104 protein-coding genes and 6 pseudogenes (1 of these 110 cut by a window edge) are annotated in these 114,490 nt (G+C 60.4%); 65 read left to right on the top strand and 45 right to left on the bottom strand.

Translation table 11 applies throughout. From position 1 onward, the window contains the following. The 7 genes from J2857_RS29700 to J2857_RS29670 all read left to right on the top strand — a co-directional run. Positions 1–564: the 3' end of an NAD(P)/FAD-dependent oxidoreductase gene (locus J2857_RS29700; protein WP_210013659.1), read on the top strand. It extends 813 nt beyond the left edge of the window; 564 of the gene's 1,377 nt are visible here — the last part of the coding sequence; its start codon lies beyond the left edge, outside the window; its stop codon occupies positions 562–564. After that, on the top strand, positions 561–1,682 hold the full coding sequence (locus J2857_RS29695; RefSeq protein ID WP_210013658.1) for an NAD(P)/FAD-dependent oxidoreductase: 1,122 nt from the start codon (positions 561–563) through the stop codon (positions 1,680–1,682). The genes J2857_RS29700 and J2857_RS29695 overlap by 4 nt, the downstream gene beginning before the upstream one ends. Next, positions 1,679–2,620, top strand: a complete 942-nt coding sequence (locus tag J2857_RS29690; protein ID WP_210013657.1) for an ABC transporter permease — start codon at positions 1,679–1,681, stop codon at positions 2,618–2,620. The genes J2857_RS29695 and J2857_RS29690 overlap by 4 nt, the downstream gene beginning before the upstream one ends. Further along, complete coding sequence (locus J2857_RS29685; RefSeq protein ID WP_210013656.1) at positions 2,617–3,495, top strand: ABC transporter permease; 879 nt, start codon at positions 2,617–2,619, stop codon at positions 3,493–3,495. Before J2857_RS29690 ends, J2857_RS29685 begins: the two co-directional genes overlap by 4 nt. A 20-nt stretch (positions 3,496–3,515) precedes the next feature. Continuing rightward, a complete protein-coding gene (locus tag J2857_RS29680) occupies positions 3,516–5,363 on the top strand; it encodes an ABC transporter ATP-binding protein (protein ID WP_210013736.1) in 1,848 nt (615 codons plus the stop codon). 91 nt (positions 5,364–5,454) lie between these two features. Then, positions 5,455–6,564 (top strand): NAD/NADP octopine/nopaline dehydrogenase family protein, encoded by a 1,110-nt coding sequence (locus tag J2857_RS29675; RefSeq protein ID WP_210013655.1) that lies wholly within the window; start codon positions 5,455–5,457, stop codon positions 6,562–6,564. Then, positions 6,561–7,937, top strand: coding sequence for an MmgE/PrpD family protein (locus J2857_RS29670; protein ID WP_210013654.1), 1,377 nt, complete (start codon positions 6,561–6,563; stop codon positions 7,935–7,937). The genes J2857_RS29675 and J2857_RS29670 overlap by 4 nt, the downstream gene beginning before the upstream one ends. Positions 7,938–8,362: 425 nt before the next feature. Here J2857_RS29670 and J2857_RS29665 read toward each other — a convergent pair whose 3' ends face one another. Then, on the bottom strand, positions 8,363–9,484 hold the full coding sequence (locus tag J2857_RS29665) for an NAD(P)-dependent alcohol dehydrogenase (RefSeq protein WP_210013653.1): 1,122 nt from the start codon (positions 9,482–9,484) through the stop codon (positions 8,363–8,365). A 197-nt stretch (positions 9,485–9,681) separates the two neighbouring features. Here J2857_RS29665 and J2857_RS29660 point away from each other — a divergent pair, with 197 nt between their 5' ends. Then, positions 9,682–10,656, top strand: a complete 975-nt coding sequence (locus J2857_RS29660) for a Bug family tripartite tricarboxylate transporter substrate binding protein (RefSeq protein WP_210013652.1) — start codon at positions 9,682–9,684, stop codon at positions 10,654–10,656. A 42-nt stretch (positions 10,657–10,698) separates the two neighbouring features. On the opposite strand, the gene J2857_RS29655 is transcribed toward J2857_RS29660, so the two are convergent. Next, on the bottom strand, positions 10,699–12,321 hold the full coding sequence (locus J2857_RS29655) for a GMC family oxidoreductase (protein WP_210013651.1): 1,623 nt from the start codon (positions 12,319–12,321) through the stop codon (positions 10,699–10,701). After that, positions 12,311–13,225, bottom strand: a pseudogene (locus tag J2857_RS29650) (NAD(P)-dependent oxidoreductase); the annotation flags it as partial. The pseudogene J2857_RS29650 and the gene J2857_RS29655, both read right to left, overlap by 11 nt. A 123-nt stretch (positions 13,226–13,348) precedes the next feature. Between J2857_RS29650 and J2857_RS29645 the strand changes: the two are divergent. The 6 genes and pseudogenes from J2857_RS29645 (at position 13,349) to J2857_RS29620 (ending at position 19,410) form a co-directional block, all read left to right on the top strand. Then, positions 13,349–14,845, top strand: a complete 1,497-nt coding sequence (locus tag J2857_RS29645) for an aldehyde dehydrogenase family protein (protein ID WP_281068660.1) — start codon at positions 13,349–13,351, stop codon at positions 14,843–14,845. A 149-nt stretch (positions 14,846–14,994) separates the two neighbouring features. Further along, positions 14,995–15,957, top strand: a complete 963-nt coding sequence (locus J2857_RS29640; RefSeq protein WP_210013649.1) for a Bug family tripartite tricarboxylate transporter substrate binding protein — start codon at positions 14,995–14,997, stop codon at positions 15,955–15,957. A 64-nt stretch (positions 15,958–16,021) separates the two neighbouring features. Further along, on the top strand, positions 16,022–17,644 hold the full coding sequence (locus J2857_RS29635) for a GMC family oxidoreductase (RefSeq protein WP_210013648.1): 1,623 nt from the start codon (positions 16,022–16,024) through the stop codon (positions 17,642–17,644). A gap of 349 nt (positions 17,645–17,993) precedes the next feature. Beyond that, positions 17,994–18,080, top strand: a pseudogene (locus J2857_RS29630) (IS6 family transposase); the annotation flags it as partial. A gap of 272 nt (positions 18,081–18,352) precedes the next feature. After that, positions 18,353–18,928: a type II RES/Xre toxin-antitoxin system antitoxin gene (parS, locus tag J2857_RS29625; RefSeq protein WP_210013647.1), complete on the top strand. Its 576-nt coding sequence runs from the start codon at positions 18,353–18,355 to the stop codon at positions 18,926–18,928. Continuing rightward, positions 18,928–19,410 (top strand): RES family NAD+ phosphorylase, encoded by a 483-nt coding sequence (locus J2857_RS29620; protein WP_245364021.1) that lies wholly within the window; start codon positions 18,928–18,930, stop codon positions 19,408–19,410. Before parS ends, J2857_RS29620 begins: the two co-directional genes overlap by 1 nt. Positions 19,411–19,811: 401 nt before the next feature. Here the strand turns inward: J2857_RS29620 and J2857_RS29615 are convergent, their stop codons facing one another. Continuing rightward, on the bottom strand, positions 19,812–20,492 hold the full coding sequence (locus J2857_RS29615; protein WP_281068664.1) for an exodeoxyribonuclease III: 681 nt from the start codon (positions 20,490–20,492) through the stop codon (positions 19,812–19,814). A gap of 97 nt (positions 20,493–20,589) precedes the next feature. Continuing rightward, a complete protein-coding gene (locus J2857_RS29610) occupies positions 20,590–20,787 on the bottom strand; it encodes a hypothetical protein (RefSeq protein ID WP_210013646.1) in 198 nt (65 codons plus the stop codon). Positions 20,788–20,827: 40 nt separating this feature from the next. Between J2857_RS29610 and J2857_RS29605 the strand changes: the two genes are divergently transcribed. The 7 genes from J2857_RS29605 to J2857_RS29575 all read left to right on the top strand — a co-directional run bounded on the left by J2857_RS29605 (position 20,828) and on the right by J2857_RS29575 (position 28,168). After that, entirely contained in the window at positions 20,828–22,261 is a 1,434-nt protein-coding gene (locus J2857_RS29605; protein ID WP_210013645.1) for a M24 family metallopeptidase, read from the top strand. 44 nt (positions 22,262–22,305) lie between these two features. Then, a complete protein-coding gene (locus tag J2857_RS29600) occupies positions 22,306–23,556 on the top strand; it encodes an ABC transporter substrate-binding protein (RefSeq protein ID WP_210013644.1) in 1,251 nt (416 codons plus the stop codon). A gap of 76 nt (positions 23,557–23,632) precedes the next feature. Then, positions 23,633–24,532 (top strand): carbohydrate ABC transporter permease, encoded by a 900-nt coding sequence (locus J2857_RS29595; RefSeq protein ID WP_210013643.1) that lies wholly within the window; start codon positions 23,633–23,635, stop codon positions 24,530–24,532. After that, positions 24,532–25,365 (top strand): carbohydrate ABC transporter permease, encoded by an 834-nt coding sequence (locus J2857_RS29590; protein ID WP_210013642.1) that lies wholly within the window; start codon positions 24,532–24,534, stop codon positions 25,363–25,365. The genes J2857_RS29595 and J2857_RS29590 overlap by 1 nt, the downstream gene beginning before the upstream one ends. Before the next feature lie 3 nt (positions 25,366–25,368). Next, a complete protein-coding gene (locus J2857_RS29585) occupies positions 25,369–26,526 on the top strand; it encodes an ABC transporter ATP-binding protein (protein ID WP_210013641.1) in 1,158 nt (385 codons plus the stop codon). Between the two features lie 5 nt (positions 26,527–26,531). Beyond that, the gene (locus J2857_RS29580) at positions 26,532–27,437 is read left to right on the top strand and encodes an ABC transporter substrate-binding protein (protein ID WP_210013733.1); all 906 of its coding nucleotides are present in this window, start codon (positions 26,532–26,534) and stop codon (positions 27,435–27,437) included. Positions 27,438–27,454: 17 nt separating this feature from the next. Beyond that, a complete protein-coding gene (locus J2857_RS29575; protein ID WP_210013640.1) occupies positions 27,455–28,168 on the top strand; it encodes an aspartate/glutamate racemase family protein in 714 nt (237 codons plus the stop codon). 7 nt (positions 28,169–28,175) lie between these two features. Here J2857_RS29575 and J2857_RS29570 read toward each other — a convergent pair whose 3' ends face one another. The 6 genes from J2857_RS29570 to J2857_RS29545 form a co-directional block, all read right to left on the bottom strand. Further along, complete coding sequence (locus tag J2857_RS29570) at positions 28,176–29,081, bottom strand: MurR/RpiR family transcriptional regulator (RefSeq protein ID WP_210013639.1); 906 nt, start codon at positions 29,079–29,081, stop codon at positions 28,176–28,178. Positions 29,082–29,305: 224 nt separating this feature from the next. After that, on the bottom strand, positions 29,306–31,729 hold the full coding sequence (locus tag J2857_RS29565; RefSeq protein ID WP_210013638.1) for a beta-glucosidase H: 2,424 nt from the start codon (positions 31,727–31,729) through the stop codon (positions 29,306–29,308). 70 nt (positions 31,730–31,799) lie between these two features. Beyond that, positions 31,800–32,639: an ABC transporter permease gene (locus J2857_RS29560; protein WP_210013637.1), complete on the bottom strand. Its 840-nt coding sequence runs from the start codon at positions 32,637–32,639 to the stop codon at positions 31,800–31,802. Position 32,640: 1 nt separating this feature from the next. Continuing rightward, positions 32,641–33,696: an ABC transporter substrate-binding protein gene (locus tag J2857_RS29555; RefSeq protein WP_210013636.1), complete on the bottom strand. Its 1,056-nt coding sequence runs from the start codon at positions 33,694–33,696 to the stop codon at positions 32,641–32,643. A 40-nt stretch (positions 33,697–33,736) separates the two neighbouring features. Then, on the bottom strand, positions 33,737–34,786 hold the full coding sequence (locus tag J2857_RS29550; RefSeq protein ID WP_210013635.1) for an ABC transporter ATP-binding protein: 1,050 nt from the start codon (positions 34,784–34,786) through the stop codon (positions 33,737–33,739). 18 nt (positions 34,787–34,804) lie between these two features. Next, complete coding sequence (locus J2857_RS29545; RefSeq protein ID WP_210013634.1) at positions 34,805–35,617, bottom strand: ABC transporter permease; 813 nt, start codon at positions 35,615–35,617, stop codon at positions 34,805–34,807. A 134-nt stretch (positions 35,618–35,751) separates the two neighbouring features. On the opposite strand from J2857_RS29545, the gene J2857_RS29540 reads away from it, so the two are divergent. After that, positions 35,752–36,816 (top strand): LacI family DNA-binding transcriptional regulator, encoded by a 1,065-nt coding sequence (locus J2857_RS29540; RefSeq protein ID WP_245364018.1) that lies wholly within the window; start codon positions 35,752–35,754, stop codon positions 36,814–36,816. A gap of 196 nt (positions 36,817–37,012) precedes the next feature. On the opposite strand, the gene J2857_RS29535 is transcribed toward J2857_RS29540, so the two are convergent. After that, positions 37,013–37,735, bottom strand: a complete 723-nt coding sequence (locus tag J2857_RS29535; RefSeq protein ID WP_210013633.1) for a LysR substrate-binding domain-containing protein — start codon at positions 37,733–37,735, stop codon at positions 37,013–37,015. A gap of 51 nt (positions 37,736–37,786) precedes the next feature. Between J2857_RS29535 and J2857_RS29530 the strand changes: the two genes are divergently transcribed. Next, positions 37,787–38,260, top strand: coding sequence for an SDR family NAD(P)-dependent oxidoreductase (locus J2857_RS29530; RefSeq protein ID WP_210013632.1), 474 nt, complete (start codon positions 37,787–37,789; stop codon positions 38,258–38,260). 225 nt (positions 38,261–38,485) lie between these two features. Beyond that, positions 38,486–38,866, top strand: a complete 381-nt coding sequence (locus J2857_RS29525) for an ester cyclase (protein WP_210013731.1) — start codon at positions 38,486–38,488, stop codon at positions 38,864–38,866. A 74-nt stretch (positions 38,867–38,940) separates the two neighbouring features. Here J2857_RS29525 and J2857_RS29520 read toward each other — a convergent pair whose 3' ends face one another. Beyond that, positions 38,941–39,543: a TetR/AcrR family transcriptional regulator gene (locus J2857_RS29520; protein ID WP_210013631.1), complete on the bottom strand. Its 603-nt coding sequence runs from the start codon at positions 39,541–39,543 to the stop codon at positions 38,941–38,943. 117 nt (positions 39,544–39,660) lie between these two features. Here J2857_RS29520 and J2857_RS29515 point away from each other — a divergent pair, with 117 nt between their 5' ends. Further along, positions 39,661–40,716 carry an NAD-dependent epimerase/dehydratase family protein gene (locus J2857_RS29515; RefSeq protein WP_245364016.1) on the top strand — a complete coding sequence of 352 codons (1,056 nt, stop codon included), beginning with the start codon at positions 39,661–39,663 and terminating at the stop codon, positions 40,714–40,716. Then, positions 40,713–40,904: a hypothetical protein gene (locus tag J2857_RS29510; RefSeq protein ID WP_210013630.1), complete on the top strand. Its 192-nt coding sequence runs from the start codon at positions 40,713–40,715 to the stop codon at positions 40,902–40,904. The genes J2857_RS29515 and J2857_RS29510 overlap by 4 nt, the downstream gene beginning before the upstream one ends. A 5-nt stretch (positions 40,905–40,909) precedes the next feature. On the opposite strand, the gene J2857_RS29505 is transcribed toward J2857_RS29510, so the two are convergent. Next, positions 40,910–41,536, bottom strand: a complete 627-nt coding sequence (locus J2857_RS29505; protein ID WP_210013629.1) for an NADPH-dependent F420 reductase — start codon at positions 41,534–41,536, stop codon at positions 40,910–40,912. 101 nt (positions 41,537–41,637) lie between these two features. Between J2857_RS29505 and J2857_RS29500 the strand changes: the two genes are divergently transcribed. Further along, positions 41,638–42,540 (top strand): LysR family transcriptional regulator, encoded by a 903-nt coding sequence (locus tag J2857_RS29500; protein WP_210013628.1) that lies wholly within the window; start codon positions 41,638–41,640, stop codon positions 42,538–42,540. Between the two features lie 113 nt (positions 42,541–42,653). Here J2857_RS29500 and J2857_RS29495 read toward each other — a convergent pair. Further along, a pseudogene (locus tag J2857_RS29495) lies at positions 42,654–42,908 on the bottom strand (SOS response-associated peptidase); the annotation flags it as partial. Here J2857_RS29495 and J2857_RS29490 point away from each other — a divergent pair. Together J2857_RS29490 and J2857_RS29485 are read left to right on the top strand one after the other, a co-directional pair. Then, complete coding sequence (locus J2857_RS29490) at positions 42,846–43,523, top strand: SDR family NAD(P)-dependent oxidoreductase (RefSeq protein ID WP_348635743.1); 678 nt, start codon at positions 42,846–42,848, stop codon at positions 43,521–43,523. The pseudogene J2857_RS29495 and the gene J2857_RS29490 sit on opposite strands and share 63 nt — an antisense overlap. A 68-nt stretch (positions 43,524–43,591) precedes the next feature. Continuing rightward, positions 43,592–44,212 (top strand): annotated as a pseudogene (locus J2857_RS29485) (MFS transporter); the annotation flags it as partial. Here J2857_RS29485 and J2857_RS31590 read toward each other — a convergent pair. Continuing rightward, on the bottom strand, positions 44,163–44,639 hold the full coding sequence (locus J2857_RS31590) for a hypothetical protein (protein WP_432420193.1): 477 nt from the start codon (positions 44,637–44,639) through the stop codon (positions 44,163–44,165). The pseudogene J2857_RS29485 and the gene J2857_RS31590 overlap by 50 nt on opposite strands. Before the next feature lie 356 nt (positions 44,640–44,995). On the opposite strand from J2857_RS31590, the pseudogene J2857_RS29475 reads away from it, so the two are divergent. Continuing rightward, positions 44,996–45,571: pseudogene (locus J2857_RS29475) on the top strand (IS6 family transposase). 429 nt (positions 45,572–46,000) lie between these two features. On the opposite strand, the gene J2857_RS29470 reads toward J2857_RS29475, so the two are convergent. The 7 genes from J2857_RS29470 to J2857_RS29440 form a co-directional block, all read right to left on the bottom strand. Next, positions 46,001–46,801, bottom strand: a complete 801-nt coding sequence (locus tag J2857_RS29470; RefSeq protein WP_210013626.1) for an ABC transporter ATP-binding protein — start codon at positions 46,799–46,801, stop codon at positions 46,001–46,003. Continuing rightward, positions 46,794–47,813, bottom strand: coding sequence for a FecCD family ABC transporter permease (locus J2857_RS29465; protein ID WP_245364012.1), 1,020 nt, complete (start codon positions 47,811–47,813; stop codon positions 46,794–46,796). Before J2857_RS29465 ends, J2857_RS29470 begins: the two co-directional genes overlap by 8 nt. Then, positions 47,810–48,826, bottom strand: a complete 1,017-nt coding sequence (locus J2857_RS29460; protein WP_348635742.1) for a FecCD family ABC transporter permease — start codon at positions 48,824–48,826, stop codon at positions 47,810–47,812. The genes J2857_RS29465 and J2857_RS29460 overlap by 4 nt, the downstream gene beginning before the upstream one ends. A 3-nt stretch (positions 48,827–48,829) precedes the next feature. Next, a complete protein-coding gene (locus J2857_RS29455; protein ID WP_245364010.1) occupies positions 48,830–49,744 on the bottom strand; it encodes an ABC transporter substrate-binding protein in 915 nt (304 codons plus the stop codon). Positions 49,745–49,821: 77 nt separating this feature from the next. Beyond that, positions 49,822–51,969 carry a TonB-dependent receptor family protein gene (locus tag J2857_RS29450; RefSeq protein WP_210013624.1) on the bottom strand — a complete coding sequence of 716 codons (2,148 nt, stop codon included), beginning with the start codon at positions 51,967–51,969 and terminating at the stop codon, positions 49,822–49,824. 274 nt (positions 51,970–52,243) lie between these two features. After that, positions 52,244–53,122 (bottom strand): MurR/RpiR family transcriptional regulator, encoded by an 879-nt coding sequence (locus J2857_RS29445; RefSeq protein WP_210013623.1) that lies wholly within the window; start codon positions 53,120–53,122, stop codon positions 52,244–52,246. Positions 53,123–53,227: 105 nt separating this feature from the next. Then, a complete protein-coding gene (locus J2857_RS29440) occupies positions 53,228–53,842 on the bottom strand; it encodes a GntR family transcriptional regulator (protein ID WP_210013622.1) in 615 nt (204 codons plus the stop codon). A 101-nt stretch (positions 53,843–53,943) separates the two neighbouring features. Here J2857_RS29440 and J2857_RS29435 point away from each other — a divergent pair, with 101 nt between their 5' ends. The 12 genes from J2857_RS29435 to J2857_RS29380 all read left to right on the top strand — a co-directional run bounded on the left by J2857_RS29435 (position 53,944) and on the right by J2857_RS29380 (position 69,362). Further along, positions 53,944–54,804, top strand: coding sequence for an alpha/beta hydrolase (locus J2857_RS29435; RefSeq protein ID WP_210013621.1), 861 nt, complete (start codon positions 53,944–53,946; stop codon positions 54,802–54,804). Positions 54,805–54,850: 46 nt separating this feature from the next. After that, positions 54,851–56,395 carry an ABC transporter substrate-binding protein gene (locus tag J2857_RS29430; protein ID WP_210013620.1) on the top strand — a complete coding sequence of 515 codons (1,545 nt, stop codon included), beginning with the start codon at positions 54,851–54,853 and terminating at the stop codon, positions 56,393–56,395. 39 nt (positions 56,396–56,434) lie between these two features. Continuing rightward, on the top strand, positions 56,435–57,379 hold the full coding sequence (locus J2857_RS29425) for an ABC transporter permease (protein WP_210013619.1): 945 nt from the start codon (positions 56,435–56,437) through the stop codon (positions 57,377–57,379). Continuing rightward, positions 57,376–58,197 (top strand): ABC transporter permease, encoded by an 822-nt coding sequence (locus J2857_RS29420; protein ID WP_210013618.1) that lies wholly within the window; start codon positions 57,376–57,378, stop codon positions 58,195–58,197. The genes J2857_RS29425 and J2857_RS29420 overlap by 4 nt, the downstream gene beginning before the upstream one ends. Then, entirely contained in the window at positions 58,197–59,885 is a 1,689-nt protein-coding gene (locus J2857_RS29415) for an ABC transporter ATP-binding protein (protein ID WP_210013617.1), read from the top strand. The genes J2857_RS29420 and J2857_RS29415 overlap by 1 nt, the downstream gene beginning before the upstream one ends. A 56-nt stretch (positions 59,886–59,941) precedes the next feature. After that, entirely contained in the window at positions 59,942–60,967 is a 1,026-nt protein-coding gene (locus J2857_RS29410) for an amidohydrolase family protein (RefSeq protein WP_210013616.1), read from the top strand. A 194-nt stretch (positions 60,968–61,161) separates the two neighbouring features. After that, complete coding sequence (locus J2857_RS29405; RefSeq protein WP_210013615.1) at positions 61,162–62,346, top strand: C45 family autoproteolytic acyltransferase/hydolase; 1,185 nt, start codon at positions 61,162–61,164, stop codon at positions 62,344–62,346. After that, a complete protein-coding gene (locus J2857_RS29400) occupies positions 62,343–63,914 on the top strand; it encodes an ABC transporter substrate-binding protein (RefSeq protein ID WP_210013614.1) in 1,572 nt (523 codons plus the stop codon). Before J2857_RS29405 ends, J2857_RS29400 begins: the two co-directional genes overlap by 4 nt. Positions 63,915–64,068: 154 nt before the next feature. Then, a complete protein-coding gene (locus J2857_RS29395) occupies positions 64,069–64,902 on the top strand; it encodes an aldo/keto reductase (protein WP_432420191.1) in 834 nt (277 codons plus the stop codon). 82 nt (positions 64,903–64,984) lie between these two features. Continuing rightward, entirely contained in the window at positions 64,985–66,040 is a 1,056-nt protein-coding gene (locus J2857_RS29390; RefSeq protein ID WP_210013612.1) for a threonine aldolase family protein, read from the top strand. Between the two features lie 26 nt (positions 66,041–66,066). Next, the gene (gene acnA, locus J2857_RS29385) at positions 66,067–68,682 is read left to right on the top strand and encodes an aconitate hydratase AcnA (protein ID WP_210013726.1); all 2,616 of its coding nucleotides are present in this window, start codon (positions 66,067–66,069) and stop codon (positions 68,680–68,682) included. 23 nt (positions 68,683–68,705) lie between these two features. Then, positions 68,706–69,362, top strand: coding sequence for an SGNH/GDSL hydrolase family protein (locus J2857_RS29380; RefSeq protein ID WP_210013611.1), 657 nt, complete (start codon positions 68,706–68,708; stop codon positions 69,360–69,362). A 256-nt stretch (positions 69,363–69,618) separates the two neighbouring features. On the opposite strand, the gene J2857_RS29375 is transcribed toward J2857_RS29380, so the two are convergent. Then, positions 69,619–70,488, bottom strand: coding sequence for an alpha/beta fold hydrolase (locus J2857_RS29375; RefSeq protein ID WP_210013610.1), 870 nt, complete (start codon positions 70,486–70,488; stop codon positions 69,619–69,621). A gap of 65 nt (positions 70,489–70,553) precedes the next feature. Continuing rightward, a complete protein-coding gene (locus J2857_RS29370; RefSeq protein ID WP_210013609.1) occupies positions 70,554–72,128 on the bottom strand; it encodes an ABC transporter substrate-binding protein in 1,575 nt (524 codons plus the stop codon). Positions 72,129–72,866: 738 nt separating this feature from the next. Between J2857_RS29370 and J2857_RS31455 the strand changes: the two genes are divergently transcribed. Further along, complete coding sequence (locus tag J2857_RS31455; RefSeq protein WP_210013608.1) at positions 72,867–73,127, top strand: hypothetical protein; 261 nt, start codon at positions 72,867–72,869, stop codon at positions 73,125–73,127. A 3-nt stretch (positions 73,128–73,130) separates the two neighbouring features. Here J2857_RS31455 and J2857_RS29360 read toward each other — a convergent pair whose 3' ends face one another. Beyond that, positions 73,131–73,844, bottom strand: coding sequence for an IS6 family transposase (locus tag J2857_RS29360; RefSeq protein ID WP_210013607.1), 714 nt, complete (start codon positions 73,842–73,844; stop codon positions 73,131–73,133). 52 nt (positions 73,845–73,896) lie between these two features. On the opposite strand from J2857_RS29360, the gene J2857_RS29355 reads away from it, so the two are divergent. The 11 genes and pseudogenes from J2857_RS29355 to J2857_RS31165 all read left to right on the top strand — a co-directional run. Next, positions 73,897–74,160, top strand: coding sequence for a hypothetical protein (locus J2857_RS29355; protein WP_210013606.1), 264 nt, complete (start codon positions 73,897–73,899; stop codon positions 74,158–74,160). Positions 74,161–74,244: 84 nt separating this feature from the next. Next, a complete protein-coding gene (locus J2857_RS29350) occupies positions 74,245–75,726 on the top strand; it encodes a flavin-containing monooxygenase (protein ID WP_210013605.1) in 1,482 nt (493 codons plus the stop codon). Continuing rightward, positions 75,719–76,354, top strand: coding sequence for a 2-hydroxychromene-2-carboxylate isomerase (locus J2857_RS29345; protein ID WP_210013604.1), 636 nt, complete (start codon positions 75,719–75,721; stop codon positions 76,352–76,354). The genes J2857_RS29350 and J2857_RS29345 overlap by 8 nt, the downstream gene beginning before the upstream one ends. Further along, positions 76,354–77,355, top strand: coding sequence for a dipeptidase (locus J2857_RS29340; RefSeq protein WP_210013603.1), 1,002 nt, complete (start codon positions 76,354–76,356; stop codon positions 77,353–77,355). The genes J2857_RS29345 and J2857_RS29340 overlap by 1 nt, the downstream gene beginning before the upstream one ends. Before the next feature lie 131 nt (positions 77,356–77,486). Beyond that, positions 77,487–78,569, top strand: a complete 1,083-nt coding sequence (locus tag J2857_RS29335; RefSeq protein ID WP_210013602.1) for an ABC transporter substrate-binding protein — start codon at positions 77,487–77,489, stop codon at positions 78,567–78,569. A gap of 24 nt (positions 78,570–78,593) precedes the next feature. Continuing rightward, on the top strand, positions 78,594–79,661 hold the full coding sequence (locus tag J2857_RS29330; RefSeq protein ID WP_210013601.1) for an ABC transporter ATP-binding protein: 1,068 nt from the start codon (positions 78,594–78,596) through the stop codon (positions 79,659–79,661). Then, entirely contained in the window at positions 79,658–80,539 is an 882-nt protein-coding gene (locus J2857_RS29325; RefSeq protein ID WP_210013600.1) for an ABC transporter permease, read from the top strand. The genes J2857_RS29330 and J2857_RS29325 overlap by 4 nt, the downstream gene beginning before the upstream one ends. Positions 80,540–80,547: 8 nt before the next feature. Next, on the top strand, positions 80,548–81,342 hold the full coding sequence (locus J2857_RS29320; protein ID WP_210013599.1) for an ABC transporter permease: 795 nt from the start codon (positions 80,548–80,550) through the stop codon (positions 81,340–81,342). A 7-nt stretch (positions 81,343–81,349) separates the two neighbouring features. After that, positions 81,350–82,843 carry a carboxylesterase/lipase family protein gene (locus J2857_RS29315; protein WP_210013598.1) on the top strand — a complete coding sequence of 498 codons (1,494 nt, stop codon included), beginning with the start codon at positions 81,350–81,352 and terminating at the stop codon, positions 82,841–82,843. A gap of 134 nt (positions 82,844–82,977) precedes the next feature. Continuing rightward, on the top strand, positions 82,978–83,913 hold the full coding sequence (locus tag J2857_RS29310; RefSeq protein ID WP_210013597.1) for a LysR family transcriptional regulator: 936 nt from the start codon (positions 82,978–82,980) through the stop codon (positions 83,911–83,913). A gap of 76 nt (positions 83,914–83,989) precedes the next feature. Then, positions 83,990–84,450, top strand: a pseudogene (locus J2857_RS31165) (LysR family transcriptional regulator); the annotation flags it as partial. Between the two features lie 54 nt (positions 84,451–84,504). On the opposite strand, the gene J2857_RS29300 reads toward J2857_RS31165, so the two are convergent. The 7 genes from J2857_RS29300 to J2857_RS29270 are packed head-to-tail and all read right to left on the bottom strand — an operon-like array spanning position 84,505 to position 91,977. After that, the gene (locus J2857_RS29300; RefSeq protein ID WP_210013595.1) at positions 84,505–85,038 is read right to left on the bottom strand and encodes an NADH-quinone oxidoreductase subunit B family protein; all 534 of its coding nucleotides are present in this window, start codon (positions 85,036–85,038) and stop codon (positions 84,505–84,507) included. Between the two features lie 15 nt (positions 85,039–85,053). Further along, positions 85,054–86,565, bottom strand: coding sequence for a nickel-dependent hydrogenase large subunit (locus tag J2857_RS29295; protein WP_210013594.1), 1,512 nt, complete (start codon positions 86,563–86,565; stop codon positions 85,054–85,056). A 13-nt stretch (positions 86,566–86,578) separates the two neighbouring features. After that, complete coding sequence (locus J2857_RS29290; RefSeq protein ID WP_210013593.1) at positions 86,579–88,039, bottom strand: hydrogenase 4 subunit F; 1,461 nt, start codon at positions 88,037–88,039, stop codon at positions 86,579–86,581. Further along, the gene (locus tag J2857_RS29285; protein WP_210013592.1) at positions 88,036–88,704 is read right to left on the bottom strand and encodes a hydrogenase-4 component E; all 669 of its coding nucleotides are present in this window, start codon (positions 88,702–88,704) and stop codon (positions 88,036–88,038) included. Before J2857_RS29285 ends, J2857_RS29290 begins: the two co-directional genes overlap by 4 nt. Next, on the bottom strand, positions 88,704–89,660 hold the full coding sequence (locus J2857_RS29280; protein WP_210013591.1) for a respiratory chain complex I subunit 1 family protein: 957 nt from the start codon (positions 89,658–89,660) through the stop codon (positions 88,704–88,706). The genes J2857_RS29285 and J2857_RS29280 overlap by 1 nt, the downstream gene beginning before the upstream one ends. Further along, positions 89,651–91,666, bottom strand: a complete 2,016-nt coding sequence (hyfB, locus tag J2857_RS29275) for a hydrogenase 4 subunit B (protein ID WP_210013590.1) — start codon at positions 91,664–91,666, stop codon at positions 89,651–89,653. The genes J2857_RS29280 and hyfB overlap by 10 nt, the downstream gene beginning before the upstream one ends. Further along, positions 91,663–91,977, bottom strand: a complete 315-nt coding sequence (locus tag J2857_RS29270) for a helix-turn-helix domain-containing protein (RefSeq protein WP_432420190.1) — start codon at positions 91,975–91,977, stop codon at positions 91,663–91,665. Before J2857_RS29270 ends, hyfB begins: the two co-directional genes overlap by 4 nt. 243 nt (positions 91,978–92,220) lie before the next feature. Between J2857_RS29270 and J2857_RS29265 the strand changes: the two genes are divergently transcribed. After that, positions 92,221–93,348: an Acg family FMN-binding oxidoreductase gene (locus J2857_RS29265; RefSeq protein ID WP_210013589.1), complete on the top strand. Its 1,128-nt coding sequence runs from the start codon at positions 92,221–92,223 to the stop codon at positions 93,346–93,348. A 22-nt stretch (positions 93,349–93,370) separates the two neighbouring features. On the opposite strand, the gene J2857_RS29260 is transcribed toward J2857_RS29265, so the two are convergent. The 8 genes from J2857_RS29260 to J2857_RS29225 form a co-directional block, all read right to left on the bottom strand. Next, positions 93,371–93,961, bottom strand: a complete 591-nt coding sequence (locus tag J2857_RS29260; RefSeq protein WP_210013588.1) for a hypothetical protein — start codon at positions 93,959–93,961, stop codon at positions 93,371–93,373. A gap of 149 nt (positions 93,962–94,110) precedes the next feature. After that, on the bottom strand, positions 94,111–95,265 hold the full coding sequence (locus J2857_RS29255; protein ID WP_210013587.1) for an iron-containing alcohol dehydrogenase: 1,155 nt from the start codon (positions 95,263–95,265) through the stop codon (positions 94,111–94,113). A 12-nt stretch (positions 95,266–95,277) separates the two neighbouring features. Further along, on the bottom strand, positions 95,278–97,029 hold the full coding sequence (locus J2857_RS29250) for a nitrilase-related carbon-nitrogen hydrolase (RefSeq protein ID WP_210013586.1): 1,752 nt from the start codon (positions 97,027–97,029) through the stop codon (positions 95,278–95,280). A gap of 24 nt (positions 97,030–97,053) precedes the next feature. Next, positions 97,054–97,749, bottom strand: coding sequence for an urea ABC transporter ATP-binding subunit UrtE (gene urtE, locus J2857_RS29245; RefSeq protein ID WP_210013585.1), 696 nt, complete (start codon positions 97,747–97,749; stop codon positions 97,054–97,056). Beyond that, positions 97,749–98,498 carry an urea ABC transporter ATP-binding protein UrtD gene (gene urtD, locus J2857_RS29240; RefSeq protein WP_210013584.1) on the bottom strand — a complete coding sequence of 250 codons (750 nt, stop codon included), beginning with the start codon at positions 98,496–98,498 and terminating at the stop codon, positions 97,749–97,751. The genes urtE and urtD overlap by 1 nt, the downstream gene beginning before the upstream one ends. 1 nt (position 98,499) lies before the next feature. After that, the gene (gene urtC / locus J2857_RS29235; RefSeq protein ID WP_210013583.1) at positions 98,500–99,639 is read right to left on the bottom strand and encodes an urea ABC transporter permease subunit UrtC; all 1,140 of its coding nucleotides are present in this window, start codon (positions 99,637–99,639) and stop codon (positions 98,500–98,502) included. A 1-nt stretch (position 99,640) separates the two neighbouring features. Then, on the bottom strand, positions 99,641–100,534 hold the full coding sequence (gene urtB / locus J2857_RS29230) for an urea ABC transporter permease subunit UrtB (RefSeq protein WP_210013582.1): 894 nt from the start codon (positions 100,532–100,534) through the stop codon (positions 99,641–99,643). A 153-nt stretch (positions 100,535–100,687) separates the two neighbouring features. Further along, the gene (locus J2857_RS29225; protein WP_210013581.1) at positions 100,688–101,938 is read right to left on the bottom strand and encodes a transporter substrate-binding domain-containing protein; all 1,251 of its coding nucleotides are present in this window, start codon (positions 101,936–101,938) and stop codon (positions 100,688–100,690) included. On the opposite strand from J2857_RS29225, the gene J2857_RS29220 reads away from it, so the two are divergent. Further along, a complete protein-coding gene (locus J2857_RS29220; protein ID WP_210013580.1) occupies positions 101,928–102,176 on the top strand; it encodes a hypothetical protein in 249 nt (82 codons plus the stop codon). The genes J2857_RS29225 and J2857_RS29220 overlap by 11 nt on opposite strands. A 13-nt stretch (positions 102,177–102,189) precedes the next feature. Here J2857_RS29220 and J2857_RS29215 read toward each other — a convergent pair whose 3' ends face one another. The 4 genes from J2857_RS29215 to J2857_RS29200 all read right to left on the bottom strand — a co-directional run bounded on the left by J2857_RS29215 (position 102,190) and on the right by J2857_RS29200 (position 105,795). After that, positions 102,190–102,798 (bottom strand): ANTAR domain-containing response regulator, encoded by a 609-nt coding sequence (locus J2857_RS29215; protein WP_210013579.1) that lies wholly within the window; start codon positions 102,796–102,798, stop codon positions 102,190–102,192. Between the two features lie 12 nt (positions 102,799–102,810). Further along, a complete protein-coding gene (locus J2857_RS29210) occupies positions 102,811–103,962 on the bottom strand; it encodes a transporter substrate-binding domain-containing protein (protein WP_210013724.1) in 1,152 nt (383 codons plus the stop codon). 258 nt (positions 103,963–104,220) lie between these two features. Further along, positions 104,221–104,997, bottom strand: a complete 777-nt coding sequence (locus J2857_RS29205; protein WP_210013578.1) for an IclR family transcriptional regulator — start codon at positions 104,995–104,997, stop codon at positions 104,221–104,223. Between the two features lie 3 nt (positions 104,998–105,000). Then, on the bottom strand, positions 105,001–105,795 hold the full coding sequence (locus J2857_RS29200) for an IclR family transcriptional regulator (RefSeq protein WP_210013577.1): 795 nt from the start codon (positions 105,793–105,795) through the stop codon (positions 105,001–105,003). Positions 105,796–105,824: 29 nt separating this feature from the next. Between J2857_RS29200 and J2857_RS29195 the strand changes: the two genes are divergently transcribed. From J2857_RS29195 to J2857_RS29155, 9 genes are all read left to right on the top strand, one after another. Next, positions 105,825–106,928 (top strand): alcohol dehydrogenase catalytic domain-containing protein, encoded by a 1,104-nt coding sequence (locus tag J2857_RS29195; RefSeq protein WP_210013576.1) that lies wholly within the window; start codon positions 105,825–105,827, stop codon positions 106,926–106,928. A 28-nt stretch (positions 106,929–106,956) separates the two neighbouring features. Beyond that, positions 106,957–107,427 (top strand): MaoC family dehydratase, encoded by a 471-nt coding sequence (locus tag J2857_RS29190; RefSeq protein ID WP_210013575.1) that lies wholly within the window; start codon positions 106,957–106,959, stop codon positions 107,425–107,427. Further along, the gene (locus J2857_RS29185) at positions 107,424–108,953 is read left to right on the top strand and encodes an acyl CoA:acetate/3-ketoacid CoA transferase (RefSeq protein ID WP_210013574.1); all 1,530 of its coding nucleotides are present in this window, start codon (positions 107,424–107,426) and stop codon (positions 108,951–108,953) included. The genes J2857_RS29190 and J2857_RS29185 overlap by 4 nt, the downstream gene beginning before the upstream one ends. 339 nt (positions 108,954–109,292) lie before the next feature. Further along, entirely contained in the window at positions 109,293–110,159 is an 867-nt protein-coding gene (locus J2857_RS29180) for a shikimate dehydrogenase family protein (RefSeq protein WP_210013573.1), read from the top strand. Next, a complete protein-coding gene (locus tag J2857_RS29175) occupies positions 110,156–110,824 on the top strand; it encodes an amino acid ABC transporter permease (RefSeq protein WP_210013572.1) in 669 nt (222 codons plus the stop codon). The genes J2857_RS29180 and J2857_RS29175 overlap by 4 nt, the downstream gene beginning before the upstream one ends. Positions 110,825–110,837: 13 nt before the next feature. Beyond that, positions 110,838–111,485: an amino acid ABC transporter permease gene (locus J2857_RS29170; RefSeq protein ID WP_432420192.1), complete on the top strand. Its 648-nt coding sequence runs from the start codon at positions 110,838–110,840 to the stop codon at positions 111,483–111,485. A 45-nt stretch (positions 111,486–111,530) separates the two neighbouring features. Continuing rightward, positions 111,531–112,394 carry a transporter substrate-binding domain-containing protein gene (locus J2857_RS29165; RefSeq protein ID WP_210013570.1) on the top strand — a complete coding sequence of 288 codons (864 nt, stop codon included), beginning with the start codon at positions 111,531–111,533 and terminating at the stop codon, positions 112,392–112,394. A gap of 52 nt (positions 112,395–112,446) precedes the next feature. Beyond that, positions 112,447–113,238, top strand: a complete 792-nt coding sequence (locus J2857_RS29160; protein WP_245364007.1) for an amino acid ABC transporter ATP-binding protein — start codon at positions 112,447–112,449, stop codon at positions 113,236–113,238. 137 nt (positions 113,239–113,375) lie between these two features. Next, positions 113,376–114,362 carry an aldo/keto reductase gene (locus J2857_RS29155; RefSeq protein WP_210013569.1) on the top strand — a complete coding sequence of 329 codons (987 nt, stop codon included), beginning with the start codon at positions 113,376–113,378 and terminating at the stop codon, positions 114,360–114,362. Positions 114,363–114,490 lie beyond the last annotated feature (128 nt).

Here is a 114,490-nt window from a genome sequence, read left to right as displayed (position 1 = left end):
GAATGGAATGAGCTGCAGAACTATTTCACTCCGCAGCTCGACGGATGGGGCGAAACCAGCAAGGCTGGACTGTTCGTTGCAGGCGACGCCGGCGGCATTGGCGGTTGGCTGGCGGCGACGCTGTCCGGCGAAATCGCGGGACTTGGGATCACCAAGCATCTCGATGCTTCCTTCGATGCGGAAGGTGAACGGCATAAAGCCGGTCTGGACAAGCGCCTTGCGAGCGCGCGTGCGTTGCGCCCGTTTCTCGATGCGCTCTATCCGCCGCCGATGGCCAGCATTGCAGACGAGGTGATCGTCTGTCGCTGCGAAGAGGTAACCGCTGCGCAGATCCGTTCCGTCGCCAAGGTCAGCGCGCCGGATCCCAACGCGGTGAAGGCTGCGACCCGTTGCGGAATGGGACCCTGCCAGGGCCGGCAATGCGGATATACGGTTCAGGCGCTGGTCGCGGAAGCGCACGGAATCCCGCCTCGCGACGTCAGCTTCTTCAACATTCGCCCGCCGCTCAAGCCTGTGACGCTCGGCGAGATCGCGGCGCTCGGTGATCTGGAAGACGTATCATGAATGCGGATCTTCTGGTCATCGGCGGAGGGCTGCATGGTCTGTCGGCGGCCCTGCAGTCGGCGCGGCGCGGCGTGTCGGTCATTCTTGTGGAGAGGCATTTTCTCGGCCGGCATGCTTCGGGGGCCACTGCCGCGGGGGTCCGCACGCTCGGGCGGGATCCGGCTGAACTGCCGCTCAGTCTAGAGGCTGCCGGGATCTGGCACGAGATGAACGCGCTGGTGGGCGACGACTGCGGTTTTATCGCCTGTGGGCAGTTGCAGGTCGCGGAGGACGAGGTTGCGCTAGCCAAGATCCAGGCCCGCATTCGTGGTCTGGTAGGCAAAGGCTTTGCGCACGAGAAGGTCATCGGCCGGGATGAGATGCGGGAACTCGTACCCGATCTTTCACCTCACTGTCTTGGTGGCGCCTGGGTGGCCGGCGACGGATCCGCCGACCCGCACCGCACGATCATCGCCTTCCGCGATGCCGCGTTGCGCGCGGGCGTGAAGATCGTCGAACAATGCCTGCTCACCGGCCTTCAACGCCATTCCGGTCGATGGATCGCCGAGACGTCAGCCGGCGTCATCGAGGCGGGAACCGTCGTCAATGCCGGCGGGGCCTGGGCAGACCGGGTCGCAGAGCTGGCCGGGGAGCCTGTCCGCCAATCCATTCGCACCTCGATGATGGTCGTGACGGAGCGCACGCAGGCGCGCGTCAAGCCGGTCGTCAGTTCGCTCGGGAGAAAGCTCTCCTTCAAGCAGACCGCTCAAGGGACGATGGTGATCGGCGGTGGATCGCAGGGCCGGCTTGCCAGCGACCGGCAATCGGCGAGCGTCGATTTCGTGGCGCTGGCAGCATCGGTCGGCGCCGCTGTGCGTTTGTTTCCTGCGCTGAAGGGCTTGCGTATCGTTCGGACCTGGGCTGGCATGGAAGCCATGACGGAGGACCACCTGCCGGTCATCGGGTTCTCGCGCAAGGCGACCGGCCTCATTCATGCCTTCGGATTTTCCGGCCATGGTTTCCAGCTTGTACCCTCGGTTGGCAGGGTGGTTGCCGATCTCGTCTGCGAAGGCCGGACCAATCTCGACCTCGGCGCCTTTGACGTCGAACGCCTTGCCAAGGAAAGGGCAGTTGCATGATCGGCTATGTGATACGGAGACTTCTCCTGGCCATTCCAACATTGCTTGCAATGCTGACCATGGTCTTCATTCTGGTCCGGCTCGTTCCGGGCGATGCCGCCGTCGCCATGCTGGGCGATCGGGCAAGCGCGCAGACACTGCAGAACCTTCGGGCGCAGCTCGGTCTCGATCAGCCCATTCCGGTTCAGTATGTGCGCTTTGTCACCGACATGCTCAGCGGTGATTTCGGTCGCTCGATGACGAGCGGCCGCACGGTTCTGGAAGAAGTGGCGCTGGTTCTTCCCTATACGCTGGAACTGGCGCTGGCCGCGATGTTGATCGGGACGCTCCTCGGCATTCCGCTCGGCGTCGTGGCGGCGGTCAGACGCAATCGGTGGCCGGACTATGTCAGCCGGATCCTGTCTCTCGTCGGCCTGTCCTTCCCGGGCTTCGTCTCCGGCATATTGATGCTCCTCGCCTTCGCGGTCTGGCTGCAATGGCTTCCGGTCATGAGCAGGGCCTCCACAGATCCGCTTAGCCATCTGCGCAGCCTTGCTCTTCCGGCCCTCAATCTCGGGCTGATCATGACGGCCTACATCGCGCGGGTGACTCGTTCATCAATGCTGGATGTGATGGGTGAGGACTACATCCGGACAGCGCGGGCCAAGGGGGTAAAGCCGAGCAAGCTCATCATGCGGCATGCTCTCGGCAATGCCCTGATCCCCATCGTGACGGTGGTCGGACTGTATTTCGGCACGCTGATTGGTAATTCCGTGCTGACCGAGATCGTCTTCACGCGGCCCGGTCTCGGCAAGCTGATCCTCGGCGCCCTCCAGTCGCGCGATTACACCCTTCTCCAGGGTTTGATGGTGGTCTTCGCAACGTTCGTGATCCTCGTGAATACCGCAACCGACCTGATCTACGCTCTCGTCGATCCCAGAGTGAGTTATGCGCAATGACCGACTTTGCCATTTCCCAAAGCATGCCGGCCAGGCAATCCAGCCCTGTCTTGAGGGCTCTCCGCCGCAATCGTTTCGCCTGGATCGGTATCGGCTTGTTGGCCTTGATCGTTCTGGTGGCGATCTTTGCCCCGGTCTTCGCACCCTATGACCCGCTCAAGCAGAACATCCTTCATCGCCTGAGCCCGCCTTCAGCGGATTTCTGGTTCGGTACCGACAGTTACGGCCGCGACGTTCTCTCGCGTCTGCTTTATGGCGCGCGGATCTCGCTTTCCATCGGCTTTTTGTCCGTGCTGATTGCCATGGTTGTCGGATCGGCGCTCGGAATCCTGGCCGGCTATATTGGCGGGGTCTTCGACCAGATCGTTATGGGCATCGTCGACGTGATGCTTTCCTTCCCGACGCTTCTCCTCGGCCTCATGGTCGCTGCGATGCTGGGTGCGAGTTTCGAGAACCTCATCATCGCCATCGCGATTACCGAGACGGCACCATTCGCACGTGTTGCGAGGGCACCGACGATCGCCATGAAGCGCCGTGATTTTGTCGAGGCCGGCAGGTCTCTGGGTTATACGCCCCTGCACATCATGCGGGTGCATATTCTCCCCAATATCCTGTCGGACATCGTTGTCGTGGCGTCTCTCTGGATGGCGTCGGCGATCCGTACCGAAGCATCGCTGGCCTTTATCGGTCTCGGCGCCCTTCCGCCGACGGCGACCTGGGGCGGGATGATCCGCGAAGGGTTCGACAATATCCTGAGCGCATGGTGGCTGGTTGTCTTCCCGTCGCTCGCCATTCTTCTGACGGTGCTTGCACTGAACATTCTTGGTGATGCGCTCCGCGATGCGATCGATCCCAAAACAAGGAGCCAGGGATGAACCTGATCAGCGAAAGCCCGATGCACTATTCTGGCCAGAAAACAGGGTTCACCGCACCGGCTCGCGAACCGGTCCTGTCGGTCCGCAACCTCAATACGTCCTTCAGGACCGGCGACGGATGGAAGAACGTAGTCCGCAACATCTCGTTCGATATCGCCGCACGGGAGACGGTCGCGATCGTCGGCGAGTCCGGTTCCGGCAAGAGCGTGACCTCGCTTTCGATCATGCGACTGCTGGCTGCGGAATCGAGCCGGATCGAAGGGCAGGTCATGCTCAATGGCCGCGACCTGCTTTCGCTGCGGGAAGAGGAAATGCGGCGCGTTCGCGGTAACGACATTTCGATGATCTTCCAGGAACCGATGACCTCGCTCAACCCGATCTTTTCGGTCGGAAAGCAGATTGCCGAGGCACTCACCGTCCATACGGACATCACCGAGGCCGCGGTAAAAGCGGAAGCTATCCGGCTGCTCGAAAAGGTCCGCATTCCAAATGCTGCAAGCCGTTTCGACGAATATCCACATCAGTTCTCCGGGGGCATGCGCCAGCGCGTCATGATCGCCATGGCTTTGGCTTCCAGGCCCAAGGTGCTGATTGCCGACGAGCCGACCACCGCGCTCGATGTGACGATCCAGGGGCAGATCCTCGATCTGATAAAGACGCTTCAGGACGAGGAGGGCATGGCGGTGCTCTTTATCACGCACGATATGGGCGTGGTGGCCGAGGTCGCCGATCGTACCATCGTTATGTATCGCGGCGATGCGGTCGAAGCCGGCAAGACCGAGGACATCTTCCATCGTGGTCAACATCCATATACCCGCGCACTGCTGTCAGCGGTACCGAAACTGGGCTCGATGGGTGGACGCGACCTGCCGCTTCGGTTTCCCACCGTTGATATGACGACGGGGCAGCAGGTTGCTTTAGCAGAGGTATACGACACTGTCGCACGCACGAAGAGACCGATCCTCGAAGTCAAGGATCTGACGACCCGCTTTCACATCCGATCCGGCGCGTTCGGCCGAAAGACAGGAGCGGTGCATGCGGTCGAGAATGTTTCGTTCGAACTCTTCGAAGGCGAGACGCTGTCGATCGTCGGGGAATCGGGCTGCGGCAAATCGACGGCCGGGCGCTCGGTCACGCGGCTCATCACGCCGACCGGTGGCAAGGTCACGGTCGACGGCCAGGACGTCATGAAGCTCAGCCAGTCTGCGCTTCGGGCGATGCGCCGATCCATCCAGATGATCTTCCAAGACCCCTATGCGTCGCTCAACCCACGCATGAGCATCGGCGCGGCAATCATGGAGCCCTTTCTCCAGCATCGCCTCGGAACGAAGAGCGAGGCCCGTGACAAGGCTGCGATGCTCCTGGAAAAAGTGGGCCTGTCGGCCGATATGATGGCACGCTTCCCGCATGAGTTTTCAGGCGGCCAGCGCCAGCGTATCGCCATTGCCCGCGCCCTGATGCTTGACCCGAAGGTGATCGTCGCGGACGAGGCGGTGTCGGCGCTCGATGTCTCGATCAAGGCGCAGGTCTGCAATCTGCTTCTGGATCTGCAGCAGAGCCTCAATCTCGCATTCCTGTTCATCAGCCACGACATGGCCGTCGTTGAACGGGTCAGCCACCGCGTCGCCGTCATGTATCTCGGGGAGATCGTCGAAATCGGCCCGCGCGCGGCGGTCTTCGACAACCCCCAACACGAATACACTAGGAAGCTGATGGCGGCCGTGCCGGTGCCCGACCCGGCACGGCGCAGGGTCAAACGCAACATGGTCGTCGATGAACTGAAGAGCCCTGTCCGGCCCGTCGGATACCAGCCGGCGGTGCGGCAGTATCGCGAAGTGTCGCCCGGTCATCTCTATCGGGTCGATTGAAGTCTCTGGAAACACGATGTCCGGTTGATCGGGCCGGAAATCGAAGGCCGCTTCGGCCGTCCTACCAGGCTGAGTAAAAAGGAAAATCACGATGCGTGTAGGTATTGCCGGAGCCGGCGCTATCGCCATGGGATATGCCGCATTTCTTTCCGGAAACGGGCATGCGGCATGGCTGTGGTCTCCTTCGGGAAATGGTACGAGGGAACTTCGCGAAGGCAAGGCCCTGCAGGTGTCGGGAGCCATCGAAGGAGAGTTCCATCCTCAGGTGGCTGAGGGAGCTGCGGATTTGGCGAAGTGCGATGTCATCGTCCCGGCCTTGCCCGCCTATGGTTACCGGCGCGTTCTGGACGAACTCGCAGGCCATCTGGAAGCCCGCCATACCGTCGTCATCAGCGCGCATCTCTCATTCGCCGCGCTCTATCTTGCGAAGAAGCTGAGCGAGCGTGGGCTTCAGATTCCGATCGCTGTCTGGAACACGACACTGCTGACGGCCAAGGCGCAATCGAGATTGCATGTCAAGGTCGGCGCAATCCGCTCGAAGGTCGATATGGCGGCCGTGCCTGTTCGGAGCGCGGATAGTGCTTACAAGGTATGTGCCGAGGTCTTCGGCGACAGGTTCCTGCTCAAGGACGATCTCCTGACGATCGCGCTCAGCAATCTCAACCCGCAGAATCACATGGGTATCGCGCTCTGCAATCTGACGCGGATCGAACGGGGAGAGACGTGGGGACAGAACTCCAACATGACACCTGCCGTCGCGAGATTGCTGGAACAGCTGGACCAGGAACGGATCGCCATCGCTTCGGCATTCGGCAAGACGGTGCGCACCATCTTTGATCATTCGGCCTTGTCCCACGGCGTTTCGGGAAACTCGGTGGCGGAAATCTACGCTAATCTGGCAGCCAGTGGCAAAGACCCGCAAGGCCCGAAAGATATCAACACACGGTATGTCCTCGAAGACGTGCCCTTCGGTGTCATGCCGATGCTGCATCTCGCGCGAATTTCCGGGGCAAGCGCGCGGCTGCATGAATCTGGGGTTGAGTTGCTCGAGGCATGCTACGGGCGCGATTTTGCCGCGGAGAACGATATCCTCGGCGAACTTGGACCGCTGGACGGCGACCGTCTCCGACGGCTGGTCGTGGAAGGTTACCCTGCCCGTTCTTCGGCTAACGGGACCCGAAAAGAAGCTGCATCACAATGAGCGGGACATCTGACGAGGTGAATGAAGGTTTCCATCAAAACAGCATCCTGGCGTGTATTGTATCCTACGTCGATACGGCGCGGCAGGAGCCGGTGGGGGATCTTCCCCGTCAGGCCGCTTTAAGATGCGTTCTCGATCTCCTCGGCGCCGCCGCCTCGGGGATCAGCCAGCCCGGCGTGCTTGCGGCTCGAAAAACGGCTTTGGTAACAATGGCCGCCGGTGACGTGCCAATCTGGTTTTCCGGTACGACCAGTTCGGTTGTCGGTGCAGCCTGGGCAAACAGTGCCGCGGCGGCCGCGCTGGACCTGGACGACGGGCATCGACTGGCGCGCGGTCATCCGGGCGCGGCAGTCATTCCCACAGCACTTGCCATCGCCAGTGAGACGGACGCCTCGCTGGAAGATACCCTTCGTGCAATCATCGTAGGCTACGAGGTCGGCGTCACCATCGGTGCCGCGCGCACCACTTACGGCAATACCGGGACGTGGTCGTCCTACGCTGTGGTCGCCACGGCAGCCGTTCTGCGCGGCACCGCGCCCGAGATACTGACGCATGCCCTGGCGATTGCCGGCGAAAGTTCACCCAACCAGTTGTTTGCCAGCGCGCCGGCGCCTCGAAATCCGGCTCCTGAAGGGAGCGATGTGAAAGAAGGCATACCGTGGTCTGTGGTGACGGGGCTGGTTGCCTTGAGCCTCGCCGAAGCGGGACATACCGGACCGCGCAACATCCTCGACAGCACGCGACATTACAGGTTTTCCGAGGATCTCCGGCTCGGCGTCAATCCGCATATCTGCAATACCTATTTCAAGCTCTATGCATGCTGCCGTCACATACACGCGCCGCTTGACGCCATGCTTCAAGTCGTAGGTCGGTATTCGATCGATCCGCATTCAATCGACGCCATCGAGGTCGAGAGCACCGGCGGTGCATTGCGCATCTCGAACCGGGATAACCCGACAAATCTTGTCGATGTGCAATACAGCATCCCGTATTGCCTTGCGCTTGCGACCCTTCAGGGGCCTCAAGCGCTTCTGCCGCCGACACCAGCAGTCCTGGGGCAAAACGCAGTCGTCGATCTGGCCCGAAAAGTCACACTGTCAGTAAACGCGGATTTCGATGCTCGCTTTCCTGCCGAAACATTGGCTCGGGTCACTGTGACGGTGAAGGGTCGGCATTTCGTTTCGGATGTTACCGCTCCGAAAGGGGAGGCAAGTGGTCCCCTGTCGTCGGCTGAACTCGAGGGCAAGTTTCGTGCTGCGACAAGGTTCTCGCTAAACCCGGCTCGGCAGGACGAAATCATTGCATCGATCAACAAGGCTTTCTGTGTTGATACTTCGAAGTCACTACCGCCCCTGCATTCAGTTTTGAGATAAACGAGCTCTCGCTTATACGGGGTCAGAACAAGATTAGTGCGAAATCGTACGTTTAGCCGAGAAAGTGATGATCGAGATCGATACTCGTTCCCAAAACTGGGCCCTAAATAGCATTTCCGCCTAGAACTTTATATTCAGCACAAGGCGCAAACTACGGAAATTATGCACAAATTCGGCTAGCGTACGATTTCGCACTAATCTTGTTCTGACCCCCATTGGCGAACGCCGCAACGGCCCGCCTCTGCGCTTCAATCCCCAATCTGCGCCCTGCCTCTGTGTGGGCACTCGATAGTAAGCAACGAACTGTCTTTCCATGTTTAGCCTCTGACATACGATTAGTGTCATGTGTCTGCTGCTAAAAAAGGTATAGGGCGAGTGAAGCGATCGGTTTCCCTATGGCCGGGCAAGTTTAAACTGGATGCCCTTCAGCTTTCATCGCTTTCGCTCCTGCCCATCCTTAAGACCGGTTTGATCGCCGCACCGCTGTGTTGGGCATGGAAGGCATCGTTGATATCCTCGAAATTGAAGAACTGGATCAGCCGGTCAAACGGGAAATGTCCGCGTTTGTAGAGGTCGATCAAGAACGGGATGAACAGTTTCGGATTACTGTTGCCTTCGACGATGCCGCGCACCTTCTTGCCGAGCAGCATGCTGCGTACCGGAATCGGCAGTTCCGAACCATCGCTTGGCGCGGTCACAAAACCGCAGACGCCGCGCGGTGCCAGCACGTCGATCGCCTGGCGCATGACTGAGGCCACAGCCGTCGTATCAAGTGACTGGTCGACACCGTCGCCGGTCAGCCGCATGATGTCCACAACGGCATCAGTTTCGGTTGCGAGGATCGCGTGGTCGGCTCCGAGTTCGAGGGCCAGATCCAGACGTGCCTTGATGCGATCGACGGCGATCACCGTCTTCGCGCCGGCATAGCGGGCCGCCATAATGGCGCTGAGCCCAAGGCTGCCGGCGCCGAAGACCGCAAAGCGATCGCCGGGACCGACTTTCAGGTCGTTGAGTGCCGCGCCCGCGCCGGTCTGGATGCCGCAGCCGAGCGGGCCGAGGATTTCAAGCGGCACGTCGTCTGGTACCTTGATGACATTGCGCTCGCTGCCGATCGCATAGGTCGCGAAGGACGACTGGCCGAAGAAGTCTCCGTGAACATCCTCGCCGTTGTCGCAGAGATAGCTCTTGCCGGCATCCGGTCTCGCGCAGCTGAAATTCAGCGGATATTGCTGGTAGCAATAGGCCGGTTCGGCTTCACGGCAGCTTCGGCAGGTGCCGCAATAGGCGAATGTCATCACCACATGGTCGCCGGCTTTGAGTTCCGTTACCGCCGAACCGACCGCCTCGACGATGCCGGCTCCCTCATGTCCGAGGACCACCGGACGGGCTTTCACTAGGATATTGGAGCCGGCGCATTTCAGATCTGTATGGCAGACGCCGGCCGCGACGATCTTCACCAGAACCTCATGCGGTCCGGGTCCTGCCAGTTCCAGCGGGCGAATGGTGATGGCGTTGTCCTTGCCAACGATGGCGGCTCTGATCTGCATGTTTCCTCCAGACATTATTTTGTGACCATCTGCTGCGCCGGCATGAATAGTCGCCTCTCTTATTCATTATTATAAAATGCTATTTGACGGAAATACAATATATGGATACCTTATATTTGGCGCGAAGGGAGGAGACTTTTCGCGTCATGATCGTCCGGCATCGCTTGCAGGTCGGGCCTGGTTTGGGAGGAAAATCAATGAGACGCTTGGTGACCTGCGCCTTGGCGCTGGTGGTTTCCGCATGCCTGACGACTGGCGGCGCATTTGCCGCTGACGACAATTATCCGAGCCGGCAGGTGACCATCATCACCGGCTTTGCCGCCGGCAGCGGCGCCGATATTTATTCCCGTTATTTCGCAAAGCAGCTCGAGGACTCGACCAAACAGACGGTCGTGGTGGAGAACAAGCCCGGCGGTTTCGGCAGCATTGCGGCGGTTGCCGCTGCGCGTGCGACGCCCGACGGCTATACGCTGTTCATCGGCGGCGCCGATACGTTCAGCGCCACGCCCTATGTCTTCAAGCAGTCGCCCTTCGATCCTCGCAAGGATTTCATTTATGTCGCGCCGATCTTCGGCCAGGGCTTCACCATGCTCGTCAGCGCGAAATCGCCTTACAAGTCGCTTGCAGACCTGACCGCGGCTATGAAGCAGAAGGGGGCGAAGTCTTCCTACGCAACCTCAAACAACGTCTCGACCATTTTGGCCGAGGTCTACAAGCAGAGCGCCGGGCTGGAAACCGTCCAGGTCCGCTACAAGGCGACCGCCGATGTCCTGAACGACCTCGACAGCGGTTCAATTGACTTCGTCGTGTCGGACCCGGTCTTCGGACTGGCCCGCGCTCGAGACGGCAGCGGCAGGCTGCTGGCGATCAGCACGGCAAAGCCGATCTCCAGCATCGCAGATGTAAAGCCGTTCAAGGAACAAGGCGTCGATGTGGATCTGAACATCTGGTGGCTGGTCGCAGCGCCCGCAAAGACGCCGCAGCCGGTCGTCGACAAGCTGAACGCGCTTCTCACCATGATCGCCAAGTCCGATGCGACCCGCGAGTTCGTCGGCAAGAATGGCGGCGAACCGCTGACGGCCGATTCTTCCGATGCGACCTACAAGATGGTCGAGCGCGAGATCAACGACTGGGCGCGTTACGTGAAGGTCGGCAATATCGAGCCGCAATGATGCTTTCCGACAAGGGCCGGCGAATGGCCGGCCCTTGTCGTATCACGCGAATTGCCGAAGGTCGGCTTTCAACATGTCGGCGGCCTTTTCGCCGATCATCAGCGTAGTGGCGTTGATATTGCCGCTGATATGGTCGGGAAACACCGAGGCGTCGGCCACCCACAGGCCCTCGAAGCCGCGTACCTTCAAGTCCGGCGTGACGACCGCATTCTCATGCGTTCCCATGCGGCAGGTGCTGATCGGGTGCATGTAGCTGCGGGAGTTGGCGCGCACGAAATCCCTGTCCGCCTGTTCACTTGCCTCGTTCGAAGGGTAAAGCGATCGATCGACGATATGCTTGCCGAACGGTTCTTCATCGACCAGCGAACGGATGATCTTCAATCCGCGCACCAGCGTTACCAGATCGTCCTCGTTCTCGAACAGCCGGTAATGGATCTCGACCGGATCGGCGGGGTTTGCCGACCGGATCGTCACATGGCTGCGGCTCCTGGGATAGTTCATGTTGACGCCGACCGAGATCAGCGATTTCGGCTTCAGGAGGGCCCTCCCGGTCGCCGGTGCGAACTCGCTGGCATAGGGGAAGAACGTCACCTGAAGATCAGGCGTCGCGACGCTTGCTTCTGAGCGGAAGAAGCCGACCGCCTCGGCCGAAGCCGCACCGACCGGCCCGCGTCCACCCAAAAGCCATTGGGCAAGATGATAGGGCGCCCGCAGGCCGCGCGACTGATTGTTGGCGGTCGGCGTATCGACCTCCATGATCATCCGGAAGCCGGTATGGTCGAGCATGTCCTGCCCAACGCGGGGCAGGTTTTGGCGCACGCCGATACCGTAATGTTGCAGTCGTTCCGCGGGGCCAAGGCCGGATAGCATCAGAAGTTGCGGGCTGTTGAACGTCCCGAGCGAGACGACGACACCGCGCCGCGCCTTGAGCTGCAGCAACCTGTCGCCCCGCCTTGCGATCAGTCCATCCGCGCGATTGCCTTCAAAAGTCAGTTGCTCGGCCCGGCATCCGGCAAATATCTGCAGGTTCGATCGGCTCAGATTGGGCGCGACATAACCGTCATAGGCCGATACGCGAACGCCGCGGCGGATCGTGCCCTGCACATAACCGATGCCCTCCTGCGTTTCGCCATTATAATCTGGGTTGAAGGGAATGCCGTGCCGTCCGGCCGCGGCAATGAAAGGGTCCGTCAGGGGATGGCGATAGGTCGGTAACGTCACATCCTGCGGGCCTAACCCGCCGCGCAAACTGTTGTCTGCAAGATCGGACGTTTCCAGACGCCGGAACAGCGGCAGGACGCTCTGCCAGTCCCAACCTGGATTGCCCATCGCCGACCAGCGGTCGAAATCCACCGGCGCGCCGCGTGCGAAGATCAGGCCGTTGATCGCCGAGGAGCCGCCGAGCACCTTGCCGCGGGCGATCTGGTCGACGCGGCCGTTGCGGGTCGGGTCCGGCGCGGTCTTGAAGCGGTAATCGTAGCGCGGATGGCCGAGCGTCTTCAGCACCGCGGCCGGTATCTTTGTCAGGCGCAGGTTATCCTTCGTACCCGCATCGACGAGCGCGACCCTCAGCCCGCTGACCTCGCTCAGCCGACCGGCGACGGCACAGCCGGCGCTGCCGGCTCCGACGACGACGATGTCGAACTCATGCGTCTCATCGGCCATGGTCCTCTCCCACCTCGGATGCCCAGAAGGCATAGGCCTTGGTGTGGTCGCCATAACCGCCAATCGCATCGCGCGCCTCGACCATGCGGTCATGCACGGCGTGGGTCAGCGTCGCCTTCACAGCCTTGGCATCGGCGAGATCGGCGGCGATCTTGATATCCTTGGTGAAGAGGTCGAGCGCGAAATTACGGCTCTCGTTGCCGGCGATGATTCGGCGAATGGAGGTCTCGGTCGCGAAGCTCCGGGCCGTCGAGACGTTGAAAACGTCCACCATCATGGCGGGGTCGAGGCCGTATTGCCTGCCGATGATCAGCGCTTCGCAGGCACCGACATAGGCCGCGGCGGAGACATAGTTGTTCATCGATTTCATCACATGGCCGGAGCCGAGCTTGCCGAGCCGGAATATCTTGTTGCCGAGATGCGAGAGAACCGCCGCGGCGCGTTCGACCGCCTCCTCGCTGTCGCCGCCCATCATGAAGACCAGATTGGCATCCCGTGCGCCCATCCACCCGCCGGACACCGGCGCGTCGATCAGCAGCACGCCGTGGCGGGCGAGATCGGCGCCCAGTTCGCGGGTGCTTTCTGGTGGTGAGGATGTCGTGTCGATGACGAGACTGCCGGGCTTGAGGCCGGCGAGGAGGCTCTTTTCACCGCCCTCGTTCAGGGCTGCACGCACGACTGCACCCGTCGGCACCATGGTCAGGATGACCGACGCTGGGGCGAGATCTGCCGGCGTTTCAGGAGCGACCGTCCCGTGCTCCCGAGCGAAGGCGGTCCGTTTTTCCGGGTCTATATCGTAGGCCAGAACCTCATATTCGCCCTTCACCAGATGCGCCGCCATGTGCGAGCCCATGTTGCCGAGCCCGATAAACCCTATAATGCGATCCGTCACGTTTTCCTCCCGTCGTGATGATCTTTTACCTGCCTCAAATTTTTACGATGATGGATTGTGTTTGTCCATAATGAATAATAAGGTTGCCTTATACTCGCAGAGGAGCGCTTCAAGGAGTGGCGAGAAGGAGGAAGCATGAGCGTCAACGTTTCGATGGCGGCGATCCCTGCTGCCGTGAGCGAATTCATTCGTGGCCCCCACAAGTTGCTGATTGACGGCAAGTGGGTGGCGGCAGCATCGAACAAGACCTTTTCAACCCACAATCCGGCCAACGGCAGTCTGCTCGCCGAAATCGCAGCTGCGGAAGCGGCCGATGTCGATCTCGCAGTTAATGCCGCCCGCCGCGCCTTCGACGACGGCCCGTGGTCGAGGATGACGCCGGCGGCCCGCGCCAAGCTTATCTGGCGATTGGCAGATGCGCTGGAAACGCATGCCGAGGAATTTGCCTTCATCGAAACGCTCGACAACGGCAAGCCGCTGAACGATGCGAAGATCGTCGACCTGCCGCATTCGATCGAAGTTCTGCGTTATTTCGCCGGCTGGTGCACCAAGCTGAACGGCGAGTCCATCTCTATCTCCAATCCCGGCACCTGGCATGCCTATACGATGCGCGAACCGGTCGGCGTCGTCGGATCGATCACGCCGTGGAACGCGCCGCTGATGATGGCGGTGTCCAAGATTGCTCCGGCGCTCGCTGCCGGATGTACCGTAGTGCTGAAACCGGCCGAACAGACGCCGCTGACGACGCTGCGGCTCGGCCAGCTCATCCTCGATGTCGGCTTTCCCGAAGGCGTGGTCAACATCCTGACCGGCTTCGGCGAGACTGCGGGTGCGGCGATGACCGCGCATCCGGGGATCGACAAGGTGACCTTCACCGGCTCGACGGATGTCGGCCGCATCATCATCCGGGCTGCCGCCAACGACTTCAAGCGCGTCACGCTGGAACTCGGTGGCAAGACCCCGGTCATCGTCTTTCCGGATGCCGATATCGACCGGGCGATCGAGGGGGCGGCCCGCTCGATCTTTTCCAATGCCGGCCAGATCTGCAACGCGGGTTCAAGGCTCTATGCCCATCGCGATGTATTCGAAAAACTGGTCGACGGCGTTTCGCGGCGGGCGAGCGAGTTCAGGGTTGGCCCCGGTCTGGCGGCCTCGACCCAGATGGGGCCGGTGGTATCGCAGGAGCAACTCGACCGGATTTCCGGCTTTATCGCTTCGGGCCAGAACCAGGGCGCGGAGCTTCGCGTCGGCGGCGGCCGCATCGGCAGCGAAGGCTATTTCATCCAGCCCACGGTTCTGACCGGAACGCGACCGGACATGGATGTCGTGCAGCAGGAGATATTCGGGCCGGTGCTCTGCGCCATGTCCTATGAGGAGGCCGATCTCGATCGCATCGCCCGCGAGGCCAATGCGACGAGTTACGGCCTCGGCGCGGTGCTCTGGACGCAGAACCTTTCGACGGCGCACAAGATGGCGAAGAAGCTGAAGGCCGGCACGGTTCGGGTCAATGGCGGCGGTCTCGATCCGGCTCTGCCTTTCGGGGGCTTCAAGCAGTCAGGCTGGGGCCGGGAACTCGGCCGCGAAGGTATCGAGGCCTATACCGAGCTGAAATCGGTGGCGATGGCGCTCTGAGCCTTTGGGTTCAAGTGCATCGGGGGCATGACGCCCCCGCTCTCAAGGATCGGTATGGCGGAGGAGGCCGTGCTGGTGAACTGCAATACGACTGCAGTCAGTGTGTCATGCCGGTCTCTTCCGGCCGGCAAAAGGGAGGAGAGGACACGATGTTTCGCAGAACTTTCATGGCGCTGGCGCTCGCCGCGGCAATGCCGCTTGGCGTCCAGGCGCAGGACTATCCGAGCAAAGACATTCGCATCATCTGCACCTTCCCGGCGGGAAGCGGCGCGGACATTCTCGTCCGTTTCATGACGGAGAAGATCAAGGCGCAGGTTCCGGGCGCCACGATCATCGTTGAAAACAAGCCGGGCGCAGCCGGCAGTATCGGTACGCAATATGTGGCGCGCTCGGCGGCAGATGGTCATACCATCCTCATGGATGCCGGCACGACGATCGCCTCGATCATGTCGCGCTTCAAGCAGCCGCCGATCGATGTCGCCAAGGACCTGCAGATGGTCGCGACCATCAACCGGCAGGCCTTCATGATCGTGGTCGATGCCAAGAGCGATATCAAGACCCTCGAACAGCTGACGGAGAGACTGAAAGCGGAAGGCGACAAGGCTTCCTATGCTGCTGCGGCCAATTCCGGCATGGTTCTGGGCGAACTCTACAAACAGGCGGCCAAGCTGGAAACCGTTCAGGTGAAATACGAGTCGGCGCCCGCGTCGCTGAATGATCTCCTGTCTGGCCGGCTTCTGTTCGGTACGCTGGACCCGGTCTTTTCCCTGGCGCAGCAGCGCGAAGGGCGGCTCCGCGTGCTTGCCGTTGCCAGCGGCGAACGGCTCGCCTCGATACCGGACATCCCGACGCTGAAGGAAAAGGGATTTCCGATCGACGTGACCACCTGGTTCTCGGCGGCGGTTCCGGCAGCTACGCCGAAACCGGTCGTGGACAAGATCAACAGCTGGTTCAACACGGCACTCAAACAGCCGGAGACGATCAAGTTCCTCAACGATTCCGGAGGCGATCCCTGGGCGAATTCGCCCGCAACCACCCAGCAGATGCTGATCAAGGCGATCGACGACTGGCGCGAGTTCATCCGTATCGCCAACATCCCGCCAGCCGGTTGACGGGCTGCATTCGGGCTTCCGCCATTCCGGCGGGAGTCTGTCTTCCCAGAAGGCATGAAGAAGCATGACTGCCACATACCACTATATCATTGTTGGTGCGGGCTCGGCTGGCTGCGTGCTTGCCAACCGGCTAACCGAAGACGGAACGACGCGCGTGCTGCTTCTCGAAGCGGGAAAGCGTGCCCGCCATCCGTGGCTGCAGATGCCGATCGCCTTTTACATGATGTCGTTCAACAAGCGATATACGTGGCAGTTCGATACCGAGCCGGAGCCGGGCCTGAACGGCCGCCGCATTCTCCTGCGTCGGGGCCGCGCGCTGGGCGGAACATCGATGATCAACGGGATGATCTTTGCCCGCGGCAATCCTCGCGACTACGACACATGGCGGCAGCTCGGTCTTGAGGGCTGGAGCTATCAGGATGTGCTACCCTATTTCCGGAAGCTGGAAAACAGCTGGCGCGGCGAGGGCGAGTTTCACGGCGGAAGCGGTCCGATCAAGGTCTCCCAGACCCGGCATCCGCAAATGCTCTACGAAGCCTTGCAGGATGGTGCAGCCGCAGTCGGCCTTACCAATCGCGACGACTATAATGGTGCCGACACGGAAGGCGTCAGCAAGATCGAACTTGCCGTGGGCGACGGCGTGCGCCAGAGCACGGCCCGCTCTTACCTCGATCCCGCACTCTCGCGGCCCAATCTGACGGTCGAGACCGGCGCCGTTTTGCGCCGCGTGGTGATCGAGAAAGGCCGCGCCCGAGGCGTCGAATACAGGCAGGATGGCCAGTTGCGGACGGCATTTGCGGAAAGCGAAGTCATCCTGTCGGCGGGACCCTACAAATCGCCCCAGATGCTGATGCTGTCCGGCGTCGGGCCTGCAGATCATCTGCGCGAGTTCGGGATAGATGTCGTGCACGACCTGCCGGGTGTCGGGCAGAACCTGTCCGAACATCCCAATATGCTGGCGATCTTCAAGGCGAAGAACAAGGGCACATTCCTGGAACAGCTTCGGCTGGATCGCGCGATCGTTTCCGGCGCCCGCTGGCACCTGTTCCGCAAAGGCCCGTTTACGAACAATGGTGCTGCGGCGGTGATCTTTGCCAGGACCGAACCGCATCTTGACCGGCCGGACGTGCAGCTCGTTTGTTCCTCGGTCGCGAACGATGCGAAGTTATGGTTCCCCGGCCAGACGCCGCCCCCCATCCATTCCTTCACCGCCCGCGTCGGGACACTTTATCCTCGCTCGCGCGGATGGGTGAAGCTCGGCTCGGCGGACCCGGACGCATCCCCGCGTATCCAGTTCAATCTCTTCACCGAGCGTCCCGACATGGACGACATGATCAAGGCGATCCGGCTGACGCGGGAAATCTACAATTCCGGCCGCCAGAAAGACCTGATCGAAGACGAGATTTTTCCCGGCAAGGAGGTGCAGACCAATGCCGATCTGGAAGCGGTCATCCGCAAGACCGTGCTAGTCCGACAACATGCATTGGGCACATGCGCCATGGGCGTGACCTCAAGTGCCGTCGTCGATCCGGAACTCAAGGTTCGTGGCATCGAAGGCCTGCGTGTCGTTGATGCTTCCGTCATGCCGGAAGAGCCGGGCGGCAATACAAACATCCCGACGATCATGATTGCCGAAAAAGCGTCCGTAATGATCCGCGGGCGCGGCGCCGCCACGCCGGTTGGCTGACGGTCGGCCAGTCGCTTCAGGTGGATACGTCGAAGAGATTCAGGCTGCCGCCGCGTCCGCGGACATGCACCGTTTCGGGCTCGTCGCAAACCGTTGAGAGAGCAAAGCTGGCGGGTTTTCAGCGCTTCCGCACTTTTTTGATCTTTTGAAGTCCGAAGAGGCGCGTGAGCAGATCGTTCTGATCGTTTAGCGGCACGTCAAATCCCTAAGGCGTGCCGGTCGGCGCTAAAGCTGGGAGCCGCCGCCTCCGACGGCGAGTTCGCTGCCGGTGGTATAGGTTGCCTCAAAGCCCAGAAACGCGACAGCTTCTGCGATCTCTTCCGGTCGACCGAAGCGCGGCATCGGGTTTTACCAGAAGCACACCGCCCTCGCCACCCACATTCATCGTATCCGCGCAATGGCGCAGTGGAAGGCCGTAACCGGCGCAGCTGCCTGAGTTCAACGGCAAGCCCTTCGCCCGGCTTCAGTCAAACAACGTGACATCACCGCGGTTTGCTTTTGAGATTGATCTGCTGTCATCGGCATGGTTGGCCTCCAGAGAGTTTTCTAGCGACCTCACTCTGCCACGGAGCAGGCCGCTACTCACCCCTGATGCGATCTCAACTAGCCGTTTGCAACGTCAGTCGGCGGCAATGGCGCTTGAATATCTAATCATTTGAGCTATATTCATGCTCAAAGGAGCACGGCAAGCGATGTCGTGATATTGATATGGACCCGGTAACAGCAAGAGATACATCGAAGCGCGAAGTCAAGTCCGACTTCGCTCGGATGACCCCGGAGGAAAAGCTCCTGCGGGCGATTTTCGGAGAGAAATCGGAATCCGAGCATCGTGGTAAGCGGAAGAAGACTGTTTCTGTTTCCGACTTCGAGGAAATCTTCCGAGCACCGCCTTGGCAGCGGATTGAGATGATTCGCGAAGGCATCAGCGCACGAGACGTGAAGCATCTGCAGGAGCGGCTTGGCATACCTCAGAGTTTGCTTCTGGAAAGCCTCAGGATGTCAATCGCCACGTTGAACCGCAAGGTGAGTAGGCACGAAAACCTATCCCCGGAAGATAGCGAGCGCGTGTTGGGCGTTTCCAAGCTCGTGGGCCAAGTTACTGAGATGGTAAAGCAATCTGGCGATACGCAAGGGTTTGACGCAGCAAGCTGGCTGGCCGGCTGGCTACAGCAATCCGTGCCGGCTCTTGGGGGTGCCCGTCCACTTGATTTCATTGATACGCTCGAAGGGCAGGCAATGGTGTCGCAATTACTTGCCCGGATGCAAAGTGGGGCCTACTCCTGATGCCCGCAGCTTGGCGGATCGCGACGGACACTCCAGATTATGAAGCGGACGACCTCACAGGAACGGGTGCGAAAGTTACGGGGGGGAGGTGGAATGCGCCGGGCTTTGCCGTGCTCTATTGCGCGGAAAACATCTCGCTCGCGGCGATGGAAACGCTCGTGCATTTTGCTGCATCTAGCTTACCTTTAAACCGCTACCTCGTCAGAATCGACATCCCTCAAGACCTCTGGGACGCAAGCGAGCGGCTGGATGCAAAAACAGCGCCGGTAGGATGGGATGCGCTACCAGCGGGGCGCGCCAGTTTGGCTTATGGCTCGACTTGGCTGGCCGAACGTCGGTCGGCCTGTCTGTTCGTTCCTTCGGTCATTGTACCCGACGAATCGAATGTGCTTGTCAATCCGCTGCACCCAGATGCTGGTAAAATTTCAGCGACAAAGGTTCGTAGGTGGCTCTACGATTCGCGTCTGAAATCGAAGACCTAAATCACTTCGGAGCCCATCTTGAGATTGCCGCCGGCGTAACCATCTCGAGTCGGAGTCCTCGACCTGGAGCATCGAGATGGAAGAAGACACCCTTCGCCTCTTCGCAGACGCCGAGATTGAAATCCTGCCGCCGGAGACCTCTTCGGCTGATCCGGGGCCGTCCCCATGCAGCTGTTGCGGACGGCCCGCGTCATCCGACGAAGACTGTTACGGGATCTGTGAGGAATGTCTCTCGCCGTGATAGGCTCGGCGCGAGCCTCACGCAGCCGCATGGTTTACGCGGACGTCACCGTCTCGTTCTCTGCAACGAGAGCGTCTACCAAGGTCTTGCCTCAAAGGCAGACAAGCGGCCGCTCATATGCCAATTGCGGGCAAACTGGGCCCTATTCATTTAAGGTGAGCTATCGGTCACCCAGTTCAATCCAAACCGGAGCGTGGTCACTGGTGTGCTCCCATGCACGGGCGAACCTATCTACGCCGTAGGTCTGCAGTCGTGCGTACTGACGGACTGGGCAGAAAATGGTCGATGCGAAGGCATGCGTCCCGAGCGAAAGAGTTGCGGAAATACTTCCAGAACGTATAGATCCGCTGTTCGGGATGCAGCAGCCAAGGGCGTCCGTCCAGCCCATGGCAATGAGCTCGGCATAAGCTGCGCGAACCTCGGGCCGAAACAGGGCATTGTCTCGCCAGCGCTCCGGCTTGTAGACGTCGAGGTCGGTCGGCATGATGTTGAAATCTCCGACCAATGCGCAGGGCACATCAAGCTCGAAAAGTTCTGCCGCATAGGAATGCAGCCGCTCGAACCAGCGGAGTTTGTAGTCAACCTTCGGCCCAGGTGCCGGATTGCCGTTCGGAAGATAAAGGCAGCCGACCATCATGCCATCAATGGCCGCCTCTATATATCGGCCGTGACTATCGTCGAGGTCGCCCGGAAGCCCACGGCGGGTCTCTCGCGGCTCCTGATCGCGGGCGAGGACGGCCACGCCGTTCCAGGATTTCTGACCATGCCAGATGGCGCCATAGCCGGCACGCTCGATCTCCCGGCGTGGGAACTTCTCGTCAGGCGACTTTAGCTCCTGCAGGCAACGACGTTAGGTTCCGCTCACTCAGGGCAAATATCTGCCGCTCGGCGCCACTTTTCCGGGCATGCCGATCCATACGGCGTGACGATTTTCAGAATTATTTTGAAAGTTTTTTTTCATCGCGCATGACGCAACCTTTTGTATGAGTCTTGATTTTAATGCCTGTTTTGCGCCATCGATCCAGACCCCATGCGCAGTTTTTGACGGATTTTGGCTTAAATAATAAATCATGCTCAAATTGTAGGCAAATGCTCTCCGGAGCAACGGCTGCGGCTATTTGCAAAATAAATTTCATCTATAAGCTATTTTCATTCGCATTTTCGACGAGAGCCGCCATGACAGCCTTGAACCCGTCCCGCCTTGCGCCTGTATTCCAAACCGACCTGAGGTTCGAGCGACTGCTCGACGGGTTCAGCCCTTCCTTCGAGTTCGAGCCGGTCGGCCCGCTGCCGGAAAGCGAGTTTGTGGATCGTCTGCGGCGCATCCGCCGCGAGGCCGTCGTCGCGGGTCACGACGTGATCCTCATCCATGCGGATTCGATCGGCTCCTACAAGGTGTCGAATTCCTACCTGCGCTATGTCTGCGACTGGGCCCGCGAAGGGGTGCTGGTCATCCCCACCGACGACGACAAGCCGCTGACGCTGTTTTCCATCTTCAGCAGCTCGGTGCTGCTGCCGCCGGCCGGCGAAGCGGTACTGGTGGAAGATATCTGGCAGGTCGGCACCTGGGGGCGCGAGACCTATAACCGCCCCGGCAAGACCGTCGACAAGGTCGCGGATGCGGTCGCCGCGTTTCTGGAAAAGAGCGGTCTATCCTCCGTTCAGATAGGCACGATCGGCGATGCCACCTCGGCGGGCTACTGGAACGGCCTGAAGGCGCGGCTGCCGAAATCCTCATTCGTGCCGGCCGAGCCGATCGTCGAACGCATGCAGAAGGTGCGTTCACCGAAGGAACAGGCGGTGGTGCGTACCGCGGCACAGCTCGCCAGCATCGGCATCGAGGCCGCCTATCACGTCGTCAGGCCGGGCGTCACCGATTTCGAAATCTATGCCGCCTTCACCTATGCGCAGATGGCCCGCGGCGGCGAGACCGGCGACGGCTACCAGATCGGCATCAATCGCTACGGCACTCATTGCGGCAAGCCCTATGGCCATATCGTCCGCGATGGCGACCTGATCAATCTCTATATTTCCGCAGTGATCTATCAGGGCTACACGGCGCAGATCGCCCGCATGATCGCGGTCGGCGACATTACCGATAAGCAGGAGGAAGTCCTGCAGATGTGCGTCGAGGGTGTGGAAAAGGCCGCCTCGCTGGTGAAGCCGGGCGCGCTGATTTCCGACGTCGCCAACGCCTCCTTCGATCCCTATATCGCCCGCGGCTACCTGACATCGGCCGAAAGCCGCTCCATGCCCTACAACTGGGTGTCGGAAGACGACGGCAAGCCGCGCCTCATCCCGCGCAAGCATGTGGTGGACGAGGACTGGGAGCGCCAGGGCCGCAAGCTGATGCATGTCTATCCGGCCACGCTCGGGCCGCATAACCCGAATGTCGGGCATTCCGTATCGATGCCTAAGATGATGCCCTACAACATGCAGTCGAATAACCACGACAAGCTGGAGGAGGGCATGACCTTCGTGCTGCATTCGCAATGGCTGGAGCCGGAAGTGGCCGGCTGCAATGTCGGCGATTGCTTCCTCGTCACCGCCGATGGCCACGAAAACCTCAGCCGCCACACGCCACTCGCCCCCCATCGGGTCAAGGCCTGACATCGCAACAACCAATAAGAACAGACCTCAGAAGGAGAACCGAAATGCTGAAGACCCCCTACCGCCGCCAGTTCCTTGCCACGGCTGCCGTGCTGGCCGTCGCATTTGCCTCTGCCGTTCCCGGCGTTGGCCATGCCCAGTCGAAAGTCACCATCAAGATCGCCAATTCCCAATGGCTCGATGCGCTGCGCGGCAAGAATCTCTGGGCCGCTATCGCAAAATATCAGGAAGTTGCACCCAACGTCTCGCTGGAGCAGGTGGCCATCCCGTCGGCCGAATTTGCTGACAAGCTGACCACCGAGATGGGTGCCGGCCAAGGGCCGGATATCGCCATCATGCAGGAAGGCCTGTTTTTTGCGATGGCCGATGCCGGCTTCCTCGTCGATATCGGCAAGGCGACCGAGGGCGTCAAGCTCAACAAGACCAATGACAATGGCATGATCGACGGCAAGCGCTACGGTATTGCCTGGCAGCGCGCCGCCTATGCGCTGATCTACAACAAGCCGGTTCTGGATGCCGCCGGCGCCAATGTTCCGACCACGGTGGATGAACTGATCGCTTCGGCCAAGGCCGCTTCGGCCAAGACGCCCGGCGTCATCGGCTTCGGCGCCCGCCACCAGATCAACGATCTCAGCGGCTGGTACATGGACTTCCAGAGCTGGGCCTATGGCTACGGGGTCAACTGGACCGATAAGAACGGCAAGCTGACCATCAACACGCCGGAAGCCGTGGCAGCCGTCACCGCCTTCAAGGAAACCTATGCCTCTGGCATCATCCCGGTCGGCGACAGCATGCCGACCCAGCGAACCCGTTTCAAGGAAAAGCATGTCGCCTTCTCGATCGACAATTCCGGCGGCACGCTGAACATCGCCTCGGGCGGCGCACTGGCCAGCAAGGATATCGGCGGGGCGGCCATGCCGTTCAAGAACCCGGGCGCCCACCAGCAGATCTTCCTCGGCGTCAGCAAGCATAGCAAGGTGCAGGCCGAATCGATCAAGTTCCTGACCTGGCTGATGACCGAACCGGCCCAGAAGGCCCTTCGCGAAGCGTCCGGCCCGGACGCACTGGCAACCGACGTTCCCGTCAGCGAAGCCTATTCGGCCGCCAATCCCTGGGCGCCTGCCTTCGTCAAGCTGGCGGAAACCTCGCGCAGCACGCTGATCCCCGGCCATGAAGTCGAGACGATGCAGATCATGCGCTTCGTCATGCAGGCGGTCGAAAAGGTCATCCTCTCCAATGCCGATCCGAAGACGGCACTGGCCGAGGCGCAGGCCACGATCGACAAGCAGTTCTGATCCCGTCCCCGGAGCGCTCAGTATTCCGGCTATGAGACGCTCCAGGCCCCTGACTTCACGTATCGGAACAACGGGCATGACAGCCTCCAAAATCCGCAGCGGCATGACGCGCCTCGTGCCCTATGCCTTCATTCTTCCTCCGATGATCTACCTGATGGTGTTCATGTTCTGGCCGCTTGGCCGCCAGATGTACATGAGCCTCACCAACACGCGGATCATCAATCCCAACCGCGGCCGTTTCATCGGGCTCGGCAATTACCAGCGGCTGTTCGACGATCCGGCCTTCTATCTCTCGCTCAAGGCAACGCTAGCCTATGCGGTGCTGGCAGTGATCTTCGGAGTGGCATTGGGCACGATCTCGGCGCTTGCCATCGATCGTCCGTTCAAGGGGCGGGCGATCGTGCGCGCCATCCTGCTATTCGGCTGGGCGGTGCCCAACGTCGCCGCGTCGCTGATCTGGCTGTGGATGTATAACGACCGCTCCGGCGTCTTCAACCGCCTAACGGAGGCGCTCGGGATCGGCCGCTTCGGTTGGTTGACGAGCATCGATCTGGCGCTGCCGTCCATTCTCGCAACCACGGTCTGGCAGGTGGCACCCTTCGTCATGCTGGTCGTGTTGGCGGCGCTGCAATCGGTACCGCACGAGGTGAGGGAAGCTGCCCGCATCGATGGCGCCGATGGTTTGAGCACCTTTCGCGCCGTCACCCTGCCGCATATACGGCCGGCCATCCAGCTTGCTGCCCTTCTGGTCTGCGTCTGGTCGATCCGTCGCTTCGATATCATCTACCTGCTGACGGGCGGCGGCCCTGTGGGCACCACCAGCACGCTGGTCGTAAAAATCCGCCAGACGGCGTTCGAAAACCATGAACTCGGCATGGCCAGTGCGTATGGCGCGATCGGACTGGTGCTGGCGCTAGCGGTCGCCGCCATCCACTGCACCGTCGAGCAACGCCGCATGAAGTGGATGGCCCGCTGATGACCATAAAAAACCTCACCCTCAAGACGCTGCGCTATCTGCTGATAGGCATACTGGTCGTAATGGCCGGCTTCCCGGTCTACTGGATGGCCGCCACCGCGCTTTCGCCGAATTCGGAACTTTACGGAACCGGCCAGCGGTTCCTGCTGCAGCCGCAGAACCTGTTCGGCCTGGTCACGGAACTCGGCCAGGTGCCGATCGGGCAGTGGCTGTTCAACACGCTGCTGATCGCATCCGGCGGCACCGTGCTCAGCCTGACGCTGGGCTCGCTGGCCGGCTATGCGCTCAGCCGCTTCAAGTTCCATGGCCGCGGCGTGGTCGGCTTCCTGCTTTTCATGACACAGGTCGTGCCGGAAGCGCTGATCCTCGTGCCGCTCTACGCGATGTTCATCACCTTCGGTCTGCTGAACAGCCTGACGGGGCTGGTGCTCGCCAATGTCGGCTTCTCCCTGCCGGTCGCCTGCTTTGTACTGAAGGGCGCGATGGATTCCGTGCCCTACGAGATCGAGGAATCGGCGATCATCGACAACTGCCCGCGCTTCAGCGTGCTGACGATGATCATCCTGCCGCTGATCGCGCCCAGCATCGCGGCTGCGGCTGTTGTCTCCTTCTTCGCCGGCTGGAACGAATTCCTGTTCGCCTCCACCTTCCTGTCGGATCGCGCCAACTGGCCGGCCAGCGTCGGCCTTGCCTCCTTTGTCGGGCAGTACGAAACGCCGATGTCGGCGGTGATGGGCACGGCACTGGTGTTCTCCATCCCGGCAATCGTCTTCTTCCTCCTCATTCAACGCAAGATCGTGGCAGGCCTTACCGCCGGCGCCGTCAAGGGATAATCCATGCCCGCTCTGACCTTTAACAATGTCTCGAAGTCGTTCGGCGACAACACCGTCATCAAGGCGTTCAATGCCGAGATCCACGACGGCGAATTCCTGGTCTTGCTGGGCCCTTCCGGCTGCGGCAAGTCCACGCTGCTGCGTATGATCGCCGGCCTAAGCGACATCACCTCCGGCCAACTGCTGTTCGACAAGATCGTCGCCAACGACTGGGAGCCGAAGCAGCGCGGCGTCGCTTTCGTGTTCCAGAGCTATGCGCTCTACCCGCACATGACGGTCCGGGAAAACATCGCCTTTCCGCTGATCATGGACGCATTCAAGAAGTGGTATCACCTGCCGATCGTCAACATCGTCGCCCGACATCGGTTGATGCGGCGCAAGGACATTTCCGACCGGACGCTGCAGATGGCCCGCCAGCTGGAACTGGAGCCGCTGCTCGACCGGCGCCCCTCCGGCCTGTCGGGCGGCCAGCGCCAGCGCGTGGCGCTGGCTCGCGCACTGGTGCGCAATCCCGCTCTCTACCTGCTCGACGAGCCGCTTTCCAACCTCGACGCCAAGCTGCGCACCCAGATGCGTTCGGAAATCTCGGCGCTGCATCACAAGGTCGCCAAGACATTCGTCTATGTAACGCATGACCAGGTGGAAGCCATGACGATGGCCAACCGCATCATCATCATGGACAAGGGCATCGTCCAGCAGGTCGATACGCCGGACGAGATCTACGACAACCCCGCCAACACTTTCGTGGCGAAATTCATCGGCTCTCCGCCAATGAACCTCATTCCAGCATCCATCCGTCCCGACGGCCTGAAACTGGCGGGCCAGATCGCCGTCGCCCATGATGCAGCAAAGCCCACCCGCCGCGAGGCGACCTTCGGCATCCGGCCCGAAAAGCTTCGGCTCAAGGCCAAGGGCGAAGGCCGCCTGCCCGCGCGCGTCTCCATCATCGAACGGCTGGGCGCCGAGACTGTCATCGGCTGCAGCCTGGTGACCGACAGAAAATCCGACGACCTGCTGATCGAACAGGACCTCGTCTTCGTCCGCGTATCCGGCAATCCCCGCATGCAGATCGGCGAGGCCTGCTCAGTGGATTATGGCGCCGAAGACGTCCTTTGGTTCGACAGTGACAGCGGCGAGCGCATTTCCCTGAAATCAGAGTGACGACCATGCAGGATTTCCATGTTTCCGCCACCGGCCACAGCCTCAACTATTTGCCCGAATATGTTGCCGTCTGGCAGGGCTTCTTCGAGGAGGAGGGGCTGAACGTCACCGCCAGCGTGCCGTCGCCCTGGGATCTCGTGCTGAGCGATATCGGCTCGGGCAAGGCGCAGGCAGCACTGGGCGGCATCTGGGTGCCGTCGATGTTCCATGGCCGCGGCAAGCGCTACGTGCCGTTCGCGCAGGTCGCGGCGCGTGCGCCTCTCGCAATCGTCGGCCGCGAGAAGCCCGGGGATTTCGACTGGCCGGCCATGCCCGGCAAGGTGATCTCGATGAAGGGCAGCAACGGCGCAAGCGTCGGCCTGTTCGTCAAGCTGCTGCTGCGCGAAAACGGTGTCAATCCGCGCGACGTGCGCTTCGTGCAAGATCTCGACGGCAAGATGCTGAGCGATCTCTTCGTCGGCGGCATGGGTGATTACCTGGTGATCGACTATCCCTCCGCCGTGACGCTGGAGGCCGGTGGCGGCGGCCATGTGGTGCAGGAATTGTCGATCACCGGCGGCAACGTGCCCTGGAGCGTCTATTACACCGACGGTCAAAGCGACGACGCGGGGCTCGATACGAATACCCGGTTCGCCCGCGCGCTCGGGCGTGGCATGGACTGGATCATGGCCAACGATGCCGAGGGCTATCGCGATTTCCTGGCCAGGACATTTCCGAAGTTCAACCCGGATTTCCTGGCGCGGCTGGCGAATATCTATCGCGCCAAAGGCATGTGGACGACGCCGCGTATCGATCCGGACGCCTATGCCCGCTGGCAGACAGGCATTCATGACGGCCACCTTACCACGACACCGATCGCCTATGACGCGCTGATCGACGCCCGTCCCACCGCCGCCTTCGCGGCACGCTGATCCAGCAGGAAACACCAATGCGCATCGCCGTCATCAACCCAAACACCACCGGCTCCATGACGAACAGTATCGCAGATGCCGCTCGCGGTGTTGCAAGCCCCGGAACCGAGATCATCGGCCGGCAACCGGCGACCGGACCGGCGGCAATCGAGGGGCCGTTCGACGGGGCGCTGTCCGTGCCGGGCCTGCTGAAGGAGATCGTCGCGGCCGAGGCGGACGGCGTCGATGCTCATATCATCGCCTGTTTCGACGATACGGGGCTGGATGCGGCCCGCGCCGTTGCGTCGAAACCGGTAATCGGCATCGGCGAGGCTTCGTTTCACGCGATCAGCCTTGTCGCCCACAGCTTTGTCGTGATCACAACGCTGTCGCGCTCGGCGCCGGTGATCGAAGATAATATCAACCGCTACGGTTTCGGCCCGCGCTGCCGAAAGGTGTTTGCGACCGATATTCCGGTGTTGGAGCTGGAAAATCCTGCTAGCGGCGCGGTCGAAAAGATCTCGGCCTTCATCGTCAGGGCCAAGGAACTGGGTGCGGAAGGCATATCGCTCGGTTGCGCCGGAATGGCGGAATTCGCCCACGGGCTTCAGCGCGAGCACGGCATTCCCGTGGTCGACGGTGTCAGCGCCGCGGTGGGCCTTGCGGAAATGCTCGTCCGCTGCGGCCTGTCGACATCGAAATCCGGCGTCTGGGCACCGCCGACCCGGCTGCACGTCCTCGACAGGTTCTAAAATTCCGTCAGCGGCTGGTATTGGTCTGCGGCGTCGAGACGTCATCGAGCAGCTTGACCAGTCGGTCTATCTTTTCGTACCGCTTCAAGCTTTCCTCGCCCATCGCGGTCGCCACGCTCCAGGAGAGATAGTTGATGATCGTCAGCGCCGCCACGAAGGAATTGAACGGCGAGGGTGACTGGCAACGGCAGCGCAGCACATGCTCGGCCGCCTTGGCACTGGCCGCAGCACTCAGATCGGTAATCAGCACCGTGACGGCACCGGCCGCGCGTGCTTCCTTGATGATCGTCGGCAAAAGGCGCGGACGGCGGCGAAAGGCGATGATGAGCATGACATCACCGCGCGCGATCGAGGCGATCTCGTGGGAATAGCTGGCGCCTCCGGCCGGCAGAACCTGCACGTCGTTCTTCATCAATGTCAGATAATGCGCCGCCTGATGGGCGAGGCCATAGCCGCTGCGAAGCCCCATGATCCACACCCGCCGCGCCTTTACGATGGCGTTGCTGACATCCTCCAGCACCTTCGGCGACAGGCCTTCGGCTGTGGTGCGGATATTGTCAATATCCATCTGCACAGTCGTGGCGATCGACACCTTTTCCGAGGGTGCCCGGTCGGGATCGGCAAGGCCGGCCCGCGGCGAGCCCCAGAGATGGTCCGCCCGGATCTGCCGCTTGGCATCGGGATAGGTCTTGTAGCCCAGCGTTCGGATCAGCCGTGCCGCCGTCGCCTTGGAAACGTCCGCCTTGGAGGCAAGCTCTCCGGCCGTGTAGCTCGGCAGTTCCATCTGGTATTGCAACAGCACGTCCGCCAGACGCTTTTCGGCCGGTGAAAAGGTGGAGTAGACCGCATAGATCCGCGCTTCCAGGGAACGGCTTGGCTGCTGCTTCGGGGATGATTTGCCGGGGGATTTCACAAAAACTCCTTGCAGGCGGGTGCAAGCGCGATGTTATACGCACCGGCAGCGAAGGTCGATGGTACAATCGAGGTTCATAGATCGCATTGGTATGCAGAAACCCCACAAAAACAGAGTTTTAAGTTAACCTGTTGATGGGCCGGCGGTTCCAATCCTTTCAAGAGCAGAAAACATCCTAGGAGCGAACGCGGACTATTTTTCCACCTGAGTCCAATGGCATACCCTCAGTCAATATTTAATCGGCGCGCTAGCCGGATATCACCGGCAGAGCGGCCTACCAAAATGTCGAAGGTCTTGGTTAGATGCGTGAACCCATTGTGTTCTGAAGACCAGTTTTTGAAACGACTCTTGTCCACGGTGAGCGATATTATCTTTTCCTCACCGGGAGAGAGCAATTGCCGTTCAAACGACGCCAGGGACTTTGGTGGCAAATCTATCGCTGGACCGACGGGTTGCACGTAGAGTTGGATGACTTCATCGCCGGCCTTATCACCGGTATTGGCGATCGTCACGAAAACAGACAATCCCGCGTCGGGGTGCCATTGATCGATGGTCAGATCACGATATTCGAAATTGCCATAACTTAGACCGTGACCGAACGGGAAGAGGACGTTGTTCGGGTGACGATCGAAATGACGATAACCAATGAACAAGCCCTCGTCATAGGCGACCTTGCCGTGCTTTTCGTGGCGCTTCGTGACATTTTCCAGCCCACCAAGGCTTAAGGGATATGTTATCGGCAGCCGGCCGCCGGGTTCTGAGTTACCCAGCAGGACGTCGGCAAGAGCATTGCCGCATTCCTGTCCGGGGTACCAAAGTTGCAGTACGGCTAACGCCCGTTCCAGCCATGGCATGGCCAGCGGGCTGCCGGATTGAAGGGTCACGATTGCCCGGGGGTTGGCCTTCAGCACCGCCTCGATCAACGCATTCTGCGAACCGGGCAGTTCAATGCCGCGACGGTCCTCAGCTTCGGTTTCCCAATCTTCGTTCAGGCCAACAACCAGAATGACCGCGTCCGATTGTGCCGCAAGCTGCACAGCCTCGCTGATGGAACCTGCTGCTGAAGGTGCGCGTATACCAAACCTTACGGCCTTCAGCGTGGTCGTAAGTCCGTCGCCACAGGCGTATTCGATCATCAAGCGGTAGCTTTGACCTTTGGTCAGATGGACGTCGGCGTGGATTTCGTCCGAACCATGCCCGAAGTAGGATTCTCCCCGTTTCCAGCCGCTCCAGGCATCCAGCAACAGTTCGCCATCAAGATAAAGACGGCTGGTTCCCGCACTCATCAGGCCGAAACCATGAATGCCGGCTTCCTGCGCGACATAGGTCGTCGAAAACCGTGCAGAAAAGCAGTTCTGATCGACGCCATCCTCAACAGGACCAAACCAGCGAAACTCACTGGTGTCCGTTGTCTTCGACAGAATCGGCGCACCTTGCCGCGTGCTACCGTTGAAGAAGTCGACAGCTACAGATGTCGTCAGCAACGGATAGTAGCGATCGACAGAGCAGCCGAGTGCGTGCTCGATAACAACGTCGGGGCCAAGTGCTGCTCTCATCGCTTCGAGCGGACTGACCTGATAGTGGGCGTTGATCCGGGCGCTACCGCCACCAAACATGGCCGGCGTCGCAGCATGGGGACCAATCACCGCAACACGCTTCAACGTCTCTGGCTTTAACGGCAAAATGTTTTCGTTCTTAAGCAAGACGGCGCCTTTTGCCCCGGCGCAGCGTATCAACGCCCTGTGTTCTGGCCGGTTATCGGCGCGCTCTCCAGCCGGTTGAGGGGTTTCGAAACAGCCCGTCCGCTCGATGAGGCGCAGCACGCGTCCCGCCGCCTGACGGATAGCGGCGGGATCTACCTTCCCGTGGCGGGTCGCTTCGACCAGCTTTGCACCGCGATGTACGGTAGGGCCCGGCATCTCCAGATCAAGACCCGCAACCAATGCCTCGACGGTGGAATGGGTGGCGGTCCAATCCGACATGACAACGCCGTCAAAGCCCCACTCCTCGCGCAGGACACTGTTGAGTAGCCAGGGATTTTCCGCGCAATGGACGCCATTGAGGTAATTATAAGCCGTCATGACGCACCAGACTCCAGCGCGTTTGACTGCAGCTTCAAATGGCGGAAGATACACTTCTCGGAGTGTTCGTTCGTTGATTTCGGAGCTGATCGTGCGCCGCTCCACTTCCGTCTCATTGCCGATGAAATGTTTGACGGTGGCCGCTATTCCCTCACTCTGCACACCATTGATGTAGGCGACAGCCATTTCAGATGCGAGATGGGGATCTTCCGAAAAACATTCGAAGTTACGGCCGTTCAGGACGTTGCGATGCATGTTGACGGTTGGGGCAAGCAGGACCTGCGCGCCCTTCGATTTGGCCTCCTGCGCCAGCGCCATGCCAACCGCCCGGACCATGTCAACGTCCCAGCTTGCTGCCAGCGATATGGCGGCTGGGAAGGCAGCGGAGGTTATGCCGCCGGAGAAATTCTCACCGCGCGCACCGTTTGGTCCATCCGTCACTTTGATCGAAGGAATGGCCAATCGTTCAATGGCGTTGGTGCGCCAGAAGCTGGCGCCAGACAGCAGACTGACCTGCTCCTCCAGCGTCATAGCGTCGAGAAGGTCGTCGATCCTGCGATCATTCATAGTATGCGAATCCGAAATCCGGGCGATGCCCGTTAGGGGCGACCGCGCAATTGCTGTGTGGCGGGAGCCGTCACGCCGTGGCGTGACGTTCTCCAAGACTGCGGGCGAGGAAGAAGCTGACCGCTGTAGTCAAAAGCAGCGTTGTTGCCAACAGCACAAAGGCCAGCGCGGCTCCAAATGGCCAGTTGGCGGCTTTTACGAACTGGTCGTAGACGGCAGGCGCCAGCATGGTGAAGCCGGGGCCGCCGAGCAGGACAGGGGTGGCGTAGGCGTTCATCGACAGGATGAACACCAACACGCATCCGGCGAGCAATCCCGGTGCCGCCTGTGGCAACAGAACGCGGAAGAATACGATCAACGGTGACGCACCAAGATTGGCTGCGGCCTCTTCTGTCTGGCGCGGAATACCCTCCACCACGGAAGATAGGGTCAGGATCATATAGGGCATGACAACAGCCGTCGTGCCGATCACCACCGCCGTCGGCGTGTAGATCAGTTGCAGCGGTTCGGTCACACCAAACAGTCTGAGGAAGGCATTGATTGCCCCGTCATTGTTGAGCAATGCCATCCATCCGGCCGCGCGCACGACATTGCCGACCAGTAGCGGAAAAAGTGTAAGTATGGTGATCATCGACTTCCAGCGGCTCTGCATTCTCGCCAGCCAGTAGGCCGGTGCGAGGGAAAGAGTGACGCTTAACGCCATGCAACTGAAGGCGACCGTAACTGTGGTCAGGAGGATGCCTTGATAATAGGGATCGCTCAGTGCCTGGACATAGTTTTCCCCGCTCAGCGCCTCGATCATCAGTTCTGACGGGCTGTATTGGTTGAGGGACATCCTGAACAATCCTGCCATGGGCCCAACCAGCAGAATAAGCACGAGGAGTGTTGCGGGGAAAACCAGCGCGATCATGTCAGCCCTTGAAGCTCCGGTTCCAGAAATCGAGTATTTCCGCCTGGTGGTTCATCAGGTACTCGTTGTCGAGACGTACGAGATTGTTGCGTGCAGCTTCCGGCAAACCGATCTGCGCTTCCAGTTCCGGCGGCAGGTTGGCGTCGGTGACAGTCGGCAGATATCCCATTTTCTCGGCAAATGCGGTCTGGGCTGCAGGCTCGAGCGCTGCGTTTAGATACGCAAATGCGGCTTCCTCGTTGGACGCGTTCGTCGGGACGGCCATCTCGAAGGCGATCGGGATCGCACCTTCCTTGGCTACGGCGTGGTTGATCGGCACGCCGGCCTTACGCCAGCTGTAGGCGCGCGCAACGTAGTTGACGGTAATCCAGATCTCTTCCGACTTCAACGCGGCGGCAATTGCCTCGTTCGACGGGAAAACCTTGGCCTGCTGGTCGTTTTTCAGCTCTATCAGTTTCTTCTGACCGGGCGCGAAGTCGGAGAGCGTGCCGCCGGCCGCAAGGGTCGCTACGGCGGACACGGCAACATGTAGATTGTTGGAAATGCCGACACGGCCCTTGTATTCCGGGTTCCAAAGGTCCGCAAAGGAGCTTGGTGGCGTGGTGATCTTCGCCGGATTGTAGAGAATGGCAATGTAGGAGAAGATCTGCGGGACCGAGAGCTCTTTGCGCAGGGCGGGGATCACCGATGCCAGTCGCGGCACATTCTGTTCGGTCACCGGAGTAAATGCGCCGATCTTTGCCATCGGATACATGTCGAGATCGGCAAGGACGGCAACATCCATGCTGGATTTGCGGCGCTGGCGCTCGGTGCGCAGTTTGGTCTGGCGAGCCTCGGTGCTGGAGATATCTTGGGTGACAGTCACTCCAGCCGGCGCCATGATGGCTTCGTCAACTGACTGGCGCAGGATGTCGCCGTAATCACCGCCGAACACCGACGTCACAATCGAGCCCGAGGCCTTGGCGAAGGCCGGGATGGCGGACAGGCCGCAAAGCGTTGCTGCTACGGCAGCGCTGCCGAGCAGGCTGCGGCGGGATAGATTAAAATTATCGGACATTTCATTTCCTCTCAGTTTTGATGTGCTGCAGGCTCAGCCTTTATTGGCGTGGCAAGACACGCGCTGCCGTTGTGGGCCAGTTCAGGGTGATGGCTGTGTTGACGGGTAGAACCTGTTCGCCTGTAGTGGCGTTGTTCCGCATGACCGTCAGGGTGGTTCCGCTGATATCAACGCGATATTCAATCTGCGACCCCAGATAGGCCGCGCCCGCGACGCGGGCGGGAATACCCTTGGCATTCTCATTGTCGATGTTGATGTGTTCCGGACGCACTGCGAGCATTGCCGGTTTCAGTGCCGGGGCGGTGTCGATGCACGGCAGGAGCGCGCCGTTTGCCGTTCTGAACCAGCCGCCGCCCTGACTTTCGCCTTCAATCAGGTTACATCGCCCGACGAATCCGGCGACAAAGATATCGCTTGGCTCTTCGTAGAGCTCACGTGGCGTGCCGGCCTGACGGATGCGACCGCCTTCCATGATCACCAGCCGGTCCGCCATGACCAGCGCCTCTTCCTGATCATGCGTTACAATCAGCGTGGTCAGGCCAAGGCGCTGTTGCAGGGTGCGGATTTCGTGCTGGACCTCCCCGCGCAGCTTGGCGTCCAGATTGGAAAGCGGTTCATCGAGCAGCAGGAGGGCGGGATTGACGGCAAGGGCGCGGGCAAGTGCGACGCGTTGCTGCTGACCACCGGACAGCTGGCGCGGCATGCGGTCTGCCAGCTTGCTCATGCGAACCATGTCGAGCGCTGCGGCCACGCGGGCGGGGCGTTCCGATTTTGGCACTCGCCGCATTTCAAGGCCGAAGGCGACATTGGCTGCAACCGTCATATGTGGGAACAGGGCATATGACTGAAACACCATGCCGGTGTCGCGCTTGTATGCTGGCATGCCGGAGATGTCTGTGCCATTCAGCAGGATACGTCCGCCTGATGGTTCGACGAAACCGGCGACCATGCGCAGGGTCGTCGACTTGCCGCAGCCGGATGGACCGAGAAGGGCGACCATTTCACCTTCAGCCACGGTCAGGTTCAGCCCGTGGACAACCCGCACATCGTTATAGTTCTTTTCCAGGTTTTCGATCTGAAGGCCTTGCATGTGTACTCCTCGCTACGCTCAGAAAACGCGGGACAGTTTGACGAAGCGGTCGGTGACCAACATCAATATTCCGATGAACAGGATCTGGATCGTGCCGACAGCTGCGAGCGTCGGGTCAATCCGGAATTCGAGGTAATTGAGCATGGCGACTGGCAGAGTGATCTGTCCCGGCGCGATCAGCAGCAACGAAAGTTCGAGGTTTTCGAAGCTCTGGATAAAGGAAAACATGCAGGCTGCGACGATGCCGGAGCGCATCATTGGGATGGTGATCCGCCACGCGACGATCATCGGGGAAGCGCCGAGATTGGCGGCGGCCTCTTCGATGCGCTGATCGAGGCCTTCCATGCTGGCCGATACCAGACGAACGGACCAGGGAATGGTCAGAAGAACGTGGGCAGCAACCAGGCCGGCGGTCGTGCCGACGATATCGCGATCAAGCACATTCTCTGCCTGAATGTAGAAGATATAGAGGGCCGTGCCACAGATGATCGCCGGTACGGCAAGAGGGCCCAGCAGTAGACTGGAAATCAGGCCCTTGCCCCAGAATTTACCGCGGTTGAGCGCGTAGGCTGCCATGGCGCCAAGTGGCACCCCGACGGCTGTCGATATGACGGCCAGTTTAAAGCTGACCCAAAGCCCGTCTGCAAATTCCGGTCGCTGCCACGCATTAACGAACCAACGAAGTGTGAGTCCGTGCGGCGGGAAGCTGATGATCTCGGCATCGAAGACGCTGATCACCATCACCGCCAGTACCGGCGCCATGATCAGGCCATAAGCCATGACGATGAGAAGATTGTACCCGACGCGGGTAAATGCAGGAAAACCTGTCATTAAATGCTCATCCGTTCCCGTCGGCATAGCTTTGCGCGCCGACCTCAATTATGATCCTGACTGTTATTCCATAATGATGACGTCATCAACTAAAATGATGACGTCATCATTTGATTTCTATCGATGGAGCTTGCATGCGAAAGTCCCCGCTTCCGACCATGGTTGATGTCGCGCGCCATGCCGGGGTGTCTCCCGCCACGGTCGCACGTGTCCTGTACAAAGCCGGCACGGTGAGTGCTGATAAACAGGCAAGGATCGAAGCTGCACTTGAGGCGACGGGCTATCGTCCCAATGTCGTGGCGCGCGGACTTCGCACACAAAGAAGCTGGACGATCGGTATGATCGTCGTTGACGGCACGATCAACCCGTTCTTCACCCAGTTGACGCAGGCAGTGCGGACCGAGGCGCTGGACCGGGGTTACAATGTGCTGGTGTATAATCACGGCATGTCTGCAAAACGTGAGGCGGATGCCATTGCAAACCTTATCCAGCAACGGGTGGATGCGGTGATTTTTTCGTACGGTGTCGCGGCAGAAAATATGGAGCCGTTGCGTGAAGCAAGCATTCCTATCGTGCAAGTTGAGCGCGCACTGACACTCGATACGCATTCCGTGCTTATCGACCCGGCACCCGGTATTAGCGAAGCGGTCGCTCATCTGGCACAGGTCGGTCATGACCGGATCGCTTATATCGGCGGAGACCCGAAGCTTTATCCAAGACCGCGTCCGCATGGATCGACAATGGAAGAAGACAGGTTGACCGCCTTTCGCGCAGCGATGCTGGCGTCCGGGCTCGAGGTGGATGAGAGGTTGATACAGCTAGGCTATTACTTCAATCCGGCTGGCCGACCGATTACGGGAGAGGGCAGGCGATTAACACGGTTGTTGCTCGATATGCCGGAACAGCCGACAGCGATCTTTGCGTCCGGCGACACACTCGCAGCCGGCGTTCTGCAGGAATTGCATCAGGAGGGACTACGGGTGCCGGATGATATCTCGGTTATCGGCTTCGACGACTCCATCGCAGATATGCTGACGCCACCGCTTTCCAGCGTCGGGCGTCCGCTGCAAGACATGGGGATATACGCTCTTGACATGGCAATAGCCTCGATTGCCAACCCGGGAACGGAGCTTAAGAGCATGAGGTTCGCGACGCACCTGATCAAGCGTCAATCCGTAGCGCAAAAACCACGACAGTAATCTGCTGCAGCGACGCCCTCGGGCCTTACCGTCATATTGAAGACCAAGAAGGACTATCAAACCTTTTCCTTAACCCGAGCTTGGTTCGCGGCAATTTAGGTTAGGTGAGAATCGAACCGAGATCCCCAATCGCATCTACATATGTTTTCCCGCGTGGGGTGCTTTGGCGAGTCCCGGTATAGACAGAAAAGCAACACTAGGGCGTGCATGAAGCATCGCAGACGATGTTCTCCACCATTCTTATGAAGTTCTGTTGTGCCGGATTTGTGTCGTCACCGCGCCATATGAAACCCGTCTCCACTTCGGGAACATCTCCCTCCACGGTCAGGTAACGCGCCCCTTTCCGTTCAAGGCTCCTCATGGATTCTGGAACCAATGCAATTCCCATTCCCGCAGCCACCAATCCGATGATGGTCTGCATTTGTATTGCTTCCTGATGAACCAGGAAATTCGCTCCATGGCTATTGAAGTATCCGGATATCAAATCGTGAAAGGCGGGTGCTGAACGACGTGGAAAAAGAAGAAGTGGCGCTGCAAAAATCTCTTCGGGCCGAACAGTATCTTCGCCGAACCCATCGCGTCCTTCCCGGATCCATTGATCAGGTACTGCTGCAATCAGCTTTTCACGCAGAAGCGTGAGGTATTGCAATCGCGGATGCAGCGCAGCTTCTCGCGGGCCAATCACAACCCCGATATCGATTTCCTCGCGCAGGATTGCTTCGATCTGAACGTCACTCGTTGCCTCGCGCAGAGAAAGTTCGACATTTGGATAGGCGGATCGGTAGCTGCCTATCAAGGCGGGCAACTGATTATAGTCGGCCGTGCTGACGAAAGCGAGCCGCAGGTGGCCGATCTCGCCACGTGCAAGACGTTCTACCAAAACAGGAAGGGATCCGACATGCTCCACCGCACGGCGCACGTGGGGCAGCCATAATCTCCCAATTGGAGATAGTTTCACGCCAATGCTGGGGTGTCGGAATCTGCAGCGATCGAAGATATCGGAGATGAGCACTTCGACCGCGTGTTCGATACAAACGTCAAAGGAACGGTCTACACGGTCCAGAAAGCTTTCCCGCTGATGGGTCCTGGTGGCTCGATCGTGCTGACGGGATCGGGCGCAGGGAGCAAGGGCTTTGCCAACCTTTCAGTCTACAGCGCAACAAAGGCTGCAATTCGCTCCTTTGCCCGGACATGGACGGTTGATCTTAAAGGTCGGGGGATCCGCGTGAATGTCGTCTCACCCGGCATGGTTCTAACCCAGGCCATGCAGACCTATCTTCAAGACAATGACGGCGCGGAGGAGTGGATGAAGCAGGCCATTCCCTTCGGTAGACTCGCTCAAACCGAAGAAGTTGCCAAGGCTGTGCTATTTCTGGCGTCGAGCGAAAGCAGCTTCATCGGTGGTGAAGAGTTATTGGTGGACGGCGGTTTCGTCGCAGTCTGAGAATGTCATGGGAGACGTCGCATCTCTCGCTTCCCATGACCGCTGCAAGCCGGTGACCGAATTGTCTGCCGCTCAGCGCCAAGGCTGGACGTCGCGATCACCGCAAAATTCGAGGAAACTGATCTTGCTTTTGCAAGCCTCGGCGCGCCTGGTTCGAGCGCATACCCAGGGGGTGCGCGCTTCTTGGTTCAGACGACGCAGAAAGAATCCAAAGGTTTGGGAAACATGACGCTGCAAGAGTTTTATGAAGCCTATATAGACTGTCTTAATCGACAAGATTGGGATGAGCTTGGGCGTTATGTAGCCGAAGATGTCAAACACAATGGTCGTCCGATTCGGCTGTCAGGTTACCGCTTGATGCTGATCAAAGACTTCGAAGATATCCCGGACCTGTATTTCGTGATAGATCGCCTGGCATGCGACCCGCCCCTCATTGCGGCCAGGTTGATGTTCGATTGCTCGCCGAAAGGCGACTTCCTCGGGTTACCCATTAACGGCCGACGCATTTCCTTCGCAGAGAACGTGTTCTACGAGGTGACGGGCGATAGAATAGTCGATGTATTCTCCGCGATCGACAAAGCTGCGATTGAAAATCAGATCGCCTGAACCGCATTTTTGACGGTCCGTAGCCGCTTCCAGCCGAGAGGCGTCTGCCACTGGGTGTCAAACTGGTCTTCCAATCAGGTTGGTATGGTTGGCGCGAAAGCGACGGCCAGGGCATCCATTACTGCTTCAAGCCTTGGTTCCATATCCAGACCGGCCATTACAGCCTGCTCCACATGAGCGGGATGGACGAAGATCGTGACCGCGTCTCGCACCACGCCCGCAGCAAGGTCGACATCGCGGATGCAGAACTCGCCCCGCGCCACCCCATCGTTCAGGATCTGCCGGACGAGCCCTGTCATTCGTCGCGCATAGTCGGCGACGAGGTCCGGGCGCTCCGTCACGATCCGGCGGTAGAGACCATGGATCTCAGGGTCGTCTCCCAGCTTGGCGCATTTGCTGCGATGGAGTGCCAGGACGAGACCGCGCAGCCTGTCGCCCGCAGAACCCTCGGCATTCACGAAACGAGTTGCCAGTTCGGCTTCCTCGGCCATGGTCCGTGCAGCCAAGGCATCGAAGATTTCCGCCTTCGAGCGAAAGTGCCGGTAGATCGCCGAATGAGACAGACCCATGGCCTTGGCGATATCGACCACATTGGTCTTTGCCTCGCCAAAGCGGCGAACCTGTTCGGCAGTCGTGTCGAGGATGCGGTCACGATGATCGGGCGCGTCGTTTGTCATGCGCGGGTCTTAGCGGAGCAAGGGCACGAGCGCAACATGTAACAGATTTCATATTTTGTATTGTGTAACACCGCTCTCTGTGGCACCTTGGGACCTCCAGCAACCCAGGAGACCGTCATGAGCGGCATTTCGCCCCAGCCAATACCCCGCCTTGCCTTCGTCACCGGAGGATCCGGATTCGTCGGTCAACACTTCATTCGCCGCCTGGTTTCGGCCGGCTGGCGCGTTCGAGCGCTCGGTCGCAGCCCCGAAGCGCTAGCTTGCGTCCGAAAGCTGGGCGCAGAACCGATCGCTGGTGACATTGTGGACCGCACTGCGCTCACCCACGCGATGGAAGGAGTCGAGGTCGTGTTCCATCTTGCAGCCCATTTCAAGCTCTGGGGGTCGATGTCCCAGTTCCGCCGGATCAATGTTGACGGCACCCGCAATGTCATCGAGGCGTCTGAGCGGGCCGGTGCGCGCCGTGTCGTCTATGTCAGCGCCGCTGCTGTTGTCATGGGCCGTCCCGAACCGATGCGAGGCGCGACCGAGGCCCTGCCCCTGCGCAAGATGACGTTTGCGCCTTACGCGACATCCAAGGCCGAAGCGGAGGAGGTGCTGCTGGCGGCGAATGGCCGTCGTGCGGGATTTTCAACGGTGGCCATTCGTCCTCCCTTCATCTGGGGGCCAGACATGCCGGCGCTCGACCACATGGTCGAGACCGTGCGCAAGGGGCAGTTCCAATGGGTTGCAGGTGGCGGACAGGCGCTATCCACCTGCCATGTCGATAACTTGTGTCACGCCCTGATCCTCGCCGCCGACCGCGGATCAGGCGGGGAAACCTTCTTTGTGAGTGATGGTGAAGACACCACACTAAAGTCTTTCCTGACGCGACTGCTTGGCAGCCGCGGCGTCGCGCCGAGGGATCGCAGCGTGCCCTTCGGCCTTGCCTGGGCCGTGGCCGGCCTTATGGGTGCCGTCTGGCGAGCCTTTCGCCGCAAGGGCGAGCCACCGATCACCCGGCAGATGCTGCGACTGATCGGCAAGGACTTCACCATTGATATCAGCCGCGCGCGACTGGAACTAGGCTACGGTCCATTGATTTCGCCGGCTGATGGAATGAGCCGGATGCGGCCCGGTGATGCCGCACCCGCTGTGGCGGTTGATCGGACGCGTCTGGCGACCGCGTCATGACGCTGGAAGCAACCCTTGCCGGCAGCGACAGCGCAACCTTTTTCCGGGCGTGGCTTTCAGACACGCTTGCCATCGCCGCAATCGCACCTTCCGGCGCTGCTCTTGCGGCACTGATCACCTCAAGGATAACCGAACCAGCGGATTGGAAGATGGCCGCGATGACGACAACGGTCTTGCCGCTTCCGTGACCGATCTAACGGATCGTTTTCGCAAGCTCATCTTTTAGGCGGTCGGCATCCATTGGCACACAATAAGCCGGCCTGCCGCGCTCGAATCGCCATCCCTCGGCGAGAGGACCGGCATCCACAGCGTCAAAGCCGAACTGGTCATAGAGACCTGAAACGACCGCCTTGTCGGTAGAATTGTCGCCAGCCAGAGGGAGACCTCGACGTCCCGACGATCCAGCCGGCTGTCCATCTTTTTCAAGATCGTCCATGATGATGGCATTGAATGCCTTGACGATCCGCGATCGCGGCAGGTGGCGTGCGAGAATTTCGCTTGTCGTCGTCTCGCCTGCGTCCAGTTCTGGAATGTGGCCGTCTCGTTCGAAGTAGTAGTTGTTCGTGTCGATCACCAGTTTGCCCTCAAGTGGCTCAACTGGGATAGACCGATAGGCTGCGAGTGGAATGGCAATGACGACGAGCTCGCCAAAAGCGGCGGCCTCCTCGACGGTTCCTACTTGGCACCCAATGCTCCGGCTCAGGCTGAACAGGGTCTGAGGGCCGCGCGAATTGCTCAGCATGACAGAATGGCCCAAAGCGACGGCTAGCTTTCCGATTGCGCGACCGACCATACCGGCCCCTATAATTCCAATTTTCACGGCGTTTCTCCGACTAAGTTTGCAAACTCGGGTTTAATTGAACGCTAAGCTCGGATAAATCGCTAAAACACACCGACATTCCCAACCAAAAGGGGGCAATCTTGGACAGGCTTTCGAGCATGGCTGTTTTCGTTAAAGCCTCCGACCTCGGATCTTTTGCCGCAACCGCAGAAGCCATGGGAATGTCGCCCCAGATGGTTGCCAAACATGTTGTGTTCCTGGAAGACAGGCTTGGGACGGCCCTGCTTCACCGCACCACCCGGCGGCAAAGTTTGACCGACGTGGGAAGGGCCTTTTACGACCGCTGCAAACAGTTGCTTTCGGATGTCGAAGCGGCTGAATCCATTGCCCACGACATGCGTTCCCAACCAAAAGGCGTGCTGCGGGTCAATGCTCCGGTGACGTTCGGCTCTTACAGTTTGGCGCCATTCGTGACGCGGTATCTGGATCGCTACCCCGGCATGCAAATCGACCTAACGCTCAACGACCGTTTCGTCGATCCGTTGGAGGAGGGGTTCGAGGTCATGGTCAGGATCGGGGAGGTCGACGACCCGTCGCTGGTCGCGCTTCCTCTGACTCCTTATCGGCTTATTGTCTGTGCATCTCCGGACTATCTTCTCCGGCGGGGCAGCCCCCGAACACCGTCGGATTTAGAGCAACACGATTGTCTTGTTTATGGCGAAGGCCCTTCTTCAATTCCATGTCGCTGGCAGTTCACCCGCTGGGGCAAGACCGAGGAGGTAAGGGCTGCCGGCAGAATCCGCAGTAACGACTGGAAGGCGTTGTTGCATGCGGCGATCGCTGGCTATGGCATCACCTTGGGACCGGAAACTGTCTTGAACGCAGAAATCTCTGCTGGGCGACTGGTTCAAGTGCTACCCGATCATGAGGGGCCGTTTCGTCCCATGCACGTGGTCTACCCTTTTGGGCGCCGGCCTACCGCCAAGGTGCAGAGGTTCGTAGAAGCGCTGATCGATGAATTTGGGACGGACGCGCCCAAATAGGCGACGCAGGAGTTCTAACCAAGCGGAGAGAGTTCCGCGGAGGAAGCGTGAAAGACTCGCAGCGATCGAAGCCGACCAGCGCCGCATCGACGAGATCTCGGAAGGCCAGTGCGTTACAGGAGATTGTCTTGCTCTACAGGCTCACCGGATTTCGACACGATCGATGATCCATAGGGCTCACGCGACAGAATGATCAGCGCATCATTCGGAAGCGGGCGAGCAAGCTCCTTTGCCTCCTCCCAAGGCGCCCGCATCCAGATGTCCATCTCCTCCTTCGTCAGCAACAGAACCGGCATTGCTTTCTCGTGGATCGGCTTGACGAGATCGTTGGGATCCGTGGTCAGAAAGCCATAGAGATCGTCGGTCGTGCAGCGGTGAAAGAGATTGGTGCCGGCACGAAGGGCATCAAGGCGGATGTGTCGAACCTCCAGGAGCTCGACTCGCTGTATGCGGCCATCAAGGCTGAGTATTCGGCGATCGATATACTTGTCGCCAATGCTGGCTTCGATATCCTGGCTCCATTGGGTGCGATCACCGAGGAGCAGTATGACAGCATCTTCGACACCAATCTGAAAGGTGTCATCTTCACCGTGCAGAAAGCTCTGCCGCTGATGAAATCTGGCTCCGCGGTAGTCCTGATCGGATCAACTGCCTCCATCCAGCCGGGCAGCATGATGAGCGTCTACGGAGCCACGAAGGCCGGGCTTCGGAATCTGGCGAGATCCTGGATCGAGGATATCAGGGGTTCCGGCGTCCGCATTAACGTCGTCAGCCCCGGCCCGGTCAGAACCCAGTCGCTCTACGACTTCTTCCCCGATGACAAGCGTGACGAGATCCTCGCCTTTCTTGAAACCAAAAGCACTGTCGGCCGCCTCGGGCAGCCGGAAGACATCGCGAAAGCCGTTGCGTTTCTTGCAAGCGACGATGCCGGCTACATCAACGGCGTCGAACTGGTCGTCGACGGCGGCGCATCACAGGTTTGATGCCCATCGGCTGAGCTAAGCCCGACCCAATCCTTCAACACCAAGACTTCTTGAAAAGGTGGCGCGACATGGCGACCAGCGAAGGAGGACCCATGTCCTCGAATTGCGCACGACTTCGACCAGCGCTGGCGCTGGCGACGATCCTGACGGCTCAGCTCATGCTGACGATGGACTTCCTGATCGTGCTGGTCGCGCTGCCGAAGATCCAGACAGAGCTCGGATTCACCCCGGCCGGGCTTTCGTGGGTGCCTAACGCCTTCGCCTTGGCGTTCGGCGGCCTTCTCCTGCTTGGGGGGCGCCTCGGTGACATCTACGGGCAGGTGAAAGCCTTCAAGATTGGCATTGCTGTCTTCGTGGCCGCGTCGCTTCTGGGCGGTATTGCTGGAACGCTATTTCTCCTGATCCTGGCACGTGTTCTCCAGGGTGCCGGGGCAGCCCTTGCCGGACCAAGCGTCCTCGCCCTCATCACGACGATGGCGCGTGATGAAGCCGAGCGGACCCGTGGCCTCTCCCTATTCATCTCGATTTCCTCGGTCGGAGCGTCTATCGGCCTTATTCTCGGCGGGGCGTTGACCGACTTGCTCTCCTGGCGTTGGTCGCTGCTGATCAACGTCCCGATTGGAGCGGTTGTCCTCGTTCTCATCGGGCGACTGGTCCAGGAAACGGACCGGAAGCCAGCGCGGCTAGGACGATCCGCGCAAGCGCTTCGCCTCCATAGGCAGATCCGAAGCAGCAGACGGCAGATGCCAGTAAGAGGGCCGCCGCAAACTCGATGCGATCTCCGCCGCCCGACATAGATTGCGCAAGCGCCGCCGGGATCAGCAGCAGTTCGACATAAGTCAGCGGATTGCCCCAGACGATCTTGAGAACACGCCGCGCGCAGGCGAGCGCGGATTCGTTCGGACAGGTGCTTGTGTTTTTCGATGATGTCCGAAAAGCTGCATGAAATGACTGGATCGCAAACCAGCACAGTGCCGCCAGGCCGCCCCAGCACAAGGCCGTCTGCCACTCCTGCTTAATCGAGATTGACGCTGCCGCCATAGCCAGCGCGAGCGACACCAACACGCTGTAGCTACCAAGAACGAGGCCCACCATCAGGCCGCTTCGGCCGCGCATAAGTCCTTCGCGAAGAAGCATCAGGTTGTTGGGTCCGACGGAGATCATCGATGCCGCGCCCATGGCCAGGCCGATTTGAAGTCCCGAAAGTTCCGCTGAGATTTTCCTGAATTCTCCCTGATAAGGAATATGGACACGCCGCCCGCTCAGTCCTGAATTCCTCTGACGAGTTGGTACTGCAATGCCTCCGACGACTGTTTCGCCACCCAGACCTCGAGTTCGAAACCGTCGAACTTCGACACTGGACCAAGGGGCGGATTTTCAAATCCAAGGTCGTCGCGTTGTCGGTCGGTGAATGAACTCACGGGTGATGTCACGTTGTTAGTGGCTTAACGGTTGATTGCTAATCCGGCGCGATGAACCGGTCGATCGTCAGCTACAAGAACCATCGTTTTCCACCGCCGATCATTGCCCATTCCGTGTGGCTTTAAAAAGAAGCCGTCGCGAAAGGACATCTGGCATCTGGACGAAGTGGTGATTCCATCGGTGGCCGGAAGCACTGGCTTTGGCGAGCCGTAGACCAGGACGGCTATGTTCTCGACGAGATCGTCCAGATCCGCCGTGATACAAAGGCAGCCAAGCGGTTGTCGATCAGGTTACTGAAGAAGCAAGGCCTGTCGCCAAAGCGCATCGTTGCCGACAAGCTGCGCTCATATGGAGCGGCAAAGCGAGACGTCATGCCTACCGTTGAACATCACTCGCATAAAGGCCTGAACAATCGTGCGGAGAATTCACATCTGCCGCTGCGAAAGCGAGAACGGATGATGCAAGGCTTCCGATCCGCCGGCGGATTGCAACGATTCATCGGGGTCTTTTCGGCAATCAGAAATCACTTCGTCCCGTCCCACCAGAAGCACACCGCCCTCGCCACCCACATTCATCGTATCCGCGCAATGGCGCAGTGGAAGGCTGTAACCGGCGCAGCTGCCTGAGTTCAACGGCAAGCCCTTCGCCCGGCTTCAGTCAAACAACGTGACATCACCCGCGGCACTGTTTCTGTGCCTGCAGCGCGAGGGCGCTGCCCAACCGACCGGCGCGGCCAAGGCCGCGGCCCAATAGGGCATGTCTCGGGCGGCGCGCGCCGCGTTGCACGCGCCGAGCGTCTTGTCGCATGCGGTGAACGATGCAGGGCTCCGCAGTGTGCGGCGAGAAGGACCCCGATCTTTAAAATACGGGTTATCAGGCCCCACATATCGTCGGGATCAATATGGCGATCCTCGGCGCAATGGAGTCAGCGTGTTCAGTATTGCCAGATGGGAATCGGTGAAATCACCCTGCGGCGCGACCCAGATGTTGCCGTTTAATGCGGGACTCTGGATCGGGTTTGAGAAGCTCTGTCGTTTAGATGGGATGGCCGGTCGCTATTGCCCGCTTGCAAAGGGCAGGCAAAGGGGCGTGCCGTCTATCGGATGCGGGATGACCATTGCATCGACACCGAAGACGATCTTGATCAGGGCCGGCCTCAGGAGATCTGTCGGGCGGCCCGCGGCGTGGATGCCGCCGTTTGCGACGGCAACGATGTGATCGGCATATTGGGCTGCATGGTTCAGGTCGTGCACGACCATGACGATGGTGCGCCCCTGTTTCCGGTTCAGTTCCCTCAGCAGTTCGAGCACTTCGAGCTGATGGGCGATGTCCAGATAAGTGGTCGGTTCGTCAAGCAGCAGGATCGGCGTTTGCTGGGCAAGCGCCATGGCGATCCATGCGCGCTGGCGTTGGCCGCCGGAGAGGCGGTCAAGCGGCCGCTCGGTAAGGTCGGTGAGCCCGGTAGCAGCGATGGCATGCTCGACGATTTCTTCGTCGTGCCGCGTGATACGCGCCAACATGCCCTTATGCGGATGGCGGCCGAAGCGGCACAGTTGCCGGACTGTCAATCCGTCCGGTGAAATGGGGCTCTGCGGCAACAGCGCCAGCGCGCGGGCGATGTCGCGGCTGGGGATACTGGCAATCGCCTTGCCATCGAGAAAGACGGTGCCTTCGATCGGCTGCAGGATGCGGCCAAGCGTTTTGAGCAACGTCGACTTGCCGCTGCCGTTTGCGCCGATCAGCGCGGTAATCTTCCCGTCTGGAATGGCAATGTCGACATGTTCAAGAATCTTCGACGTCGCGTAGCCGAGTGTCAGGTCCTTGGAGGAGAGGCGGGATTGGCTGGTATCATTCATGACGGCCCGCCTCCTTGATGAGCAGGAAAATGAGGTAAGGGCCACCGATCACGGCGGCAACGATACCCGCGGGGATTTCGTTCGGCAGGGCGATGATGCGCCCGACAAGATCGGCTGCCGAAAGAGTCAGCGCTCCGAGCAGTGCGCTGACCGGCACCAGATGTCGGGCGCGGGCGCCAACCATAAGCCGGGCCGCATGTGGAGCGAGCAGGCCGAGAAATCCCATGCTTCCAACGCTCGCCACCGCACCGGCGGTCAGCAGCACCGAGACAATGATCAGACCGCCGCGCAACAAGCCAGGGGAAATGCCGAGGCTGATGAGCGTATCGTCGGCGAATCCACCCGCATCGAGTTTCATGCTCGCAACGATGACCAACGGCAGGCAGAGCGCAAGCCAGATCGCGAGCGCGACCACCTTGGTGCCCGTGCTGCCATAGACGCTGCCGGCGAGCCAGATCATGGCCTGGTCGGCGCGGGTCGGGAAGAGAACCATGACATATTGCATCAGCGCTTGGGCAAAGAGGCCGAGTGCCACGCCGACCAGCGCAAGTGCCGCTATGCCACCGCCGAAGCTGCGGCCGACGGTGAGAAGAATGAGCGCGCCGATCATCGCGCCCGCGAACACCCCCGACGGAACGGCCCATATCGCCCAGGCAGGTGGTGTAAGGATGCCGGCGAGGAAGGCACCGAGGCCGGCGCATTTGGTGATGCCGACAACGTCCGGCGAGGCGAGGGGATTGCGCAATGCTCCTTGCAGGAAGACGCCGGCCACGCCGAAGGAGCCGCCGGCAAGAATCGAGATTGCCACACGGGGCACGCGATACTGAGTGACGATGAAGGCGCTCTTGCCGCCTGCCAGCCCGTCGAGCACCTGGCCGATCGACAATGTGACCGCACCGATGGTCATCGCAAGCACGGCGATCACAAGAATGAGCCCAAGAGCAATGAGGCCGGTCGTGAGGGCGCGCAGATCGATTCTGTTGGTCGTCCGGCTCATGACGTCTACGTTCATCTCACCCTCTGTTTCCAGAGGATGAGGAGGAAGGTGGGCGCACCGATCAGCGCAGTAACGATGCCGACCGGCGTTTCGGCCGGAAAGGCAGCGACGCGGCCGAGGAGGTCGGCGGAGTTGAGCAGCAACGGCCCACAGATGGCGCTGAGTACGAGCACCGTCAGGTGATCGCCGCCCACCAGACGTTGTACGATATGCGGAACGAGCAGGCCAATGAAGCCGATCGGGCCGCTGACCGCGACCGCGGAACCGGCGAGCACGACGATGAGGAGCGCGGCGAGCCCGCCGACACGCCTGGCATTCTGACCGAGCGAGAGGCTGGTTGTCGCATCGAGCGCCAGCACGTCGAAATGCCGGCCGGCAATCAACGCCACCGCGCCGCCGGCCAATGTGAAAGGCAGGATAATCCAGACCTTCGACCATTGCGCGCCGTTGATCGAACCGGCCAGCCAGTAGACGATGTCCTGCGCGGCGTTGTTGGCGATCAGGATCGCCTGCACCAGGGCTGCCAGCACAAGTTGGAGAGAGATGCCGGCAAGCGCCAGCTTCATATCGTTCATAGTACCGGAAACCGATAGCGCCCACATGGCGAAACCGATCGCCGCTGCACCCGCAAATGCTGGCCAGACCATACCGGGCCCGCGAATTTCCGGCCATACGATCAGGCAGACAACGATTACCAGTGATGCGCCTGCATTGATGCCGAATGTCTGTGGAGAGGCGAGGGGGTTGCGTGTCAATGTCTGGATCAGAGCACCCGCGATCGCAAGATTGGCGCCAACTGTTGCTGCTAGGGCAACGCGCGGTAAACGGACATCCCAGACAAGTGCGCTATCGGCCGAGCCGTCGGGCGAAAAGAGCAGCTGCAGGGCGCGCAGGACTGGGAGGTTCGAAACGCCAAGAGCGATACCGGCAACCACCGCACCGGCGAGCAGAATGAGAAATACGGCCCCGACCGCAAGGGGATTTGAGGCGCCGTTGTGCATTTTAGCCTTTGCGACGTCTGTGGCCACGGCTCACTCGACCTTATAGACCTTGGCAAGAGTTTCCTTGACCATCAACTCGGCCGTCTTCAGTCCGCGAAAGCGCGAAAACTGGTTGCGGTCGACCTCGAAGACCATGCCGTTTTTGACGGCCGAAATGTTCCGCCAGGCGGCATTGCCCTTCCACTGCTCGAAGACCGTGCCGGGGCTGTCAGTCGCAACGAGAAACACGTCCGGATTGACCGCGACGAGCCGTTCCAGGCCGGCGCCGCTTTCGACCGCATCCTTGCCGTCCACTGCCGGGGTCAGGCCCATGGCCTTGAAGACCGAACCGGAGAAGGAAGAAGATGTGTGCAGGCTCATGGAGTCCGGATTGGCGACGGCCAACAGGAAACGGCGGTTCTCTCCGGCCGGGATCTTGCCGATCAGTGACTTGATGCGCGCGTCGTGCTCGGCGATCACCTTTTCGCCCTTTGCCTTGTCGCCCAGCGCGGCTGCGATCGTGACGACAGAGTCCTTGATCGTCTGGTAATCGCCCTCCCAGCTGTTCAGCACGATGGTCGGCGCAAGCTGGCTGAGCTGCGAATAGATCGCCGAATGGCGAAGGTCATCGGCGATGATCAGGTCAGGTGAAAGCGTGCTCACCAGTTCCAGATTGGGTTCGAGCCGGGTGCCGACCGACGAATAGTCGATCTTCTTGCCGACCAGTTGTTCGATGCGCTTCGGCTGGTTGTCGTCGGTGATCCCGACCGGTGTGACGCCCAGTGCGTCGAGCGCCTGCACGAAGGAAAATTCCATCGCGACGACGCGGGTCGGCTGGCCGGAGATCTCCGTCTTGCCGCGCAGATGGTTAATCGTGCGGGTTTCCTGTGCCTGTACAACTTGTGGCAAGGCAAACAACATGGCGGCCAGCGCCACGAGAAATGTAGAGGTAAGACTGCGTCGCATCGTCGTCATCTCGAACCGTTTCCGTCAGCTATGAAGCAGACCGGCAAAAGCCGGCCTGCAATTTCGTCGATATGGGTCTAGAAGGCAACCGAAGCATTCAGGAAGAAGGTTCGCGGCTGACCCACGAACTTGCCGCCGTTGTTGTCCGTCGAGCGGGTGAAATATTCGTTGTCGAACAGGTTTTTCACCCCGAAAGCCAGCTTGGGCGCATTCTTGTCGTCTTCCGGCTGATAGGCGACGCGGAGATTGACGATGCCGTAGCCGGGAAGGTCACCGAGACGGCCGGTGGCATCCTCTTCCGTCACATAAGCCCCGCTATCGGGATTGCCCGGCGAATGCTGACCGGATTGCGCGAAGACGTCCGCATTCAGGATCCAGTCCTGATAGCGGTAGCTGGCGCCGATTGAGCCGACATGGCGGGAGTAGAAGGGCAGATCCTGACCCATGAAGCCGCCGGCCTCATAAGTTGCTTCGGTATAGGTGTAGGTCGCGTAGAGAGACAGACCATCCAGCCATGGTGCGATGCCGCCCAGGTCATATTGCCCGGCGGCCTCGATGCCCTGGTGCTTGGTCGCGCCAAGATTTGTCCAGATGCCTTCGCCGACGATAGTACGACCAAGGAACAGTTCCTCGTCGAAATCGATGTAGAAAGCGGTCAGCTCGGCGCTCCAGCGATCGCCCTGGTAATGCGTTCCGATTTCGTAGGTCGTCGCCTTTTCCGGATGAAGCCCATCGGTCGTCGAAGCCAGGTGGCTATATTGTTGAGGGCCGAAGGAGACGCCGGCGTTTGCGAAAACACTCCAGGCGTCGTTGATCTGATAAGCAACGGAAAGCGTGGGAAGAATTTCTCGGGCATCGATTTGCGGATTGGAGGCGCTCGTCACCACCCCGGCCGTGAGATTGGCCACGTCGTTGTGGGTGCTGATCATTTCGTAACGGACGCCCGGGGTGATTGTCCAATTACCGACCTCTATCTTGTCGTCGATGTAGAAGGCATGCGCCGTCGTTCCGCCATCACTCGTCTGGTAGGTGCTCATCGCGAGGCTATTGGGATTGATGCCAGTTGCTCTGTTGTAGAAGGCAGTTCGCGCTGCGACCTCCGAGCTTTCCTCCCACAGGAAACGGTAGCCGATCGTCAGTTCGTGATTGGTGCCACCGAGTTCGAAAAGACGGGAGTAGCGCGGCTCGATGCCGAAATATTCGTATTCGCGCGGTGCCGATGTCAGGCGGTAAAGTCCGGCGCTTGCGCCCGTTCCCTGCTGCTCCACATGGCTGCCGCGGAACGAGTTCACATAATAGGCAAGAACCTCGAAATTGTTCTCACCGTCATCGTGTTGATAGCGCAGCGAAATATCATTGCGACGTCCACTGAAGTCGTCCCAGCGTCGGGTCGACTGATAAGGATCATCGGCATATTCAGCGCTCGTCAGGCCGCCCGGCATCGTACCTTCGCCACTATAGTGGTGGTACTGGATGCCGAGCGTATCGGTATCCGAAAGCTCGTACTTGCCCTTCAGGATAAGGTCGTCGATATCCGAGCGGTCGCTGCTGTCGCGAAACCCTTCGCCGTGGATGCCCGAATAGAGGAGGGCGGCGCCCAGACCATCATCATTGGTGCCGCCGACGAAGAACGTCGGGGTCGCCTTCACGTGCCTATTATTGCCGGCAATCTCCGTGCCGGAGCCGAACCGAACTGTTGGGTCATCTGGGATTGGATGCGTCACGAAATTGATGATGCCGCCGACATTTTGCGGCCCGTAGCGCACCGAGCCTGCGCCGCGCACGACATCGACCGTATCGACATTGCCGAGTGTCAGCGGAAACAGCGAAAGTTGCGGCTGGCCATAAGGCGCGTAGGACAGCGGGATGCCGTCCATGAGGACCGTCGACCGGGGAGAAAGCCGGGAGGCGAGGCCGCGCACGCCGAGGTTCAGCGAAACATCGCTGCCGCCTGTGCCGTTACTTTCCTGCACCTGAACGCCGGGGATTTGATTGAGCGCATCGCGGATATCCTGAACGCCGCGCTCCTCGAATGCCTTGCGTTCGAGGATGGTGCGCGCGCCGGCGTGCTTGAGAACCTTTTCCTCGTTGGGCTGGTCCAGCCAATTTCCGGTAATGACGATCGGCTCCAGGGTTGTATCCGCGTCCTGACCAAAACTCTGGAAGGGCACAAGGGCAGCCGCGGCAAGCAGTGCCGTCCTGAAGGCGTTATTTCGTTTGAGCATTGATATCCCCCTGATATCAGTTGAAGGCACAGGAAGTCCGCTCCGGGCGAAGGCGTCGCGCGGTTTTGATCTGGCCACACGTGGATGTGAGATTCAGTCCGACGGCCGGCGCCGGCAATCATGCCGTTCGCAAAGCACTAAAAGCGTAGGGGAGGATGGGAGCGATTCATAGCGACCTGCGGTGATGGAAAACTCGGATGTCGCGTTGACTACAAGATTGTAGTGAGGATTTCAATAAACATAACTGCAGAAGTCATATTTATTGTGAAGGGCGTCAGTCGCCGCGGTCTACGCCGGTTCTGAGTTCGGCAAGTCGCTTCTTTGCGGCGAGCGCACGATCCTTGCTTCGAACCGCCACGCCGTAGGTCATGATATCCGCCAGCACGATAGCGCTAACGTTCCAGCTGGCCAATTTGGATCGAACGCCGAGACAGGTCAGGATGGCCGATACCTTATCGCGATAGATTTCCTGCAATTGAATACCGCAGACGAGGATGACTTTGCATCCGATCGCAGCAATCTGGGCGACGACAAGCTTCAGCTCCGGCACCTCCCGCGAGGCATGAAACAGCACGACCACATCTTGCGGACGGAGATCGATCAGCTCGTTGGCGAGCGCGAAGCCCGACGCTCCCGAACAGCGAGTGCGCACACCGACCCTGCTCAATGCAGTCGCGCAATGTTTCGCCGGTGTTTCGGATGTGCCCATGCCCAGGCACCACACGGTATCGGCCTCTTCGACCATGCCAACGGCGGAACGGAGCGCCTGTTCATCCAGCGCGTCTTTCGTCGATGTCAGAACCTCGCAGGCCTCGACGAACATCTGGTTCGCCACCTTCGCCAGATCGTCACCGGTCGCTCGAAAACGCTGCTCCAGCCGATCCGCTGCGGGAATGGTCTTGGCCATAACCCGGCTGGACAGGCGTTTCAATTCGGGCAGACCGCTGAACCCCAGCCGCTTCGCAGTCCTGATCACAGTTGCGTCGCTCGTTCCGGTTTCGACCGCAATTTCTTCGGCACTTCGGAAAATAAGAACGTCGATCGGAATCGCGAGCAAATGTTCGGCTACGACAAGTTCCGATCTGCTCAGGCTGGAACGGTGGCGGTCGAAATGTGTCTTGAGCACTTGAGATTTGCGGTTGCTCGCTTCCATCCCTGCTTTGCCTCTATGGGAACAGTTATTCACATTATAGGGAAACCAAGTTTGACTGGCATGCCCGTATCGCACCACGGTGGCTACCTACCACCGCAGTGAACGTCAGTGCGGTCGGCGAATATGGCTTTCGATTACTTCGGACAACCCCGCGGCATTACCCTCACGGATACAGCGGACCATTTGATGGTGGTCTTCGTCGCTCTGGCGTAGCGTGTCCGGTGTCCGCCAGATCGTAAACGGAGCTGAGCGGCCTCGATCGCGGATCGACCAGATCGTTTCCACCAGGACCGGGTTCCCTGTCAGGGCATGCATCGCCTCGTGGAACTCCCGATTCGTCCGGCTCTGGTCCATGTGCGTCCCCGATTTGGCGGCGACCGAAAAAGCCTCAGCAAGCGCGGATAACCGGGCGACGTCTTCAGCGGTCGCATTCGCCACGATTTGCGGAACTGCACCACATTCCAGGATAACGCGCACGTCGCGATGATAGCCGATCATCTCCGGCTCCAAAGCCGGCACCTTATAGCCTCTGTTGCGGACGTGTTGAACTTCCTTACGCACGACAAGCGCTTCGAGCGCCGTGCGCACATCAAACCGGGTCGCCGAAAAACGCTCTTCGAGGTCGATTTGCCGGAGCCATTCTCCTGTCCGAAACTCACCAAGCTGGATGGCCTGGGCGATCTCGTCGGCGAGTGGTCTCTTGTCTTCTTTGCGCTTCATCTGCTCACATCCTTCTCGCGTGCTGTCTCGCATTTTGCCTATTGCGGCAAGCGAATATTTATGCGTAATAATTGGCGCCAATTTATTGCGGAGATGAAGCCATGGATCAAGCGCCAACGCGAACGCCGGAGGAATCGGCCTTCCACGTGTACGACTTGAACAAAACGCCTATCCGCGCGCTCTCCTCGGATCCGCGTTTTTCCTATTGCCTTTACGTCCCCCCGGCCGTCAGCAGAGGCGGACCATCGCCCGAACTTTTAGTCGTGCAGCACGGCACCGGGCGCAATTTCACCGGGTATCGCGACGATTTTGCCGCCTTCGCCCGCTGGCACAACGTCATGATCCTGGCGCCGCTCTACCCGATCGGACCACAAGGGGACGGCAACCGCGACGGGTTCAAATATATCATCGAGGGGAATATCCGGTATGATCACGTTCTTCTGGCGATGATCGACGAGATCGCGACCAGATATAGCTGCGATTTCTCGAAATTCGCGCTTTTCGGATATTCCGGCGGTGCGCATTTTGCCCATCGGTTCCTGATGCTGCATCCGGAACGGCTGTTTGCCTGCACGATCGGCGCTCCGGGTTCCGTCACCCTGCTGGATCCCACCCGCGACTGGTGGGTGGGCACCCGTAACTTCGCCCAGATCTTTGGTCGTGACATCGACATTGAGGCGATGAAGAAGGTCAAGATCCAGATGCTTGTCGGCAAAGCCGACCTGGAAACCTGGGAAATCACCCACAAGGAGGGGTCCCGCTTCTGGATGCCTGACGCCAACCATGCCGGCAAGGTGCGACCGGAGCGGCTCGAGAGCCTGCGCCAATCCTTCGAGAAGGAAGGAATTCCCGTTCGCTTCGATCTCGTTCCGAATATGGCGCATGACGGACCGCGGGCCGTGCGGTCGGTGGAGGACTTCCTTCACGACGTACTCGCCGAACGTCGCGACGTAAATGCGTAAACTGGGATGAATACAATGAAAATAAACAAAACAGAGGGTAACGATAATGTTCAGAAGAGTTGCGCTGTTGGCGCTTGGCATGCTCGTCGTAACGTCACCCACGTTTGGGCAGACGTTGCGTGTTGCTCTTAACCAGGACATTCGCAGTTCCGAACCGGGGGTAAACCGAGACGGCAATACGGACGTCGTGATGACCAATGTCGTGGAAGGACTGGTCAGCTACGACAAGGGTGGCGCGGTCGGTCCACTGCTTGCGGCGTCCTATCAGATCTCGCCCGACGGCAAGGCTTACACTTTCAAGCTCCGCAAGAGCGTGAGGTTTCACAACGGCAATCCGCTGACGGCGGCTGACGTGGTCTGGAACTTCGACCGCTACATGAACCCGAAGACAAGCTGGTACTGCCTGAATGACTTCAATGGGACAAACGGAACCAAGGTTGTTTCCTATTCGGCACCGGATGCCGACACATTCGTTCTCCAGATCGACAAGCCGGATGCCTTGTTTCTGGACAGCATGGCGCGCACCGACTGCGGTGGGCTCGCGATTATCGACAAAGCTTCCCTCAAGCCCGATGGGAGCTGGGACAAACCGATCGGCACAGGCCCCTTCATATTCGGAGTGTGGAAGCACGGCCAGTCAGTCCAGTTCGATGCATACAAAGATTATGTTTCGCCGCCGGGCAAAGAGCGCGATGGTTTCATCGGTAAGAAGGCCCCATTGGTCGATCACGTGGTTTTCATGGCGATCCCTGACGGGGCGACGGTAAAGGCTGGTCTGGAATCCGGCGAAATAGACGTCGCCGTGGTCCCAGAAAGCGACGTCAAGGAACTACGCGCTAACAAGAACCTAGCAGTCGAGGTCGGCACTACGCCGGTTCGAAACGCATTCATCCTGCAGACCCGCGATCCAGTCTTGAGAGACGTTCGTGTCCGTCAGGCGCTGGCCATTTCGCTTGACTACAAACAGATCGTAGACGCCGTGACCGAAGGGCTTGGCCGGGTCAACAATTCCCCGGTCTTCGACACGTCTGGTTTTTTCGGCGACGTCGAGAAAAAGGGCTTCGAGTATAATCCCGACAAAGCACGTGAGCTGTTGAAGGAGGCAGGTTACAAAGGCCAGCAGATCACCGTTCATGCCAACAAGCGATCGACTGTGCCCAGCTTTCCCATGACGGTGCTTGCTCAGCAGATGTGGCAGGCAGTCGGTCTGAATGTCAATATCGAAGTCTTGGACTGGCCGACGCAGCTCAGCAAATACGGTACGGGCGGCTACATGATGCAATCCACCTCCTATTCACCCCGGTTCGACGTCGCATCAGGTTTTGAGCAGATCTCGGGTGACAAGGACAAGCAGCCGCGTAAGGTCTGGGACAATCCCGACGCGTTGACGATGATCGACAAGGCGATGGAGACACTCGACCCGGTCGTGCGCCAGCCGATCTTCGACAAGCTGCACACGATGCTTCTCAATGACGTGCCGATCATCCTCACCCACAATCGCGTGGCTTGCATGGCCCATAGCGCCAAAGTGGAGGGGGTTGAACCGACTTCGTTCAGCTATGGCATGTGGGGTGTGACCAAAAAAGATTGATACACCGACAGACATCGTCACTTTCTTCGGAGACCCGCAATGCTGAGGTTTATCCTGGCCCGAATAGCGATGGCGCTGCCGACCCTGCTCATCGTTACCGTATCTGTTTTTTTGCTCATCCGCATGGTTCCGGGCGATCCGGCGGCTCTGATGTTGGGCGACAACGCCGACCCAGCTAGCATCGCCATGCTCCACGCCAAGTTGGGTCTCGACAAACCGCTACCCACGCAGTTCGCTGTCTGGTTCGGCAACCTTTTGACCGGAGATCTGGGAAGCTCGATTGCCAGCGGGCAGCAGGTCTTGCCCCTGGTTTGGTCGCGTTTTCTGATCTCCGCCCAAGTTGTCGTTGCGGCCGTACTGTTGGCTTGTGCCGCAGCCGTGCCGGCCGGCGTATTCGCCGCTTGGCGTCAGAACGGCAAGCTGGACATAGGCTGCGTCTCCATCGCCACACTTCTAATGTCGATTCCAACGTTCTGGCTCGGCCTGCTCCTGCTTCTTTTTCTCGGACTGAAACTGCGCTGGTTGCCGGTCGTGGGCTATGTCGGGATTGCCGAAGATCCTTGGCGGGGAACGCTTTACTTGATCATGCCTATCCTCACACTTTTCCTGCACGAAATGGGCGTGATCCTGCGCATGGCGCGAGCCTCGACGCTCGAGGTCATGAGGCTCGACTATATAACCCATGCCCGTGCGAAAGGGCTTACGGAGGGCGCGGTGCTCTGGCGGCATGCCTTCAAGAATTCGTTCGGACCGACATGGACGCTAATCGGCTTGGTCCTCGGCAATCTCCTCGGCGGTGTCGCCGTCGTCGAAACTGTTTTTACCATTCCTGGAATTGGCCGCCTCCTCGTCGATGCGATCTTCGGCCGGGACTATCCCGTCATCCAGGGCTGCATGTTGATGGTGGCCCTGGTCTATGTGGTCGTGAACCTGTTGGTCGATCTTTGTTATCCACTTTTCGATCCGAGGGTGACCATCGAATGAGAAATTTTGTTGCAGCGAATGCTGCCATCGGCAGCTTCATCATCGGGGTTTTGTTCATCGTAGCCGGCATCGGTGCGATCTGGACACCTTACGATCCACTGGGCATCAGCTTCCGCGACAAGCTTGTGCCGCCAAGTCCCGGACATTGGTTGGGAACGGACGAGTTTGGGCGCGACGTGGTGTCCCGGCTGATGGCCGGCGCCGCGACCAGTGTGTGGATCTCGGTTACGACAGTCGTTATCGCGGTGACGATCGGTATCCTGATCGGGGTGACGTCAGGCTATTCTCGCGGCTGGTTCGACCGTATCGTCATGTCGCTCAACGACGCATTGCTTGCCTTTCCCGGTATTCTGCTGGCGCTCGGCCTGCTGGCCGTGCTGGGGGCCAACAAATACGGGATCATCGTAGCCCTCGGCATCGCTTATGCGCCATCCGTCGCACGCGTCGTGCGGGGAACTGTGCTGTCGATCCGTGAGCGGGAATTTATCGCCGCCTCCCGGGTTGTTGGGAATTCAGAGGCCTACACGATGATGCGGCATGTCTTGCCGAACTGCCTCGCGCCGTTGACGGTCCTGACGACGTCGATGTTCGGGTGGGTGTTGCTGGCCGAAAGCTCCTTGAGCTTCCTAGGTCTCGGTGTACCACCGCCGGCACCCACCTGGGGCAATATGCTGGCCTCGGCCCGGCCCTATATCGGACAGGCAGTCTGGCTCGCCGTACTGCCAGGCCTCTGCATCTCGATCACGCTTCTTGGTATCAATCTCCTTGGCGACGCATTGCGCGACCGTCTGGACCCGCGGATGCGCGACAGGACCTAATGATGGAAAAGAATCTTCTTTCAGTGGACAGCCTTTCCGTTCGGGTAACCGGCATCGGCTTGGATGTCGTCAAGAATGTCGGGTTCACCGTCCAGGCGGGCGAGATCGTTGGCATCGTCGGCGAGTCCGGATCCGGCAAGACCTTGGCTGCCCGCGCCGCGATGGGCCTCTTGCCGCCCGGTATCGCGACCACCGGCGGCTCCATCAAGTTCGATGGCGAGGAGATCATCGGCATTGCTCCACGCCGCCTGCGGCAGCTGCGCGGCAGCCGTATCGGCATGGTGTTTCAGGAGCCGATGACGTCTCTCAACCCGTCCATGCTGCTTGGTCATCAGTTGGACGAGGGCCTTGCGCTGCACCGTCGGTTGCCGGAAGCGAAGCGGCGCGAGATGATCCTCGACATGCTGCAACGGGTCGGGATGGATCAGCCCGAGAGAGCCCTCGGGGCCTATCCGCACGAATTTTCCGGCGGCATGCGCCAGCGCATCATGCTGGCTTCCGTGATGCTGCTGCGGCCTGCCCTGCTGATTGCGGACGAGCCGACTACCGCATTGGATGCCGTCGTCCAACGCGACGTCCTCGAGCTCATGGTCGGCCTGACGCGGGAGGAGGGGACGGCTGTTCTTTTGATCAGCCATGACCTTGGCATGGTGGCGCGATACTGCGACCGGATCATCGTGATGTGCCGCGGCGAAATCGTCGAGCAGGGCAAGAGCGACGAATTGCTAGCCCGGCCGAAACACCCCTATACGCGAAAATTGCTGGGCGCGATGCCGAAGCGCGGGGCAGACCGGAGCTTTCCAAAGGAAGAGCAGCCGATCGTGTCGATCCGCAATCTCGTCGTGGAGTATCCAGGCCGCCAGAAACTATTCAAGCGCGATCCGGCCCACCGCGCTCTGCACGGAATCGATCTTGATATCGCCCCCAAACAGGTGGTGGCGGTGGTCGGCAGTTCGGGATCGGGCAAGACGACGCTCGGTCAGGTCGTCGCCGGTCTGGTCAAGGCCACGGCCGGCGAGGTCAGGTTCGATGGCGCGCCGATCGGCCGGGATCAGAAGGCCTACTGGGATTATCGCATGAATTGCCAGATGATCTTCCAGGATCCTTATTCCTCGCTCGATCCCCGCCAGACCATCGGCCAGATTGTGGGTGAGCCGCTGCGCCATGTACGCGACATGGGGACGGCCGCCGCCAGGCAGCGGGTGGTCGAAGTGCTGGAGGAGGTAAAGCTTGGCGCAGACTATGCCAACCGGTTTCCCCACCAGCTTTCGGGCGGCCAGCGCCAGCGTGCCGCGATCGCCCGCGCTATCGTGCGCAGGCCACGTTTTGTCATTGCCGACGAAGCGGTCTCGGCACTGGATGTGACCGTCCGCGCCCAGATCCTTGATCTCTTCACGGAATTGCAGAACCGCCACGGCTTCTCGTGCCTGTTCATCAGCCACGATCTCGGTGTGGTCGAGCAGGTGGCTGACCGGGTGATCGTCATGGACAAGGGCCGGATCGTCGAAGAGGGAGATCGTTCGACCATCTTCGATGCGCCCCAGCATCCGTTCACGCGAAAACTCCTGTCGGCGGTTCCGGCGCTCCAGGCAGCACCGGGCGGCGGAGTGCGCTTGCTCTGGCGGCTGGATGCTCCGGAGGGCGATCCTTTGTCCAGCGTCCAGAAGCCGGCAAACCGTCCCGCATAAGCGGGGTAGTCTCTGCGTCCTTCACTTTGTAACCGAACGTTTCGATCGGAGACGGGATGATACCGCTCGACATAAGCCGCAATTTCGTGCGCAACCTGGCTGAATGCGCTGCCTGGCAGGATGTGCCGCCGGAACCGGTGATCGAACCCGAACTGCAGATCATCGATCCGCACCAGCATTTCTGGCGCAAGCCCGATAATGATTTTCTCCCAAGCGACTATGCAGCGGAAGCGGCTGCGTCCGGGCATCGGATCGCCGGCACGGTGTTCATCGAATGCGGCTCCAATCATTTCAGCGATGGGCCGGCGCCTCTGCGGCCCGTTGGCGAAACGATTGCCACGGTGACCGACACCAAGGGGATTGCCGGGCTGGCGGCGGGTATCATCGCTCGCGCCGACCTGACGCTGGGAGCCGATGTCGGCGCCGTTCTGGACGCACACGCCGAAGCGGCCGACGGGCGCCTGCGCGGTATCCGCCATTCATTGCGCTGGGATGCATCGGGGATCGGCATGTCCGGCCGCTGGGGCCCACGGCATCTGGCATTGAATCCTATATTCCGGGCCGGTTTCGCGGAACTCGGCCGGCGCGGTCTGGCTTTCGAGGCTTGGATTTTCCATCCGCAACTGACTGAACTCGCAGAACTGGCATCGGCGTTTCCGGAAACGCTGATCATCGTCAATCATCTCGGCATGCCGCTCGGGATTGGTCCCTATGCCGGCCAGCGGGATCGGGTTTTCATTGAGTGGCGCGACGGACTGGCAGCCCTGGCACGCCAGCCGAACGTGCGAATGAAGCTCGGCGGAATGGGAATGCTGTATTGGGGCTGGGAACATTATGCGGGGCGGCGCCCGCCCGGCAGCGAGACGCTCTCGGTGGAATGGCGGCCTTATGTCGAGACCGTTATCGAAAAGTTTGGCGTCGACCGCTGTTTCTTCGAGAGCAATTGGCCGGTCGACATGCAGACCTGTAGCTTCAGAACACTCTGGAACGCCTTCAAATTACTGGCGAGGGGCTTCTCGGCGGACGAAAAGCAGAGCCTTTTTTCCGGTAGCGCCAGGGCTACTTACCGGCTGGAGATTTGAAATTGAGGGAATTGCAACAGGCTGATTTTTCGCTTGTAGGGCTCCAATCTTTATGCGACAAAATTGGCGCCAACTAATGATAACACCGGTCGGACCGTTTATGGGAATGCGGGCGTGCGAGATGACAGGCTCGCGCCTTCCGGATTTTGCGGTTGACTGTCCGCTGTTTGACCGGCTCATGAGGATGCACAAGAATGCAGAGTACAACGCCCGGATCGCCAGCAGTCCCGCACTGCCCCCTGATCGAAATCTCCGGCCCACCCCGCGAACGCGGGCGGCAATATGGCGAGCAGGCCGCTGATCGAATTCGTCTTGGCGTCGCTCATTATTCGGAGCAGTTGGCCGAACTCAGGCTCGACCCGGCCACGATCCAGCAAATTGTCTTGCAATTCGCAGGGACGCTTGAAGTGGGTGCCGGAGACCTGCTTGAAGAGATACGTGGCATTGCCGAAGGCGCGGATGTCGATTTTACCGATGCCATGCTGTTGAATGCGCGAACCGAGATTCTCAAGATCGCGCAGCGCCGCAGCGCCGGTCTGCCGGATTTCATAGAGCCGGACGGCTGCACCGGTGTCATCGTGCAGCCGAAGGCCACGCGCGATGGCCAACTGATCCACGCCCAGGACTGGGATTGGAAGAAGGAATGCGCCGAGACTGCCGTCGTGCTGCGCGTCCTTCGCGACGACGGGCCGGATATCCTGACTTTTACCGAGGCGGGAGGACTTGCGCGCGCCGGCTTCAACAGTGCCGGCATCTCCATTACCGGCAATTATCTGGAGAGCGACCGAGACTATCGACAGCTCGGCATGCCCTTGGCGGTCATTCGCCGCCGGGCGCTGGAGCAGCAACATTATGCGCTGGCGATACGGGTTGTTCACGCAACGGCCAAATCCGCATCCAATAACATGATGCTGGCGCAGGCAACGGGCGTGGCACTCGATTTCGAATGCGTTCCGGACGAAACCTTCGTGCTGGAACCCGTCGATGGGCTGTTATGCCACGCCAACCACTTCCGTTCGCCCGTGGCGCAGACCAAGATCGTCGACCGCGGTATTGCCTGCACGCCGGACAGCCTGTTCCGCGATATCCGGGTTCACGATCTGCTCGCGCCGAAGATCGGCCAGATCGGAGTGGATGACGTCAAGGCTGCCCTATTCGACGACTTCGACTCCCCTTGGTCGGTGTGCCGGCCGCCGCGCAAGAACATCCAGGACAACCTGTCCGCCACGGTCGCCATGATCGTCATGCAGCCTGCTGCGGGCATCATGGAGGTCGCGATCCTCCCGGCGCTGAACCGCAACTTCCAGGAATACCGGCTGACGCCGGACGGCGGGGCATCACAGAAAACCCAAGGCATTTCACAAGGAGAGACCGTATGAGACGCACGACATTTGCAACGGCCCTTCGCGGGCTTCTCGTTGGCGCGGCTCTCGCCGCTCCAGCCGCCGCCTATGCCGATACGAGGCTGCGCATCGCGCTGCCGTCCGACATTCGATCGACCGACCCAGGCGTCAACCGCGACGGTAATACCGACTGGGTAGTCAGCCATATCGTGGAAGGTCTGGTCGGCCATCGCGATGACGCCTCGGTCGCGCCGATGCTCGCCGAGAGCTATACCGCGTCCGCCGACGGCAAGACCTATACGTTCAAGCTGCGCTCTGGCATCATCTTTCAGAACGGCAAGCCGTTGACATCGGCCGATGTCCTATGGACATGGAACCGCTACATGGATCCGAAGACAAGCTGGCGCTGCTTTACGGAATTCGACGGATCGAGAGGTCTCAAGGTCGATAAGGTCGAGGCTTCCGACGATCTGACGGTGGTCTTCACGCTCAACCAGCCGAATTCGCTTTTCCTCGCCAACATGGCGCGGCCGGACTGCGGCCAGACGGGAATCTACCAGAAGGAGTCGGTCGGCGCTGATGGCAAATGGATAAAGCCGATCGGCACAGGTCCGTTCGCACTGGCGAAGCGGGAGCCAGGTCGTTTCATCGATCTCGATAAGTTTGCGGGCTACAAGGCCCGTAGCGAACCGAAGACCGGTCTCGTCGGAGACAAGACGCCGCAGGTGGATCATGTCCGCTTTCTGGTCGTCCCGGACAGCTCGGCGGCCAAGGCCGGCCTCTTGGCCGGCGACATCGATGTGCTGTTCGATGTCGAGAACCAGGACGTCGCGGAAATGAAGGCGAACCCGGAGGTCAAGGTCGATGAAGTGCCGGGTTTCGGCATCGTCGGTTATCTCTTCCAGACCAAGGATCCGGTGCTGAACGACGTTCGCATGCGCCAAGCCATCAAGCTGTCGCTGGACGCGCCGGAAGTGGTGGATGCCGTTACCGTCGGCCTCGCCAAGCCGAACCAGTCGGTCATTCCGCCGGGCAGCGCATTCTACAGCAAGGTCATGGCGACACCGTTCGAACACAATATCGAAAAGGCCAAGCAGCTTGTGAAACAGGCGGGTTATGACGGCAAGCCCATCATGATCATGGCTTCCAAGCAGCAGCCGCAGCTTTTCGAAATGGCGGTGATGGCCCAGGCCATGATGGCTCAGGTCGGCATCAAATCCGATATCGAGGTTCTTGATTGGGCGACCCAGCTCGACCGATACAATGCCGGCAAATTCCAGATGATGGCCTTCAGTTATTCGGCAAGGCTCGATCCCTCGCTGAGTTACGACATGATGGCTGGCGACAAGGCCGAACAGCCCCGCAAGGTCTGGGATAATCCCGAGCAGCGCAAGCTTCTCGCCGAAACCATGGCGATCACCGACGACAAGAAGCGCCAGGCCCTGTTCGACCAGATCGAAACAATGTTCCAGAAGGAAGTGCCGATGATCCCGCTCTATTCCGGCTCGAGGGTCGGAGCGGTCCGCAAGAACGTCGATGGTTACGCGAGCTGGTCGGTCGGTTCGCCGCGCGCCTGGGGTGTCTCCGTCGGTTCGGGCAAATGACCTTCTTGCAGGCAGGCATAATGGCGTAAGCCAAATCGGTACAGTGCCTGGCTGAGGCCGGGCGCCGCACTCCATCATTCAGCGACCGAGCAGAGCCAAGGTAGAACGCGACATGGGCATAGGGCCGACGTTAACATTGAACAACGGAGTGGAAATGCCGGCCTTTGGTCTTGGTGTTTTTCAGTCGTCGAAAGAGGATACGGGAGGTGCGGTCAAGGCCGCGATCGAAGCGGGATATGGCCTGATCGATACCGCTGCGGGTTATCAGAACGAGGCCGAGGTTGCGATGGGTATCCGCGAAAGCGGCATCGATCGCTCCGAGGTCTTCATAACCACCAAGCTGCGGACGAAGGACTTCGGTTACGATTCGGCCCAGCGCGCCTTCGATGCATCCATGGCCTCACTCGGCTTCGACGTCGTCGATCTCTACCTGCTGCATTGGCCGGTGCCGCGCAATTTTGAAAACACGCTGGCGAGCTGGAAGGTTTGCGAACAGTTGTTGGCGGAAGGTCGGGTTCGTGCGATCGGCGTCAGCAATTTCACTCCGGCGCATATGGCCAGGCTGATCGAACGCAGCACCGTTGTGCCGGCGGTTAACCAGATCGAGCTGCATCCATTTTTCCTGCAGCAGGATCATCGCGAGGCCCATGACCGGTTGGGCGTGATCACCCAGGCCTGGTCGCCGATCGGCGGGGTTCAGCGCTACCGGGGTGACGGCTCGGAGGGGCGCGATCCGCTTCAGCATCCGGTTATTGTTGAACTCGCCAAAAAATACGGCAAGACACCGGCACAGGTCGTACTGCGCTGGCAGATCGACCTCGGCCATTCCGCGATCCCGAAATCGATCAATCCCCAGCGCATTCGCGAGAATATCGATATCTTCGACTTCAGCCTGCAGCCGGACGAGATTGCCGCGATTTCAGGACTCGATACCGGCCAGCGCGGCGGCGGCGATCCGGAACTGGTGGGTACACCCGAAGGCAAGTGAGTAGTCTTGTTTCTTCCAACGATCCCTCAATAAGGCTCCGTGGCCGCGAACCGCCGCCATTCCCATCAACCGAGGCTTGACGATGACCCGATACGCTTTCCCATCCGACAACTGGGCGCCAGCCGATCCGGCCGTGCTCGATGCGATCGCCGCGGTCGACGAGGGGTTTGTCAAGCCCTATGGCCAGGATGGGGAAACGGCGAAACTGCAGGCCGTCTATTCGGACCTCTTCGAACGCCAGGCCTTCGTCTTTCCCGTGCCGACCGGCACGGCAGCGAACGGTCTGGCACTGGCCTCCATCACACCGGGTTATGGCGAGATCTATTGCCATGCATACAGCCATATCGTCACCGCCGAGGCGGGGGCGGTGGAGTTTTATACCGGCGGCGCGCGCTTGGTACCGATCGCTGCGGATCGCGGACGCATCGATGTCGGCGCATTGCGGGAGGTGCTTGCCAGGAAGGTGCCGCGCGGCATCAATGCGATGCAGCCGGCAAGCCTGTGCCTGACCGTGCCGACCGAAAACGGCGCGCTATACCGGCCGGAAGAGATTGCCGAGCTGGCCGCGGTGGCCCATGGTGCTGGGCTGATGGTGCATGCCGATGGCGCGCGCTTTGCAAGTGCCATCGCGGCTCTCGGCTGCTCGCCTGCGGACCTCTCCCATCGCGCCGGTGTCGATACCCTTGCCTTCGGCTGCATGAAGAACGGCACGCTCGGCGCCGAAGCGGTGGTCACCTTCGATCCGGCAATCGCCAGCCGTCTGGCGGTGCTACACAAGCGCGCCGGACTATTGTCGTCGAAACAGCGATATCTCGCCGCACAGCTCATCGCGCTGGTCGCGAATGGCCGCTGGCTGGAAAACGCGCGGCTGGGGAATGAAAGGGCAAACCGTATCGGAGACGCCGTCGCGGCACTCGGCGACGATGCGCTATTGGTGCCGGTAGAGACCAACCAGGTGTTCTGCAGGCTTCCCCCCGATATCGTGTCCCGGCTGACGCGGGCCGGCTTGGAACCATCCCGGTGGTCGGCCTTCGGCCGCGATGCATTTCGGCTGGTTTTGTCCTTTGCCGACAGCGACGCCCGGGTTCAGCAGTTCATCGATCTGCTGCGCGGAGCGACCTGCGCGCAGGATACGTGATTGATAAGTGGGGCTTCCGTCGCATCATGACGTTCAGAATCGTAAATATTGCCGGACAGGATGTCCGTCTGTTGGACCTGCCGGGCATGTTTGGGCCGGACCTCCACCAGCTGCCCTACCTGATGCGCATCATCCTCGAAAATTGCCTGCGCCATTCCGACGGAGATGCGGATGAGGTGCTGGCGCATTTCCGCGATTGGCTGAAGGACGGCACGAGCGACGTGGAGATCGCCTTCCGCCCGGGCCGACTGATGATGCACGACACCACATGCGTTCCGGCCCTCGTCGACATGGCCGCTTTGCGGGATGCCTTGAGCGAGATCGGTGGCGATCCGGCGCAGCTCAATCCGGCCATTCGGGTGGATGTCTCGGTCGATCACTCCATCGCCGTCGACGCCTATGGTTCGCCCGACGCGCTGGCGAACAACATTGCCCGTGAGATCGAGCGGAACGGTGAGCGTTACCAGCTGATGAAATGGGCCATGAATGCCTTTCCCAACATCAAGGTGCATGCCCCGGGGACCGGCATCATGCACACGATGAACCTCGAGCAGTTCTCCACGGTGATCGCCGAAAGCAGGGTGAATGGCGAGACCTGGCTCGCCCCGGACACCCTGATCGGCACGGACAGCCATACGCCGATGGTGAATGGCATCGGGGTGCTGGCATGGGGGGTCGGTGGACTTGAGGCGGAGTCCGTCATGTTCGGCATGCCGGTAATGCTTCGCATCCCCAACGTCATCGGCGTCCGCCTGTCAGGCCGGCTTTCTGAAGGCGTCCTCTCGACAGACCTTGCCTTGACGGTGACAGAAAGACTTCGCGCCTACGGTCTCTCCGGTGAGTTCGTCGAATTCTTCGGTCCGGGGGTCTCGACGCTTTCTGCCGGAGACCGCGCTGTTGTCGCCAATATGACGCCCGAATTCGGCGGCGCCACCGGGTATTTTCCGATCGACGAGATGACCATTCGTTATCTCGCGGCAACCGGTCGGGAACCGCGCGCTCTGGACGTCGTTCGCAACGCATGCCGTCTCCAGGACCTCTGGTTCGATCCGAATGTGACGCCCCGCTACAGCGATATCCTCGATATCGATCTGTCTGCGGTCCCCACCAGCCTCGCCGGTCCACGCCGCCCGCAGGACCGCTTGTCTCCCAGCATGGCCGCGGCCGCGCTCGAAACCCTCTATGGCCGACCGTTACGCGAAGACATCCAGAGCAATGCCCCGCCCGACGGCGCAGTCGCGATTGCGGCCATCACGAGTTGTACGAACACCACGGACCCGCGATTGCTGATCGCGGCCGGCCTTCTGGCTCGCAAAGCTCGTCAGCGTGGCTTGAAGCCTGCGTGGTGGGTCAAGACATCGCTTGCTCCCGGTTCGCCAGCCTCTGCTCGCTACCTTGACCGTAGCGGCCTACTGGATGATCTGTCCGCCATGGGATTCGATCTCGTCGGTTTCGGTTGTACAACCTGCATTGGCAATTCCGGCCCGCTCGAGCAGCGCATGAGTGCGTCGATCGAGGCTGGAACGGCAGCGGTCGCGGTTCTGTCCGGGAACCGCAATTTTCCGGGACGGGTCCATCCTCAACTCGATGCTGGCTTCCTGGCATCGCCCCCTTTGGTGGTCGCTTACGCACTCGCGGGCGATGTGAACCGGAACATTCTTAAGGATCCGTTGGGGGAGATGCCGCACGGTGGATCAGTATATCTGGCGGATATCTGGCCAAGCAGCGAAGAGATCGATGCCGTTTATCAGGCGTCCGTCGATCCGGACGAATTCGATAGGGCGTTCCGCGCGGCGGGAAAGAATGCGGCCTGGGCAGCGCTGGATGCGCCGTCAACCATGCTTTTCCCTTGGGTTGCCGCATCGACCTATGTGCGGAAACCACCTTTCGCTTCACCCAATCAGCCACCGCGTATTGGAGCCTACCAAGCTCGGCCGCTACTCGTTTTGGGCAACGACATCACCACCGACCACATCTCGCCTGCCGGCCAGATTCCGCTCGACAGCGAAGCCGGCAAATATCTCGTCGAGCGCGGCGAGGACCCCGCCGACCTCAACGTTTTTGCGGCCCGGCGAGGCAATTGGGAGCCGATGGTCCGTGGACTTTTCACAAACCGCACAGTCGTCAATCTCCTGGGCGAAACGCTTCCCCCGGGGACGACCATCCATCAGGCGTCCGGGGAGATCCTTCCCCTCTGGCAGGCGGCAAGACGTTACGCGGAAGCGGACGTTCCGGTCGTGGTGGTAGCAGGCGAAAGATACGGTGCCGGATCCTCACGTGATTGGGCCGCGAAAGGCCTTGCCCTTCTTGGGGTTCGTGCCGTCCTCGCCCGAAGCTTCGAACGGATACACCGCTCAAACCTTGTCGGAATGGGCATTGTTCCTCTCCTTCTACCTGCCGATCGGGCGCCTGAAATACTTGGGCTATCGGTTGAGGATTGGATCGACATAGACACCGGTGAGGATCCAATCCGACCTCGAGCGACGATTGTGGCCGGCATTGTTCGCAACGGCAGCCGGGTCATTGCGCTCGAATGTACCATGGCGATCGAGACGGAACTGGAAGCTGCTTTGCTGAAAACGGGCGGCATCATGCCCTTCATCTTGAAACGCGCGATGCACCAGGGCGTGTTGGAGCCGTAGGGAAGGGATGATCGAGCGAACACATGAAAGATCTATCGACAAACGCGCCTGTGGCCGGCGATTTACCCACGCTGTTCGTGCTAGGCGACAGCATATCCATGCATTACGGGCCTTTCCTCGAAACGCAGTTGCGGGGTTTTTACCGATATCAGCGCAAGACGGCACCGTCCGGTGAGGGCGCCGATCTCGATGAGGGCAGGGGAGCCAATGGCGGTGACTCTCTGATGGTGCTTTCCTACCTTAAAGAACGGTTTGCCGAACCGACCTTTCGGCCAGAGACTTTACTTCTGAACTGCGGTCTGCACGACATCAAAACCAATCCGGCGACAGGGGCCAAGCAAATTTCCGAAGCCGCCTACCTGGCAAATCTCAAGGGTATCGTCGAGCTGCTTGCAAACCGGAGCACTCGGCCGGTCTGGGTCAGAACAACGCATTGCGCGGACGAGATCCATAACAGCGTCCGCACCACGTTCAACCGATACCTGGCCGACGTTGATGCCTTCAATTGCATCGCAGATGATGTCATGGCGACAGCAGGAATTTCGGTGATCGATCTTTACCATTTTACCAGGAACCTTGGCGAGGATCGCAACCTCTTCCAAGATCACGTGCATTTCCGGCCGGCGATCTGCGCGCAGCAGGCAGCATTCATCGCGGGCGCGCTCGTTGCGAGATTGTAATATCCGTCAGTCAACTTCCGCCTGTTTGAGTTTTGTTTGCGCATCTTCGTTGTACCGAACCGGATAGAAGACGATTAAGCGATCCATGGCGGACGGAGAATGCGCCGTCGTGCGAATAACTTGCGCAAGCGTGCAAAGTTAACAGGCCTCAGCCTGCGCTAGATGAAAGCGTCGCCCTCCGCCGATGGCGCACGCTGCGATCCTGTATTATCCGACACAGCGGGCTCCGGTCGCCGATTACGATGTTGCGTGCAGATCAATCCGCCAGCAGCTGCTGCATGAAGGCGTCTAGTAGCCGGTTGAAACGCTCGGGTGCTTCGGCAAATGGCGAATGGCCGGCATCGTCAAAGGCCTCCAGTCGCGCGCTTGCGATCGCGGAAGCGGTGAATTCGCCGACCGGAAAGGGCACGATCCTATCCTTCCTGCCATGCACAACGAGCGTCGGCACTCGGACGGATTTTAGTACTTCCGAATAGTCGAGGGGCCGCCCGACCATGTGGTTGCGGACATAAAGCGGCGTCTGCATGCTGTTCATCGCCAGGGCGTCCAATTCCTGCCGCGGCGGTGCCCGATGGAAGCAGATCCGCGTGAACTGCCGCGTTCCCTTCATGAAGAGCACCGGATCTTCGCTCTTGGCGTTGCGGCTGGCTTGCGCGACCCCTTCGGAATGACGGGTTTCGCCGGGAATGCCGGTCGCCGTGCGGGCGCCGACATAGACGAGGCCGCCGAGCGCGCTATCGCCATAGACCGAAAGGTAGTCGTTGATGACCCGGCCGCCATAGGACCAGCCGACGAGAGCAGGTCGGCGCAGTTCCGCCTGCTCGATGACTGTGCGGATATCGTCGGCCCAGCACCGTGACTTACGATAATGGTCGGCGCTGCCCGGCTTATCTGAGGCGCCGTGACCGCGCAGGTCGATGGCAACGACGCGGTGTCTGGATGTCAGATCGACGGCGGAAAACTGTCGGTGCCAGTTCAGCGCCGACTGGTAGATGCCGTGGATGAGAAGTATTGGGGGCAGGCCCTTGTCGCCCCATTCGTACAGGGCGATCCTGGTTCCGTCCGGTGTCGGTAGTCTCGACATCCGCTCGGGCGGGGCCGGTGAGAATGGAGGCTGGTCACTCACGGGAATATTTCCATATGGGGCAGGAACGGGGCGCGGCTCGATGGCGACAAACCGCGCCCCTGGGATTATTTCGCAAGCGTGGTGAGCGTCGCGCTGGAATATCCGGTCATGTTGGCGACGTAGTTGAGGTTTGCCTTGCCGGCCCAATAGGCCTTCTGCCAATAAAGCGGAATAATCGGCATGTCACCAAATACTAGTTTCGTCGCGCTCTGCAGCTTTTCCACGCGCTTGGCTTGGTCGAATTCGGCGGTGGCTGTCTGCATGGCCTTGTCGAAGGCAGGGCTGCTGTAGCGGACGCGGTTGAAGACGCCGGTGCCGGCATTCTTGTCCGCTGTCATTAGCAGGTTCCGAAGTCCGGTCGCCGAGGTCGGGGTGGAATTGGCGAGCGTGAAGATGAAGGCGCTGTATTCCTGGTTGGTGGCGTTCTTTGCGAAGATGTTGAAGGGCTGGGCGACGACACCGTTCACCTTCAGACCGCCGCGAGCAAACATCTGTCCGATCGCCTGGGCAATTTCGGCGTCACCCGGAAAGCTGTCGTTCGATGTCTGGATGGTGATGCCGAAGCCGTTCGGATAACCCGCCGCGGCGAGCAGCTTCTTGGCCGCATCCGGATTATAGGCCGGCGCGGGGATGGACGGATCGTAGCCGGCGACGCCCTTCGGAACGAGCTGATTGGCGACCTCGCCGGAACCGTCGATCACGCGGTCGATGATCAGCTGCCGGTTGATGAGCGCTGACAACGCCTGCCGGACGCGAAGATCCTTCAACGGGTTCTTGTCGAGCGGCTTGCCGTCCTTGTCGGTGATGAACGGCGTCACGTCGCGCGAACTGTCTATCGCGATATACATCAGCCGTGCAGACGGGATGCTGAACAGCTTCAGGCCCGAAATGCCGGACAGGGTCTTCACGTCGCTCGGCGGCACGGCGTCGATGAGATCGACGGCGCCAGACCGAAGCGCGGCGACACGCGAGGCGTCATTCGAAATAAACTTGACCGTGACGTTGTCGAAATCCTGTTTGGCGCCCCAGAAATCGTCATTTCGGGCGAGGATGAGGTTATCGCCGGGTGTCCAGGACTTGAACTTGTAGGCGCCGGTGCCGATCGCCGCCTTGCCGCTGTTGAAGTCGTCGTTGGAAGCATTTTGAGCCGCCTTCTTCTCGACGACGTAGACGAATCCGATCTGCTCGATGAAGTCGGGCGTCGGCGCCTTTGTCTTGAACTCGATGGTTAGGGGATCGACAGCCTTCATGCTGTCGATCGAGGCGACGTTGCCCGAGAACGGAGCGGGGCTGTTCGGGACGTTCTTCGCACGGGTGAGCGAGAAGATCACATCTTCGGCGGTGAGCGCATTGCCGTCATGGAATTTCACTTCTGGGCGCAACTTGATCTGCCAGGTGAGCGGATCGGTATTGGTCCACGACAGAGCGAGCGCCGGTTCTAGCTGCGAATACGGGTCGGTATCCACCAGCCGGTCGAAGATCTGCATGGCGATGTTCTGGTTATTACCGGTGCGCGAGAACTGCGGATCGATGGAAGACGGTTCGGTGGCGCTACCGACGATGAGGTCGGCAGCATGCACGGCGCTCAGCGTCAGCATTCCTGCTGTAAGTGTCGAGACGAGAAGTTTCAAAGGCTTCATTCTAGTTCCCCTATGCTTGGTCTCACGGCGCTTGCCTGTGTGACGCCAGGCAAACGTCTGCGTCCGGTAGAGACTGCCGTCAGATTATGGTATTGGCTGATGGTATCGAGTGGATAGCGACCGGCACGGCGTTAGCCTCCGGGCCATCGGCTGCGCCTGCGGGTATTTCAAAATTTTCAAATATGATGCCCCGTTTCCCCACCGGACGAAGAGTAGCTCAGCCCAGCAAGGGCGCAAGATTATGCGGATAGCGCATTGCCTTATGCATTTTCAGTTTGATGAAGAAGATGCGGACAGAACGGTTATCGTACCTGCTGCGCCGGAGACACACGATTAGGGACTTGTTTGGCTCTTGGAAATTAGGCCGACACGCGCAAGCCGTTATTGCGCAAATTTCCTAAGAGGTACCAGATTGCTCTGGCCGGAAAATCATCACAAGCGCTCATCCGCTCGAACCCAAAAAGCTAGATTCCACAGCGACAGCAATCGCGTGATAACTAAGTCCTGGTTCGAACCTCATCAAGGCGAAGACGCCTGCCAGGCAGATGGCTCGATGCCCTCTGCAGTTCACGCTTACGATGGCTTCGCGCCTTCAAATCTGGCTTTCTCGCTATTGCGACCGGTCCTCGAAAGCCGACCTTCGTGAGCGCGAGATCCGGTCGTCAGATCGAATAAGCGTTATCGCATCACTTTTTCAAACAGAAATCCTTCCTCGTCCGGCAGATCACTGGGGCCAGGATGATGCGGGTCGGGGTGCTTGGGGTTGAAGAACGCGATGATCTTGAAGCCGCACTTGTTGACGTAGAAGTGGATGTTTCTCTTCTCGAAATACGGCGTATGCGTTCGCCAGGTGACGGTCTGCGGATAGTGCGCTTCAATGGCAACCCAGGCCTTGTGACCCAGACCATGACCGTGCTCGCCGACTTTCAGGAAAAACAGATCCAGCGTGGGTGGCGTCGCCTTAATCGAGCACAGCCCGCGATCATTGCTTCGGCGTGAATTTCACGCTTTGATCGACAAGGCGATCTCACGCCAGGTGGTGTTGGCGTGGGCGCGGAGTTGGCGATGATCAGCGGCGGTCAGATGTTTTCGATGAAGATTGAAAAGATTGGCAATCTGGCCGTGGGTTGAGACGAAACTCTGGCATTGCCGCGCCGACTTGAACCGCATCATGCGTCGCTCTCGTCGTCGCACGGGAAGGTGAGAATTCTCGACGCGGTTGTTGAGCCCTTTGTGCGAACGGTGCTCGATACCCGGCATGAGCTGTCGCTTTGCGGTGGAATAAGAGCGCAGCTTGTCTGTCACTATCACGCGTGGCGTGACGCCCTGGCTCTTCAGCGGTTTGCGCATCAACCGAAGAACGGCTCTCTTGTTTCTGCGGCTTTGTAGCAGAGCATCGAGAACGTAGCCGTTGGCATCGACGGCGCGCCACAACCAATATTTCTTGGCCTTTATGGACACGACCATCTCATCGAGATGCCACTTGTCAGCAAAACTGCCACGCGACAGCCGACGAAGTTGATGGGCGAACTTCAGGCCAAATTTCCTCGCCCATTCTGCGACGGTCTGAAACGACACGTCGATCCCACGCTCGGCAAGCCGGTCTTCAACGTCGCGCAGGCTCAGCGGAAACCGATAATAGAGCCGTACCGCGTGCGCGATGATCTCGGCGGGAAAGCGGTGGCGTTTGTATTGGGCTGACGCATCTTTAGCCATGCCGATAGACTATTGCCGCGATCCGCACCAGCCGGTTAAGGCGACGCCTCCCATGGACGCTCTCTCCCATCGTGCGATCGGAGCCTGCCTTTGCGAAGAAATGACTGCTTCGAATATCATCACAGCGGCAGTTCTGGTCATTTTCGGCCGATCGGAGCGCGACCAGCGGTTATGCGGCGGCATTTCGGAGCCGACGCTGTTTGTTCTGTTCGATCCACGGCACTTGCTCGGTCCACGGCGCGGGGAGGAACGCGAAGCGGTGGACATCGCCGACGCTATCCTGGCTCCACCGAGGATGAGCCGTTATCCGCCGTGAACGATTTTTGGTGTTGTCCTTTACATTTCGATATTTGCATCGTAACATATTGATAATCTCATTTTAGAATAATGGGACGACTAAGTGGGAACAAACAATCTACTTCGCCCGGCGTCACTTGAGGCTCTGGAAAAGCGGCTTGCGCTAGACTTGCTTTGGCTCAACCAGCCGCCAAAGGCTTGGCTTCCTCGGACCGAAGTCGCAGGCGCCGAGGTTCTGGACGTGGCTGTAATCGGGGCTGGTCTCTGCGGGCTGGTGACGCTTACCGCTTTGAAGAAGGTCGGCGTCGGCAACGTCCGCGCCTTCGACCGCGCTGCGAAAGGGCGGGAGGGTCCTTGGGTCACCTATGCGCGGATGGAGACGCTGCGCACTCGCAAGGAGGCCGCGGGGCCGGCGCTCGGCATCCCTTCGTTGACCTTCCGGGCGTGGTTCGAAGCCCAATATGGCGCACAAGCCTATCTCGACCTGGGGCTCATTCCCCGCCCGATGTGGATGGACTATCTCGTCTGGTATCGCCGAGTGCTCGATCTCGACGCGGTGAACGACACCGCCCTGACGGCGATCGGCTTTCGCGACGACGGACTGATAGCTCTGGACTTCGAAAAGGCCGGAGCGAAGGAGCAGGTTCTTGCCCGCCGTGTGGTTCTGGCGACTGGGCTAGACGGGCTCGGGGCGCCGGCGCTTCCAGATGTCGCCGCGGGTGTGGACCCGCGTTTCGTGAAGCACGGAGCCGATCTCATCGACATGGCTTGCTTGAAGGGTAAGCGCGTTTCTGTCGTTGGTGCCGGCGCGTCGGCGATGGACAATGCCGCAGCCGCCCTAGAGGCGGGCGCCACGCGCGTCGACATCTTCGTGCGCCGTGCCGACATCCCGCGCATTGACAAGTTCACGGGGGTTGGCAGTCAGGGCATGACGCACGGCTATGTCGGCTTGCCTGATGCCGACAAATGGACCTATATGGTCGCCGGCGAGCGGGCCCAGATCCCCCCGCCGCGCCACAGCGTGCTGCGCGTCTCGCGCCATCGCAATGCCTTCTTTCATCTGGCAAGCCCGATCAGTGATCTCGTCGAAGCCGGCGATGGTGTGGACGTGGTGACGCCAAAGGGGCGTTACCGGACCGATCTGGTCATCTTCGCGACGGGCTTTTCGGTCGATTTTGGCAAGCGGCCGGAATTCTCCGCGCTTGCCGACAAGATCCTGCTCTGGCGCGACGCTTACACTCCCCCCGTCGGCTGGGAACATGAAGGTGTGGGTTCGACGCCCTATCTCGGTCCTTGGTTCGAGTTCCTGCCGAAGCCCGGGCTCGATCGTGGTCTTGCCGCCTCGATCTCCAGGATTGCCTGCTTTGCCTATCCGGCAGTTCCCTCGCACGGAAAGATCACCAGCGGGATCCCGTCGATCAGCGATGGCGCAGTGCGCCTGGCGACAGGTCTTGTACGGTCACTCTTCCTGGAAGACCGAACCTACCATCTCGACCGTTTTCTTGCATTCGATACGCCGGAACTTCTGGGCGACGAATGGACGGATGCCGATATTGACGAGGACATGAGCATTGCCAATGGATGAACGACGTCCGGAAATTCAGATTTTCTACGGCATCTCGTCGCCATGGGCCTATTTTGGCGCTGAGAGAGCCGTCGCGATTGCCCGTGAGAATGCCGCGGGCGTGCGGCTCAGGCCGATCCGCATCATCGAGGCGAACGGCGGCATCCCTCTGCGCAAACGGCCCGATGCACGCCAGCTTTACCACGAGGTCGAACTGCGTCGCTGGCGGGACTATCTCGGCATGCCGCTCAACCTGAAACCGAAATTCTACCCGTGCCGCACGATCGAGCCCGCTGCCCAGGCGGTGATCGCGATCCAGAAGGCGGGCCTCGACGCGATTTCCTTCTCGTTCGCCGTGCAGCGGGCGCTTTGGGCCGAGGACCTAGACATCGCCGACCTCTCCACCCTCCGCGAGATTGCGCGGGCAACGGTCGGAGAGGCAGCGTCGGGGATCGTCGTGGATCCGCAGCCGGACGATATCGTCGCCGAGTGGCACGGCAATCTCGCGGAGGCCGAGCGGCTTGGTGTCTTCGGGACTCCGACCTATGTCCTCGGCGAGGAACTTTTCTGGGGGCAGGATCGCCTGGAATTCGTCCACCGCGCCCTGAAGGCCGGCAAGACCAATGAAATGCGCAAGGAAACGGCGTGATGACTGACGCAAGAAAACTGCATGATGACGCAATCATCGTCGATGGCCTCCAGACCTGCCAGTGGAGCCGGTCGATCTTCGAGGAAATGCGCGCCGGCGGCCTGACGGCCGTCAACGTCTCCTCCCTTCTCTGGGAGAATTTCCGTGAAGGGATCGGTTATGTTTCCGAGTGGAAGCGCTTCCTGCGCGAGAACGACGACATCATCCGGCCGGTCCGTACCGTCGCCGATATCCATGCCGCCAAGGCGGAAGGCAAGACCGGCATCATCATCGGCTGGCAGAACACCTCGCCTTTGGAAGACAAGCTCGACTACGTGGAGATCTTCAAGGATCTCGGCGTCGGCATCATGCAGCTTACATACAATACCCAGAACTATTCCGGCGCGGGCTACCTGGAAGAGGTCGACAGCGGGCTCACCGGCTTCGGCAGGGAGGTGGTGGCGGAAATGAACCGCGTCGGCGTGCTTTGCGACCTCAGCCATGTAGGCGACAAGACCAGCGCCGACGTCATCGCCTATTCGAAGAAGCCGGTCTGCATTTCGCATATCCTGCCGCGGGCGTTGCGGGACGTCAAACGCAACAAGCCGGACGAACTGTTCGTCGCCTGCGCCGAAAAGGGCGGCCTGATCGGCATCAGCCTGTTCGCGCCGGGCCTTGCCGCCGGTAACGACGCGACGGTGGAGGACTACCTGGATGCCATGTCTTACGTGATCGACCTCGTCGGCGAGGACCATGTCGGCATCGGGACGGACTTTTCGCTCGACCGGCCGCGCCCCGGTCCCTGGCTGCTCTGGGCCAACAAGGACAAGGGTACCGCGCGTACGCTGACCGAATTCGGCTCGGTCAAGATATCGAAGCCGAAGGGAATCCAGCGGATGACCGAGATGCCGAACCTGACGGCCCGCATGCTGGCGCGCGGCTGGAGCGAGGAACTGGTGCTCAAGCTTCTCGGCAGGAATTGGCTGCGCGTGCTCGACGCGGCCTGGACGCCGATGGCCTGATCTTCTCCGGCATGGACTGTCGGTAGGAAGAAATTGCCTCGGCTTATCGAGCGGGAGACCGCGTTTGCGGGATCAGGGAACTGCATGGGGATATAAGAACACACGCCATGCCTAAAACTGGAGAGACGGACATGACGATACGCATGCAAAACGGAATTTCGCGGATGTTCCTCCGCGCCGGCATTCTTGCCGCCGGCCTTGCCGCATTTGCCGGCGCAGCCCAGGCCCAGGATGCCTCGATCAAGGGAACGGTGAACGTCGTCGGTTTTTCCGGCGTTTTCGCCGACAACTATCAGAAGTTCATCATCGCTGCCTTCAAGGAGAAATATCCCGGCATCGAGGTGACGTACCAGCAGAGCAAGAATTCCGCAGAGACGCTCGCCCTTTTGACGCTTCAGCAGGCCGACCCGAAGATCGACGTGGCCCTGATCGACGTCTCGGTCGCCATCAAGGCGAACAAGAGCGGTATTTTCGCCAAGCTTGATCCGGCCAAGGTCCCGAGCCTTGCCGAAATGCCGGACTGGTCCCGCCTCGACGGCGACAAGGCAGTCGCCTTCTCGCAGGACAATCTGGCGATCCTCTACAATACCGACAGCGTGAAGCAGCCGCCGACAAGCTGGAACGATCTGACCGATGCTAAATACAAGGGCAGGATCGCCGCAAAACTCGGCGATACGCGCGGCGTCATCCTGCTGCCGATCCTCGACAAGCTGAAGGGCGCCGACTACAAGGACACCGTCGATCCGGCGATCGACATGCTCAAGGAAATCGCCCCCAACGTCTCGACCTGGGAGCCGGCCCCGGATTGCTACGCGGTCGTCCAGAGCGGCGAAGTCGACCTTTCCATCTGCTGGAACGGCCGCGCGCAATACCTGCACGACACGCAGGGCGGCAAGATTGCTGTTGCCGCGCCGAAGGAAGGCTCGATCGGCCAGACCAATACGATCGGTCTCGTCGAAAACTCCAAGAATGCCGAGGCGGCACAGCTCTTCATCAACTATGCGCTGGGCACCGAGGCACAGGCGACGTTCGCCGAAAAGAGCTTCTATGGGCCTGTCAATACCAAGGTGACCCTGCCGGACGCGGTTGCCGCGCGTATCTACGGCTCCAAGGAAGCCCAGGCCGCCCAGATGTCGCTCGACTGGAACTTTGTCGCGGAGAAATATTCCGCCTGGATCCAGCGCATCAACCGCGAAGTCATCGCGCTCAACTGATCTGTCTTGAGGGAACTGGCCGTCATGGCTGATCATCACGTCATCATCGAAAATCTCGTGAAGACCTATCCAGGCGCCCAGAAGCCTTCCGTGGATCACGTCAGCTTCTCGCTGCCGCGCGGCGAGATGCTGGCCCTGCTCGGGCCCTCCGGCTGCGGCAAGACGACGATCCTGCGCATGATCGCCGGTCTGATCGTCCCAACGTCGGGCGCGATCAGGCTCGATGGCCGGGACGTTTCCTCCATTCCCGTCTACAAGCGGAACATGGGCATGGTCTTCCAGGCCTATGCCCTGTTTCCCCATATGTCGGTCGCGGAAAACATCTCCTTCGGCCTGGAAATGCGCAAGGTCGGCAGGGCCGAGCGCGAGGAGCGCGTCAGGAAGGCACTCGACCTCGTCAAGCTTGCCGGTTTTGGCGAGCGCAAGGTCAGCCAGCTTTCCGGCGGCCAGCAACAGCGCGCGGCGATCGCCCGTTCGCTGGTGATCGAGCCGGAACTCCTGTTGCTCGACGAGCCGCTGTCGAACCTCGATGCGAAACTGCGTGATGAAATGCGTGATGAAATCCGCGACATCCAGGCACGCACCGGCGTTACCGCCATCTTCGTCACCCACGACCAGGACGAGGCGCTTTCGATGGCCGACCGCCTAGCGGTGATGTCGGCAGGCAGGCTGGAGCAGATCGGAACCCCGCGCGAAATCTTCGACCGACCGCAGACCGATTTCGTCGCCTCCTTTATCGGTGCCGGAACCTTTTTCGAAGGCAAGGTCGCCGGGCCGGGCGTGGCAGCCGTCGACGGCCTGCCGCCGCTTCGTTTCGTCGGTGAAGCCGCTGTCGGATCGCCGGTCAGGCTGATGGTCCGGCCCCATCGCCTGCTCCTCGCAGGAGAGCACGGCCAGCCGAACAGCTTTACCGGCGTGGTCGAGCACATCGTCTATCGCGGTCAGATCCTGACGCTGAGCGTGCGCTGCGGCAGCCGTCTGCTGCAGGCCGATCTGCCGACGCATGCGGGTGTGCTGCCGCAGAAGGGCGATCAGGTCACCCTGACCGTCGCGCCCGAAGACGTGACCCTGATCGGTCGGGAGGCCGCATGAGCGCCGCCGTGACAGCGCCCGCAGCCGGCGCACCGGCCGCCTCGCGAGGCATCCTGCTGCTGCTGCTTCTGCCCGGCCTCGTCGCGCTGGTCGTCACTTTCCTGCTGCCGCTCTTATGGCTGTTCCGTGCCTCATTCGCATCTTCAGCTGTGGGGACGCTGAGCGGCGGCGACTGGACATCGGAAGCTTATACAACCGTTCTGTTCGATCCGTTCTATTGGCGGGTAGCCTGGAATACGCTGGTTCTCGGCTTCAATGTCGCGGTCTTCGCCGTGATTCTGTCCTATCCGATCGCGCTGTTCCTGGCCCGGACGCAAAGCCGCTTCCGGGGCGTGCTGACGGCGCTCGCGGTGGCACCTCTGCTGACGTCGTCCGTCGTCCGGACCTATGGCTGGATGGTGATCTTCGGAGACCGGGGCGTCATCAACAGCACGCTGCAGGCGCTGTCGCTGACCGATGGCGTCATCCGTCTCACCAACAACAGTCTGGGCGCCACCGTCGCGCTGATCGAAATCCTGATGCCCTATGCGATCCTCGCCATGCTCAGCGGCTTCGGCCGACTGAACGTTCAACTGGAGGAGGCGGCCGCGATGCTCGGTGCCAACCGGCTCAGGGTGTTCACGCGCATCGTCCTGCCACTCAGCCTGCCCGGCGTGCTGACGGCCGCGCTCCTCGTCTTCGTGCTGGCGATATCCTCCTTCGTGACGCCGCGCCTGATGGGGGGAGGGCGCGTCTTCGTTCTCGGCACGGAAGTCTTCAACGAGGCGACGGTGACGCTCAACTGGCCGCTGGCCGCGGCACTCTCGGTCATGCTGCTCGTGCTGTTCAGCAGCATCATCCTTCTCTACCAGCGTGCGTTGCGCGCGCTCGAAGTGTGAGGTCGGCCATGCAGAACACCTCGATGCTGGGTCGCGTCGCCTGGAACACGCTGATCACGCTGCTTTATCTTTTCCTGCTGGCGCCGATCGTCATCGTCTTCATCATCTCTTTCGACACGCGCCAGTATCTCGCTTTTCCGCCAGAGAGCTTCTCGTTCGGATCCTATGTGAAGGTCTTCGAGAATGCGAAGTTCATCTCGGCCTTCTGGCGGAGCCTGGCGATCGGCGCGATCGTTGGTATCGTCTCGGTTTCAGCCGGCATGCTCCTGTCATTGTCGCTGGTGCGCTACAAGTTCCGCGGCAAGGCGGCGGTAAATTTCCTCATCCTTGCGCCCTTCCTCGTTCCGCATATCGTGCTGGCCGTCGGCGTCATGCTGGTGATCGCGCCGATCGGCCTGCTCGACAGCTATCCCGGCATCGTACTTGCCCATCTCGGCATCACGATCCCTTACACGGTACGAACGATCACCATGAGCCTGATGGCTGTCGACACGCGTGTGGAAGAGGCGGCGCTGGTGCATGGGGCGTCTCCGGCCATGGTCTTCTGGCGCATCACCCTGCCGCTGGTGCGTCCCGGCCTGATCGCCGGCGCCGTGATCGCCTTCCTGATCTCCTTCGACGAGGCGACGATTTCGCTTTTCATCGTCTCGGTCAAGGCGTCCACGCTGCCGACCGAAATTTATCACTATCTCGAATATTCCACCGATCCGCAGATCGCCGCGCTTTCCGTCATTCTGATCCTGATCTCCATCGGCGTCGTGGTCGCGGTCGAAAGATTGGTCGGCCTACGCAGGGCAATATGAGGCCGGCATGACAATCGTCGAAACAACGGGCGGTCCCGTCGAGGGGTTTCGAGAAAACGGATATCACGTCTTTCTCGGAGTTCCCTATGCCGCGCCGATCACGCCGGAGCGGCGCTTTGCGGCGCCGCAGCCGGTGCCCCGGTGGTCCAGCGTTCGTTCGGCGAAGACACTCAGCGCAGTCTGTCCGCAGATCCCGACCTACGGTCCCGTAGGCAAGGCGGCCGCATCGAAACTGGAGTTCGGCACGGACTTCCTGACGGTCAATATCCGGACGCCGTCGGTAACCGGTTCCGCTCCGGTACTCGTCTGGATCCATGGCGGCGGCTATGCCGTCGGTTCGGCGAACGAGGCCGTTCTGCAAAGCGGCGCCTTTGCGGCCAGTGGCATCGTCGAGGTCACCGTCAACTACCGGCTGGGCGCGCTCGGCTTCCTGCATCTGAACGACGGTTCGCCGGACAACCGCGGCCTGCTCGACCAGATCGCCGCGCTTCAGTGGGTTCGCGACAATATCAAAGCCTTCGGCGGTGACCCGAGGCGCGTCACCTTCGCGGGCCGTTCTGCCGGTGGCTTCGCGATTGCGGCGGTCATGGCCATGCCGGCGGCGCACGGTCTCTTCGCCAGGGCGATGCCGCAAAGCGGAGCGAGCACCGGCATTTCCACGATGGACGATGCGCAGAAGCTCAATCGTCGCATGCTCGACCATCTGCAGGTGACGGAAGCCGAACTGCACGACATGCCCTTCGAGACCCTGCTCGTTGCGCAGCGCGACCTCTGCAACGAATCCTACGAGCGGCATGACTTCGAGCGGGACGGTTCGGCATCGATGCTGGGTGTCCCTTTCGTCCCGGTCATCGACGGCATCTCGCTTCCGCGACACCCGGAAGCCGCCGCAGCGGATGGCGAAGCCATCGCCGTGCCGATGATGATCGGCTGCACGACCGGCGAATACGTGACCCATGCAACGGCGCAGCCGAACATGGATTTCGAGATCACCGCAAGCCTGCTGCACGAACGCGTGCGGCCGATGGGCCTGACCGGAGCCGGGATCGTCGAGCGCTATCGGCGTGCGTTGCCGGATCATTCTCCGCGCGGCATCTGGCGCGCCGTCGGGGGCGATCTGGTCTTCCAGAACCCGGCGACGCGCTTCGCCCGGCTGCATGCGGTCCACCAGCCCGTCTACAAATACCTCTACGGGCCGATCGGGACAGACGAACTCGGAGCGCCGCACGGCGCCGAAGTCGGCGAGGTCTGGTACCGGCGCGGCATGGATGCCAGCCACCTGCCGGCGCGCCAAGCCGTCACGCGGCCGGATTTCGCGGCGGCTGTTCACGACGTCTGGGTTTCCTTCATGCGCGACGAGATGCCGAAGTCGCCGGCCGGTGACTGGCCCCGCTATTCTGCCTCGCAGCCGGAGGCGCTGCATATGGATAGCGGGGATTTTCGCGTCATCGCCGACCCTTTCGATAGGCGCACCGCGCTTTGGAGCAAGGCGGGCGCATGAAAAGGGTCGCGCGACCGTTCACACCGATAAGCGCCCGTTCTGAACCGGGCTGGTCCGCCAAGGGTAAGATGGCTATACCAACCACGTCGACGAATGCTGGAATGTCACTCGTAAGGGTGAAGACGGGAAACCCCATGCCTCCGGAATATCTTGATACGCGGCAATTGGAGGCCTTCGTGGCCGTGATGTCCATCGGCAGTATGACGGGGGCTGCCAAGGCGCTTGGAAAATCCCAGCCGGTGGTGACGAGGCTCATCCAGGAACTGGAGCAGGAACTGGGTTTTCCGGTGCTGCATCGCAACGGACCGCGGATCGCTCCGACCGAGCAGGGGGTCGCCTTTTTCTCCCAGGCAGAACTGTTCCTCAGCGGGCTGCGCACCATCAGCGAAAGGGCCCGGCAGATCGAGACGGCTCAGGCGAAGGCGGTGGAACTTGCATCGATCCCGGCGATCGCCGCGAGTGTGATCCCGCTGGCGTTGCAGGAGTTGCCAAAGGAACTCTTTCCCGAACATGTCCATGTGCAGAGCATCGCTTCGGAGAATGTCGTCCAGGCGGTTCTGGCGCGGACGGCCGATGTGGGTGTCGCCAGCCTGCCACTCGACAATCCGGGTATCGACGTCCACTGGATCGGGGAGGTGCCATGCGTGGCCGTCGTGGCCGCTGGCGACGAACTGGCGGGGAAGGACATGCTGCAACCGGCCGATCTGCACGGCCGCCGCTTGATCGCCTCGGCAAATCCGTACCGGCTGCGGATGCGGATTGATCGCGCATTTGCCGAGCATGGCATCCAGCCGGGCGGCGTCATCGACAGCAACGCCACCTATGTCTCGCTTTCGCTGGCGCGCGCGGGGCTTGGAGTGGCGATCGTCGAGTCGGTCACCCTGAGCGGGCTGCCGATCAAGGACGTCTCCGTCATACCCCTGAGCTTCCATGTTCCGTTCCATTGGGGCGTGATCACGGCGACGGGACTTCCGCTGTCGGCGACCGTCCGGCGATTGATCGATGCGATCGAGCACCAGGCATCGAAGCTGACCAGATTTATCAAGCACGACAGCCTGCCGAGCATATAGCGTGATGATGGCTGTCGCCAGACGGTGATATTTAGCCTTGAAACGAACGCGAGATGTTTGGACGTAACCAGTATGACTGCGCCCGGCGGTCATATCGGCGGGCAGCGTCACCGCTGCGGCGCGCCTTTTGGATCGTTCGCAATCCCAGGTGACACGGCTTGTCAGGAACTGGAGGCTTCGGTCGGGTTTCCGCTCTTCGAACGGAATGGCCCGCGCATTACGCCCACGTCCAAGGCGATCGCCCTTCCATGCCGATGCTGAATGTTTTCTGACCGGGATCGGCCAGCTCAAGGAGCGGGCGAAGACAATAGCGTCCTCTGAGTTCGGCCCCATCGAGATCCCCGCGATCCCGGCGTTTGCGAGCGGTCTCCTTCCGCTGGCGGTCGGCCGTCGCGCATCGTGGACACCAATGCTGCTCTCAATGCGTTGCAGCTCGCGTCGACCGGCTTCGGCATCGCGATCGTCGAGCCCGCCCCCGCCTATGGCGTCGAGTTGAAGAATGTCGAAATCCGCCTCCTGGACATGAACGTCCCGTTTCTCCAATGGCTCAGGTGTTCCTTTTTCCCGCGATGAAGACAGCCGCGCTCTTTCTCACGAAGTGCGAGCCCCCTTGTCCGCCTGTTCGAGGAGGGCCAGCAACCCCTTCAGGATATCTGCTGGCGGCGGTGGGCAGCCGGGGATATGCAAGTCCACCGGCACGACCCTGGATACCCCGCCGACCACCGCATAGCTGCCCGCGAAGCAGCCGCCGTCACGGGCGCAGCTGCCGAGCGCCACGACCCATTTCGGGCCGGGCGTGGCGTTGTAGGTCCGTTCCAGCGCTTCGGCCATGTTCCGCGTCACCGGTCCCGTGACCATCAGCACATCGGCATGCCGCGGCGATGCGACGAAGCGGATGCCAAAACGCTCGATGTCGTAAAAGACGTTGCTCAGCGCATGCATTTCCAGTTCGCAGCCGTTGCAGGAGCCTGCGTCGACGGCGCGGATCGACAGGCTGCGGCCGAGCCAACGGCGGGCCGTTCTGTCGATGGCCGCGGCAAGCTCCTGCATTGCCGCATCGGATCGTCGCGGGGCCGCTTCCGTGAGTGGCCGCCGGATAAGGCTTTCGAAAAGGAGCCTGCGCATGGCTGTCGTCCTCCGTCAGAGATCGTGGCCGGAATAGGAGCAGTTGAAGGATTTGTTGCAGAGCGGGAAATCGGCAACGATGTTCCCTTCGATGGCGGCTTCCAGCAACGGCCACTGGAACCAGGAAGGATCGCGCAGATGGCAGCGCTCCACCCGGTTGCCGGCAAGCCTGAGCCAGATAAGAATGTCGCCGCGGAAACCTTCCACCACGGCCATGCCTTCGCGCACCTCCCCATTGCCGGCCACGTGATGCCGTATGGGGCCGGGCGGCAGCTGGCCGAGTATCTGTTCGATGAGCGAGAGGCTTTGCTCGACCTCACGGATGCGGATCCAGACGCGCGCATTGACGTCTCCTTGATTGAGCACAGGTACATCGAAGCGAAGAGCATCGTAAGGCGGATAGGGCAGCGCTCGTCGGGCATCGAAAGCGCGGCCCGACGCGCGCCCGACATACCCCCCCGCGCCGTAGAGACGGGCCAGATCGGGTACGAGGATGCCCGTGTCCACCATCCGGTCCTGCAGAGACGCGGTATTGTCGTAGAGGTCGACCAGTGCCGGAAACTTTCTGCGGATCTCGGCAAGCAGCGTAAGCAGGTCTGCCACGCGGGCTTCATCGAGATCGGCTGCTACGCCGCCCGGCACGATACGGTCGCGCATCAGGCGATGGCCGAAAGCGACATCAGCGGCCCTCAGCACGCACTCACGCAGCGCGCCGCAATGAGCGAGCATCAGGGGGAAGGCGGCGTCGTTGCAGATGGCGCCGATATCGCCGAGATGGTTGGCTAGTCGTTCCAGCTCAGCCATCAGCGCCCGGAGCCAGACCGCTCGGGGCGGAATGTCGAGCCCGAGCGCTGCCTCGACCGCCCGCGCGAAGGCATAGGCATAGGCGACTGTGCTGTCGCCGGAGGTCCGGCCGGCAAGCTCCGCCGCGCGGACGGGATCGGCGCCCGCCATCAGGCCCTCGATACCCTTGTGGACGTAACCGAGGCGTTCTTCCAGGCGGACGATCGTCTCGCCGTTGGCTGTGAAGCGGAAATGCCCCGGCTCGATGATTCCGGCATGCACCGGGCCGACCGGGATCCGGTGCAGGCTTTCGCCTTCAGCCGGCAGGAATTCGTAAGTTTTGGCTTTCGGAAGTGCGGCAGCCTTTTCACCCAGCGGGAAGCGCAGGTTCCAGCGGCCATGGTCGAGCCAGGGCCGGGTGTCGAGCAGGCCCTGCGGTTCGAGGCCTGTCAAATCGCGGAGCGCCCGCTCGAGCCTCAGAGCGGGAAGATGGTGGCGGGCCACCGAAGGATAGCGGCCTTCCAATCCTTCCAGACTGACGACGCCCGCCGTGCCGTCAATTTCGTCGAGCAGCGCCATGTGCACGCAGGAGGCCTCTCCCCAGAGCCCGAGAAGGATGCGGCGCCCGTCCGCAAGGCTTTCGGTTGCCGCCGTCCAACCCGTCGTGCCGGCGACGGCGCGGGGCCAGGGGCGATGGTGCGGGATCAGATGGGCTTCCGGGGCGATATCGATCAGTACCGGCATGACGAACGGTCCTTCATCGAAGCAGGTTGGCGATGTGCTGGAACCAGGCGACTAGCGGCGGCGGCAGGTAGATGCCGGCGATCAGCACCAGCAGGAGATGGGAATACATCGGCAGGTAGGAGGCGTCGGCCGGCTGCCGGCTGCCGCGCGGCTGGCCGAAGGCGACGCCCGTCAGCCGTAGCAGCAAGGCTCCGAACGCGACCAGCAGCCCGAAGACCAAAGGCACGGCGAGCAGAGGCTGCCTTGCGAAGGTGGAACTGACGAGCAGGAACTCGCTCATGAAGACGCCCATGGGCGGCAGACCGGCGATCGCCGCGACGCCGATCACCAGGCCCCAGCCGAGCGCCGGATGGGTTTCGGTGAGGCCGCGGATCGCCGAAAGCCGCTGGGTTCCCTTGATCTGGGCGATATGGCCGACGGCGAAGAAGATCGCCGACTTGGTCAACGAATGCATGACCATGTGCAGCAGCCCGGCGAAGTTGGCGAGCGGGCCGCCGAGGCCGAAGGCGAAGACGATGATGCCCATATGCTCGATCGAGGAATAGGCGAACATGCGCTTGATGTCGCGCCGCCGATAGAGCATGAAGGCCGCGAAGACCAGCGAGGTGAGCCCCATCGTCATCATCAGCGGCCCGGGGCTGATCGCCTCTGGATTGGCGGCGAGCAGGATCTTGAAGCGCAGCACGGCATAAAGCGCGACATTCAAGAGCAGCCCGGACAGCACGGCGGAAATCGGCGTCGGCCCTTCCGCATGCGCATCCGGCAGCCAGGCGTGCAGCGGCGCGAGGCCGACCTTGGTGCCGTAACCGAGCAGCAGGAAGATGAAGGCGACATTGAGCAGCGCGGGGTCGAAGGCCGCGACCCGCTCGACGAGAAGGGTCCAGACCATGGCGTCATAACCTTCGCCGATCACCGGCTGCGCCGCGAGATAGATGAGAATGGTGCCGAATAGCGCGAAAGCGATGCCGACGCTTCCCAGAATGAAATATTTCCAGGCCGCTTCCAGCGCCTCGTGGGTGCGGTAGATGCCGACCATCAGTACGGTCGTCAGCGTCGCCAGTTCCACCGCCACCCACATCAGGCCTATATTGTTAGAGACGAACGCGAGGTTCATGCCGAACATCATGACCTGGTACATGGCATGGTAGAAACGCAGGTTCGCCGGCGTCAGCCGGCCGGTTTCCAGCTCGTGCGCGATGTAGCTGGCGCTGAACAAGCTGGTGGTGAAGCCGACGAAGGTGTTGAGGACGATGAAGACGATGTTGAGGTCGTCGACGAGCAGGTATTGTCCCGGAGCCGGCCGTTCGGTCACGAAGAGGGAAAGGGCGGCAGCAAAGGTCAGCAGGCTGGCCGCCACGTTGATGCGAGCCGTCGCCTTGTAGCCGGGCATGAGGGCGAGCAGCGCCGCCGCGACAACCGGGATCGCCAAAACGGCGGCGACCGCATCGAAGGCGAAGAGGGAGGGTGCGCTCATTTCCGCCGCCTTCCCCTGACGTCGTCGAGCGCCCTGACGTCGACAGTGTCGAACCGTTCACGAATGCGGAACAGGAAGACGCCGATGACGATGAAGGCGATCAGGATCGAGAAGGCGACGCTGATCTCCACCACCAGCGGCATGCCCTTGGCGCCAGCCGCGGCAAGCACCAGCCCGTTTTCGAGCGACATGAAACCGACCACCTGGCTGACGGCGTTGCGCCGCGTCACCATGATCAGCAGGCCGAGCAGCAGGACGGAGAGCGCGAAGGCGAGGTCCTCGCGGGTCAGCGGGTCGGCTTCGGGCGTCACCCGCAGCATCACCACGATCGACAGCGCCACGAGGCCGATGCCGGCCAGCATGGTGGCACCGATGCCGACCACCGTTTCGATCTCCCGGTGGATGCCGAGCTTGCGGATCATGTGGTGGAGCGCGACCGGGATGACGACGACCTTGAAAATGAGGGCGATCGCCGCCGTGACGTAGAGATGCGGCGCGCCCTGGATGAAGGCCTGCCAGGCAACCGAAAGGGTGAGCAGCAGAGAATGCAGCGCGAACACGTTGAGCAGCGCATAGAGCCGGTCCTGGTAGAGCATCATCATGCTGACCAGGACGAGGCCGCCGGCGAGCATGTGGGCGATGTCGAAATAGACCGGTCCCTGCATCAGAAGCTCCTCGATACGAATCTCAGCAACGTGGCGAGCAGGCCGAGCATCAGCGCCGCGCCGAGGAACTGCGGCACCCGGAAGACCCGCATCTTGGCCGTCGCCGTCTCGAACAGGGCGAGCATCGCACCGCCGACGATCAGCTTGACGAGGTAGGAGGCGAAGCCTGTGAAGTAGGCCGCGTATCCGGCGTCCGGTCCCTTGAGGTTCCATGGCACGAAGATGCAGACGATCATCGAGAGATAGAGCAGCAGCTTCAGCATGGCAGCGAGCTCGATCATCGCCAGATGCCGGCCGGAATATTCAAGCACCATGGCCTCGTGCACCATGGTGAGCTCCAGATGGGTCGCCGGGTTATCGATCGGGATACGGGCGTTTTCGGCGATCGCGACCATGATGATGGCGATCAACGCCACCGCCAGCGAAACGCGCAATCCCACCTGCGGGTACGTCATGAAGGCGGCGATCGTCGAAAGCTGGGTGGAGCCGGCGATGAGCGCCAGCGAAAAGATGATCAGCAGCATTGCCGGTTCGGCAAGCGTGGCGATCAGCATCTCGCGGCTCGCCCCGATCCCGCCGAAACTGGTGCCGACATCCATGCCCGCGAGTGCCAGGAAGAAACGGGCGCTGCCAAGCAAGCCGATGATGGCGATCAGATCGACCGTCCAGCTGAAGATGAGGCCTGTCGCGAAAGTGGGGATGACCGCGGCGGCAACCCAAGTCGCGGCGAAGATCAGGTAGGGCGCCACGCGAAACAGCCAGGAGGCGTTCTCCGCCACCACCGCTTCCTTGCGCAGGAGCCTCGTCAGGTCGCGATAGGGTTGGAGAACCGAGGCGCCCCGTCGGCGCAGGAGCCGCGCCTTCACCTTGCGGACGAAGCCGGTCAGGAGCGGCGCAAGCGCCACGACGAGTGCCATTTGGACGATCTGGACGAGAAGATGGTGGATCAGGACCATAGCGCCAGCACCAGAAGCAGGAGGACGAGCGCGAGGAAGACGAGGCTCAGATAGCGCCGGATGGTCAGGAACTGCAGATGGTTGAGCTTTTCGGCCACAAAGCCCACCGCGCCGGCGACCGGCAGGCAGAGGCCTTCCCAGACGAGATCGTGGAATTCCAGTTCGAAACGGGCGGGGATCAGTGCACCGGGCGGCGGCATGTCGACCCGCTCGCGGGCGCGGAAAACCAGCGTTCCGAAGACGCGCCGGGCCGGCTGGGCGAAGCTGCCGGCCGTATATTGCATCGTGGCGTCGATCCCAGGGAAGCCGCAGTCCCAGACCGGCGCCCGGCGGAGCGCCCGCGAGGCGAAACGGTGGATGACCGTGGCGGAGAGCCAGGCCGAGAACCCGATGAACAGGAAGACGAGCAGGCCGTTATAGGAACTGCGGCTTTCTGCCACCGGCACGATCGACAGCCATGGCACGTCCGTCTGCACAGGCATACGGCCGCCGACGAGAAGCTTTGTGACAGGTGATAGAGCGTCGATGACAATCCCGGGCAGGATGCCGGCGAGCAGGCAGAGCGCCGCCAGGATCGCCATGGCCGCTAGCGAAAAACGGTCCGCCTCGGATGCGCCGGCCGACGCCTCGGTTATTGGCTGGCCAAGGAAGGCGATGCCGAAGGCGCGCACGAAACAGGCGGCGGCCACCGCCGCCGACAGGGCCAGCAAGCCGCCGACGGCCGGCACGAGGATAGTCAGCGCCCATTGGGGCAGGTCGGGGCTTTGCAGGATCGCTTGGAAGACCAGCCATTCCGACGCGAAGCCGTTGAAGGGCGGTAGCGCCGAAATCGCGACGCAGGCGACCAGGAAGGCAAAGGCGGTGACCGGCATGCGGTGGATCAAGCCGCCGAGTTTTTCCAGGTCGCGCTCGCCCGTCTGGGTCAGGACGGCACCGGCGCCGAAGAAGAGCAGGCTCTTGAAGAAGGAGTGGTTGAGCACTTGGAAGAGCGCGGCGGTCATGGCAAGCGCCGCCGCCAGTTCCATGCCGGCGTCCTTGAACGCGAGCGCCAGCCCCAGGCCGACGAAGACGACGCCGATATTCTCGATCGTGCTGTAGGCGAGCATGCGCTTGAGGTCGCGCTCCATCAGGGCATGCAGGATGCCGAGAACGGCGGTGCCGCCGCCGATCAGCAGGACGACGAGGCTCGACCACCAGGCTGGCGTGCCGACGAGGTCGAAGAGGACGCGGATGACGCCGTAGACGGCGACCTTGGTCATGACGCCGCTCATCAGGGCCGAAACGTGGCTCGGCGCGGCCGGATGCGCCAGCGGCAGCCAGACATGCAGCGGCACAAGGCCGGCTTTCGAGCCGGCGCCGAGCATCAGCAGGACGAAGACGAGCCCGGTCGTGAACGGGGTGTGCTGTGCGGCCCGCATCGCGGCGAAGCCATAGGCGCCGTCAGGCCCGGCCAGGAGGCCGAAGGCGAGCAGCAGGGCGAGTGTGCCGAAGCTCGCCATGACGATGTAGATATAACCCGCCCGGCGGTTTCCGGCATCGCGGTGATGCGCCATCACCAGCGCCCAGGAGGCCAGCGACATGAACTCCCAGGAAAGAAGGAAGGTGAATGCGTCGTCGGAAAGGATCACCAGGTTCATGCCGACGAGGAAGGCCGGGAAGAAGGGCAGGACCCGGTGGGGCGCATGCTCGTGGCGTCCGTAACCGAGGCCGTAGAGGCTGGCGAAGGCGCCGCCCAGATTGACGACGACGAGAAAGAAGGCGGCCAGCGGATCGAGCCTGAAATGTGCCCCGAGCCAGGGCAGGCCGAAGGGGAGCACGAGTGCAGGACTATCGGCCGCGGGTGACGAGAGCTGCACGAGGCCTGTCGAAAAGGCGATGGCCGAAATGCCAAGGCTCAGGCTGTAGATTGCCGGCGTGGCGAGGCGGGACCGGGCGATGAAGGCCGCGAGCACCACCGTGGCCAGCAGCGCGGCGACGCAGGAAAGCATCAACGCCACCGACGTCATGGGCGCCTCCTCGCTCCATGCGTGGGTTCGGGCGATCCCGGCCCGTCGTTTCCGGAAGGTTCTGTTGCGGCCTTCAGCCGAACACCCCGCCCGCCGTTTTCGCTGACCGCCCCCTCGCCGATCAGCTCGATCCCGGCAATGTCGAGCGCGGCCAGCAGCCGCATGAGGGAGTCGACATTCCCCCGAACCACGTCGGCGCTTGCTTCCATGCGCTGGATCGTCGGCACCGAAACACCCGCCAGATCGGCCAGTTCGCGTTGGTCGATTCCGAGAAGGGCTCTGGCAGCCCGCATCTGAGCAGCAGTAATCACGACGCAACCATCGCTTCTACTACGTAGGCTTTTACCTCATGTTTAGGATGTGCCTATTGATGCATCAAAGCAATATTCCCATGTGAAAAGAGTCGGAAGTTCGGGTTCATACTCAAGCGGCCCGGACTGCGATCAACGTTACGTCGTCGTCAATGGTGTGCGACGAAGAGCGACGCAGGCCGAGATAGGCAGCCCTGACCCAGATCAAAGCCCGAGGGAGGCCATCCGTACTACGCTGTTGCCATGTCCGAGATTCATCACTGCCGTCGCAGATTCCTGGTTGCGCTAGCCGCTGGAGGTGGATTTGTTGCGATCGGCGGAGCAAGCGCGCTTGCGCTGAACGCCCGGGGGCGTTCAGGCTACGAGGAAGCCGTCAAATCCACTTGGCGACACAGCGACAGCACGGATCTGCCATTGCTGTCGGTCCGAAAGGAACTTGTCCGTTACGCCTGCCTGGCCGCAAACAGCCATAACACTCAACCTTGGCAATTTCGGCTCTCGGACCACTCCGTCCTCGTTCTACCCGATCTCAAGCGTCGCTTGCCCGCCGTAGATCCCGACGATCATCATGTGTTAGCCAGTCTCGGCTGTGCCGTCGAGAATATCGTTCAAGCGGCTCGTGCGTTCGGGCTTCGGGCGGTTCCGAGCTACGACCCCGATGCGCACGGAATACGGGTCGATTTGGACACCGCGCCTCCCGGGCGCACGGACCTGTTCGATGCCATACCGCATCGTCAATCGACGCGCGCAGTTTACGACGGACGGTCGGTTCCGCCCGAACATCTTCAACTTCTGGAAGATGCAGGGAATGGGGACGGCGTGCGGATGTTGCTGTTCACGGAACGCAAGCAACGCGAAGAAATCCTTTCCTATCTCCTCGCGGGCAACAGCGCGCAGATGGACGACGGCGCATTCGTGGACGAACTGAAATCGTGGATCCGCTTCAGCTACGGCGAAGCCCTATCGACGCGGGACGGCCTGTTTTCGAAATCCTCCGGCAATCCGGCTCTGCCGGGCTGGCTCGGCCGGTTGATCTTCAGTGAGGTGTTCACGAAGGATGCGGAAAACAGGAAATATGTGAGCCAGATGAGGAGCTCGGCAGGCATTGCCGTGTTCGTGTCCGACAAGAATGAACCGGCATATTGGGCTGAAGCCGGCCGGTGCAGTCAGCGGTTCGCCCTTCAGGCCACGGCCTTGGGGCTATGTCATGCGTTTATCAATCAGCCGGTCGAGGTCCCCGCTGTGCGAGGGCAATTCGCCACATATCTCGGCTTGGGCGGCGGCCGCCCTGATCTTGTGATGAGGTTCGGCTATGGTCCAGAGTTACCCAAATCGCTTCGCCGTCCGGTCGAGCACGTGATTCAGTCGTAGGCGGTGATGTAACGCTCTGGGGTTAGGAACTGGTGCCGGCTATGATCTGCAAGAAGCCCATCAGGATAGTGGCGGCGAAGAGATGGTGCGGGCCATGGACGCGGACCATCAGACCCATAAGGACGGCGGTCGCGGCGGTGGGAGATGCCATAAGAATGGGCCACATAACCGAACGTTCGATCGGCTCGTTTTGGTGGGCCGACCAATAGATCGTGCGGACGACGAGACGAACCGCAAGCACGCCGGAAACAGTGCCGCCAGCAGGAAAGCCGCCAGCAAGGCCACGAAGAGTTTCCGGTAGCGAGGAGCCTTCATCGGAGGCGGCGGACTGTTCCTTTGCCTGTCCATCCCGGAGCGCCACGCAAGCGCGCTCGGCCAGGAAGTTGAAATCAGGATCAATATCGACGGGCGGCAGATCGCCGGAAAGCTCGCGAAGATCTATCCGCTGATCGAGAACGGACGCGTCACTACGGATGTCGAAGCCGGCGAGCTCGATACCGCCTTCGTCAATGCGCGCATGCTCGTGGAGGTCCCGGTCGGAGAGCGGCAGGCCCTGCTCGTACCGGCAAATGCCGTCGTCACTCGCAGCGGCGTCGATTTCGTCTCCGTACATGAAGATGGCGAGACAGGACTGGCGACGATCAGAACACTCGGCTCGGTCGATGTCAGGCCGCTACTCACCCCCTGATGGGATCTCAAGAGCGACCAGAAGAATACGGTTCATATTGTCACGTATGACCGACCCTGGCGTTCGGCACCTGTTTACCAAGCATCTTCGTAGATCCTGGTGGCATCCGACAGCGACACCGTGCGCGGATTGTTGACCAGCAGGCGGGTCTGTTCCATCGCATTTTCCGCTAGCAGAGGAAGCCCGTCCTTTAGAATTCCGACATCCCTCAGGCGTACGGGCAGGTTCAGGCGCACAGGCAGCATCGTCAATCCTTCGATAAAACCGGAAAGCCGCTCTGTCTGGCGAGCAGACTCAAGGTGCGGAAAAAGGCAAGGCGCCAGCTCGGCATAGGCGTCACCACAGACGGTCGCGTTGAAACGTGCGACATGCGGCAGGACCAGACTGTTGGAAAGGCCGTGCGGAACGTGATAGCGACCACCGATCGGATAGGCGAGCGCATGGACGGCAGCGACCGGTGAATTGGCAAAGGCCTGGCCGGCCAGCATTGCCCCGAGCAGCATTGCCTGTCTGGCGGCCAGGTCGGTTCCGTTCTGGACGGCGATTTCGATATTTGCCCCGAGCAGCCGAAGAGCCTCTTTGGCAAGGGCGCGGGAGACCGGATTGTTGTTTGCACTTTTAGAGGTGAAAGCCTCGATGGCGTGGACCATTGCGTCGATCCCCGTTGCAGCGGTCACGGCGGGAGGAAGGCCGATTGTCAGGTTTGCGTCAAGAAGTGCCGCATCCGGTAGCAGGGCCGGCGATACGACGCCCTTTTTCTGGTATGCGCCCGTAGTGACGATGGAAATCGGTGTGACTTCCGATCCGGTGCCTGCCGTTGTCGGCACGAGCACCAGCGGCAGACGCTGCCCGGTCACGTTGCCAACCCCGTAGATATTGCCGAGCGTTTCGCCGCTTTTGGCCAGAAGGGCCGCGAGCTTCGCGACATCGAGCGACGAACCGCCGCCGATGCCCAGTACACCGGTTGCGCCAAACTCGATCGCCTGTGCCACAGCCGCGTGAATGACGGCTTCCGGCGGATCAGCGACAACGCCGGTAAAGATCGATGCTTCAGCCCCGCAGTCCGCAAGGCTTGCCAGGGCCGGTTGAACGAGCCCCGTCCTGACGACCCCTTCGTCCGAAATCACCAGAACACGCGACCCGAGCCGGGTCTTCAGCTCCGAAAGCCTTGCGATGCAGCCCGGTCCTGCAATTATCTGTGGGACGGTTGCGAATGTGAATGAGGACATCGTACCAGCCTCTCACTGATGCCACTTGACCAGAGGCTGATAGTGATGCGGCTGACGCATGACAACAAGATCCTTTCGCCGTACGATGTTCGTCGGATACGGTGTGTCGAGATTGGTGGTGTCGACAGTTGCGGCGGCAATCCCGTCCTCCTCCAGGATTGCCGATTCCTGGCGCGGAAAGGCAAAGGAATCCGGCCCGAACACCGCACTCTTGCCCAGGTATCCCCGCGCCTCATCCAGCACGTTGGCGAAGGCGAAATAGACGTTGTTCTCGCCGCCGCGCACGCGCAACGCATGCCAGTGAAAGGGGTCGGCACCCTTGGGGATCGGATAGTTGTGCGGGACTTTCGTGCCGGCGTGGCTGCCGGTGAAAGTGCCGGCGATCGCCGAGGGGCAAGCGACCAAATCGCATCCCATGAGCGAGAGCGAACGGATGGCTTCCGGATAGAGCGCGTCGTGGCCAATCGCCAAACCCACTCGGCCGATGGCAAGGTCGTAAACTTTCCATTCGTTGCCGGCCGTCGCCCAGCTATCGGCAATGCCAAGATGCGTCTTGCGGTAGCTGCCCACAAGTCCCTCGGGTCCTGCAAGGACCGCGCTGTTATAGACCTTGTCTCCGTCCGCCTCGGCAAACCCGGCGACGAGATGGAAGCCGAGCTTCATTGCCAGACGAACGAAGGCGGATATCGTCGGGCCTGAGAGCGGCTCCGCCCGGGTTTGGGGGGCCTCAAGTCCGGTCAGCGACAGTTCCGGGAAGACCAGAATGTCCGGCGCTGTCGTCGCCTTCGCCTCGGCTGCCAGCTTGGTGATGCGGGCAATATTGTCTGCGATGACGGAGGACGGGGCGAACTGGGCAACGGCGGCGCGCGATGCGCGTCCGCGCGGGATGGGCTGATAGCCATAGAGACGGAAGTAGTCGCCCGGATTCCAGGTGAAACTGTTGGTCATCATGTTCATGTAGAGCTCGGGCCGGCGGGCCTTGAATACGGGTTCGAACAAGACCTCGCGGCGGCGGGCGCGGGCAAGATCGACCTTGCCATAGGCAATCCCGTCTCCTGTATCGATTGACGCGGCTACCGTTCCATCGGGCTCGATCAGGCAGCTTCCCCCGGAAAACTGCACGGTTCTCTCCAATCCCCACCGGTTGCTTTCGATCACGTAACAGGCGTTTTCGAAGGCCCGGTTGATCCAGTAGGGTGCCGGCGTGCGCTCCTGCAACCAGTTGGAAATGTGGCAAATGACGTCGGCGCCTGCCAGCGCTTCCAGTCTCGCCGTCTCGAAGAAGTGCAGATCCATACAGACCAGCATCGAGATCCGGCCGATCTCCGTTTCGAAAACCTCGTGCACGACATCGCCATTGGCGGCCCATTTCGGCTCGGCGATATAGGGATGCGACTTGCGGTGCCGACCAACGACGCCCTCAGGCCCGATGAGAACGGCGGTGTTGTAATAGAGATCGCTCGCCGGATCGACTTCCGGCATGCCGACGACGATATAGCAGCGGTGTCTGCTGGCAACAGCCTGGAAAACATCGGTAGTCGGTCCGGGGATGGCCTCGACGAACGGTTTGACTTCCGCCCTGTCAAACCAGCAATAGCCGGTTGTGCCCATTTCGGGAGTGACGATCAGACGAGCGCCCGCCTCCGCGGCTTCCTCGCAAAGGGCTGCCAGCCGGCTGATATTGCGCGCCTTTTCGAACATAGTAGGTTCGAACTGGATGGTGGCGGCGGTGTAGCTCTGTGTCGATGTCATGGTTGTTCCCATTGTCTCTATTGAAGGATATCCGTTTCAGACAGCCATATGCCGGTGAACGAGCGCGTCGGAGAGCGTGTCGATAGCACCGGCCGCAACCACGCCTCCCTTCTCCAGCATTGCGAACTGGTGGGATGCGTGCCGCGCAAATGCGACGTTTTGCTCGACGAGGATGATCGTCATGCCGATCTCGCGATTGAGCCGGATGATGATCTTCTCAATCTCCTCGACGATGGAGGGCTGGATGCCTTCGTTGGGTTCATCGAGAAGCAGCACTTTCGGGTCCGCGGCCAGCGCGCGGGCGATGGCAAGCTGCTGCTGCTGACCGCCCGAAAGCACGCCGCCCGGTCGATCAAGGTTGGCCATCAGGTAGGGAAAAAGTTCCGGCACCAGCGCTGGAATTTCGCGTTTGCGATCGGTACGCGCAAAGGCGCCCATCAGGATGTTCTCGCGGATGGTAAAATCGGGAATGATCTCCCTGCCCTGGGGGACATAGGCGATACCGGCCCGTGCCCTCATATGCGTCGGGGAGGAGGCGATGTCTTTTCCCTGCAGACGCATCTCGCCCGTCATGCGGTCGGTTAATGCCATCAAGGTTTTCAACAGGGTCGTCTTGCCGGTGCCGTTGCGGCCGAGAATGCTCGTCACCTTGCCTGTCGGAACGTCGAGCGTGACGCCGTGCAGGATATGGCTGCGGCCGTAATAGCTGTGTACGTCTTTCAATGACAGCATCACGATATTCCTTTCGAACCGAGATAGGCTTCACGGACTTTCGGATTGCGCTCGATATCCTCGACGCTTCCTTCGGCCAGAACTTCTCCCAGATGGAGAACGGTGATGTGTTCGGCGATTTCACGCACGAACCCCATGTCGTGTTCGACGACGAGGATCGTATGGCGACCCTTGAGATTATTGATGATCTCTGCGGTCTTGCGGGTTTCCGCCTGGGTCATGCCAGCCGTCGGCTCGTCCAGCAGAACCACCTTGGGATCCTGCACGATGAGCATGCCCAGCTCCAGCCATTGCGTTTGGCCATGACTGAGATAGGCGGCCGTCATCTCCTGCTCTGCCTCGAGGCCAGTGAGAGTAAGCACGTCATCGACGCGGTCCGCTTCCGCACGCGAAAATCCGAATCGAAGGTTGGCGAGCACCGATGGATTGCGGCAGTTGGCGACCTCCAAATTCTGTCGCACGGTAAGATCGCGAAAAATGCTGGGGATCTGGAATTTCCGGCCAATTCCGGCGCGGGCGATTCTGTGTTCGGGCCAGTTGGTGATGTCTGTGTCGTAGACGAAGACCTTGCCCTGCGTGCTGCGCGTCTTGCCGCTGACCAGATCCATCAGGGTCGTCTTGCCGGCGCCGTTCGCGCCGAGCAGCACCCGAAGCTCGCCGTCGAAGACGGTGACGCTGACATTGTTCACGGCGCGAAACCCGCCGAAATTGACGCCGAGACCGTCGATGGTCAATGCGATGGCGCTCATGTCACAATACCTCGCTTTGCTGCGGCAAGGCCGGGAAGGGTTGACCGGGTTTTGGTTTGCGGACGAACCACCGCACCACGTCATGCGCGGCGCCGCCAAGTCCGCGCGGCATGAACAGGACGACCAGCACGAAGATCAGGCCGATGATCGCCTTCCACGCCTCGACAAGCGCTTCGGTCTCGCTGACTTCGGCCTCGATTATATTGATCAGGATGGCGCCGATGCAGGCGCCGAGCAGGGAGGAGCGCCCGCCGACGGCAGCCCAGACAACCATCGTCACAGAGAAGGACAGATCCATGAATGTCGGAGAAGCAAACTCCGCAACGACCACGTAGAGCATGCCGGCAACGCCGGCGATCCCCGCTGAAATGACAAAGAAGAACACCTGGTAGAGCGAGACGTCGAAGCCGAGATAGCGGGCGCGGACATGATCGTCGCGGATCGCTTGCAGGATCATACCCGCACGGGTTTCCACGATAAGACGGGCACCGATGAGTGTCAGCGACAGGCATGCGGCGCACAGATAATAGGTCGCCCGGCTATAGGGGTCGAATTCGATCCCGCCGATCGTCAGCCAGCCAAGATCCGTCAGGCCGTTGAAGCCGTTTGTCACCGGTTGCGCATCGACCATGACGAGACGCACGAGCAGAACAAGCGCCAGCGTGATGATCGAGACGAACACGCCGGAAATGCGCTTGCGGAAAACCAGCATGCCGAGTGCGCCGGCAATCACCACGGGAAGCACCAGACCGAGCACCAGGCCCACCGACTGGCTTTGAAAGGGAAGCCAGAGGAAGGAGCCCTTGTTGATGCAGCAAAGTTCCGTCGGGGCGCCGGGCTCGGCATTCCAGAGCATGAAATCAGGAACCGGCTTGTCGGAGCCCTGTTGGAGACTGGTCAGGCTCGACAGCTTCAGCGACATGGCAAGCATGTAAGCGCCCACGCCGAAAAACAGCCCCTGGCCGAGATTGAGAATGCCCGCATAGCCCCATGTGAGCGCGATGGCGACGCCGAGCATCCCGTAGACAAGATATTTCGAAATGCGGTTCAGCCAGAATTCGTCGCCGATAACGGGCGCTGCAAAGATCAGCGAGATAAAAATCACGTAGGCGGCGATCTGGAATTTTCGTTCGATGCTCATGTCAGCGTCCCTTGAACGAGAACAGCCCGCTGGGCTTGACGAGAATGACCAGGATGACGACCCCGAAAACGACGGCGCGCGCCAGAATGTCGTTCGTCCCGATGGCCACCAGTGCATTGATTTCGCCCAGAAGCCCTGAAGACAGGATTGTGCCGAAAAGGCTGCCGACCCCGCCTGTAACCACGACCATGAAGCCGTCAACGACCATCGTCGTGCCCATGTCGGGAAAAACGGTCTTGAAGCCGGACATCATGACGCCCGCGACGCCGGCAAGGCCGGAACCGAAGGCAAAGGTCACGGCGTTGACGCGTTTCACGTCGATGCCACAGGCTGCCGCCATTTTCGGGTTCCGGATGATGGCGCGAACCTGCATGCCGGCCGCCGTCCGGTAGAGAATGAACCATGTCGCCAGCGTTAGCGCGGCGGTAACCGCGATGGTGAAGGTGCGATAAGCGTTGATGTCCGCACCGGCGAGCCTGAACGTGCCTTGCAGATACGAAGGTACCGCGACGTTTTGCAGTCCGACTCCAAGGCCTTGGATATGAATTCCGAAAAACGACAGGCCGAATTCGAGCCTTACGGCTTGCTGCAAAAGGATGGCGATGCCCCATGTGGCGAGAAGCGTGTCCAGCAGGCGGCCGTAGAGCCGCCGCACGACCACCCGTTCGATCATCAGGCCGAGCAACGCCGTCACGACGAAAGCCAGCGGTATTGCGAGCAGAAGGCTTGTTTTCAGCCAAATGCCCGAGAGGACGGCGACGTAGGCGCCGATCATCACCATTTCGCCGTGGGCCATGTTAATGACGCCCATGGCGCCGTAGGTGATGGCGAGGCCGAGTGCCACCAGAAGAAGGATCGAGCCGAGACTGAGGCCGATAAAGAGAATGTCGAGCATAACGCCACCGTTCATGAGAAGGGCAGGCCAGACTTTTTTCTTGCTCCTTGCCAATCCCGAAAGCGGGTTGGCGCCGCGCAGAGGAAAAGCACAGATCCGCCTGCCGAGACATGGTCCCGCCACGCATGGATGGCGGGACGACGCGGGGAGGGGTCAGCCTTTGAGCTTTGCTGCGTCGAGACCGTTGCCGGTGCAGAACAGATTGCTTTCCGTCTCGCCATAGGCCGAATAGGGCAGCGGCTTGATCGGCGCCGGGTAGGCGTTGACCACCTTGCTCTGGCCGTTCGGCTGCCATTGCCCGATGCGTGGCGTCAGCCAGCAATGCAGGTTGTCGGGGTCGGTGGTCACCTTGCCACCAGGCGCGTCATAGGTCTGGCCGCGAATGCCGGCCCGGATCGCGTCGGCTGACAGATCACCGGATTTCTCGACCGCCTGCTTCCACAGAAATACCTGGAAATAGGCGGCCTCGAGCGAATGGTATGTCACGGCTTTCGGATCGTTGACGAACGTCCTGAAGCGGTCGATGAAACTCTTGTTCGCTGGCGTTTCGATCGACATGAAATAGGGGAACGAGGTGTAGCTGCCTGCCGCATATTCGGCGCCCATGGCCGCGATCTCGATTTCAGACGTGACTGTCGCGCAGATCGGGATAACCTCCTGCGAGAGGCCCTGGTTCTTGAACTCGCGGTAGAAGGCGATGATCGAGTCGCCGACCACGTTGGACAGAACCACGTCCGCGCCGGATTCCTTGATCTTGCTGACCATGACGGCCCATTCCGAGTGGCCAAGCTCCAGATATTCGTCCGCTACCCATTTTGCGCCGGCCGCCTCGATCAGTTTCTTGGAAACCTTGGCCATCTCGCGCGGATAGACATAGTTCGAGCCGACGATGAAGAATTTCTTCTTGCCCAGTTTTTCTACGATCCAGGGAATGTAGTTGGAGAGTTGCTGGTTCGGAACGGCGCCGGAATAGACGACGTTGCGCGAGCACTCGAAGCCTTCGTAGTGCGTCTGGTAGAACAGCATCGCGCCGCGTCGTTCGAAGATCGGCAGCACGGCCTTGCGGCTGGCAGACGTGTGGCAGCCGAACACGGTGGAAATCTTGTCCTTGAGGATCAGCTTCGAAGCCTTTTCGCTGAAGGTCTTCGGATCGGAAGCACCGTCTTCGACGACAACCTCGACCGGGCGGCCGAGAACGCCGCCGGCCGCGTTGATTTCGGCCACGGCCATCATGACACCGTTGGCCAGAAGCTTCTCGGCGACAGAAAGCCCACCCGTCTGGGAGTAGAGAGCACCGACCTTGATGGCATCGGCTGCAAAGGCCCGGCTGCCCAGAGCCGGCAGGGCGAGTGCGGCGGAAGCGGTGGCTGCGGTTTTCAGAAATTCACGTCTGTTGAACACCATCTTGGTTCCCCTTTTTTTGATTGGCGCACGCGGCGGCACCGCCTGGCCCAACGGCGAGGCTTTCGTGCCGAAAAAATTGCTTGGAAGGCTGACGTCATTGTCAGCAGACAACAAAAAACCCGCGAGGCTTGTCACGGCCTGCGGGCACCTTTGCCATCACCGCATCACGGCTACGCCGCGTGCAACAGCGGCACATGGCTTCGCGAAACGAAGGGATGTGCCGAAGGTGTTTATTTGAAACACGTAAAAAACTAATCATGTTTTTGGGGCGGGCGCAAGAGCTGTTCGGCGTTGATAATCGAATTGGCGATTTCATCGATCGGCACGCGCCGAGCCATCGCCTGTTCGCGCATTTCACGATACGCCTCATTCTCGCTGGTGCCGCGATTGGCCATCAGAATGGCCTTGGCTCGAGCAAGCTTCTGGTCTCCCAGTACCTTGCGCTTATATTTGCGCGCTTCCTTGACGAGCTTTTGGCGCTCCAACCATAGACTGCGGGCGATGGCGAGATTGGTCAGCAGGCCGAACGGTTTGATCGGTCTTTCGACAATGGCGAGCGCGCCGCTTTCCAGAACGATCTGCAACGTCGAGGGGTTTTCGTAACCGACGATGGCGAGCATGGTCGGGGCAGGATTGGGGAAAGACTTCAGTAAGCGTTCGGTTTCCGGTCGCGCTTCATCTTCCATTGCAAGGAAGACGACATCCGTGCCGTGTGGCAACTCGGCAGGCACTGGCCAGAGGCAACTGACTGTACAACCGATACGGCGCAGGTGATCGACGAGAAACTCTCCTTCTGATGTCCGGGGATGGATGACCAGAACCTTAAGATCCCGCAAATCTCTGAGAAGGGCGAAAGACATCGTCGCTCCTTCTCAGACCTGAACACGATGTGGGAAAGCCTGCGTCAAGTCCGGGCGATATTCGCGCATGAACGGATCTGGCGCCACCCGCAGCGACGGATCATAGACGATGTCGTAGTTGCCCTGCGCATTCACCCTTGCCACTCTTGGCCACAGATGCGTGTGGTTTGTCAGTCGGTCTATCTTCACGGCGCCCTGCGGGGCATCGTACTCGACATCATAGAGGGCCGGCAGAAGCTGCTCAAGCCCATCGCCACCGGCGCGCCGCAAAGCCGCCGCATAAAGATAGACTTGGAAATAGGCCGCTTCGGCCGGAGCGGTTGGCAGCATCTGCAGGCCGTATCGCTGTTGGTAAGCCGAGACGAAGGCGCGAGCGCGGGGTGTATCCAGAGAGGCGAAGAAGGGGGCTGCGGTGATGTGCCCCTCGGCCACCTCCGGTCGCATACGGATAACGTCGGCCTCGCTTGTCGATTGGCTCGCGATCGGCATCGTCGCTGCATCGAATCCCGCCTCCTTGAACGCCGTATAGAAGGGAATGATACCGTCGCCGACGATCGTCGAATAGATGACATCCGGCTGTGCCGCGCGAATATGCCGGATGATCTTGGCGACGTCCTCGGTTTTGAGGTTCAGCGGAACATACATCTCGTCCAGTACCTGTCCCCCCACTTGAAGAAAGAGGTCGCTGATCGTCCGGTTGGATTCATAAGGATAGACGTAGTTCGAACCCACAAGGAAAACCCGTTTTCCATAATGCTTGGTCAGGAAATCGACGAGTTGAACGGAGTTTTGATTGGGGGCAGCACCCGTATAGATGCAGTGCCGGGAGTATTCGAAGCCCTCGTACAGTGTCGGGTAGAACAGCAGCGCGTCACGGGCCTCGATGACGGGCAGAACGGCTTTGCGGGTGCTCGACATATGGCAACCGAAAACGACCCGGACCCGATCTTCGTCGCAAAGCCTGACCGCGAGCTCCTTGTAGAGATTAGGAGTCGATTGCGGATCGTAGGCAACGGGCTCGATCGCCCGGCCGAGCACGCCGCCCGCCGCATTGATTTCGTCGATCGCCAGCAAGCTCGCGGCCCTCTGGGTTTTTTCCACGGCTCCGGTCACACCCGTTTCGGAGAACAGCACACCGACCCGCCAGCTTTCTGAATTCATCATCGCCACCAAAAAATAAAAAAGCTCCCGCCCGTTTCCGGTCGAGAGCTACCCTGCTCATGGAATATCAGCGACCCATTGGGGGCCTTCCATTGATGATGTCAGTTTCTTTGTCCGGTGACAATAGCGGAACGAAAGGCCGTGCTTGGCTAATGGCGTGCATCCTCAAGCAGCATTGCAGCACCTTTCATCGCGATCATCGCCGTCGGCGTATTGGTGTTGCCGGTGATCGTCGGCATAATCGATGACGAGAAGACCGCATCATTGCACGGCAAAAAGCGGCGAGGAGCCGCTTGCCGCCTCAAGCTCCTTGGCGCTCGATTGCAGCCAGGGAAAGATTTCCCTCATCCGGGCCTCGGTCATCCGCATAGTCGGTCCCGCTACACTCAGCGTTCCGATTGGCCGCCTGGTCGCCCGGCGCATGATGGGGATAGCCATGGCGGACGTCCCAACCGCGTAGCTGTCGCGAACGCTGGCATAGCCCTGTTGCCGCGCGATCTCGATTGCCTTCATCAATTCGGCAAAGGTTTGGGGGGCTCCAGAACCGAAGCCCGGCCGGTTGATATCATGGTCGTTTACAAGCCGCCTGATTTCGGCATCCGGCAGGCAGCACAACCATGCCTGCCCGTTGGCGCTTGCCGGAAGATACACGTCTGCGGCCGCTTCGGGATCGTAGAGCAGTCCGCTGCGTGCCCCTTGCGATTTCGCGACCCAGGTCAGTTTGTCGGTCGAAATGATCGCGATGCGGACAAGTTCTCCCGTCTTCTTGGCCAGATCATCCAATATAGGCTGCACGAGATCGGTGACGCCGCTCGCTCCGAGAAAGGCCAGGCCGAGCGCCGGCAGTTTGGGGCTCAGACGATAATGTCCGTCCTTGCCCGATCCATGCACATAACCGGACGCGACGAGACTGGACAGAACGCGAACCGTTGCTGCGGCGGGGATCGCAAGCTGATCGGCAATTTCCGTGACGCTCAAACCCCAGGGATGCCCGGTCAGGAGTTCGAGAATGGCGATACCGCGGCTACGGCTGGACATGGGCTAGGCCTGCTCGAAAATGGGAAGACTGGAGCCGGTTTCAGAGACGTCCCTGCATGCCGCCTTCAGCAGATCGACGAACTGATCCATGCGTTGATGGTTCATGCGTATTGTCGGGCCGGCAACGCTGATCGTCCCGATTGCGGTTTTCGTGCCGGAGCGGAAAACCGGCGCGGCCATGGCGGACGTGCCGTCGACCCAGACATCGAAGATACGCGCGATACCTGTTTCTCGGGCCTGGTCGACATATTCGAAAAGCTGCCGGAATGCCTTGGGGGCGTTCTTTCCGACGCCTTCGGATTGAAAACCCTGTTTCGCAACGAGCTGGATCGCCTCATCTTCCATCAAGGTGGAAAGATAGGCGTGACCGTTGGATGTCGCCGCCAGATACACTTCCGGCCCCTCGTCGGGATTGTAGAGAAGGCCTCCACGAGCGCCCTGCGCCTTGATCAGGCGAAGAAGCTTTCCCCGCTCGACGACGGCGAGGACCACCAGTTCGCCCGTCTGCTCCGCCAGCCTGTCGATGATTGGTTGAAGCTGATTGGAGACGCCGGCGGTAGACAGAAAACTGTAGCCCAGGGCGACGAGCTTGGCCGTCAGCCGATAGGCGGCGCCATCGTAATCCTGCCGGACGTAACCTTCTTCTTTCAGGTCGGCCAGCAGCCGATGCGTTGCGCTTCGCGGAATAGCCAGTTGATCGGCGATTTCCGAAAGCGGCAGGCCGAAAGAGTGGCGAGCCAAAAGCTCGATGATGGAAATCGCGCGGTCGGGTGGAAGCATCGGTGTCTGGTCAGCCATTTTATGAATCCTATTCCAATTGGAACACAATGTCACTGCAATTGACAAACTGGAATCAGTTCCATATGAAACAAGTTCCAGAAAGGCGTCACGGGGAGGAGCGCTTGAAAGCTATTAAATTGCGCGCCTTTGGCGGGCCGGAAACACTTATCTGCGAAGAAATTGCGTTGCCATCCATGGGGCAAGGTGAGGTTCTGGTCAAAATCGCCTGCTGCGGCGTATGCCACCTCGACTTGATTCTACGATCCGGAATGCGTTCCAGAGTCAGCTTGCCGCGCGTTCTCGGGCATGAGCTGGCTGGGGAAGTCGTGGCGACCGGTCTGGGCGTGAATGGGTTCGCGGCTGGTGACCGGGTCACCGTCTTCAACTTCCAAGCTTGTGGCGAATGCGCCGATTGTTTGCGCGGCCGTCCTTCGCTTTGCCGTTTCACCAAGGGTGATATCGGCCAGACGCGGGACGGCGGTTATGCTGAATATGCTGTTCTAGATGCTGCCAATCTCGTGCGACTGCCCGACGGAATGGCCATGGAAGAAGTGTGTTTCGCCGCCTGCGTCTATGGCCCACCCTACAAGGCCATCCGCAAGATCGGTGATATCCAGCCGGGTCACGCTGTCGTCATCACTGGCGCCAGCGGCGGCCTGGGGCTTGCGGCCATTCAGATCGTCAATGCACTGGGGGGCCGCGCGATTGCGATTACCGGCAGTCCAGGCAAGGTTCAGCTCCTGAAGGAAAAGGGCGCCAGCGATGTCGTGGTTAGCCCCGATGGGAACTTCGGCGAGGACGTTCGCGCTCTGACCGACGGGCGAGGCGTGGATCTGGTTGTCGAACTGACGGGGTCGCCGACATTTGCCGGCACGCTCCGCAGCCTCGCTCCGGGTGGCCGCTGCGCGGTGATCGGCGAACTGCATGGCACGCCTGTCTCCGTCAATCTTGGCCTTCTGATCATCAAGGAGTTGCGCATCGAGGGCGTGCAAAGCGCCTCGCGGGGCGAGCTTCGGGAGATCCTCGACTTCATGCATGCCAACGGCATCAAGCCCGAAATCTGGCGGCGAATGCCGCTGGCGGAGGCTGCCGAAGCACACCGTCAGTTGCACAAGCGAGGTGCGGTCGGCCGCATTCTTCTCGTTCCTTAGAATTACCCATAGCCGGAGGATGGAAGCCATGCTTCCCGGAAGTTATTTTGACGATTTCAATGTCGGTGACGAAAAGCTGACGCCGCGCGTAACAGTGACCGAAGGGCATATACTGGCCTATGCCGGCGTCGCGGGCGATTTTTCGCCGATCCATATGGACAACGTCTATGCCCAGACGACCGAGTTCGGCGGGCGGATCGCCCACGGTCTGATGGGGCTCTCGCTAACCGATGGCCTCAAGGTTCAGTCGGCGACTTTTCGGGACGGGATCGCATTGAGCTGGTCCTGGGCCTTCAAGCAGCCGATCCGCATCGGCGACACTCTTCAGGCACGTATTCGCATCAAGGAAACGCGTTCGTCCAAGAGCAAGCCGGGAATGGGGATCATCGTTATGGCGATCGACCTCGTCAACCAGCGCGACGAGGTGGTTCAGACAGGCGAACATGGACTGATGGTGCCGCGCCGGCCGATCGGTGAAGGCGCAGGAGCGCCCGCATGAGCCGCAACAAGTTCATGACGGCCGATGAGGCAGTGAAGCTCATCAAGGATGGCGATACGGTCGCCCTGATCGGTGGCGGCGGCGGCCTGATGGAAGCGACCCATACCTTCCGAGCCGTGTCGCGCCGTTTTCTGGAAACGAGCACGCCGCGCAATCTGACGGTCGTGCACGCGCTCGGCATCGGCGACAAGAAACAGGAAGGCATGAACCACTTCGCCCACGAAGGTCTGGTCAAGCGGGTCATCGGCGGTCACTGGGTCTGGTCTCCGAAGATGCAGGAGATGGCACGCGACGAGAAGATCGAAGCCTATGTCCTGCCAAGCGGTTGCGTCATGCAGCTCTATCGTGAGATCGGCGGCGGTCGTCCGGGCCTTTTCACCCATGTCGGCCTCGGAACCTTTGTCGATCCGCGCCAGCATGGCGGCAAAATGAACAAGTCGGCCAAAGAGGATCTTGTCGAAGTCACCAATATCGGCGGCAAAGAGCTACTCTGGTATAAGTCCTTCCCGATCAACGTGGCCATTATCCGCGGCTCGTTCGGGGATGCGGAGGGCAATATCAGCCTCGATCAGGAGGCCGCCAATCTCGATATCTATGCGGCGGCGCTCGCCGCGCATAATTCTGGCGGGATCGTGATCGCTCAAGTGCGCACGGCGGTCGACCCGAATTCGCTGCCGGCGCGTTCGGTGCGGGTGCCGGGCGCCATCGTCGATGCCGTCGTGGTCGATCCCGATCAGCGTCCGAGCTACGACCTGCCTTACGATCCCACCTTGTCCGGCGAGAGACGGGGTCCGATCACGCTCGATCCGCCGGAGCCGTTGAACATTCGCAGCTTGATCGCTCGCCGCGCCCATAAGGAACTGAAGGACGGAGCGGTCATCAATTTCGGAGTCGGGATCGGCGAAGGCGTCGCCAAGATGGTTTCCGACCGGGGCGAAGTCGGACGTTATTACCAGACGATCGAGCACGGAACCTATGGCGGTTCGCTGCTGGTCGGCCTGCTGTTCGGCTTTGCCCGCAGCCCGTCCGCGATGATCGATGGTCCGTCGCAATTCGATTTCTACGCAGGCGGCGGACTGGATCTGGCCTTCCTCGGCTTCGGTGAACTCGACGCGATCGGCAATGTTAACGTGTCGAAACTTGGGGGGCTGACGGTCGGGCCGGGCGGCTTCATGGATATTGCCCAGAATGCCAAGCGCGTCGTTTTTTGCGGTACGTTCGATACCAAGGGATCGGCGATCGACATCTCGCCGGCCGGCGTGAACATCAAACGCGCGGGCGACGTCCGGAAGCTCGTTCAATCGGTGGAGCAGATTACCTATTCGGGCCGGCAGGCTTTGAAACGTGGCCATTCCGCCGTGTTCGTGACCGAGCGTGCCGTGTTCGAATTGGCTGAGGATGGCCTGATCCTCAAGGAAGTCGCTCCGGGCATCGATGTCCAGCAGGATATTCTCGACCGGATGGATTTCACGCCCCTGATACCGAAGCCGCCGGTCCTGATGGATCGAGGTCTGTTTACCGACTGATTGGGGAATTCGGGATCGGGGCAGGATGGAAGTCACCCTCCCTCAATCGATCCATGGCGAATGAAATGAGTATCCGCAACCGAAGCCAAAAGAACGGAGGGCGTCTGATGAAGATTGGAATCAATTCATATTGCTACCATCGCTTCTTTGGCGAGATTTACGCAAGCTTGGAGACCGACCTGGCAACGCGGCTCACCAAGGGGAACTTTTCGACAAGGCAAAGCTTGCCGGTACGGAAAGTTTCCTGCCTCGCGATCCTGCTGCTCCCGCGCGAAAGATTGTCCACAAGCGGTATGGACTGCGTTTCGGCCTGGGGGCATCCGAGGGGAGGGTCTCTTCATGACGCGCAATATGATTGACACTCCCGATGGCAGAACGCAGGTCTTCGTCATTATCGGAGATCCTGTCACGCAGGTTCAGGCGCCGCAATTGATGAATGCGGTCTTCGCGAAAGCGGGCAGCAATTCGCTCATGGTTCCGATGCAGGTTTCCAGCGACGATGCGCCGGCGCTGATCCGCGCGCTGAAGTCTGCCGGCAATGTCGGCGGCTTTCTCGCCACCATTCCCCATAAATTCGAGCTTCTGTCCCATGCCAATCATATCGGTGCGGTGGCGGAGGCCGCAGGTTGTGCCAATGCGCTGCGCCGCAATGCCGACGGATCCTGGTCGACGGAAAATTTCGACGGGATCGGGTTCGTGACGGGCATGAAAAATGTCGGGCACGCAATCGGCGGGAAAACGGTTGCGGTCTATGGCGCGGGTGGCGCCGGTTCATCGATCGCCGCGGCGCTGCTCGATGCGGGAGCGGAGCAGGTGCGGATTTCCGACGTGTCGCAGCCGCGATGCGAACAATTATGCGCGCGTCTGGAGCGACACTGGCCGGGACGGGCGATCGCGGTGGCTGCCGGCCGGCATCTGGAGGTCGATATCGTCATCAATGCGACACCGATGGGGCTTGGCGAGGAGGACCCGTTGCCATTCACGCTCGAGGGGTTGAACCCGAATGCGGTCGTGGCGGAAATCATCATGAAGCCAGCCGAGACACGCCTATTGCGCGAGGCAAGGGCGCGCGGATTCAAAACCCAGGCCGGTTTTGCGATGTTGGCACCGCAGATCGACCTATACCGACAGTTTTTCCGCATTCCCGACACAGACGCCGCCGGCAATTCCAGCGAAGCCGTGTCTTCCGGAGGTTTTCAGCCGTGAGCTACAAGTTCGATTTCGGGGTTCTCCTGCCCTATTGGCCGCAATTGCTGCATGCTTGCCTGCTGACACTCTGGCTGGCAGCAACCGCCGTCATCTGTGGCTTCATCATCGGTATCATCACGGTGGTGGCGCGTAGAAGCGGCCTGATGTTTTTGCGTGCCATCGCGCTCACCTATATCGAGATCATCCGGAATACGCCGTTTCTCGTGCAGGTTTTCTTCATCTTCTTCGGATTGCCGACGGTCGGCATCAGCTTTACGCCCTGGACGGCCGCCTTCCTTGCGCTCAGCTTGAATTGCGGAGCCTTCTCGGCGGAAATCATCCGCGGCGGCGTGGACGCGATCCCGCGCGGGCAGTTTGAGGCGGGTGCGGCACTCGGCCTGAAACCTCTGCAAGTCTTCCGCTATATCATTCTGAAACCCGCTTTGCGGGTCATCTATCCGGCATTGTCCGGCCAGTTCGTGCTGGCCTTGCTGACGACGAGTATCGTATCATCGATCTCCGCCGAGGAGCTGACCTCCACCGCGCAGCTCCTCGATAGCGATCTGTTTCGCAGCTTCGAGATCTATATCGTCGCCACCCTTCTCTATTTCGCGCTTTCGACGATTTTCTCCTTTATTTTTAAGGGGATCGATCGCGTGTTCTTCTCTTATCCGATCAAGTGAGGCTGACAGGATGATCCGTGATTTCGGTTTACTGGAAGTTCTCACCATCCTCCAAGGCATGTGGACGACGCTCGCGCTCTCGGTCGTCGCCTTCATTGGCGGAGGAACATTCGGCACGCTCGTCGCACTGGCGCGCACTTCGCCCTGGAAATGGCTCCGGGTAGCCACCGCTGCCTATATCGATTTTTTCCAGGGCACGCCGATGCTCATGCAGTTGTTCCTGGTCTACTACGGCCTGCCGGTCTTCGGCTTCCATGTCAGTGCGTGGACGGCGGTTGCCATCGGCCTGACCTTCCATGCCAGCGCTTTTCTGGGGGAAATCTGGCGCGGCGGTATCCAGGCCGTTCCGAAAGGCCAGAGCGAAGCGGCTTCGGCGCTCGGTCTTGGTTATATCGATCGGATGCGCGATGTCGTTTTGCCGCAGGCCATCAAGCTGTCCTTCGCGCCGACCGTCGGCTTTCTGGTCCAGCTCATCAAGGGCACGTCGCTGGCGGCGATCATCGGCTTTGTCGAGTTGTCCCGCAGTGCACAGATCGTTGCGAGCACGACCTACAAGCCGCTGATCGCCTACGGTCTGGCCGGCGCCTTCTACTTTGCCATTTGCTTCCCGCTCTCCAGAGCGAGCGCCTACTTTGAGCGCCGCTTCTCCCTGAAAACTTGAAATGTTTAACCGCGGCAGGAAGCCGCTTCTTGAGGAGGAAACAGCATGAAAAATATCGTCAACGCGCGCTCGAGCAAGATCGGCCGCCGCATTCTCATCGCCGCCATCGGCGGCCTGATGGCGCTGCCGTTGCTTGCGGATACGACTGCAGCGCAGACCGTCAAAGAAATCAAGGAACGCAAGGTTTTGAAGGCCGGCGTCCAGGTTGCCCAGGTTCCGTGGGGTTATACCGACGAAACCGGCAAACTCACCGGCTTCGACGTTGAGTTCGTCCGTTCGGTTGCAAAGGATCTCGGTGTCGAGGTCGAATTCGTGCCGGTAACGCCCGCGAACCGCATCGCAACTCTGCAGACCGGCCAGGTCGATCTCCTTGCAGCCGTCATGGGCATCTTCCCGGACCGCCAAAAGGTCGTTCTCTTCTCCCGCCCTTACGCAAACAACGACAACGTCTTCATCGGCAAAGCCGATCTGAAGGCGAGCGGGTGGGCCGATCTGAAGGGTGCCCGCGTCGGCGTTCCGCGCGGCACGCCGCAGGATAAGGCAATCACTGCCGCCAATTCCGGTGCGACGATCCAGCGTTTCGATGACGACGCGTCCACTGTCCAGGCGCTGATCTCCGGACAGGTCGATATCATCGGCGCGGCCTTCACCCAGATGGGCAATATCGAAAAGGTCACCGGTGCCGGCAAGTTCCAGCAGAAATTCGTCCTCAACCGCGTCTTCAATGGCGCTGCCGTTCGCCAGGACTCTCGTGAGTTCGCCGAGTACCTGAACACGTTCATCGGCAAGCAGATCGAGAACGGCGAGCTGCCCAAGCTCTACAAGCAGTGGATCGGCAAAGACATTAGCGCCAAGCTCCCGACGACGGGAGAGGGGGATGCGCCGCTTCCTGTCGATATCACCAAGTAAGTCACAGAACCGGACCGGCTTCGGGCGGTCCGGACCTTCGGCAGGAGCGACCATGACCACGACGACACAGCAGCATATCCATGCTGCGGATACCGGTACAACAGGCCAGGATCCGATCATTCGGATCAGCAGCCTTCAGAAATATTACGGCGCCTTCCATGCGCTCAAGAACATCAATCTCGACGTGCGCAAAGGCGAGCGTATCGTGGTCTGCGGACCATCCGGTTCCGGCAAGTCAACGATAATCCGCTGCATCAACCGTATCGAACAGTTCGAGTCCGGCAGCATTGTCGTGGATGGCATTTCGCTCGGGGAGAGCATGAGAAACGTCAACGCGGTGCGCGCCGAAGTGGGCATGGTGTTTCAGCAGTTCAATCTGTTCCCGCATCTGACGGTACTTCAGAATTGCATGCTGGCGCCTATGCGGGTTCGCGGTACTTCGAAGAAGGATGCCGAAATCATCGCCATGAAATATCTGGAGCGTGTGCGCATTCCCGAGCAGGCGAACAAATACCCGGCCCAGCTTTCGGGTGGCCAGCAACAACGCGTCGCGATCGCGCGAGCCTTGTGCATGACGCCCAAGATCATGCTGTTTGACGAGCCGACATCGGCACTCGATCCCGAAATGGTCAAGGAGGTGCTCGATACGATGATCAGCCTCGCCCAGGAAGGCATGACCATGCTCTGTGTTACCCACGAAATGGGCTTCGCCCGTCAGGTCGCAGACCGCGTCATTTTTATGGATACCGGTGAGATCATCGAAATGGCGAAGCCGCAAGAATTCTTCTCGCAGCCAAAAAACGAGCGCACCCGCAATTTTCTCGGCCAGATCCTGAACCATTGAGCATTGGGACAAGGTGCGGTGTCCCTTTTTGCAAATTCCAGCAACCGTCTAGACAGGGTCTTTTCCGTACGCGCCGCAGCATCGCTGATGAAAGAACTCGACCTGTGATCTCGGGCAAGGCTGAAAAAGGTTTGAAAATGCAGTATACTCGTTTGGGAAATACCGGCCTTCAGGTTTCAAGGCTTTGCCTTGGATGCCTTGCATACGGGACGCCTGGAAAGGGACCGCAGACATGGTCTCTGTCAGAGGGCGATTCCCTGCCCTTCATAAAGAAAGCACTGGAAGCGGGGATCAACTTCTTCGATACGGCAAACACCTATTCGCTGGGCGCGAGCGAAGAGATACTGGGTCGCGCGATCAAGGAGTTCGCACGTCGGGAAGATGTGGTTATCGCGACCAAGGTCGGATTACCGATGCGGGCTGGGCCTAATGGGACCGGGCTTTCGCGAAAATCGATCATGGCCGAAGTCGATGCCAGCCTGAAGCGTCTCGGTACCGACTATATCGACCTGTATCAAACCCACCGCTGGGACTATAACACGCCGATAGAAGAGACGATGGAAGCGCTGCATGACGTCGTCAAGGCGGGGAAGGCCAGATATATCGGCGGATCGTCGATGTTTGCCTGGCAATTCAGCAAGGCGCTTTATGTTGCGAAGATAAATGGGTGGACACCCTTCGCGACCATGCAGAACCAGCTCAATCTGCTTTATCGCGAGGAAGAGCGCGAAATGCTGCCGCTCTGCCAGGATCAGGCGATCGGCGTTCTGCCATGGAGCCCGTTGGCACGCGGGCGTCTGTCAAGGGCGCCGAGCACCGTACCCGCCTCGGCGCGAGACGAGCAAGACAGCTACGGTCACGGCCTTTTCAAGGCGACGATCGAGGCCGACCGGAAGGTGATCGAAGCGGTTGGTTCCGTCGCGGAAAAGCGGGGATTGCCCTATGCGCAGGTCGCCCTTGCCTGGGTCCTCCAGAAGCAGCCGGTGGTGGCGCCAATCGTCGGCGCCACGAAGCTGCTCCACCTCGACGACGCGCTGAACGCGCTCGATCTGACGCTGACGTTGGAAGAGATCGCCGCGCTTGAGGCGCCTTACGTGCCCCACGACGTCACCGCATTTTCCTGAGCAGGCAAGCATCCATAGGTTACAGGAGATCGCCATGAAGACGTCGATAGCCACGGTTTCGATCAGCGGGGACCTGCCGGAGAAGCTGGAAGCGATTGCCAGGGCGGGTTTCGATGGGGTGGAGATCT

Source organism: Neorhizobium galegae (assembly GCF_017877055.1).
In the GTDB taxonomy this organism is placed as follows: Bacteria; Pseudomonadota; Alphaproteobacteria; order Rhizobiales; family Rhizobiaceae; genus Neorhizobium; species Neorhizobium galegae_D.
This window is presented reverse-complemented; position numbering and strand designations above follow the sequence as displayed.

Coding starts and splice junctions, on each gene's coding strand:
- J2857_RS29430 (WP_210013620.1), top strand. CDS start 54,851: ATGTTCAGAAGAGTTGCGCTGTTGGCGCTTGGCATGCTCGTCGTAACG.
- J2857_RS29545 (WP_210013634.1), bottom strand. CDS start 35,617: ATGACAGGTTTTCCTGCATTTACCCGCGTCGGGTACAATCTTCTCATC.
- J2857_RS29425 (WP_210013619.1), top strand. CDS start 56,435: ATGCTGAGGTTTATCCTGGCCCGAATAGCGATGGCGCTGCCGACCCTG.
- J2857_RS29195 (WP_210013576.1), top strand. CDS start 105,825: ATGTCACTGCAATTGACAAACTGGAATCAGTTCCATATGAAACAAGTT.
- J2857_RS29155 (WP_210013569.1), top strand. CDS start 113,376: ATGCAGTATACTCGTTTGGGAAATACCGGCCTTCAGGTTTCAAGGCTT.
- J2857_RS29310 (WP_210013597.1), top strand. CDS start 82,978: ATGCCTCCGGAATATCTTGATACGCGGCAATTGGAGGCCTTCGTGGCC.
- J2857_RS29325 (WP_210013600.1), top strand. CDS start 79,658: ATGAGCGCCGCCGTGACAGCGCCCGCAGCCGGCGCACCGGCCGCCTCG.
- J2857_RS29695 (WP_210013658.1), top strand. CDS start 561: ATGAATGCGGATCTTCTGGTCATCGGCGGAGGGCTGCATGGTCTGTCG.
- J2857_RS29355 (WP_210013606.1), top strand. CDS start 73,897: ATGGACGCTCTCTCCCATCGTGCGATCGGAGCCTGCCTTTGCGAAGAA.
- J2857_RS29590 (WP_210013642.1), top strand. CDS start 24,532: ATGACCATAAAAAACCTCACCCTCAAGACGCTGCGCTATCTGCTGATA.
- J2857_RS29575 (WP_210013640.1), top strand. CDS start 27,455: ATGCGCATCGCCGTCATCAACCCAAACACCACCGGCTCCATGACGAAC.
- J2857_RS29540 (WP_245364018.1), top strand. CDS start 35,752: ATGCGAAAGTCCCCGCTTCCGACCATGGTTGATGTCGCGCGCCATGCC.
- J2857_RS29295 (WP_210013594.1), bottom strand. CDS start 86,565: ATGCCGGTACTGATCGATATCGCCCCGGAAGCCCATCTGATCCCGCAC.
- J2857_RS29605 (WP_210013645.1), top strand. CDS start 20,828: ATGACAGCCTTGAACCCGTCCCGCCTTGCGCCTGTATTCCAAACCGAC.
- J2857_RS29465 (WP_245364012.1), bottom strand. CDS start 47,813: ATGAACGTAGACGTCATGAGCCGGACGACCAACAGAATCGATCTGCGC.
- J2857_RS29165 (WP_210013570.1), top strand. CDS start 111,531: ATGAAAAATATCGTCAACGCGCGCTCGAGCAAGATCGGCCGCCGCATT.
- J2857_RS31455 (WP_210013608.1), top strand. CDS start 72,867: ATGATGCGGGTCGGGGTGCTTGGGGTTGAAGAACGCGATGATCTTGAA.
- J2857_RS29320 (WP_210013599.1), top strand. CDS start 80,548: ATGCAGAACACCTCGATGCTGGGTCGCGTCGCCTGGAACACGCTGATC.
- J2857_RS31590 (WP_432420193.1), bottom strand. CDS start 44,639: ATGCGCGGCCGAAGCGGCCTGATGGTGGGCCTCGTTCTTGGTAGCTAC.
- J2857_RS29610 (WP_210013646.1), bottom strand. CDS start 20,787: ATGAAATTTATTTTGCAAATAGCCGCAGCCGTTGCTCCGGAGAGCATT.
- J2857_RS29335 (WP_210013602.1), top strand. CDS start 77,487: ATGACGATACGCATGCAAAACGGAATTTCGCGGATGTTCCTCCGCGCC.
- urtD (WP_210013584.1), bottom strand. CDS start 98,498: ATGAGCGCCATCGCATTGACCATCGACGGTCTCGGCGTCAATTTCGGC.
- J2857_RS29215 (WP_210013579.1), bottom strand. CDS start 102,798: ATGTCTTTCGCCCTTCTCAGAGATTTGCGGGATCTTAAGGTTCTGGTC.
- J2857_RS29665 (WP_210013653.1), bottom strand. CDS start 9,484: ATGCAGATCAGAGCCGCCATCGTTGGCAAGGACAACGCCATCACCATT.
- J2857_RS29340 (WP_210013603.1), top strand. CDS start 76,354: ATGACTGACGCAAGAAAACTGCATGATGACGCAATCATCGTCGATGGC.
- J2857_RS29405 (WP_210013615.1), top strand. CDS start 61,162: ATGCAGAGTACAACGCCCGGATCGCCAGCAGTCCCGCACTGCCCCCTG.
- J2857_RS29660 (WP_210013652.1), top strand. CDS start 9,682: ATGAGACGCTTGGTGACCTGCGCCTTGGCGCTGGTGGTTTCCGCATGC.
- J2857_RS29185 (WP_210013574.1), top strand. CDS start 107,424: ATGAGCCGCAACAAGTTCATGACGGCCGATGAGGCAGTGAAGCTCATC.
- J2857_RS29260 (WP_210013588.1), bottom strand. CDS start 93,961: ATGTACGGAGACGAAATCGACGCCGCTGCGAGTGACGACGGCATTTGC.
- J2857_RS29670 (WP_210013654.1), top strand. CDS start 6,561: ATGAGCGGGACATCTGACGAGGTGAATGAAGGTTTCCATCAAAACAGC.
- J2857_RS29265 (WP_210013589.1), top strand. CDS start 92,221: ATGTCCGAGATTCATCACTGCCGTCGCAGATTCCTGGTTGCGCTAGCC.
- J2857_RS29395 (WP_432420191.1), top strand. CDS start 64,069: ATGCCGGCCTTTGGTCTTGGTGTTTTTCAGTCGTCGAAAGAGGATACG.
- J2857_RS29520 (WP_210013631.1), bottom strand. CDS start 39,543: ATGACAAACGACGCGCCCGATCATCGTGACCGCATCCTCGACACGACT.
- J2857_RS29330 (WP_210013601.1), top strand. CDS start 78,594: ATGGCTGATCATCACGTCATCATCGAAAATCTCGTGAAGACCTATCCA.
- J2857_RS29180 (WP_210013573.1), top strand. CDS start 109,293: ATGACGCGCAATATGATTGACACTCCCGATGGCAGAACGCAGGTCTTC.
- J2857_RS29645 (WP_281068660.1), top strand. CDS start 13,349: ATGAGCGTCAACGTTTCGATGGCGGCGATCCCTGCTGCCGTGAGCGAA.
- J2857_RS29380 (WP_210013611.1), top strand. CDS start 68,706: ATGAAAGATCTATCGACAAACGCGCCTGTGGCCGGCGATTTACCCACG.
- J2857_RS29345 (WP_210013604.1), top strand. CDS start 75,719: ATGGATGAACGACGTCCGGAAATTCAGATTTTCTACGGCATCTCGTCG.
- J2857_RS29585 (WP_210013641.1), top strand. CDS start 25,369: ATGCCCGCTCTGACCTTTAACAATGTCTCGAAGTCGTTCGGCGACAAC.
- J2857_RS29515 (WP_245364016.1), top strand. CDS start 39,661: ATGAGCGGCATTTCGCCCCAGCCAATACCCCGCCTTGCCTTCGTCACC.
- J2857_RS29360 (WP_210013607.1), bottom strand. CDS start 73,844: ATGGCTAAAGATGCGTCAGCCCAATACAAACGCCACCGCTTTCCCGCC.
- urtC (WP_210013583.1), bottom strand. CDS start 99,639: ATGAGCATCGAACGAAAATTCCAGATCGCCGCCTACGTGATTTTTATC.
- J2857_RS29550 (WP_210013635.1), bottom strand. CDS start 34,786: ATGCAAGGCCTTCAGATCGAAAACCTGGAAAAGAACTATAACGATGTG.
- J2857_RS29620 (WP_245364021.1), top strand. CDS start 18,928: ATGCCCGCAGCTTGGCGGATCGCGACGGACACTCCAGATTATGAAGCG.
- J2857_RS29635 (WP_210013648.1), top strand. CDS start 16,022: ATGACTGCCACATACCACTATATCATTGTTGGTGCGGGCTCGGCTGGC.
- J2857_RS29450 (WP_210013624.1), bottom strand. CDS start 51,969: ATGCTCAAACGAAATAACGCCTTCAGGACGGCACTGCTTGCCGCGGCT.
- parS (WP_210013647.1), top strand. CDS start 18,353: ATGGACCCGGTAACAGCAAGAGATACATCGAAGCGCGAAGTCAAGTCC.
- J2857_RS29205 (WP_210013578.1), bottom strand. CDS start 104,997: ATGTCCAGCCGTAGCCGCGGTATCGCCATTCTCGAACTCCTGACCGGG.
- J2857_RS29510 (WP_210013630.1), top strand. CDS start 40,713: ATGACGCTGGAAGCAACCCTTGCCGGCAGCGACAGCGCAACCTTTTTC.
- J2857_RS29415 (WP_210013617.1), top strand. CDS start 58,197: ATGATGGAAAAGAATCTTCTTTCAGTGGACAGCCTTTCCGTTCGGGTA.
- J2857_RS29655 (WP_210013651.1), bottom strand. CDS start 12,321: ATGGCCGATGAGACGCATGAGTTCGACATCGTCGTCGTCGGAGCCGGC.
- J2857_RS29160 (WP_245364007.1), top strand. CDS start 112,447: ATGACCACGACGACACAGCAGCATATCCATGCTGCGGATACCGGTACA.
- J2857_RS29370 (WP_210013609.1), bottom strand. CDS start 72,128: ATGAAGCCTTTGAAACTTCTCGTCTCGACACTTACAGCAGGAATGCTG.
- J2857_RS29595 (WP_210013643.1), top strand. CDS start 23,633: ATGACAGCCTCCAAAATCCGCAGCGGCATGACGCGCCTCGTGCCCTAT.
- J2857_RS29685 (WP_210013656.1), top strand. CDS start 2,617: ATGACCGACTTTGCCATTTCCCAAAGCATGCCGGCCAGGCAATCCAGC.
- J2857_RS29690 (WP_210013657.1), top strand. CDS start 1,679: ATGATCGGCTATGTGATACGGAGACTTCTCCTGGCCATTCCAACATTG.
- J2857_RS29410 (WP_210013616.1), top strand. CDS start 59,942: ATGATACCGCTCGACATAAGCCGCAATTTCGTGCGCAACCTGGCTGAA.
- J2857_RS29600 (WP_210013644.1), top strand. CDS start 22,306: ATGCTGAAGACCCCCTACCGCCGCCAGTTCCTTGCCACGGCTGCCGTG.
- J2857_RS29455 (WP_245364010.1), bottom strand. CDS start 49,744: ATGCGACGCAGTCTTACCTCTACATTTCTCGTGGCGCTGGCCGCCATG.
- J2857_RS29435 (WP_210013621.1), top strand. CDS start 53,944: ATGGATCAAGCGCCAACGCGAACGCCGGAGGAATCGGCCTTCCACGTG.
- J2857_RS29225 (WP_210013581.1), bottom strand. CDS start 101,938: ATGGTGTTCAACAGACGTGAATTTCTGAAAACCGCAGCCACCGCTTCC.
- J2857_RS29285 (WP_210013592.1), bottom strand. CDS start 88,704: ATGCAGGGACCGGTCTATTTCGACATCGCCCACATGCTCGCCGGCGGC.
- J2857_RS29400 (WP_210013614.1), top strand. CDS start 62,343: ATGAGACGCACGACATTTGCAACGGCCCTTCGCGGGCTTCTCGTTGGC.
- J2857_RS29315 (WP_210013598.1), top strand. CDS start 81,350: ATGACAATCGTCGAAACAACGGGCGGTCCCGTCGAGGGGTTTCGAGAA.
- J2857_RS29470 (WP_210013626.1), bottom strand. CDS start 46,801: ATGAATGATACCAGCCAATCCCGCCTCTCCTCCAAGGACCTGACACTC.
- J2857_RS29255 (WP_210013587.1), bottom strand. CDS start 95,265: ATGTCCTCATTCACATTCGCAACCGTCCCACAGATAATTGCAGGACCG.
- J2857_RS29280 (WP_210013591.1), bottom strand. CDS start 89,660: ATGGTCCTGATCCACCATCTTCTCGTCCAGATCGTCCAAATGGCACTC.
- J2857_RS29250 (WP_210013586.1), bottom strand. CDS start 97,029: ATGGGAACAACCATGACATCGACACAGAGCTACACCGCCGCCACCATC.
- J2857_RS29675 (WP_210013655.1), top strand. CDS start 5,455: ATGCGTGTAGGTATTGCCGGAGCCGGCGCTATCGCCATGGGATATGCC.
- J2857_RS29680 (WP_210013736.1), top strand. CDS start 3,516: ATGCACTATTCTGGCCAGAAAACAGGGTTCACCGCACCGGCTCGCGAA.
- J2857_RS29640 (WP_210013649.1), top strand. CDS start 14,995: ATGTTTCGCAGAACTTTCATGGCGCTGGCGCTCGCCGCGGCAATGCCG.
- J2857_RS29420 (WP_210013618.1), top strand. CDS start 57,376: ATGAGAAATTTTGTTGCAGCGAATGCTGCCATCGGCAGCTTCATCATC.
- acnA (WP_210013726.1), top strand. CDS start 66,067: ATGACGTTCAGAATCGTAAATATTGCCGGACAGGATGTCCGTCTGTTG.
- J2857_RS29290 (WP_210013593.1), bottom strand. CDS start 88,039: ATGAGCGCACCCTCCCTCTTCGCCTTCGATGCGGTCGCCGCCGTTTTG.
- J2857_RS29390 (WP_210013612.1), top strand. CDS start 64,985: ATGACCCGATACGCTTTCCCATCCGACAACTGGGCGCCAGCCGATCCG.
- J2857_RS29445 (WP_210013623.1), bottom strand. CDS start 53,122: ATGGAAGCGAGCAACCGCAAATCTCAAGTGCTCAAGACACATTTCGAC.
- J2857_RS29555 (WP_210013636.1), bottom strand. CDS start 33,696: ATGTCCGATAATTTTAATCTATCCCGCCGCAGCCTGCTCGGCAGCGCT.
- J2857_RS29440 (WP_210013622.1), bottom strand. CDS start 53,842: ATGAAGCGCAAAGAAGACAAGAGACCACTCGCCGACGAGATCGCCCAG.
- J2857_RS29190 (WP_210013575.1), top strand. CDS start 106,957: ATGCTTCCCGGAAGTTATTTTGACGATTTCAATGTCGGTGACGAAAAG.
- J2857_RS29560 (WP_210013637.1), bottom strand. CDS start 32,639: ATGATCGCGCTGGTTTTCCCCGCAACACTCCTCGTGCTTATTCTGCTG.
- J2857_RS29200 (WP_210013577.1), bottom strand. CDS start 105,795: ATGGCTGACCAGACACCGATGCTTCCACCCGACCGCGCGATTTCCATC.
- J2857_RS29210 (WP_210013724.1), bottom strand. CDS start 103,962: ATGATGAATTCAGAAAGCTGGCGGGTCGGTGTGCTGTTCTCCGAAACG.
- J2857_RS29525 (WP_210013731.1), top strand. CDS start 38,486: ATGACGCTGCAAGAGTTTTATGAAGCCTATATAGACTGTCTTAATCGA.
- hyfB (WP_210013590.1), bottom strand. CDS start 91,666: ATGACGTCGGTGGCGTTGATGCTTTCCTGCGTCGCCGCGCTGCTGGCC.
- urtB (WP_210013582.1), bottom strand. CDS start 100,534: ATGCTCGACATTCTCTTTATCGGCCTCAGTCTCGGCTCGATCCTTCTT.
- urtE (WP_210013585.1), bottom strand. CDS start 97,749: ATGCTGTCATTGAAAGACGTACACAGCTATTACGGCCGCAGCCATATC.
- J2857_RS29300 (WP_210013595.1), bottom strand. CDS start 85,038: ATGCGCAGGCTCCTTTTCGAAAGCCTTATCCGGCGGCCACTCACGGAA.
- J2857_RS29580 (WP_210013733.1), top strand. CDS start 26,532: ATGCAGGATTTCCATGTTTCCGCCACCGGCCACAGCCTCAACTATTTG.
- J2857_RS29565 (WP_210013638.1), bottom strand. CDS start 31,729: ATGAATGATCGCAGGATCGACGACCTTCTCGACGCTATGACGCTGGAG.